The following is a 111,362-nucleotide window of genomic DNA, read 5'->3' as shown; positions in this document are numbered from 1 at the left end:
GCATGGGCCCCAGCGGCGAATTCATGGCCCCGATGGGCAGCCTGACCCATGCGCGTGCCGTCCAGATGTTCCACGAACAGGCCGAGGCGCTGCGCGACGGCGGCGCCGACATCCTGTGGGTCGAGACCCTCTCCTCGCTGGAGGAGCTGCGCGCCGCGGCCGAGGCCGCGCGCCTCGCCGGCATGGCCTGGTGCGGCAGCCTCAGCTTTGACACCGCGGGCCGCACGATCATGGGCGTGACGCCGGGACAGCTGGCCGCCGCGGTGGAACGTTTGCCCAATCCGCCCGTGGCCTATGGCGCCAATTGCGGCGTCGGCGCGTCCGACCTGCTGCGGTCGGTCACCGGTCTTGCCGCATCGGGCAATGAACGCCCGACCATCGCCAAGGGCAATGCGGGCGTGCCGCATCTGCAGGACGGCCATATCCATTACGACGGCACGCCCGAACTGATGGCCGATTACGCCTGCCTTGCGCGCGACCTGGGCGTGCGGATCATCGGCGGCTGCTGCGGGACCATACCCGCGCATCTGCGCGCGATGCACGAGGCGCTGGAGACCCGGCCCCGCGGCCCCCGCCCCGCGCTGGACCGGATCACCGCACAGCTGGGCGCCTTCAGCAGCTGCGGCGAGGACGACCGCCGCCACTAGAACAACGACAGCTGGTCCCCGGCCTTGGGCGGCGGCCCGAACCGCGAACAGTCCAGCGCCGGCCCGCCCGTGCGGTACCCCAACCTGGTTCGCGCCAGCCGGAACCGCTGCTGGGCCAGTTGCGCGTGCAGGCCCTCTCCGCGAAACCGGTGGCCGAAACGCGGGTCGTTGTCGCGCCCGCCGCGCATCTCCTGCACGCGGTTCATCACATGCGCGGCCATCCCCGGCCGGTGCCGTTCCAGCCAATCGCGAAACAGCGGCGCCACCTCATGCGGCAGGCGCAGGGGGATCATCGTGGCGGTGGTGGCCCCGGCCTCGCGCGCGGCGGTCAGGATCGCCTCGATCTCGGGCTCGGTCAGGACGGGGATGACCGGGGCGACCATCACGCGGACGGGCACGCCTGCGCGTGACAGATCCCGGATCATCCGCAGACGGGTCGCGGGTGCCGGCGCGCGCGGTTCCAGCGTGCGGGCCAGATCCGCGTCCAGCGTGGTGATGCTGACACCCACCGAGGCCTGATCGCGTGCCGCCAGTTCCGCCCACAGGTCCAGATCGCGCAGGACGGTCTGGCCCCGCGTCACCAGTGTCACCGGGTGGTTCCAATCGCGCAGCACCCGCAGGATGCCGGGCATGATCGTAAGCCGCTTTTCGACCGGCTGATAGGGATCGGTGTTCGTGCCCAAGGCGATCGGCGCGGGGCGATAGCTGGGCCGCGCCAGTTCGCGCGCCAGCAGGTCGGCTGCATCGGGCTTTGCGGTGATCCGCGTCTCGAAATCCAGACCCGGCGACAGGCCCAGCCAAGCATGCGTCGGCCGCGCATAGCAGTAGATGCAGCCATGTTCGCACCCCCGATAGGGATTGATCGACCGGTCGAAGCTGATGTCCGGAGAGGTATTGCGGGTGATGATGCTGCGCGGGCGCTCGACCGTCACCTCGGTCCGCAGCAGGGATTGATCCTCGGCGATGTCCCAGTCGTCGGCTTCGCGGGTCCTGACCTGCTGTTCGTACCGCCCCGCGGGGCGAGTGTCGGCCCCACGGGCCTTGATGCGCTGGTCGGGATCACGGGGCGGAAGCATCCTGCAATTATAGAACATAATAAGAACATCGCAAGCCCCCGGTTGATGTTCCGCAAGCCCGCCCACATCTCTGATCCGACGCAATCACAGGACATCCCGATGAGCGACGACTATACCCCGCCCAAGGTCTGGACCCCGGGCAAGGAGAATGGCGGCCAGTTCGCCAGCATCAACAAGCCCACCGCCGGGGCCCAATATGACCGCGACCTGCCCGTGGGCCAGCATCCACTGCAGCTTTATTCGCTGGCAACGCCCAACGGGCAGAAGGTCACGATCCTGCTGGAGGAGCTGCTGGAGGCCGGCCATGACGCCGAATATGACGCGTGGCTGATCAAGATCGGTGACGGCGACCAGTTCGGAAGCGGCTTCGTGGCGGCGAACCCGAATAGCAAGATCCCCGCACTGATGGACCATTCGGTCAGCCCCTCGCAGAGGGTCTTCGAATCAGGATCCATCCTGCTTTACTTGGCCGAGAAATACGGGGCCTTCCTGCCCACGGATCCCGCCGCACGAACCGAGACATTGAACTGGCTGTTCTGGCAGATGGGCGCGGGCCCCTATCTGGGCGGCGGCTTCGGGCATTTCTACGCCTATGCACCCACCAAGATCGAATACGCGATCGACCGCTTTACCATGGAGGTCAAGCGTCAGCTGGACCTGCTGGACAAGCGCCTGGCCGACAGCCGCTTCATCGCGGGCGACGACTACACCATCGCCGACATGGCGATCTGGCCGTGGTACGGGCGACTGATCACGGGGGGCGCCTACGGCGATGCGGCGACCTTCCTGGATGCCGAAAGCTATCGCAACCTGCATCGCTGGCAGGCCGAGATCGCGGCGCGCCCGGCGGTTCAGCGTGGCATCATGGTGAACAACGTGTCCGGCGATCCCGCGAAACAGCTGCATGAACGCCATGACGCGTCGGATTTCCAGACGAAGACGCAGGGCAAGCTGCAGGCATGAGGAAGGGGGGCGTTGCCCCCCGTCCTTCGGACTCCCCCCAGGGTATTTGGACAAAGGAGAATGACATCTTCTTTGCCCAAATACCCCACGGGGGTCCGGGGGGTGTGAAACCCCCGGCTTCGACAGATCAGTTGCGCGCGCGGTCGACCATCTTGCCCTTGGAGATCCAGGGCATCATCTCGCGCAGCTTGGCGCCGACCTGTTCGATCTGATGCTCGTCGTTGATGCGGCGCGTCGCCTTGAACGACGGCTGGCCGACGGCGTTCTCCTGCATGAAATCGCGCACGAACTTGCCGGTCTGGATGTCGCGCAGGACGGCCTTCATGCGGGCTTTCGTCTCGTCATAGGGCAGGATGCGCGGGCCGGACACGTATTCGCCGTATTCGGCCGTGTTCGAGATCGAGTAGTTCATGTTCGCGATGCCGCCCTCGTAGATCAGGTCGACGATCAGCTTGACCTCGTGCAGGCACTCGAAATACGCCATTTCGGGCTCGTAGCCGGCCTCGACCAGCGTCTCGAAGCCCATGCGGATCAGTTCGACCAGGCCGCCGCACAGGACCGCCTGTTCGCCGAACAGGTCCGTCTCGCATTCCTCGCGGAAGTTGGTCTCGATGATGCCCGACCGGCCGCCACCGATGGCCGAGCAGTAGGACAGGCCGATATCCATTGCCTTGCCCGAGGCGTTCTGATGCACCGCGACCAGGCAGGGCACGCCGCCGCCCTTCGTGTATTCGCCGCGCACCGTGTGGCCGGGGCCCTTGGGCGCCATCATGATGACATCGACGCCGGGCTTGGGCTCGATTAGGCCGAAATGCACGTTCAGGCCGTGGGCAAAGGCGATCGCCGCGCCTTCGCGCAGGTTGTCATGGACGTACTTCTTGTAGGTCTCGGCCTGCAGTTCGTCGGGCATGGTGAACATGATGACGTCGCACCAGGCGGCGGCTTCGGCGATGCCCATGACCTTCAGGCCCTCGCCCTCGGCCTTCTTGGCGGACGGGCTGCCCTCGCGCAGGGCCACGACGACGTTCTTGGCACCGCTGTCGCGCAGGTTCAGGGCGTGGGCATGGCCCTGGCTGCCATAGCCCAGGATCGCAACCTTGGCGTCCTTGATCAGGTTCACGTCGCAATCGCGGTCATAGTAAACGCGCATGGGGAAGTCCTTTCGATTTGCCGATACCGTTCTAACCTGTGGACCGGGTTCGAACCTCCGCATTCGATCAATAGTTCAGGCATCTTGCGAAAAGATCATGCCATGATAATGCCAATCTCATGACTTTCATGCCCGACCCAACCGATCGCCGCATCCTGCGCCAGCTTCTGGCCGATCCCGCCGCCGCCAATGCAACGCTGGCCGAACGCGCGGGCGTCACCGCGGCCAGCCTGTGGCGACGGATGGAGCGGATGCGCGAGGCGGGCGTCCTGCGCGGCGTGCAGGCCCGCATCGACTGGCGCGCGATGGGCTGGGCGGTCGAGGTCAGCCTGCGCTTCACGCTGGACAAGACCAACCCGCGCGCCTTCGACGAGTTCGTCGCAGCCCTGCGCCAGGTCCCCGAGGTGATCGAGATCCAGTCCTTCCTGGGCAGCGTCGACTGGCGCGCCTCGGTCATCGCCCGCGACATGGCGCATTGGCAGCAGGTCTATCGCGACCGCATCCTGACCCTGCCGCATATTGCCGAACTGGACGCGCTGATGCTGGTCGCGACCATCAAGGACAGCGAGGATCTGGCCCTGTGACCGACCTGGACGCGACCGATCTGGCCATCCTGCGGGCGCTGGCACGCGACGCGACTACCAGCGCCGCCGATATCGGGCGCGCGGTCGGCATCGGCCAGCCTGCCGCATGGCGGCGCATCCGGCGGCTGACGGATCAGGGCGTGATCGCCGGCCGGCGCGTGGTGCTGGACCCGGCCGCGCTCGGCTTTGGCGTGACCGTGTTCCTGGGGATCAAGCTGGCCGCCAAGGGCCGCACCGGGCTTGAGGATTTCGAACGCGCCGTCACCGCCATCCCCGAGGTGCAGCTGGTCCAGCACGTCCTGGGCCAGTTCGACTACCGGCTGCGAATCACCGCTCGCGACATCAGTGATTTCGAACGCATCCTGCGCCGCCGCATCATGACCCTGCCCGGCGTGGGCCAGGTTGAGGCGAACGTGATGCTGTCAGAGGAACGCCGCCCCGGTCCCTTGGGCTGAGGGAACATCGGCGTGGATCCCCTGTTGGGGGCAGGCACTTCTTATGAAAGGCCATGCCATGACCCATGCCCGCTTTCTGGCGACCATCGCCGTCTCGACCGTTGCGATGTTCGCGATGATGTATCTGAACACCTGGGATCTGTCGCATGTCCGGTTCAGTCAGACCCGCGCCTGGATGGCCCTGTATATGGGGGGCGGGATGGCGATCGTGATGCTGGTCGCGATGTGGGGGATGTTCGCGAACCGCCGCGCCAATGTCGCGGCCCTGGCGGGGGCGGCCGTCGTCCTTGGCCTGGGCGTCGCGATGGTGCGCAGTCAGGCGACGGTGGACCAGGTATCGTGGATGAAGGCGATGATCCCGCATCACTCCATCGCCATCCTGACCAGCACCCGGGCAAAGATCACCGACGCCCGCGTCCGCGCGCTGGCCGATGGCATCATCGAGACGCAGCGCCGCGAGATCGCCGAGATGGAGGCGCTGATCGGCGACTTGGAGGGCGCCAGGTGACCGGCGCCCCGCCACTTACTCCGGGATCACCCGGACGGCGCCCTTTGCCGCGCTTGTGGTCATCGCCGCATAGGCGCGCAGGGCGGTGGTGATCTTGCGCTTGCGCGGCTTGGCGGGCTTCCAGCCTTCCGCATCGCGGGTGGCGCGGCGGGCGGCCAGGGTCGCGTCGTCGACCACCAGCTCGATCTTGCGGTTCGGGATGTCGATGCGGATCAGGTCGCCCTGCTCGACCAGACCGATCGTGCCACCCTCGGCCGCCTCGGGAGAGACATGGCCGATCGACAGCCCCGAAGACCCGCCCGAGAACCGCCCGTCGGTCACCAGCGCGCATTCCTTGCCCAGGCCCTTGGATTTCAGATAGCTGGTCGGATACAGCATCTCCTGCATCCCCGGCCCGCCGCGCGGTCCTTCATAGCGGATCAGTACGACCTCTCCGGCCTTGACCTTGCCGGTCAGGATGGCACTGACGCTGTCGTCCTGGCTTTCAAAGATATGCGCGGGCCCCTCGAAGGTCAGGTTCGAATCGTCCACCCCCGCCGTCTTCACGATGCAGCCGTCCTCGGCCAGGTTGCCGTACAGCACCGCCAGCCCGCCATCGCGCGAGAACGCGTGCTCCGACGACCGGATCACGCCCGTCTCGCGGTCCAGGTCCACGTCGTCATAGCGGTTCGCCTGAGAGAACGCGGTCTGCGTCGGCACCCCGCCCGGCGCCGCGCGGAAGAAATCGTGCACCGACGCCGCGGTCGTGCGCGACACGTCCCACCGGTCCAGCGCCTGTGCCAGCGTGCCGGAATGGACGCTGCCCACCGAGGTGTCCAGCAGCCCGGCGCGGTCCAGCTGGCCCAGGATGGCCATGATGCCGCCGGCGCGGTGGACGTCCTCCATGTGCACGTCCGATTTCGCGGGCGCGACCTTGCACAGCACCGGCACCTTGCGCGACAGGCGGTCGATGTCGGACATGGTAAAGTCGATCTCGGCCTCATGCGCCGCGGCCAGCAGGTGCAGGACGGTGTTGGTCGATCCGCCCATCGCGATGTCCAAGGTCATCGCATTCTCGAAGGCGGCAAAGCTGGCCACGTTGCGGGGCAGGACGCTGAAGTCGTCACCCTCGTAATGGCGCTTGGCCAGGTCGACGATCAGGTGGCCCGCCTCGACGAACAGCCGCTTGCGGTCGGCGTGGGTCGCCAGGGTCGATCCGTTGCCCGGCAGGGACAGGCCCAGGGCCTCGGTCAGGCAGTTCATCGAATTGGCCGTGAACATCCCCGAACACGACCCGCAGGTCGGGCAGGCCGACCGTTCGATCACCTGCACATCCTCGTCGCTGACCGAATCATCGGCCGCCGCGACCATGGCATCGACCAGGTCCAGCGCCTTGACGCGACCGTCCTGCAGCACGACCTTGCCGGCCTCCATCGGCCCGCCCGACACGAAGACGGTGGGGATGTTCAGGCGCAGCGATGCCATCAGCATGCCCGGCGTGATCTTGTCGCAGTTGCTGATGCAGACCATTGCGTCGGCGCAATGCGCATTGACCATGTATTCCACCGAATCGGCAATGACCTCGCGCGAGGGCAGCGAATACAGCATGCCGTCATGGCCCATGGCGATGCCGTCATCGACCGCGATGGTATTGAATTCCTTGGCGATGCCCCCGGCTGCCTCGACCTCGCGGGCGACCAGCTGGCCCAGGTCCTTCAGGTGGACATGGCCGGGCACGAACTGGGTGAAGCTGTTGACGATGGCGATGATCGGCTTGCCGAAATCGCTGTCCTTCACGCCTGTCGCGCGCCACAGGCCCCGTGCGCCGGCCATGTTGCGGCCATGGGTGGTGGTGCGGGAACGATAGGCGGGCATGGCGGATCTCCTTTGGCTGGCATTGCGTCTATCACCCCTCGGCGCGGAAGGAAATTACCCCCGACGCGGGAATTTCGCGGTTTTCTGTCGGCAGGGCGCGACGCGGCGGGGGGTCCGGGGGGCGCAGCGCCCCCGGCCGTCGCGGGACGCAAGCGCGCCCCGCCATCGGGCCTGTCAGGAGGCCAGCTTCATCGTGACGATGCCCGCGACGATCATCCCCGCCGCCGCCATGCGCATCGCGGTGACGGGTTCTGCCAGAAACACCACGCCCACGACAAAGCTGCCCACCGCGCCGATGCCCGTCCAGACCATGTAGGCCGTCCCCAGGGGCAGCGACCGCATCGCCGTCGCCAGCAGCCAGAACGACGCGATCATGCCGACGACCATCACGATGGTAGGGATGGGGCGCGTGAAGCCGGCCGAATATTTCATCGCCGTCGCCCAGACGATTTCCAGAAGACCGGCCGTGAACAGAAGAAGCCATGGCATGGCTGAACCCTCCGAATGATCCGGGCCGTCCCGGAAGTGTCAGCCCGTCAGGGGGAGGTCGTCCTCTGCCGCCCCATCTAGGACGCCTGATTCCCCCGGTCAAGACGCCGGATCTCGGCGCGATCCCGCCCCGTCCCCGTCAAAACGTCGCGCATTCTCCGCATGGCCTTCCCAACCCGACCCATGCGGCCCATATTGGATGTCAGGAGAAGGAGTGTCCCATGCCGCTGACCCATTTCCTCGCGTTGATCGCCGTGACGATCCTGGCCGCCGCGGTGACGCTGTGGGCAGGGCTGTCGGCGGGCGTTCCCCCGATCGCCTTCCTGCTGCTTGCGCTCAGCGGTGCGGTGCTGGTGCATCTGAACAACCGCGACCGCCACGATCACGACGGCTGATCGCTCAGCTGTCCAGTTCGGCGTCCCAATACAGGAAGTCCATCCAGCTGTCGTGCAGATGGTTCGGCGGAAAGCGCCGCCCGATCGCATGCATCTCGTCCGCCGACGGTCGGCGCGCGGGCTTGCGCAGCTGCATGCCGGAATGGCGCAGGCTGCGGTTGGCCTTCTTCAGGTTGCAGGGCGAACAGGCCGCGACCACGTTCTCCCAGCTGGTGATCCCGCCGCGCGACCGCGGCACGACATGGTCGAAGGTCAGATCGCCCTTGGCCCCGCAATACTGGCAGCAGAATTCGTCCCGCAGAAAAAGATTGAAGCGCGTGAATGCCACGCGCTTCTGGGGTCGGACGAAATCCTTCAGCACCACCACCGAGGGGATGCGGAACGCCTGTCGCTGGCTTCGCACCTCGTGGTCGTATTCGGCGATGATGGTCACCCTGTCCAGGAACACCGCCTTGATCGCCTCCTGCCACGGCCACAGCGACAGCGGGTAATAGGACAGCGGCCGGTAGTCGGCATTCAGGACCAGCGCCGGGAAATGGCGCAGGTTGGCCGGCTCGCGCACGAACTGCGTTCGGAAATCGGAATGAAGATGGTCGTCCAGCATAGCGCCTTCCCGTCTGCCCCGTGGGGTTGACCGGGGCGCCCGTCAGATCCGTTGCGTCGACTATATCTGGCGGCGGTGATCTGGCAAGCCCCCGCATCTATTCCCGACGGACCATCCCATAGACGCCCAGGATGACAGCAGCGTGACGACCCCGCGATCAGTCGGGCAGATGCTCCTTCAGAAAGGCCAGCGCGACCGACAACCCGTCCGGAGAGATGCCGTGCCCGGTCCCCTGCATCACGTGGCCATAGACGGTGAATCCCGCCTCCTGCAGGGTCTGGCCGGCTAGGGACATGTCGTCGAAGGGCACCACCTCGTCCTGGTCGCCATGGATCAGCAGGACCGGCGGCTTGACCCGCGCCTCCTCCGCCAGGACCTCGGGGGTCAGCAGGCGGCCCGAAAATCCGACGACCCCCGCCACGGCCACGTCGCGGCGCGGGGCCACGTGCAGCGCCATCATCGTGCCTTGGGAAAAGCCCACCAGCACCATCCGGTCGGGGGTCAGCTCCTCGGCGGCCAGCACGGTGTCCAGGAATTCGTTCAGCGCAGTCACCGACTGGCCCATGCTGATGCGGGCATCGACCTCGGACGATCCGTCCAGCCAGGGAATCGGGAACCACTGGAACCCCATCGGATTGTTGCGCGACGGCTCGGGCGCGTCGGGCGCATAGAAGGCCGTCGTGGGCAGATGCGGCGCCAGCGGCTCGGACAGGCCCAGAAGGTCTGTCCCGTCGGCGCCATAGCCGTGCAGGAAGACGACGACCGATCCGGCCTTCTCGGGGCCCCGGCGGGCGGATTGCAGCGGTTCAGTCATGATATTCCCTCGCGTCCTTTGGCCCAGCGGTAATAGGCCCAGAGCCCCCGCGCCGCAACCGCGCGCCACGGTGCCCAAGGCTCGGCCAGCGCGCGCAGCGCCTTGGGCCCGGGCCGTTCGGACAAGCCGTACATGCCGCGCGCCGCCTTCTGCAGTGCCAGGTCGCCCGCCGCGAAAACATCCCGGCGGCCCAGTGCGAATTTCAGATAGATCTCGGCCGTCCAGACCCCGATGCCCGGCAGGGCCACCAGCCGCGCCATGGCCTCATCATCGGGCAGATCGCGCAGGCCCTGCCAGTCCAGCCCCGCCGCGGCGATCCCCCTCAGATAGCGCGCCTTGGGACGCGACAGCCCCGCGGCACGCAGGCTGTCGTCATGGGCCTCTCGCAGGGTCGCCTCCCGGTCCAGCCCCGCGGCCTGCAGCCGCCCCCAGATCGCCGCCGCCGCCGCGACCGAGACCTGCTGGCCCACGATGGCCTGCGCCATCGCCGCGAACCCGTCCGGCTGGCGGCGCAAGGGCAGCGGGCCAAGCTGGGGCAGCACCCGCGCCCAGACCGGGCAGACGGCCGCCAGATGCGCGGCCCCTTCGTCGATGTCGGCCTGCGTCAGGATCAGGCGCGGCTCAGCCACCCGCCTGCGCCTCCAGCTTCAGCCGCGTCTCCCACGCCATCGAGATATGCTGGCGCAGTGCGCGGTCCGCCGCCGCCCCGTCCCCTGCCGCGATCGCCTCGACGATGCGGGCATGTTCGGCCAGCGCGGTCTCGCCCCGCCCCTCGGCGGCCAGCGAGGTCCGCGCCATCAGCGCCATGGTCCGATGCACCAGGTCCAGCTGCTGCACCAGATAGCGGTTGTGCGATGCCAGATGGATCTGCCGGTGGAATCGTTTGTTGGCCCGCGCCAGCGCCTCGGGGTCGCCCTTGGTGCGGCGGTCCTCCTCGACCATCTGGGCCAGCACGCGCACCTCCTCGGGCGTCGCGTGGCGGGCAGCCAGGCGGGCGGCCAGCGCCTCCAGCTCCGCCCGCACGGTGTACAGCTCGGCCAACTGGTTGTGGTCCAGCGATGCGACGATCAGGCTGCGCCCGTCGCGCACCAGCATGGCCTGGGTCTCCAGCCGCTGCAGCGCCTCGCGCACGGGGGTGCGGCTGACGCCGAACCGCTCGGCCAGCTCGGATTCGACCAGCCGGTCGCCAGGGCGGTATGTGCCGCCCTCGATGGCGGTCAGGATCAGGGAATAGGCGTCTTTCATCCGCGAACGATTGGCCCGCGCGCGCCGAATTGCAAGCGGCCAGCGCGCAAGCTATGCCTCTGCCATGGATTTTTCGCATGTCACCGCCTGGATCTTCGATCTGGACAACACCCTCTACCCGCCCGAGGCGCAGCTTTTCGCGCAGATCGAGGTCCGGATGACCGCCTGGATGATGCGCGCGCTGGACGTGCCGCAGGATCATGCGAACCGCCTGCGCGCGGATTACTGGCGGCTGCACGGCACCACGCTGGCCGGGCTGATGGCCGAACATCAGGTCGATCCCGCGGCCTATCTGGCCGACGTGCACGACATCGACTTTTCGGTGCTGACCCCCGACCCGGACCTGGCCGCGGCCATCGCGGCCCTGCCGGGACGGCGGATCATCCACACCAATGGCGACGCGGGTTATGCCCGCCGCGTGCTGGCCGCCCGCGCCCTGCCCGAGGACCTGTTCGACGCCGTATACGGCATCGAGGAGGCGGGCTTTCACCCCAAGCCCGACCCGCGCGCCTATGCGCCGATCCTGGCCGCGTCCGGCATCGACCCCACGCGGGCCGCGTTCTTCGAGGATGACCCGCGCAACCTGATCGTGCCGCACGACCTGGGCATGCGCACCGTGCTGGTGGGCGACGGTCGCCACGGGCCCGACGCGCTGACCGGGGGGGTCGGCCCGCATGTCCAGCACCGCACCCATGACCTGACCGGCTTTCTGCGCGCGCTGGTCTGACTGCGACAGCGCCGCCCCTTTCCCCCGCCCGCGCGGCGGGGCAGTCTGACCCGGAACCGAAGGGGCCTGCCATGACCGACACGCGCATCGACGACATCGACATCCTGATCTCGGGCGGCGGGTTGGCCGGGCTGATCGCCGCCTGCGCCTTCGGGGCCCAAGGGTTCTCGGTCCTTTGCGTCGATCCCGCCCCCCCGGTGACGGAGGAGGACGCGGCGGGCGCCGACTTGCGCTCGACCGCCTTCCTGATGCCCTCGGTCGCGCTTTTCGAACGCATCGGGCTGTGGGAGCGCCTCGCCCGCCACGCCACCGCGTTGCAGGTGATGCGCATCGTCGATGCCGGGGGCGCCACCGCCACGCCGCGCCTGACCCGCGACTTCGACGCGGCCGAGATCGGCGACCAGCCCTTTGGCTGGAACCTGCCCAACTGGCTGATGCGGCGCGAGCTGATGGCCCGCACCCGCGCCCTGCCCTCGGTCCGGGTGATCCACGGCACTGGCACGGCGACGGTCCTGCCCCGATCCGAAGGTGCGGTCGTGACCCTGACCGACGGCCGCCGCCTGCGCGCCCGCCTGCTGATTGGCGCGGATGGCCGCGATTCGGCGGTCCGTCGCGCCCTGGGCATCGGGGTGCGCACTTGGCGCTATGGGCAAAAGGCGCTGGCCTTTGCCGTGACGCATGAACAGCCCCACCACAACGTCTCGACCGAGGTGCACCGCTCCGGCGGGCCCTTCACGCTGGTCCCCCTGCCCGACCGCGACGGACAGCCCGGTTCGGCCGTGGTCTGGATGGACGACGCCGCCGCCATCGACGCGCTGCTGGCCCTGCCCGCCCCAGGCTTCGAAGCCGCGCTGAACGACCGCTCCGCCGGGGTGCTGGGCCACCTGCGCCAGGCGACCCCCCTGACCGCCTGGCCGATCGTCAGCCAGATCGCCGACCGCTTCGCCGGCCCCCGCACCGCGCTGATCGCCGAGGCCGCGCATGTCCTGCCCCCCATCGGCGCGCAGGGCCTGAACATGAGCCTGGCCGACCTCTCGGCGCTGCTGGAGCTCAGCCGCGCCGATCCGGGCAGCGCCGACAGCCTTGCCCGCTACAACCGCACGCGCCGTCCGGACGCCTATGCACGCATCCTGGCCATCGACGCCCTGAATCGCGCCAGCCAGGCGCAGCTGCGCCCGCTGCGCGACCTGCGCGCCGCGGCTCTGGGCGGGTTGTACGGAATCGCGCCCGTGCGCCGGATGATGATGCGGGCCGGCCTGGGTCTCAGCTAAGACACCGGCACCGCGCGACACCGGGGGGTGCGGGGGGCTGGCCCCCCGCCGTCGCGGGACGCACTCAGATCAGGCCCGCATGCTCCAGCGCCGCGTCGATCAGATGGCGCGTCGGTTCGGTCAGCGGCGTCAGCGGCAGGCGCACCCGCTCATGGCACAGGCCCAGGCGCGACATCGCGTATTTCGCGCCCACCAGCCCCGGCTCGACGAAGATCGCCAGATGCAGCGGCATCAGCCGGTCCTGGATCTCCAGCGCCGCCGCGTAATCGCCGCGCAGCGTGGCCTCCTGGAACTGCGCGCACAGGCGCGGCGCGACGTTCGCGGTCACGCTGATGCAGCCCACGCCGCCATGCGCGTTGAAGCCCAGGGCCGTCGCATCCTCTCCGGACAGCTGGATGAAGTCCGCCCCGCAGGTCATGCGCTGGCAGCTCACGCGCTCCAGCTTGCCGGTCGCGTCCTTGACCCCGATGATCGAGGGGATCTTCGCTAGGACGCCCATCGTCTCGGGCATCATGTCGACAACCGACCGCCCGGGGATGTTGTAGATGATGATCGGCAGATCGCAGGCCTCGGTCAGCGCGGTGTAATGCGCGATCAGCCCCGCCTGCGTCGGCTTGTTGTAATAGGGCGTGACGACCAGTCCCGCATCCGCGCCCACGCTGGCCGCGTGCTGCAGCAGGCCGATGCCCTCGCGCGTGGAGTTCGACCCGGCACCCGCGATGACCGGGATGCGACCGTTCACCGCACGCACCACCTCCTCGATGACGGTGCGATGCTCGTCATGGGTCAGGGTGGGACTTTCGCCGGTGGTGCCCACGGGCACGATGGCGTGGCTGCCCTGTTCGACATGCCATTCGACCAGCTTCTTCAGCGTGTCCAGATCCAGCTCGCCGTCCGGGGTGAACGGCGTGACCAGGGCTGGCATCGACCCTTTGAACATGACACGCTCCATGATGATCCTTGGTGAAAGCAGGCAATTGCGCGGCCATCCCTAACCAAGGGCCGCGAACTTGCCAAGGTTGTGAATTGCACGCGGGGCGTTTGACGGTGACACAGGGTGGTGATGCGACTTCTGCGTGACATGACGATGGCGGGCCTTCTGGCCCTGTCCCTGGCCCTGCCCGCACGGGCCGAGGATCCGGGCGCGATGGCGCTGGCCCTGGCCGCGACCCAGGTCCAGGACTGGGTGACCGCACGCGACGCCGCCCGCGCCGCAGGCCCCCTGGGCGAGGCGCTGGTCGGCTGGCACGCCCTGCGCGCAGGCCACGGCGATTTCGCCGATTACGCGGGCTTTCTGCGCAACCATCCCGACTGGCCCGGCCTCGACCTGCTGATCCAGCGCGGAGAGACGCGGCTGCGCCCCGGCGCCGATCCCGACGACATCCGCCTGTGGTTCGACGGCCGCAGCCCCACCACGCGGGCCGGCCTGAACGCGCTGACCGCGATCCTGCCCGACGCCGATGCCGCCCGGACCCGCCAGGCCTTCTTCACCACGCAACCCCTGCCGGCCGAGGACGAGGCCGCCCTGCTGGCCGCCTTTCCCGAACTGCTGCCGCTGATCCCCGCGCGCATCACCGCGATGCTGGATGCGGGGGAATGGGCACAGGCCGAACGCCTGCTGCCCCGCCTGCCCGAGGCCGACCGCCCCCTGCCCCGCGCCCGGATCGCCGTGCAGGCGGGCCGTGCCGGCGTCGACGACCTGATCCTGGCGCTGCCTGCCGACCTGCGCTCCGATCCGGGCCTGGCGATGGACCGCTTCGACTGGCGCGTGGGCGCAAAGCAGCATGAGGGCGCCCAGGCCCTGCTGCTGGAATCCTCGACCAGCGCGGAGGCGCTGCGCGTTCCGGCGCGATGGGCGTCGATGCGGGTGGATTACACGCGGCTGGCCATGCGGAACGGCGACTGGGACCGCGCGCTGCGCCTGGCCACGCCGCATTTCCTGACGCCCGACAACCGCCATTACGCCGACCTGGAATGGCTGGCGGGCTTTGCCGCGTTGAAGACCGGCGATGCGGCCCGCGCGCTGACGCATTTCGACCATCTGGAAACCGTCGTCGGCGCCGCGATCAGCAAGTCGCGCGCCTTCTACTGGCAGGGTCGCGCGCATGAGGCCCTGGGCGACGATGCCGCCGCACGCACGGCCTTTGGTGCCGCAGCCGACCTGCCCGGCACCTATTACGGTCAGCTGGCGATGGAGAAGGTCGGCCGCAGCCTGCCCGCCGATTACGCCGTGGCCGACGCGGCCATCGACACCCTGCCCGACTGGCGCGGCAGTGCGCTGCGCGAGAATCCGATCTTTCGCGCAGGCCTGTGGCTGGTTGCCAGCGGACGGCGCGACGATGCGCAGCGCTTTCTGCTGCACTTGGCGGAAACCGCGGCCCCCGACGACATCGCCCGCATGTCGCGCCTGATGTACGAGGCCGGGACCCCCTGGCACGGGCTGCGCCTGGCCAAGCAGTCGGCGAACCAGGGCGTGATCTGGCCCGTCGCACATTTCCCCCTGACCGGGCTGGAGCGCGAGGATCTGGGTCCGCCGCCGGAACTGGTCATGGCCATCGCGCGGCAGGAATCCGAATTCAACCACACGGCCTCCAGCCCCGTCGGCGCGCAGGGGCTGATGCAGGTGATGCCCGGCACCGCCGAACAGGTCACGCGCCAGATCGGCATGCCCTATGACCTGGCGCGGCTGTCCAGCGATGCCAGCTACAACGCGCGGATCGGGTCGCAATACCTGATCGACCTGGCCGACCGGTTCGGCCCGTCCGTGGCGCTGATAGCGGCGGGCTACAATGCCGGGCCGGGGCGGTCCGCGCGTTGGCTGAACGATTTCGGCGACCTGCGCCGCGATGCCGATCCCGTGGACTGGGTCGAGATGATCCCCTTCGACGAGACGCGCAATTACGTCATGCGCGTTGCCGAGGCGCTGCCGATCTATCGTGCACGCATCCATGGCACGCCCGCGCCGGTCGTCACCCGGTGGGACCTGTCGGGCGGCGGTGCGGTGCCGCCCCCGCCGGCGCGGCTGACGCTGGCCCTGTCGGCCAAGCCGCGGCCCAAGCCCTTCATCGGACCGCGCCTGCCCGAAGGCTGGTTCAGCGCGACCGCATCCGCTGTCGCCACAGAGTGAACAGGCTGGCCGCGACGACGATCGCTGCCCCGATCACCACGTTGGCGCGCAGCGTCTCGTTGAACAGGACCACGCCCAGGATGCTGACCCAGACCAGCTGCGTATAGCCGAAGGGCTGCAGGGCCGACGCCTCGGCCAGCTCATAGCTGCGGATCATCAGGTAATGCGAGGTCATGCCGCAGACGCACAGGCAGCCCATCCAGACCCAGTCCATCGGTGCCAGCCACTGCCAGTCCCAGATGCCCACCAGCGTCATGGCCACCGCCCCCGACACGCCGGTCCAGAAAAAGCTGACCATCGCCGGATCGTCGCGCGACACATGTCGCGTCAGCAGGCCGTACAGCGCGAACATCAGCGCGGCCGCAAAGGGCAGCAGCGCCGCCATGCTGATGACCCCGCCGCCGGGGTTCAGGATCACGATGATCCCGGCAAAGCCCACCGCAATGGCGGTCCAGCGCCGCCATCCGACCGCCTCGCCCAGGACAGGCCCGGACAGGGCCGCGACCAGCAGCGGATAGACGGAAAAGACCGCATGCGTCTCGATCAGGCCCAGGCGGACGAAGGCCTCGACCATGATCAGCACCTCCAGCGCCAGGATCACGCCGCGGGCGATCTGGGTCAGGGGGCGTTTCGTGCGGATGGCGCGTTTCAACCCGCCCGGCTGGCGTGCGACCAGCGCGATCACGAACAGCGCAAAGACCCAGTACCGGATCATCACGATCAGCACCGGCGGATAGCCCCCGCCCAGGATGCGAGAGAACACGTCCTGGAAGGCGAAGATCAGGCTGACCGCGCACATCATGGCGATGGCAAGGCCGGTGCGGTCGCGGACGGGGGCCTGCCCCTGCGGCGGAACCGGGGGCGGCGCCGCGACGGCGGCGGATGCGGCATAGGGCTGGGTCGGTCGGTCGTCGGACATAAGCGGGCGCCTTCAGGGTTGCCCCCTGTTGCGCCCGCCATTCCGCAAGGTCAAGCGAGGGTCAGCGTTGCATGGTCTGCAACCCTGACCTGTTGCAGCCTAGTCGCGGGCGCGGATGATCTTGGCGAAGGGGTCCAGCAGGGTGGGGTTCGCCGCGATGAGGCGACCCGATTCCAGCGGATCGTCGCCCTCGCGGATGCCGTGGACGAAACCGCCGGCCTCGCGCACCATCAGGATGCCCGCGGCCACGTCCCAGGATTTCGTGCCGCGTTCCCAATAGCCGTCGAACCGGCCGCCGGCGACATAGGCCAGGTTCAGCGCCGCGGACCCGAAACCGCGCACGCCCGCACAGACGGGCATCAGCTGGGCCAGATCCTGGATCATCGCGGGCAGCGGGCCGGTCCCGGCATGCGGGATCCCGGTCGAGAACACCGATTCGGACAGCTTGGTGCGGCCCGACACGCGCAGGCGCTGATCGTTCATATAGGCGCCGGTGCCCTTTTCGGCCACGAACATCTCGTCCTTGGCGGCGTCGAAGATAACCGCGGCGACGATCTCCTTCTTGTGCTCCAGCGCGATGGAGACGGCCCAGTGCGGCAGGCCGTGCAGGAAGTTCGTCGTCCCGTCCAGCGGGTCCACGATCCAGCGACGGGTGGGGTCGTCGCCCTCGGTCTTGCCGGTCTCCTCGCCCAGCCAGCCATAGCTGGGGCGGGCGGTCATCAGCTCTTCCTTGATCAGGCGTTCGGCCTCGCGGTCGGCGCGGGTGACGAAATCGCCGGCGCCCTTGACGCTGACCTGAAGGTTCTCGACCTCGCGGAAGTCCTTGACGAGGGCGCGACCCGCCTTGCGGGCGGCCTTGATCATCACGTTCAGATTGGCGCTTGCCATCGGGTGCTCCGGGAATTGGGGTTGGCCGCGTCATAGGGCAGACGCGGCGGAAAGCCAAGCATCACGCGCCGGCCTAGCTGGACGGGCCGCGCAGCATCCGCAGGGGTTCGGTGCGCGACAGGCGCAGCACATGCGCCATGTAGGGCTGCGACAGGTCGTCCGACCGCACCGCCGCGTACAGACGGCGGCGGATCCCCTGCGGCCCCAGCGGCAGCAGCACCAGTTCCGGGTTCGCGGCCTCGCGCCGCAGGACCCAGTCCGGCATGACCGCGACGCCCCGCCCCGATGCCACCAGCATCAGCGCCACCGCGGTCAGCTCGACCGTGCGCTGGCGCGCGGGTTCGATGTTCGCGGGCGTCAGGAACTGGCTGAAGACGTCCAGCCGTGCGCGGTCCATCGGATAGGTGATCAGCGTCTCGGCGGCCAGATCGGCGGGATCGGCATGGCCCTTGGCCGCCAGCGGATGTCCCGCCGGCACGACCAGGGTCGGCGCATAGTCGAACAGCGGCTGAAAGGTGACGCCCGCCAGATCCTCGGGGTCCGAGGAGATCACCAGGTCCACCTCCTCGCGCACCAGCGCGGGCAGCGCGCCAAAGGCCAGGCGCTGGCGGATGTCCACGTCCACGTCGGGCCAGGCGCGGCGAAAGATATCCAAGACCGGCAGCAGCCAGTCAAAGCAGGCGTGGCATTCCATCGCGATGTGCAACCGGCCGATGCGCCCGGCCTCGACGCCCTTGAACTCTGCCTCGGTCGCCTCGACCAGGGGCAGGACCTGTTCGGCCAGGCGCAGCAGGCGCATGCCCGCGGCGGACAGGCGCATGGGCTTGGCGCGACGCACGAACAGCTGGGCACCCGACTGCTCCTCCAGCGCCTTGACCTGGTGGGACAGCGCGCTCTGCGTGATGTTCAGCACCTCGGCGGCGCGGGCCAGGCCGCCCTGTTCGTGGATCGCATGCACGGTGCGCAGATGGCGCAGTTCCAGATGCATGATGAAACGCCCTCACGTTGATGTTGAAGATTATGAATTTGTTTCACGCCGTGCCCCATGGCACAAGAGCCGCCAACACGAAGGGATTCGCCATGACCACGCCGAACGTCAGCTTTGAGTTCTTCCCGCCCAAGACGCTGGAAGCCTCGTTCAAGCTGTGGGAGACCGCCAAGGTGCTGGCCCCGCTGGCCCCCGATTTCGTGTCGGTCACCTATGGCTCCGGCGGCACGACCCGCAAGCTGACCCATGAGGCCGTGACCACGATCAACCGCCAGTTCGGGTTGCAGGTGGCGGCGCATCTGACCTGCGTCGAGGCCACCCGCGCCGAGACGATGGAGATCGTGCAGTCCTATGCCGATGCCGGGATCACCCAGATCGTGGCGCTGCGCGGCGATGCGCCCAAGGGGGCCGACCGCTTCACCCCGCATGACGACGGCTTCGCCAACTCGGTCGAACTGATCGAGGCGATCGCCGCGCGCGGCGACATGACGATCCGCTGCGGTGCCTATCCCGAACCGCACCCGGACAGCGCCGATGGCGATGCCGACGTGACCTGGCTGAAGCGCAAGATCGAGGCCGGGGCCACCAGCGCCATCACGCAGTTCTTCTTCGAACCCGAAACCTTTTTCCGCTTTCGCGACAAATGCGTCGCGGCCGGCATCGACGCGCCGATCATCCCCGGCCTGCTGCCGGTCCAAAGCTGGGCCGGGACCAAGCGGTTCGCCGCGACCTGCAACACCACCGTCCCGGACTGGGCCGAGGAGGCGTTCCAGCTTGCGGCCCTGGACGGCCCCGACGCACAGCGTGCGCTTGCGACCGACCTGTCGGTGGACCTGTGCGAAAAGCTGATCGCGGGCGGCGTGGACCAGCTGCATTTCTATACGCTGAACCGTCCCGAACTGACCCGCGACGTCTGCGCCGCCCTGGGTGTGCGCCCCAAGGCCGGGCTGGAGGCCGTGGCCTGACCACCCCTTAGGCCGGATCGACGGGCGGGCGGCGCCAGCGCGCGGCGATGGTGGCGGGCGATCTGCGACGCGGCGGGCGGTGCGCAGTCAGGTGTCCGGTCAGGCGGGCCGGGCCGGCAACGGGTCTTGGCACCGTCGGATGCAGCGCCTCGGTCATGTAGCGGCCGGCAAGGCGGGGCGTGCGCGCCAGGAACGCCTTGCCCCAATTGCGCCACGACCCGATTGACGGCGCCGCGGCATCTCCCGGAAACAGCCCCCGCCATCCGGGCGGCAACGGCAGGCCGACCTGTTCGGCCCGATCCAGCATCCAGACCAGCGGGATGTTCGCCAAGGGCCGCGACATCTCGAACCCGGACAGCTGTCCGCCGATGTCGGGATGCGCGCCGCGAAACCACATCTGCTCGATCCGGCCCGCCGCATGGGCATCGTCCCACAGCAGCGGCGCAAAGGCGGCGCGGGTCTCATCCAGGGCCAGGGCCTGGAACCCGTGCTCGATCCCCTGCCCCAGATGCGCGTCGTGAAAGCGGAACCGCGGTTCCGTCAGCATCCACAGCACCGGCAGGCGCAGGCCCAGGGCCATCACGGTATCGAAACAGCCGACCATGCGGATCGGCGCCTGCGCATGACAGCGCCTGCGCCGGAACGCGGCCATCGCCTGCGGCGTGCCCCCCTGGTGGTAATAGCGCCAGGCCAGCCGGATGTGGCGTTCGGTCGCCGCCTGCGCCTGCAGCAGGCCCACGCGGCTGATCATCCCCGCCAGGCTGCGGACCGCGAAGGCCCCGCGGGAATAGCCCAGCATGAATATCCGGTCGCCGGGGCGATAGCCGCTGGCCAGCCAGCCATAGGCATCGGTGATGCGGGTTTCCAGGATGCGGCCCATGACCAGGTCGGGCAGCGTGCGCCATCGGGTCCATTGCTGTCCCATGCCGTAATGGACGCGAATGCGTCCGGGCGGCAGGGCGCCCAGCTGGCCCGTCAGCAGGCGGTGGATGCGGCCGATGGAACTGCGCCTGCCATCGGCCAGCGACGCGAAGGTGCCGTCCATCAGCACGACATGGATGGTGGGTGGTCTGGTCACGCTCATGCCCCCAAGCCTAGCATGGGGGCATGAGCAAACCGTTACGACAGCCGCATCACGGTCGCGTTGGTCATCGCGCCGAAACCGTTGAATCGCGTGTTCGTGACCGTCGAATAGGCGCCCGCGCCGTGGAAGATCACGAAATCGCCTTCCTGGATCGTGTCGGGCAGCGCCAGTTCGCCCGGCAGGCGGTCGACCGAATCGCAGGTCGGGCCAAAGATGACGCGGCCGCCGGCCTCGCCCTCGCGCGGGGTGCCCTTGGGGGTCAGGACCTCGATGCGGTCGATGTTGCCGATGATCGGCAGCTCGGCCAGGCCGCCATAGACGCCGTCGTTCAGGAACACGTGACCGCCGTCGCGCACGCCCTTGACCCGGGTGATCAGCGCATAGGCGTCGGCCACGATGCCGCGGCCCGGTTCGCAGACCAGGTCGGGCGCGTCGGCGCCGAACATCTCGGTCACGGTGTCGGAGATCTCCTGGAAGATCGAGGTCAGGTCGGGCTCGACGCCCACGACGCGGTGCGAGGGGAAACCGCCGCCCACGTTCAGGCGCACCGCGCGCACGCCCGCCATGTCGCAGATGTCCTTGGATACGCGGATATAGCTTTCCCATGCGATCGGGTCGGTGCATTGCGTGCCCGGATGGAAGGTCAGCGACGGGACGTATCCACGGCGCGCGACCTCTGCCAGCAGCTCGGCCGCCAGTTCGGGCGATGCACCGAACTTGGAGCCGAAGTCATAGGCCGCGCCCAGCACCGGCAGCTTGAAGCGGGGCGATATCTCGACCCCCTTGCCGTCGACCTGGGTCGGCACCTGATCGAACAGCTTGTCCAGTTCGGACCGGCTGTCCACGGACCAGGCGCGGATGTTCTGGGACACGCCGTGCGCGATCTCGGACCTTGCGCGGACGGGATTGTGGTAATGGCGCGCAGCATGCGGCGCCATGCGGCCGATCAGGTCGATCTCGAAGGGCGAGGCCACGTCGAAACCGCGGATGCCGGCGGCGACAAGGTTCTGGATCACGGCCTCGTCGGGGTTGGACTTGACCGCATAGGTCACCAGCCCCGGAAAACCGTCGATGAATTGCCGCGCACGGTCCTGCAAGACTGTCGGCGCGAAGACCATGACCGGATGTTCCGGGGCCAGATGTCGGATGACCTCGGCCGGATTTTCCCAGACGGTCTTCTGTTGTCCCATTGCGGTTCCTTTCGCACGAGGCTGGATGATGGGTTGCGGTCCTGCAACCCGGAATGGCGCTTTTGAGTTCCGATTTCACCGATGAAAAGGCTAGAATCGCATGTCATCCCGGTTATTATGACGCAGTTCATGTCATTTTGACGAAACAGGCAGGCAGGCGCGGCTTTGGACGATCTGGATCGCAACATTCTGGCGCAGCTGTCGGGCGACGCGCGCATGTCGGTGGCGGTGCTGGCCCGCCGCCTGCGCGTCGCGCGCTCGACCGTGCAGGCCCGGCTGGAGCGGCTGGAGAGCACCGGTGCCATCGCCGGATACACGCTGCGCCTGGGAGAGGCCGCGCGCGGGGCCCGCATCCGCGCCACCGTCCTGCTGGGCATCGAGCCCCGTGCCCAGCCCGGCGTGCTGTCGCGGCTCAAGTCCCTGCCCCAGGTCGAGCGTGTGCACACCACCAGCGGCCGGGTCGACCTGCTGCTGCAGCTGGCCACATCCTCGACAACCGAACTGGACGAAACGCTGGACCGCATCGGCGGGATCGAGGGCGTGCGGTCGTCCGAAAGCCTGATCCACCTGGCGACAAAGCTGGATCGCGCCGTCTAGGCGCGACGCCTGTTGCCTCGAATCCCCTGCGGGCGGACACTGTGCGCACCGACGCAAGGGAGGATACGATGAGCTATTATTCCGGCTTCGTGCTGGCCGTGCCCGCGGACAAGCGCGACGAATATGCCGATCACGCGACCAGGGCCTGGCCGGCGTTCAAGCGTCACGGCGCGCTGCGCCTGGTCGAATGCTGGGGCGAGGACGTGCCCCACGGCAAGCGCACCGATTTCTATCGCGCGACCGAGGCCATCGGCGACGAGATCCCGGTGCTGTCCTGGATCGAATGGCCCGACCGCGCCACCGCGGATGCCGCATGGGCCGCGATGATGACAGAGGACCACCCCGACATGGCCGACATGCCCTTTGACGGCGCGCGCATGTTCTGGGGCGGCTTTGCCCCCATCGTGGACCTGCGCTGACGGGCCCGGCCGCGAACCGCCCCGGATGACATGCCCGGTGCCGACGGGCTTGGCCTTTGGCCCCGCATTCGCTAATCCCGCTGCAACAGATGGGGTGATGCGATGACGATGGACAAAAGCTTTGACGCGGCGGATGCCGAGGCCCGGATCGCGGCCGAATGGGAACGCCGGAACGCCTTTGCCGCCGGGGCCGCTGCCCGGCGGTCGGAAACCTTCACCGTGATGATCCCGCCCCCCAACGTCACCGGCAGCCTGCATATCGGCCATGCGCTGAACAACACGCTGCAGGACATCCTGGTCCGCTGGCACCGGATGCGGGGCTTTGACACGCTGTGGCAGCCGGGTCAGGACCATGCGGGCATCGCCACCCAGATGGTCGTCGAACGCCGCATGGCCGAACGGGGCGAACCCGGCCGGCGCGAGATCGGGCGCGAGGCCTTCACCGCCAAGATCTGGGACTGGAAGCGGGAATCCGGCGACACGATCATCAACCAGCTGAAGCGCCTTGGCGCCAGCGCGGACTGGAGCCGCAATGCCTTCACCATGTCCGGGGCCCCGGGCGCGCCCGCGGGCGAGGAGGGCAATTTCCATGACGCGGTGATCCGGGTCTTCGTGGATCTCTACACCAAGGGAATCATCTATCGCGGCAAGCGGCTGGTGAACTGGGACCCGCATTTCGAGACCGCGATCAGCGACCTGGAGGTCGAGAACCGCGAGGTTCCGGGCCACATGTGGCACTTCAAGTACCCGCTGGCCGGTGGCGAGACCTATGAATACGTGGAACGCGACGAAGACGGCCGCGTGACCCTGCGCGAGACGCGCGATTACATCAGCATCGCCACGACCCGCCCCGAGACCATGCTGGGCGACGGCGCGGTTGCCGTGCATCCGTCAGACGCGCGCTATGCCCCCATCGTCGGCAAGCTGGTCGAGATCCCGGTCGGCCCCAAGGAACACCGCCGCCTGATCCCGATCATCACCGACGAATACCCCGACCCCGATTTCGGGTCCGGCGCGGTCAAGATCACCGGCGCGCATGATTTCAACGACTATGGCGTGGCGATGCGCAACGGCATCCCGCTTTATGCGCTGATGGACGGCAAGGGCGCGATGCGCGCCGACGGGCTGTCCTATGCCGACAGCGCCGCCATCGCCTCCCGCGCCGCCGCGGGCGAGGATGTGGGCGACGTCACCGCCGTGAACCTGGTGCCCGACGACCTGCGCGGCCTGGACCGGTTCGACGCCCGCAAGCGCGTGATCGATGCGATCACCGCCGAGGGCCTGGCCGTCACCTATCTGCACCGTGAGATCGAGCCCGAAACCGGCGCCGAGCATCTGGAACGCCGTCCCGTGATCGACGCCAAGCCGATCATGCAGCCCTTTGGCGACCGGTCCGGCGTCGTGATCGAGCCGATGCTGACCGACCAGTGGTTCGTGGACACCGCGCGCATCGTCGAACCCGCGCTGGAGGCCGTGCGGTCGGGCCGAACGGAGATCCTGCCCGAGCAGCACAAGAAGGTCTATTTCAACTGGCTCGAGAACATCGAGCCCTGGACCATCAGCCGCCAGCTGTGGTGGGGCCACCAGATCCCGGTTTGGTACGGGCCATCTCTGAACGAGGATGGCGAAGTCGTCGATTTGTGGGGCGAACAATTTTGCGCGGCGAGTGAGGCCGAGGCGATTGATCTAGCCATATCGCGATACGCGGAGAAATATGGCCGGTCGATCACGGTTCAAGCTGAGCGGATGGAGTCGAAGTCTGAGAACGTCCAACGCTTGTCGCTGCCTTCCGCGGGCGGTGGTGGTCCGGCGGACGGTCCCATGACAATCAACAACGTTTGGATCGCACGCGACCCGGATGTGCTGGATACCTGGTTCAGTTCGGGCCTGTGGCCCATCGGGACGCTTGGCTGGCCCGAGCCGACCGAGGAGCTGAAGAAGTATTTCCCGACCGACGTGCTGGTCACGGGCTTCGACATCATCTTCTTCTGGGTCGCCCGGATGATGATGATGCAGCTGGAGGTCGTGGGCGATGTGCCGTTCAGGACCGTCTATGTCCACGGGCTGGTGCGCGACGAGAAGGGCGCCAAGATGTCCAAGTCCAAGGGCAATGTCATCGACCCGCTAACGCTGGTGGACGCCTATGGCGCGGATGCGCTGCGCTTCACGCTGACCAGCATGGCGGCGATGGGTCGCGACCCCAAGCTGGGGCCGAAGCATGTCGAGGTGAACCGCAACTTCGTCACCAAGATCTGGAACGCCACCCGTTTCGCGGAAATGAACGGCGTGCGCGGCGGCGGGGTGCGTCCGCAGCCCAGCCATACCGTGAACCGCTGGATCATCGGAGAGACGGCGCGCATCCTGATGGCTGTCGACGAGGCGCTGGCCGCCTATCGCTTCAACGATGCGGCGACGGGGCTTTACGCCTTTGTCTGGGGCAAGGTCTGCGACTGGTACGTGGAATTCGCCAAGCCGCTGTTCGACGGCGAGCATGCCGAGGAGACGCGGGCCACGATGGGCTGGGTGCTGGACCAGTGCTTTGCCATGCTGCACCCGATCATGCCCTTCGTCACCGAGGAGCTGTGGGCGCTGACCGGGGACCGCGACCGCATGCTGGTCCATGGCGACTGGCCGGAACTGGGCGCCGACCTGATCGACGCAGAGGCCGACCGGCAGATGAACTGGGTCATCGCGCTGATCGAAGGCGTGCGGTCCGCCCGCGCCCAGATGGGCGTGCCGGCGGGCGCCAAGCTGGACCTGGTCGTGACCGAGGCGGACGCCGCGGCCCGCGCGGCGCTGGCCGCCAACGGCCCTCTGATCGAGCGGCTGGCCCGCGTCAACGCGCCCGTCGATGGCGTGGCGGGCAAGGGGATGATCGCGGTGTCGGTGCAGGGGGCGAGCTTCGCGCTGCCCATCGGCGACGTGATCGACGTGGCGGCGGAGACCGCGCGGCTGCAGAAGGCGGAGGCCAAGCTGCGCAAGGATGCCGACGGCCTGTCCAAGCGCCTGTCGAACCCCAAGTTCGTCGAGAATGCCGATGCTGAGGTGATCGAGGAGACCACGGGCAAGCTGGCCGCGCTGGCGGACGACATCGCCCGCCTGCAGGCCGCGCTGACGCAGTTGGCGGCGATGTGAGCCTGCGGCCCGGCCTGCCCTCTCGGGTTGGCCGGGCCAAGGGTCTTTCGGCAAGGCGCAAAGGAGGCGCGGATGGGCTGGCTGGAGCGGATCGCCGAGCGGATGATGCTGAAGGCCCGCGCCGAGGGCAAGCTGACGGGGATTGAGGGCGAGGGCAGGCCCCTGCCTGACCGGCCCATCGAGACGGACTCCACGGCGGCGGGGTTCCGGATCATGGCGCAGGCCGGGGTGCTGCCGCCCGAGATCGTGCTGAAGAAGCAGGTGATCGCCGCGCGGGCCCGCCTGTCCGACATGCCCGAGGGCCCCGAACGCGCGGCCCTGCTGGCCGAGATCGCCCGGCTGCAGATGCGTCAGGCCATCGCCGAGGAGGCCCGACGCCGCTTCATGCGGGACTGAGGGCGGCCAGCGCGCGGGGCAGCGCGTCCTCGAACACGTCCAGTTCGTGGATCGGTGCGGCGCTGATGCGGATGCAGCGGTCCAGGGGGGCGACACCCGGCATGCGGGCGAAGACGCCCTCGCGCTCCAGCGCGGCGATCAGGGCGCGGGCAAAGGCGCCATCGCGATGGGTGTCCAACGCCACGAAATTCGTGGCCGAGGGCAGCGCGGTCAGGCCGCTGGCGGCGCCGATATCGGCGATGCGCAGCCGGGCGGCCTGAACCTCGGCCACGACATGGGCCAGCCAGCCCTGGTCGGCCAGCGCGGCCAGCGCCCCGGCCTGGGCGATGCGGTTCACCCCGAAATGGTTGCGCACCCGGTCAAAGCCCGCGATCAGGTCCGGCGCGCCGATCGCAAAGCCGATGCGCGCCCCGGCCAGGCCATAGGCCTTGGAGAAGGTCCGCATGCGGATCACCCGCGGATCGTCCGCCGCGATGTTGGGAATGGCCGAGGCCGGCGCGAATTCCGCATAGGCCTGGTCCAGCACCAGCAGGCAGTCGGCCGGCAGCCGGTCCAGCATCGCCGCGATCACCGTGCCGTCGTGCCAGGTGCCCATCGGATTGTCGGGATTGGCCAGATAAAGCAGCCGCGCGCCGGTGGCATGGGCGCGCGCGACCAGGGCGTCGGGATCTTCGGCGTCGTCGCGATAGGGGACTTTGTGCAGCACCCCGCCAAAGCCCGCGACGTGATAGTTGAAGGTCGGATAGGCCCCGTCCGAGGTGACCACCGCATCGCCCGGCGCGACCATCATCCGCACCAGGTTGCCCAGCAGGCCGTCGATGCCCTCTCCGACCATGATGCTGTCCGGGGTGGTGCGGTGATGGGCCGCCAGCGCTAGGGACAGATCAAAGCTGGACGCATCGCCGTATTTCCAGACCTGGCCCACGGCCTCGCGCATGGCGCGGGCGGCCAGCGGGCTGGGTCCGAACGCGCTCTCGTTCGCGCCAAGGCGGGCGGCGAAGGGCATGCCGCGGCGGCGTTCCAGGGTTTCGGGGCCGACAAAGGGCACGGTCGCGGGCAGGCCCGCCACCAGGGGTGCAAAGGGCGGCATCAGAACGCGCGAAAGGTCATGGTGGTCAGGGTGCGGCTGATATGGGGGATGTCGAACAGCCGGTCCGACAGGAAGCGGCCGACATCCTGGTCCTCGGGGATGTAGACCTTGGCGATCAGGTCGAAATCGCCGGAGGTGGAGTAAAGCTCGCTGACGACCTCGCGGTCGTAGATGGCCTCGGCGACCTGATAGGTCCTGCCGGGCTCGCAGCGGAACTGGACGAAGACGGCGCGCATGAAAAAGCTCCTGTTTGGGGGCAGGTTAGACCGTGGCCGCGGCGCGGGTCCAGTCCCCGCGCGCGTGGCCGCGCCAGAACCGCCGCATCAGCAGCACCGCGGCAAAGGTCAGCCCGACGCACAGGCCCAGCCACAGGCCCGCGGGGCCGAAGCCCAGGGGAAAGGCAAGCGCCCAGGCCACCGGCATGCCCACGACCCAATAGCTGAAGCCCGCGATCCACATCGGCACCTGCGTGTCCTGGACCCCGCGCAGGAAGCCCAGGGCGATCACCTGGAACGCATCGGTCAGCTGGAACAGCGCGGCATACATCAGCAGCATCGCGCCAAGTGCCACGATCTGCGGGGCCTGCGGATCGGTCGGGTCCAGATACAGCCGCACCAGCTGTTCGGCGAACAGCAGGTACAGCATGATGGCCACGGCGGCAAAGGCCAGCGACATCCACACGACCGTGACCGCCGCATCGCGCATCCAGGCGCGATCGCCGCGGCCCTTGGCCTGGCCCACCCGGACGGTCGCGGCGTTGGACAGCCCCAGATGCGCCATGAAGGTGATCGAGGTGATCTGCAGCGCGATGCCGTGGGCGGCCAGCTGGGGCGTCCCGATCCAGCCCATCATGATGTTCGAGGCGACGAACAGCCCGCCCTCGGCCACCATGGTCAGCCCGATGGGCCAGCCGATCCGCGCGATCTGGCGCATGGCCTGCCAGTCGGGGCGCCAGAAGCGCTGGAACAGGTTGTACTTGCGCGCGACTGGCACCCAGCCCGCATAGGCGATCAGGGCCAGCAGCTGGGCCACCTGGACGGTGACGCTGGCGATGGCGGCGCCGCGCACGCCCAGTTCGGGCGCGCCCAGGTTGCCGAAGATCAGCACCCAGTTCAGCGCCAGGTTCAACGGCAGCCCGGCCAGGGTGACCCACATGACGACCTGCGTCCGCTCCAGCGCGGCCAGATAGGACGACAGGGTCAGCTGGCCCAGGACCACCGCCAGGCCCCAGCCCGCGATGCGCAGGTAATCCTGCGCCAGCGCGCTGACCGTGTCGGTCTGGCCCAGGGCCTGCAGGATCGGTTCGGACCACCACATCAGCGGCATCACGGCCAGGGCATAGCCGGCCGACAGCCACAGCGCCATCCGGGCCCCGCGGCGGACCTCGGTCTCTCGGCCGGCGGCGACATGGGCGGCGATCAGGCCCAGCACGCCGATGCCGAAGCCCATGCCCAGAAAGAACAGGATGTGGAAGAAGCTGGTCGCGATGACCAGGGCGGCCAGCGGCTCGACCCCGTACCAGCCGACCATGACCGTGTCGCCCACGCCGATGGCCATGCGCGCCAGGTGGCTGCCGATCAGCGGCAGGCCCAACGACAGGGTCGCAAGAACATGGGGGCGGTATCGGCTGTGCATCGTCCTGCCATATCCGCAGCCGCAAAATGCGGCAAGGGGCGGCATTGCACGCCCTGCAACATTTCGCGCCGCATCGGCGGAAAGGCGGTGGCGGGGCGGGTCCGCGCGGCTTGCCGCCCCTGCCCCCATCTGCGATAGATCGCGCGAACACCGACCCCAGGAGGCCCCCGATGAGCTTTCGCGCCCGCCATCTTCTGGGCATCGACCATCTCAAGCCCGACGAGATCGTGTCGCTGTTGGACCTGTCCGAGGATTACGTCAGCCTGAACCGTCGCACGGTCAAGCATTCCGATGCGCTGGCCGGCATGACCCAGATCAACATGTTCTTCGAGAACTCGACCCGCACCCAGGCCAGCTTCGAACTGGCAGGCAAGCGGTTGGGCGCGGACGTGATGAACATGGCCGTCGCGCAGTCGTCGGTGAAGAAGGGCGAGACGCTGATCGACACGGCGCTGACGCTGAACGCGATGCAGCCCGACCTTCTGGTGGTGCGCCACCCGCATTCCGGCGCGGTGAACCTGCTGGCGGAGAAGGTCAACTGCGCGGTCATCAACGCGGGCGACGGGCGGCACGAACATCCGACCCAGGCCCTGCTGGACGCGCTGACCATCCGCCGCGCCAAGGGGCGGCTGCAGCGCCTGACCATCGCCATCTGCGGCGACATCGCCCACAGCCGCGTGGCCCGGTCGAACCTGATCCTGCTGGGCAAGATGGAGAACCGCATCCGCCTGATCGGCCCCGCGACGCTGATGCCCGCCGGCGTGGCGGACATGGGGGTCGAACTGTACGAGGACATGCGCGAGGGGCTGCGCGGCGCCGACGTCGTCATGATGCTGCGCCTGCAGAAGGAGCGGATGGATGGCGGCTTCATCCCGTCCGAACGCGAATATTTCCACCGCTTCGGGCTGGATGCGGAAAAGCTGGCCCTGGCCGCGCCCGATGCGATCGTCATGCATCCTGGTCCCATGAACCGCGGGGTCGAGATCGACGGCACCATCGCGGACGACATCAACCGCAGCGTCATCCAGGACCAGGTCGAGATGGGCGTCGCCGTCCGCATGGCCGCCCTGGACCTGCTGGCCCGCAACCTGCGCGCCAGCCGTGGCCGCGCCGCCGCCGGAGAATCGTGATGGACCTGATCTTCCGCAACGCCCGCCTGATCGACCCCGAGGCCCAGACCGACGACATCGGCAGCCTGCGCGTCACCGACGGCCGCATCGCCGGACGCGGCGCGCCCGAGGAAGCCGCCCCCGAAGGCGCCACCGTCATCGACTGTCGCGGCCGCGCGCTGGCGCCCGGCCTGATCGACTGGGGTGTCAAGATCGGCGAACCGGGCGAACGCCACAAGGAAAGTTTTCGCAGCGCCGGCCGTGCCGCTGCGGCGGGCGGCGTCACCACGATCATCGCGCGCCCCGACACCACGCCCCCCATCGACACCCCCGAGGCGCTGGAATTCGTCGCCCGCCGCGCCAGCGACGCGCCCGTCCACATCCGCCACATGGCCGCCCTGACCAAGGCCCGCGAGGGCCGCGAGATGGTCGAGATCGGCTTCCTGACCGATCTGGGCGCGGTGGCCTTCACCGACGGCGTGCGGGTGGTGCGCGACACCAAGCTCTTGGGCCGCTGCATGACCTATGCGCGCGGCCTAGACGCGCTGATCGTGGGCCATCCGCAGGACCCGTCCCTGTCGGCGGGGGCTGCGGCCACCAGCGGCAAGTTCGCATCCCTTTATGGCATCCCCGCCGTGTCCCCCATGGCCGAGGTGATGGGCCTGGACCGCGACCTGGCGCTGGTCGCGATGACGCGCGGGCGCTATCACGCCGACCAGATCACCGTGGCCGCCAGCCTTCCGGCCCTGGCGCGGGCACGCGATGCGGGGCTGGACGTGACGGCGGGGATCTCGATCCACCACCTGACGCTGAACGAGTTCGACGTGGGCGATTACCGGACCTTCTTCCGCTTCACGCCGCCGCTGCGGTCGGAGGATGACCGTCTGTCCATGGTCGATGCCGTGGCCCAAGGCCTGATCGACACCATCGCCAGCTTTCACACGCCCCAGGACGAGGAATCCAAACGCTTGCCTTTCGAGGCCGCGGCCCCCGGCGCCGTGGGCCTGCAGACCCTGCTGCCCGCGGCCCTGCGCCTGTATCACCAGGGCGGCCTGACCCTGCCGCAGCTGTTCCGCGCCATGGCGCTGAACCCGGCGCGCAGGCTGGGCCTCTCGGCGGGTCGCCTGTCCGACGGCGCCCCCGCCGATCTGGTGCTGTTCGACCCCGACGCACCCTTCGTGCTGGACCGTTTCGCGCTTTTGTCCAAATCCAAGAACACCCCCTTCGACGGCGCGCGCATGCAGGGCCGCGTCCTGGGCACCTGGGTCGCGGGCACCCCCGTCTTCGGAGAACATGCATGATCCTCTGGGCCGTCTTCGGCTATCTTCTGGGCTCTGTCCCCTTCGGCCTGGTCATCACGCGCGCCCTGGGCCTGGGCGATCTGCGCCAGATCGGCTCCGGCAACATCGGCGCGACCAACGTGCTGCGGACGGGCAACAAGGGTGCCGCGCTGGCCACGCTGCTGCTGGATTCGGGCAAGGGCGCCATCGCGGTCCTGCTGGCCCGCCATTTCGGCGGAGAGACCGCCGCGATCCTAGCCGGCGGCGCGGCTTTCCTGGGTCACTGCTTCCCGGTCTGGCTGGGCTTCAAGGGCGGCAAGGGCGTTGCCACGTTCCTCGGGACGGTGATCGCGCTGAACTGGCCGTTGGGCCTGATCGCCTGCACGACCTGGGCGCTGACCGCCGCGATCACCCGGATCAGCAGCCTCAGCGCGCTTCTGGCGGCCGCGCTGGCGCCGGTCTTTGCCTGGGGCCTGGGGCGGACCGACATCGCGGCGGTCGCGGCCTTCATGGCGGTGCTGATCTTCATCCGGCACCATGCCAATATCAGCCGCCTTCTGGCCGGTACCGAACCCCGGATCGGCCGCAAGTAATCCTCAGCGCTTGGCGACCAACCCGCGTCCCGGACGCACGGCGCGCACGGGCGCGGCGGCCAGACCGGTGGGCGTGAACGGCCCCTGCATCGGCGGGGCGGCCTCGGGTTCGACGGCGGCAACAGGCAGCGTGCCGCCCAACCGTTGCAGCGCATCGACACCCCGCCGCGCCGACACCGCGATCGAGATCAGCGCAAGGCAGGCCCCCGCCAGCAGGATCAGCGCGACCAAACCCACCAGCCCCAGAAGGATCGGCCAGGGCGGCATCCCCTCAGCCTGCCGGATCAGCAGCACGACCGCCGCCAGCAGCGCCAGCACCCCCAGCCCAAAGACCGCGGCCACCAACCGGCCGACCCATTGCATCACATCACCGCGCATCGCATGCCCCCGCATCTTTTGCGCCGGGGTGCCACCACCGGCGGCCCAGATCAAGACATCGCGGACGGGCGCGGCTCACACTCGCGTGCGTCGGCATCCGTTATGCGGGACGCCCAAGGGGGGTTCGGGGGGACGGGACGTCCCCCCGGCACGTCGCGGGACGCAATCGGCGATCAGTAGGAGTATTCGTCGTAGATCCGCGTCAGATCGCCGTTCCAGGCGCCGCGATACTTCTCCAGCAACTCGTCGGCGGGGACCTTGCCGCTGTCGACGCTTTCCTTCAGCGCGTTCAGGAAATGCGTCTCGTCGGGGACCAGGCCGTCGTTTCCCGACCGGGCGCGGGCCTTCAGCCCGCCCTCGGCAATGGCCAGGACCTCGCGGGCCAGGTCGTGCATCCTCACGCCCCCCGCCTGCGCCTGCAGGCCGTCGCGGCCCGCCGACCGGCGCAGCGCCTCGCGGGTCTCGGCGTCCCATCCCTTGACCAGGTCCCAAGCCGCATCCAGCGCCCCCTGATCATAGGTCAGCCCGACCCACAGCGCAGGCAGCGCGCACAGCCTGCGCCACGGGCCGCCATCGGCCCCGCGCATCTCGATGTACTTCTTGACGCGCGCCTCGGGGAACACGGTGGTCATGTGATCGGCCCAGTCCGACAGCGTCGGCACCTCGCCCGGCAGGGCCGGCAGGCGGCCCTCCAGGAAATCGCGGAAGCTCTGGCCCAGGGCGTCGATGTACTTTCCGTCGCGATAGACGAAATACATAGGCACGTCCAAGACGTAGTCCACCCAGGCCTCATAGCCGAACCCCTCCTCGAAGACGAAGGGCAGCATGCCGGTCCGCGCCGCATCCAGGTTCTGCCAGATATGCGCGCGCCAGGATTTCATCCCGTTGGGCTTGCCGTCCAGAAAGGGCGAATTGGCGAACAGCGCCGTGGCCACCGGCTGCAGCGCCAAAGCCACGCGCATCTTCTGGACCATGTCGGCTTCGGACGCGAAATCCAGGTTCACCTGCACCGTGCAGGTCCGGTACATCATCTGCGTGCCAAGCGTGCCCACCCGACCCATATAGTCGGTCATCAGCCGATACCGCCCCTTGGGCATCATCGGCATGTCATCCTGGCCCCAGATCGGCGCCGCACCCAAGCCGATGAAGCCCGCGCCGATATCGGCGGCGACAGCCTCGACCTCGGCCAGGTGGCCGTTCACCTCGTCGCAGGTCTGGTGGATCGTCTCAAGGGGCGCACCGGACAGTTCCAGCTGGCCGCCGGGCTCCAGGCTGACATTGGCGCCGTCGCGCTCCAGCCCGATCAGCTTGCCGGCCTCCAGGACCGGGGTCCAGTTGAAACGGTCGCGCAGCCCCTCCAGCATGGCCGTGATCGACACGGGACCCTCATAGGGCAGCGGCATCTTGCGCGCGTTGTCATAGCCGAATTTCTCGTGCTCGACGCCGATGCGCCAGGCGTCCTTCGGCTTCTCGCCGCTGGCGATATAGGCGGCCAGCTGGTCACGATGTTCGATGGGGCCTCCGCCCTGCTGGGGAATGGACATGGACGATGAGGCCTTTCAAGGGTTTCCGGTCGGTCACAGGTGGCAACGCGGACGGGCCAAGTCAAGCCGCCTCAGCCCGGCCTCCGCCAAACGGTGCGCATCGCGTCCTGCTGTCGGGCCACCTGCGCCAGTGCTGCCGACACCGCGCCCATGTCCAGACCGGGCAGCGCGGTGAAGGCATCGGCCAGCGCCCCGGCCCCCGCCGCGTCGGCGGGGATCAGCAACGCCTCGCCCGACTGGCTGCGCAGGCGCCAATGCGCATGACCGTCCAGCCGCAACAGGCGGATCTCGACCAGGTCGCGCAGGGGGATCTCTCCGCCCATGTCAGTCGCGCCGTAATAGCGGATCGCCCCCTCGACGATCTCGACCACGCCGGGGGCGGCGACGGGGCGACGAAACGGCGTGCGGCGCAGCGCCCCCAGGGCCAGGCTGCCCGCAACCAATGCCCCTGCCCCGCCCAGGACCGCAAAGAACCAGCCACCCCAAAACGCCACCCACAGCGCGGCCAGCGCCAGCGCCGCAAAGATCAGCAGTTCGGAGTGGGTGCGCAGCAGGCCGCGCAGGTCAGGCCGGATCACGGGCGGCGGCCGGGCATGGGTATTCGGACGACGAAGACGTTCACCACCGGGTCAGCGCGTCCTCGTCCTCGGGGCGGGCGGCGACCCAGCCCGTGGTGCCGTCGCGTGCGATCTCGCGCTTCCAGAAGGGGGCGCGGGATTTCAGCCAATCCATCAGGAAATCGGCCGCGTCGAATGCCGCACGGCGATGGCGGGCGGCGGTGGCGACCATCATGATCTGTCCCCCCACCGGGATGCGGCCATAGCGATGGACGATGCGCCAGTCGGCCAGCCCAAAGCGCGATGCGGCGGTCATGCCGTGATCGGTCAGCGCGCGTTCGGTCATGCCGGGGTAATGCTCGATCTCGAGCGCGTCCAGCATGCCGCCGTCGTCGCGCACGATGCCGGTGAAAGTGACGACCGCCCCGGCCCCCGCGCCAAAGCCCGCAAGTTCGGACGCCAGATCGAAGGGGTCGGATTGGACGCGGGCGCTCATCAGCCGCCCGTCATCGGCGGGAAGAACGCGACCTCTCGGGCGCAGGCCAGGGGCGCGTCCAGATCGGTCAGCTGCTGGTCCACGGCGCAGCGCAGGGCCGCGATGTCGCCAAAGGCCGCGGCGTGCCCGTCAGACTGTGCGGCCAGTTCGGCGATCAGCGCGCGCGGGGTCGCGGCCTCCGTCTGCACGGTTTCGCGGGGGTGGCCGATGCGTTCGCGCAGCCAAGCGAAATACAAGACCTCAACCGTCACGACGGGAATCCTTCAGATAGGGCAGCGCCTTGATGAAATAGTCCCAGCCCGTCCAGGCCGTCAGCGCCGCGGCGATCCAGATCAGCGTCAGGCCGGCATAGGTGGCAAGCGCCGCCCAGCTGCCCGACCAGATCAGCCCGACCTCGCCCACGCGGGGGGCCAGGCCGTGTTCGACATAGGCCAGGCCCGTGGCCAGGAACAGGATCGAGATGGCGACCATCTGCAGGGTCGTCTTCCATTTCGCCAGCTTGGTCACCGCCAGCAGGCGCGACTTGTCGCCCAGGTATTCGCGCAGGCCGGACACGAAGACCTCGCGGAACAGGATGATCGTCACCGGCAGGATCAGCCAGGGGTTCATCCCGGAATACCCGGTGATGACCACCAGCGCGATGACCACCATGGCCTTGTCCGCGATCGGGTCCATCGCGGCGCCAAAGCGGCTTTCCTGTTTCCAGGCGCGGGCCAGATAGCCGTCGATCCAGTCGGTGATCGCCGCGCCCATGAACAGCGCCAGCGCCGCCCAGTCGGCCCAGGGCCTGTGGAAGTACAGAAACATCAGCGGGACCCCGGGGGCCGCCAGCAGACGCAGAAGGGTCAGGATATTCGGAAGGTTCCAACGCATGGCCGCACGCTAGTCCCTGCCGCGGGCGTTGGAAAGGGCCAACGCGCCGCTGGCGAAGCTGTGATCCGGACCTGTCATCCCTTGGCGTTGAAGTGGTCATAGACCTTTTGCGCCATCGCCGCGGAAATGCCCGGCGCCGCCTGCAGATCGGTCAGCCCGGCGCGGCCCACGGCCTTGGCGCTGCCGAAATGCTGCAGCAGGGCGCGCTTGCGCGACGCGCCGATGCCCGCGATCTCGTCCAGGGGGTTTGCCATCTGCGATTTCGCGCGTTTGGCACGGTGGGTGCCGATGGCCCAGCGGTGCGCCTCGTCGCGCAGGCGCTGGACGAAGTACAGGACCGGGTCGTTCATGCGCAGCGCGAAGGGGCGCTGGCCGTGGCGGTGGAACTCCTCCTTGCCATGGTCGCGGTCCTGGCCCTTGGCGACGCCGATCATCGGGATGTCCTCGACGCCCAGTTCGGCCATGATCTCGTGGACGGCCGACACCTGCCCCGCGCCGCCGTCGATCAGCAGCAGGTCCGGCCAGGCCTCGGTCTGGCGGTCGGGATCGTCCTTCAGCAGACGGGTGAAGCGGCGCGTCAGCACCTCCTTCATCATGCCGAAGTCGTCGCCGGGAGTGATCTCGGTGCCCTTGATGTTGAACTTGCGGTACTGGTTCTTGATCCAGCCGTCCGGCCCGGCGACGATCATGCCACCGACCGCGTTGGTGCCCATGATGTGGCTGTTGTCATAGACCTCGATCCGGCGCGGCGGGCTGGGCAGCTCGAACGCGTCGGCCAGCCCCTCCAGCAGGCGCAGCTGGGTGGCGCTTTCGGACATGCGCCGCGCCAGGCTTTCGCGCGCGTTGCGCAGCGCGTTGGTCACCAGGTCGGACTTCTCGCCGCGCAGGGGAACGGCCACGTCGACCTTGCGGCGGGCGCGCTCGGAAAGGACATCCGCGGTCAGGTCCGGATCCTCGGGCGGGTGGGACAGCAGGATCTGGCGCGGTGGCGGGGTGTTGTCATAGAACTGCATCAGGAAGGCCTGCATCACCTCGTCCGGGCTCTCGGCCCCGCCAAGGCGCGGATAGAAATCGCGGTTCCCCCAGCTTTGATTGCCGCGGATGAAGAAGACCTGCACGCAGGCCTGCCCCCCCTCCATGTGCAGGGCCACGATGTCGGCCTCGGCCACGCCCTTGGGGTTGATCGCCTGCACCGACTGCACCGCGGTCAGCGCCTTGATGCGATCACGCAGGGCGGCCGCGCGCTCATACTCCGTGTTCTCGGCCGCGCGGGCCATCTCGGTCGCAAGATCGGACTGGATGGTCGTGGTCTTGCCCTGCAGGAACCGTTCCGCGTCATTGACCAGCGCGTTGTAGTCGGGCGCGCTGATGCGGCCCACGCAGGGCGCGCTGCACCGCTTGATCTGGAACAGCAGGCAGGGGCGTGTGCGGCTCTCGAACACGCTGTCGGTGCAGTTCCTCAGCAGGAACACGCGCTGCAGCTGGGTCAGCGTGCGGTTGACCGCCCCCGCGCTGGCAAAGGGGCCGTAGTAGTCGCCCTTTTCCGACTTCGCGCCGCGATGCTTCTTGATCTGGGGATAGTCGTGGGACTTGGCCACCAGGATGTTCGGGAACGACTTGTCGTCGCGCAGAAGCACGTTGTAACGCGGCTTGAGCTGCTTGATCAGGTTCTGCTCCAAGAGCAGCGCCTCGGTCTCGGTGTTCGTGGTCAGGAACATCATCGAGGCCGTCTCGCGGATCATCCGCGCGATGCGCCCCGAATGGCCCGACGGCCGGGCATAGTTCGACACCCGCGCCCGCAGGTCGCGCGCCTTGCCCACGTAAAGAACCGCCTGCTGGGCATCCAGCATGCGATAGACGCCGGGACTGCTGTCCAGCGTGCGAAGGTAATCCTGGATGAGGGCGTGGCCGGTTTTCTGGGTCATGACGTGAACTTGGTGATTCTCGGCCCCGCTGCAAGTTCCGGGGACCGAAGGCAAGAAGGAAGCTTTCCACGGAATCTGTGGATAATTCTGTGGGTGGGCTGTGAGGATGACCCCGCAGGGCCAGCAATCGTTACAGTTCCGTGAAGTTGCCCTTATTTTAGGCAGATCGCAATGGCGTTGTTATTGCTTGATAATTTTTATTCAGGCCCGTTGTGGACAGAAAAATCTTGCAGAATCCGCATCTTGCAGGGGTCTGCCGGGGTGCCGTGGACAAAATGATCCGATCGTTCCGGATCGGGCCTATTCCGGCCCCAGGACGTCGGGCGTGCGCCACCCCAGATGTTGTCCGCCATCGACGCAGATCAGCTGTCCGGTGACCGCACGCGCGTCCAGGAAGTACCCCAGGGCGTCGGTGATCCCCTGCGCATCCGCCCCCCTGCCCAGCACCGTCGCAGCCCTCTGGGCGGCGAAATGGCGGTCGCTCTGGCGGGCGCCCTGCAGGGTCGGACCGGGACCGATGGCGTTCACGCGGATGTCGGGCGCAAGGGCCTGTGCCGCGGTGCGCGTCAGCGACCACAGCGCGGCCTTGGCGATGGAATAGGTCATGAACTCTGGCGTGGGCTTCAGCACCCGTTGATCGACCATGTTCACCACCAGGCCCGCGGCCTGAGGCTCGCCGTTCTCGTCCGGGCGCGCCTTGGGGCATTGCGCGGCAAAGGCCTGCACCAGCTGGAAGGGCGCGCGAAGGTTCGACCCCAGGTGCCGGTCCCAGCCCTGCATCGTCGCGCTGCGCATCGTGTCGTATTCGAAGATCGAGGCGTTGTTGACCAGCACGGTCAGCGACCCCATCGCTGATGCGACGTCCGGGACCAGCGCGGCGGTCGCATCGGCGTCCAGCAGGTCGACCTGGAAGGTCTGCGCCCGGACGCCCAGGGCGCGTGCATCAGCAGCCGTGCGCTCGGCATCGTCGGCCGAGCCGGCATAGTGGATCGCCACGTCATGGCCGCGCCGCGCCAGTTCCAGCGTCATCGCGCGGCCAAGGCGGCGGGCCGCCCCCGTGACCAGCGCGACGCCCGTCACAGCAGCACCCAGGCATAGGCGGCATAGCCCGCCACGAACAACGCTCCCACCGGCCGCGTCAGGCTGATGCCGCGGAACAGGAACGGGAACAGCAGCAGGGCCGCGCCCAGCATCACCCACAGGTCCAGCCGCAGCATTTCGGGCGGGATGGGCAGCGGAGAGATGACCGCGGTGATCCCCAGGATGGCCAGGATGTTGAAGATGTTCGAGCCGACCACATTGCCAAGCGCCATGTCCGCCCGACCCTTCAGCGCGGATGCGACCGAGGCCGCCAGTTCCGGCAGCGACGTGCCGATCGCGACCAGCGTCAGGCCGATCACGGTCTCGCTGATGCCGAAGGCGCGGGCGATGTCGGTCGCGCCATTGACCAGCAGGTTCGCCCCGACCGGCAGCAGCACCAGGCCCAGCCCCAGCCAGACCGCGATGCGCCCCCAGCCCGCGCCCAGGGTCGCGCCGTCCACGCCGTCGGCCTGCGTCTCCTCGGCGCGGCCAGTGGACAGCTGCCGCCACAGGACCGCGGCCAGCGCCAGCAGCAGGATCACGCCCTCAAGGCGCCCGATCTCTCCGGTCAGGGCGATGCCGATCAACAGCAGCGAGGCCGCGATCATCATCCCCCAGCTTTCGCGCAGGTCGTGCCCCTTGGTGACGATCACAGACACCAGCGCGGTCACGCCCAGGATCACCAGCACGTTGGCGATGTTAGAACCCACGACATTGCCCATGGCGATGCCGCTGGACCCCTTCAGCGCCGCCGACAGCGACACCAGCAGCTCGGGCGCCGATGTGCCGAAGGCCACGACGGTCAGGCCCACGACCAGGGGCGTCATGCCCAGTTTCAGCGACAGTCCGACGGCGCCCTTGACCAGCAGGTCGCCCCCCAGAACCAACAGGGCCAGTCCGCCCAGCACCAGCAGCAGCTCAACGATCACGATGGTCGATCCCCAGAAATTTCTTCAGAAAACGGCGCAGGGCCGGGCCGCGCAGCAGCGCGACGACGACCATGACCAGCAGGAACAGGAGGACGATGCGCAGCATCATCCGCGGGTGCCGAAACGCTGGAATGCGGCGCGATCCTCGGCCGCGTCCATCAGAAGGTCGGCGGACAGGCCAAGGCGGCGCAGCAGCGGCCGGCGCATGCCGTGCACCTCGAAGCGGATCTTGTCGCCGTACAGCGCCTTGAGCCGCGGGACCGGATGGGCGATGCCGTCGGCCAGCCCCAGGCGCACGGATTCCAGCCCTGCCCAGAACTCTCCGGTAAACAGGTCGCGTTCGGCGTTCAGGCGGGTGCCGCGACGGGCGCGGACATGGTCCTTGAACGCCTGGTGGATCGGTTCGAGGATCGCGTGCAGGCGGGCCACGTCGTCGGGATCCTGCGGGCGGAACGGGTCCAGCGTCGATTTCGACGTGCCGGCCGTGTGGACGCGGCGTTCGATGCCCCATCGCTGGATCAGCTGGTCGAACCCGAACCCGGCCGAGATCACCCCGATCGACCCAAGGATCGAGCTTTCGTCCGCCCAGATGTCGTCGGCCGCGCAGGCCAGCCAATAGCCGCCCGATGCGGCCACGTCCTCGACGAAGGCATGGACGGGGATGTCGGTCTCATCCGCCAGCCTGCGGATGCGCGCCGCGATCAGCGACGACTGCACGGGCGACCCGCCCGGCGAATTGATGATCAGCGCCACGGCCAGGGGCTTGCCGCGCCGGAACGCGCGTTCGATCACGGGGGCAAGGGCCGCATCGTTCAGGCCGCCGCCGCGCCCCGCACCACCGATGGTGCCGGACAGGCGGATGACCGCGACGCGGGGCTTGCGGGACAGCAGGCGGGAGACGACGGGAATACGCATCGCCCACAGATAGGCCGCGCGGGGGCGGCCCACAAGGCGGGACGTCAGGCGGGGATGTCGCGGATCGTGTCGCCGGGCAGAAAGGTCGGGGTCAGCGCGATGATGCGGTTGTCGGGCGCCGCGTCCTTGCCCGACACCAGCCGCGCCGCGCGCCGCCCGACATCGACGCGCCGCGCATCCGTGGTGGCCAGGCGCATCGGCAGCCCGTCCAGCAGGTCGACCCCGTTGAACCCCGCCAGCCCCAGCCTGCCGGGCACGTCATAGCCGCGGTCGATGCAGTGCAGCAGCCCCCCTGCCCCGATCATGTCGTTCGAGAAATACAGGAAATCCAGGTCCGGCGCGCGCGTCAGGATGCGCTCGGTCAGCTCGCGCCCCTTCAGCAGGGACGATCCGCCCTGATAGTACTCGCGCGCCTCCAGCTGGACGCCGGCGGCGGCGAGCCCTTCCTCGAAGCCCAGCAGGCGTTTGCGGGCGCGGTGATCCTCGGGCATGTGGGTGCCCACGAAACCGATGCGGCGATAGCCCGCCGCCAGGATACGGTCGGCCATTTCGCGCCCGGCGCGGATATGAGAGATGCCGACCAGCGTGTCGATCCCCTCGCCGTCGACATCCATGATCTCGACCACCGGAAGGCCGGAATTCTGCAGCATCGCGCGCGCCGCCTTGCTGTGCTCCAGCCCCGCCAGGATCACGCCCGAAGGCCGCCAGGACAGCATGTCGTACAGCACCATCTCCTCGCGCGCGGGAGAATAGTTGGTGACACCGATCACCGGCTGCAGGCCGGTATCGTCCAGCTCCGCCGAAATGCCGCCCAACACGTCGGGAAAGACCAGGTTCGACAGCGACGGGATGACCACGGCGACCAGGTTGACCCGCTGGCTGGCCAGTCCGCCCGCGATCTTGTTGGGAACATAGCCAAGCGTCTTGGCCGCGGTCAGCACCTTTTCACGCGTGGCCGCCGACACGTCGCCCCGGTTGCGCAAGACCCGGCTGACGGTCATCTCCGAGACGCCCGACGCCTCGGAGACGTCTCTGAGGGTCAGGGGGCGGCGCGGTCGAATGGGCAGCATGGGGCGTTCCGATCTGTGGATAGCCGATGTTAGCGAAGGACAGACCCGCCCACAACCGCCCCTGCCGCCGCTTGCCAAGCGCCCCCCGATTTGAGTATGCATGCCCGGCAGGCCCCGTGGCTCAACTGGATAGAGCAGCCCCCTCCTAAGGGGCAGGTTACAGGTTCGAGTCCTGTCGGGGTCACCAAAATTACCTGTAAAATATAGGGTTTTTTCATGGTGCTATACAGCACCGTGCAAAACCGCACGTTCGATTGCGCAAAAAATCAGGCCTGATGCGACGGGGTTCTGTACAAACCCCGTACAGTCTAGACGAAGGGAAGATAACCCGAGCGAGGCTCAGTCATGAGTTGGCGCGTAGAGAACGCATGCGCCGACCGGCGATTTGGCAGCGCAGCGCGCAAGCAGATCATCATGTTCCTAGCCAACAAGGCTAGCGATGATGGTTCGGGGATCTGGTGCTCAAAAGGAACAATTCAGCGTCACACCGAGCTTGGCGAAAGCACAGTTAAGCGAACCATTAGCGATTTCATAAATGAGGGCATCCTTGTCGAAACCGGCCGGCGTCCCTGTAAGAACGGATTTACCGTAGTTTACTCGATAGTGCTGGCACGGGTGCATGCGCTAGAGTCGTCCGCTGAACTTTCTTCGAAGGCGGGGGTCACAGTGAACCCCGTTCGCTGTGGCCGCGCTACGGGGTCCACCGTGGCCGGGGTACCGGGGCCACCGTGGACCCCAAATCACCCTACAACCATCCAAGAACCTCCTACGCGCATAGGTGTGAAGGAGGCTGAAGATGATTTTGAAAAGGTCTGGGTCGCGTTCCCGGAGGATCGCCGCCGGGGAAAGCCTGCCTGCATCGAATACTTCCGTGCAGCTTTAGCGACCGGCTTTCAACCTGCCGAGATTAGGTACGCCGCGCAGTCCTATGCCCAGGAAACATCTGGGTTCACCCGCTCGAAGGTCAGCTTCGCGGATAACTGGTTTCGACAGGAGCGCTGGCGAGCAAGCATCGAGACCCGGCGTATCCAGGACACCGTGTCCAAAGCCGATGCAGAAGCCAGCCTGGATGAGCAACGTGCTCGCATGGCGGGGTGGGTGAAAAGCCGCAGCGCCCTGTGTCGTCATATCACCAAGGCACAGCGCCAGATGCTAATCGCCCGTGGCGTTGTGACTATCGAGGAACTGGTTGCTGCGGGTTTGCGGCCATGACACGAAAAGCGTCCAAATCCGTGCAAACTGCCACGTCGTTTAAGCTAAGAGCAAGGCGACCCCTGTCATACGCTGGCGCTTCTGACCGGGAGCCTTGCGAGGGGCGGCGAGCCTCCCCTTCGAACCCCACCGGCACGGGCCATGCCCGCGCTGGCCGGGGTGCCTGCCGCGACCCTGTTGCGCGAGGCGCTGGGCCTCACCGACGCCCGACGCCGCAAGCCGGTGCCGAAGGCCGATCCTGTCCTGATCCGCGAGCTGGGCCGGATCGGCGGCAACCTCAACCAGATCGCCCGCGTCTTGAACCGCAACGCCCTCTCGGGCGCCATTGCGGGCTTTGACGTGGTTCTGGTCGCCCGGCACCTCGTCGGCATCGAGCGCGAGCTGGGCCGTCTGCTGCGGGAGGCGCGGCCATGCTGATTCAGTTCTTCGCTAACGGCAAAGGCGGGGGGGCGGCGCCGGTCGGATATCTGACCGCGACCGAGGTGCTGGCCTATGACGACAACCGCGATCTGCGCCGCGATGGGCGAGACGCGCTTGCTCAGCTCGATGAAGCCGTCAAAGGCCACCGGCAACGGCATCAAGGCAGCCCGTTCTTCGGCCCAGATATCAGCGATCGTGCCAGGCCGCGTCCCATGCGCCGTGCTTTTCCACAGCTCCAGACAATGCTGTTCCAGCCAGACATTCAACGCGGCGAGGTCTGCGAAGTCAGGCATTCCATGAAGCAACTGGTGACGGGAGTCCCGCACGTTCTTCTCGACCTGCCCTTTCTCCCAACCCGCTGCCGGATTGCAGAACTCGGGCTCGAAGACGTAGTGGTTCGTCATGGCGAGGAAGCGCATGTTGACCTCTCGTTCCTTGCCGCGGCCGACACGATCCACTGCCGTCTTCATGTTGTCGTAGATGCCCCGGGCAGGCACGCCACCAAAAACCCGGAACCCGTGCCAGTGGGCGTCAAACAGCATCTCGTGGGTCTGCAGCAGATAGGCGCGCAGCAAAAAGGCCCGGCTGTGCGACAGCTTGATGTGGGCCATCTGAAGCATGGGTCACGCTCTCCACCCAAAATGGCGAAGTCGTCGCTCCAGTCGAACTGGAAGGCCTCGCCCGGACTGAAGGACAAGGGGACAAAGGTCCCCCGTCCTGCCGTCTGCTGCTCACGCTGACGGTCCGCGCGCCAGTCCCGCGAAAAGGCGGCCACGCGGTTGTAGGGTCCAGACTCATTGAATTTCACAGCCAGAACAAGACGGTTGCGGCGAGCATGATCGCGGAGAAGAAGGTTTCCGGGCAGCGGTCGTATCGGGTGGCGACGCGCCGCCAATCCTTCAGACGGCCGAACATGATCTCGATGCGGTTGCGCCGTTTGTAGCGCCGCTTGTCGTATTTGACGGCCTTCCTGCGGGACTTTCGACCGGGGATGCAGACCTTTATCCCCTTGTCTTTCAACGCTTCTCTGAACCAATCAGCGTCGTAGCCCCTGTCAGCCAGCAGCCAACCCGCCTTCGGCAGACTGCCCAGAAGAGCCGCTGCGCCTGTGTAGTCGCTGACCTGGCCGGCCGACATGAAGAACCCGATCGGCCGCCCCGTGGCATCGGCAACGGCGTGCAGTTTGGTGTTCATGCCGCCTTTTGTCCGCCCGATTTGGCGTGCGCGCCCCCCTTTTTCACGCACAGGCTCGACGCCGTGCGGTGTGCCTTGAGATAGGTCGCATCGATCATGATCGTCTTGTGATCGGCGCTCTCAGCGGCCAGGCCGACCATGATCCGGGCGAAGACCCCGTTGTCACTCCAGCGCTTCCAACGGTTGTAGAGGGTCTTGGCGGGCCCATATTCCTTCGGCGCATCACACCACCGCAACCCATTGCGGTTGATGAAGATTATGCCGCTGAGAACGCGGCGATCATCGACGCGGGGCTTGCCATGACTCTTGGGAAAAAACGGCTTCAGGCGTTCCATCTGGGCATCGCTCAGCCAGTAAAGATTGCTCATCGATCAGGTCTCCTGGCGGAGCCTGAATCATGCCAAACGCCTGAAATCAATGGGTCTGGAGCCTATGCAGTATACGCGCGAAAGCAAAGCCTGATTTCCAATCCACAGCGACAAGGAGGAAACTTAAGCCTTACAATCGACACAGCGCCACACATTACCATCAAGGCGAGGAATCCCTTAAATAGCACGCACCAACATAATCTATGACAAACCATGCATAAATCATTATACTTAAATAGATTAGCAGCGCCAACTTGGATATTAAGCATTGCGTCGTCCAGTTAGCTAATCATGAATTTTAATGTCAAGATACTTAAAAATCACATCGCATCAAGAATAATTATTAATTGTTCAAAAAGAGATAAATGGCTTTAAAAATTTATTGCCAAGCAAAGCCGCGATGATCAGCAATTCTATAAAAATATAGCTAAAGCGGATTTAAAATTTTTACAAATAAATATATAAGTGAGAATCGAAAAATTTATTAATTCACGTTTATTATTTAAAAGCTGCTATTTTCAATCCTATCGCCCGGTGCGTTGCCGTCATACAATTACCCTCCACAAGTTCCCACTGAATGTATTGCGCAGTATATTTCAGCAGGGCTCAATGTACGCTGGCATAGCATGATCAGGGATGCCGAACCTTGGGTAGGGGGATCACGACTATCCGGTCGCGCTGATCTTCCGCCACAAGCGCTGCAACCTTTGCGCGGACCGTGCGATAGGCGCTGTTGTGCTGATAGGACGACAGCGCGTCATCGATCAGGCGCAATTCATCCTCGGTAAACAGTCGGGCCAACGATATCTCTCCAGTTGCTGCGTCAAATCACGTGGCGGGGTGTAAAGGATCGATCATTAACAATTTGCACGGAATGCATTCACCACGCTTCGACGGATGCCGGCAAGTAAGGTATCTGTGACCCTGCGACATCTTGCGCATTAGTCGAAATGGCGCCCCATCTTCCGCCGTTAGGCCGACGGCGTGAAGCGGCGCATTGTCAGTTCGATGACCTCCTCGTCATCGGGAAGCGGGATCGCGCTTTCCAGCATCACCTTTTGCATCTTGCCGTCGATCTCGATCAGGCCTTCGGCATATTGTGCCAGCTGATCCTGCGTCATCTCGGTCGTGGTGCGGATCCGGATGTAATCGCCACCGGTATCGACGATCTCTCCCGACAGTTCGGGGCCGTCTTCCAGGGTCAGTGTTGCATGGGTCATCGTTAACTCCTTGTCGGCCTGCTTATGTGCAGCCCTCATCCGAACGCGCGATGGCGGGAATGGGTCCGCGATCCGCCCGGCAGGTACCGCAACGTTCGCTTGGCCGTGCGGAGGCTGGCGCGACGCGCGACCGTACAGCGCCCGGTCCTCCCCTTGACCGTTGCGGATCCGTTGCCGGCGACTCGGCACAGGCAACGCCCGCATGGTTAAGGAAGTATTACCGCAAAGGCTGTGTAACGAGCCCTGCAAACAGCGCAGATCGGAGACGTCACCATGCCGACCGGAAAGATCGCGGCCCGCCTCGGGGTCATCAACAGCGAAAGCTCCCGCCCATTCGTCAACGCGTTCAAGCAGGCCTGGTCGTGGCAGTCGGACCGGGGCGGCCTGCAATGGGACGCGCTGGTGGCCGCAGGGCACATGACCGCCGGTGGGCGGCTGATCTCGATCCCGCCGAACTCGGGGGGCTTTCGGACCCGCGTCTTCCACAACATGCCGGCCCAGGCCGGCGGGACCGGCCGGTGGCGCCTGCGCTGGCAGGGGACCTGCACGATCGACGTCATCGGCGGCACGAACATCAACCGGTCCCTGCCGAACGAAATCTATTTCGACTTCACCGCGAACGGGTCCAGCTGGGTCGACATCATCGTCCGGACCATTGACCCTGCCGGCGGGCAGATCCGCAACATCCGCCTGAACCACCGGGACGACTGGCCCGACGCCGACCGCGGCGCGATCTTTCGCAGCCAGTATCTGGACACGGTGCGCGGCTTTGGCGCGCTGCGGTTCGACGAATGGGTCGGCATCCTGACCAGCGCGGACCAGGGTGGTCTGCGGATCACCAACTGGGCCAGCCGCGCCCTGCCGACCGACGAGATCTTTCACCGCTTCGTGCCCTACGAGTGGATGGCCGCGCTGTGCAACCAGGTCGGCGCGGACATGTGGCTGTGCCTTCCGACCGCGGCCACCGATGATCATTTCCGCCAGTGTGCCACGCTGATCCGGACGCTGATGCCCGCGCCGCGGCACGTCTATGTCGAATACAGCACCAAGACCTGGGACTTTTCTGGCACGCCCCAGGCGCATTACTGCGCCGAGCAGGGCCGCCTGGCCTTTGGCACCGCCACGGGGTCCGAGTTCCGCAACTGGTACGGCATGCGCGCCACCCAGATGGCGCAGGCCTGGCGCGCGGTCTGGGGCAACGACACCCGGCTGCACACCGTGGTCCAGCACCAGGCCGATTGGGTCGGCGGCGAGGCCGACATCCTGGTCGCCCCGCTGTGGCGGGACCGCAGCGGGACACGCGGGCTGCCGACCTATGTCGCGCCGCATTCGGTGATCGACATGCTGACCGTGCATGCCCAGGTTGACGGCGGCATGGCCTATGGCGCGCGCGTGGCCCAGATCGACGGCTGGCGCACGACCCTGTCGCAAAGCGCGGCATTCGACCGGATGCGCGACCAGATGCTGACGGGCGCGAACTGGGCGGCCGATCGTACCGTCAGGGCGCTGACCCCCAAGTGGCGCCATTACCGCACCGAGGCGACGAAGTATGGTATGGAGCTGGGCGCCTACGAGGTCGGCAACCATCTGAACGGTGTCGGTGGCACTACCGCCACGCGGGCGTTCCTGCATGCGTTCTCGGTCAGTGCGCAGATGGGCGCGGTCTATGCCGCCACCATCGCCGCGCTGCGGACCCAAGGGTTCGACGGGCCGATGGCGATGTCGGTCGAATGCCGGTTGCCGGACGCGAATGTCTGCCACGGCCTGCAGCGCTGGTTGGGCGACCGCAACCCGGCCTGGACCGCGGTCGCGGCGCTGATGGAACCAGTGGTGGTCCCGACGCCCACTCCGACTCCTACTCCGGCACCTACTCCTACTCCGGCACCTACTCCCACTCCGACACCGACACCCACGCCGACTCCTACTCCTACTCCTACGCCGACCCCGGCGCCTACACCCACTCCAACCCCGACGCCGACACCAACGCCAACTCCTACTCCAACGCCAACGCCAACGCCGACCCCGACGCCTAATCCCACCCCGACTCCGACGCCCCAGGAACCGAACATGAGCGATCGCAAGAAACTGACCGACGTCTTGGCGGCCCTGCTGGCCACGACCACGGACCTGCAAGCCTATCTGGCTGCGCAGCCGGTCGTGACGCCCGCACCCGTTCAGCCGGCACCGGTTACGCCCGCACCGGTCACGCCGACGCCTACCCCCGCGCCGACCCCCGCGCCGACTCCAGCACAACCCGCGCCCGTCACCCCGGCTCCTGCGCCGGTCCAGCCTGCACCCGTGCAGCCGGCACCTGTCCAGCCCGCGCCGGTCGCGGCGCTGCTGCCCACGGGCTATCGCGCCGTTCAGGACTTTACCATCGACCGCGCGCTGTCCTTTGACTGGAGCAGCGCGGGGGGCATCAACATCTTCCTGCCGAACTGGGCCGGGGGCGACCGGGGCAACGGCGTGGGCGGCAGCCTGGGCACGCCGGCCCGCGTCACCTACAACACCGACAAGTCCGTCTCGATCAGCGCAGCGATGGAGGGGGGCCAGTGGCGGAACGGTGCGATGCAGCTGAACCGCCCATCCGCCGCCATCGGCAAGTGGGGCGCGGTGGTCACCAGCCACACCAGCAGCGCCGTCAATGCCTTCTTCACCCACGCGGACAACGGCAAGGAGCTTGATTTCGAACTGGTCAAGCGCAACGGTGTGATCGGCTGGGCGCCGGCCGTCCACATGCCCCGCACCGGGGGTGGCCGTGCATCGTCCGACCGCCGCACGCTGGCGCTGGGCGAGTTCAAGCCGGGCGTGCCGCAGCGCCTGGAGTTCGAGCTGTCCGCCGACCGCTGCGTGTTCTCGATCGACGGCAAGGTGTTCGAGACGGTGCGCCATGCCGACATGGCGTCCGGCTTCATCTGGGACCTCACGACGAGAATGGCGACGCTGACGACGATCGAACGTCATGCCGCCTGGGCCGGCTGGACCACCGAGGACTATGCCCGCGAAAGCCGGATGACCATCCACGGCTTTGCCCTGCCCACGATGCCCTGACGGTCAGACGCCAAGGAATGAACCATGCCCCGCCATCGTGCGGGGCATGGTCTATTGCATGGGATGGGTCCGAATCCGGTGTCAGGCCGCCGCAGGCAGGGCGTCCGCCCGCGACAGGCGCGGGGCGACCGGGTTCGCGGCATGGTGATCGACCAGATGCGGAAAGTCCTTGGCCAGCTTCAGATCCTTGGTCAACAGCAGTGTTTCTGCCACCAGCACGGTCCCGGCATCATCGGCCTTGACCGAGAGCCAGCTGTGATCCTCGACCAGGATATGGAAATAGCTGCGGCCGTCGATCAGACCGCGTTTGCTGCTGACCGCGCCGGCCTCGACGTTGAAGCCGTCGACCTGCACGCCATGATTGGCCGAAAGACGAACGCCGGCGACGATGCTGGGACGGTCGCGGAACTGCGTCGGCTGCCATGATCCGACCGACAGGACGCGCTGCGGCCCCTTGGAGGTGGTGACGATGTCGCCGGCCTGGATGGTCTCGACCTTGACCCATGCGTTGTCCGCCAGGATCAGCGTGCCTTCGCAAAAGCACGGACCGCCGATGTTCTGCGGCGGGTTGGATCCGACATCGTCGCCGCCGCGCGTTCCCAGATACAGCAGGGCAAGCGGGATCAGCGCCAGCCAGTAATTGGGCGCATTGCCAACGGCAGCGACGGGCGTGGCGGCGGGGGTGAATTCCACGATTGGCGCCACGTAACCGCCTGCATAGGCCGCAACGGAACTGCCGAAGGCCGCGACACCGACCGTCAGCGCCTGAAGCAGGCGACGGGACGATTTTGCAGAGCCCTGGGAAATGCGGTTGTTACGGCCAAAGCGGTTGCCGTCGGCCGGCGCGGTGCGCTTATCGCTGATACGCATACTGTGCGATCCAATTCACTTGTGACTGATTGTCGCGCAAGATGAACGCCCTCTGCTGCCGATAAAAGCGGCAATTTAAGGCGAGAATTGGGCAGTAACGCAATTCAGGGTTTAGTTAATTGTCATTACAGTGGGTTGAATATTCAGATGCCTGTCCAATTATACAGGTGGTTCCTTTTCGCCGAAACGCCCGCGTTCGGGTGTTTATGCCCAAGCGCCCCACATTCAGCCAAAGCACGATACTGCGCGGCAATTTCCTTCGGAATCAGTCGACATCGCGGTCTTGCTGCGCTGACCGCCCCTGGCCCACGACTGTCCGGTGGTTGTCAGCGCCTTTTCTAATGGCAGGCGCTGATAACGACTGGCAGGCGGAAGGAGTGAAATCAGAACGACAGTGGATGACGCTCAAATTTTCCAATGAACAGCGCGCACTTTTTAGAATGCGCATCAGCCACGACAATACCAAGATGATGATCCGCAATTCACCGACAATTACGGTGCAGGTATCGGCGGCATAATATTTTCGGATTGTATTTAGCGCGCATCGCCTGTCAGGCACTGCGCCCGGCATTGGTGCGGGACGCACCATTCGATGCCGTCAACGCGAACGGGTCCGGCTTTGGCCGGACCCGTTCGGATCGTGGGGTGGATGGGTCAGGGACGCGCCTTGACGACCTGCAGCAGGGGCATGACGTCGGACATGTCCGGGCCATGCGCCTGGCCGGTCACGGCCTTGCGCAGCGGCATGAACAAGCCCTTGCCCTTGCGGCCCGTGGCCTCCTTGACCGCCGCGGTCCATTCGCCCCAGGTCGCGTCTGTGAAGGGGCCCGCAGGCAGCAGGGTCATGGCCTGCGCGATGAAGTCGGCATCCTCGGGGTCGATCTGGGGCTCCGCACCCTCGCTGAAGATCCGCCACCAGTCGCCCAGGTCGTCCAGGCGCGTGATGTTCTGGGACGCCACGCGCCAGAAGCGTTCGGCCTGATCGTCCGGCACGCCCAAGGCCGCGATGCGGTCGGCCACGGCCGCGAAGGGCAGCGCCTGGTTGCGTTCGCGCGTCAGCGGCCACAGATCCTCGGCATCGAACTTAGTGGGCGATGCGCCGAACTGGCCCAGATCGAAAGCCTCTGCCAACTCGTCCAGCGAGGCCAGCGCGACCGGCACGCCCGACCCCAACCGCGCCATCAGCGCGATCAGCGCCTCGGGGGCTACGCCCGCCTCGCGCAGGTCCTTGAGCGACAGGGCGCCGATGCGCTTGGACAGCTCCTCGCCCTTGGCGCCGGTCAGCAGGCTGTGATGGGCAAAGGCCGGGGGCGTGCCGCCGATGGCCTGGATGATCTGGATTTGGGTGGCGGTGTTCGTCACATGGTCCGACCCGCGCACGATATGGGTCACGCCCATGTCGGTGTCGTCCACGCTGCTGGCAAAGGTGTACAGCACCTGGCCGTCGGCCCGGATCAGCACCGGGTCGCTGACGGATGCGGCGTCGATCGAGATGTCGCCCAGGATGCCGTCTGTCCATTCGATCCGGTTCTGATCCAGCAGGAAGCGCCAGTATCCCTCGCGCCCCTCGGCCCGCAGGCGATCCTTGTCGGCCTCCGACAGCGACAGGCCGGTGCGGTCATAGACCGGCGGCTTGCCCATGTTCAAAAGCTTCTTGCGCTTCAGGTCCAACTCGACCGGGGTCTCGAAGACTTCGTAGAGGCGGCCCGAGGCGCGCAGCGCATCGGCCTCGGCCCGATAGCGGTCCATGCGCAGCGACTGCCGCTCGACCCGGTCCCAGTGCAGGCCCAGCCATTCCAGGTCGCGCTGGATGCCGTCGACATATTCCTGCTTGCTGCGTTCCTGGTCGGTATCGTCCAGGCGCAGGATGAACGTGCCGCCGGCCTTGCGGGCGATCAGATAGTTGAACAGCGCGGTGCGCAGGTTGCCGACGTGGATATGGCCGGTGGGCGAGGGCGCGAAACGGGTGATGGTCATGGGGCGTCTCCTGTTGCTGTTGCTCTTTCACAGCCGGGCATTTTTGTCCATATCGGGGGGACCATGCAGGAGGCGCTGGAATGAGTGACTGGAACGGCCGCACGGCCCCCGACGCGGCCGAGATCGAGGCCATGGCCCGGCACGCCATGACCACCCTGCCCCCCGAATTCCGCGAAGCCGCGGCCCAGGTCGCCATCCGCGTCGCCGAATTCGCCCCTGAGGACGTGTTGGACGAGTTGCAGATCGACGATGCGTTCGACCTGACCGGCATCTATGACGGCATCCCCGTGACCGAGAAATCGATCAGCGACCAGCCGGGCGGGCCGGACATCATCTGGCTGTACCGCCGCCCGATCATGGACGAATGGGCGTCGCGTGGCGACGTGACCCTGGGCGATCTGGTCACCCATATCGTCACGCACGAGATGGCGCATCACTTCGGCTGGTCCGACGACGACATCGCCACCATCGACCGCTGGTGGGAATGAGATGAGCGGTCAGGCCCCCATCCTGACCGTCACGCTGAACCCGGCGCTGGACCTGTCGACCGCCGCCGACAGCGTCGTGCCCGACCTCAAGCTGCGCTGCGACAAGCCGGTCGTCGATCCGGGCGGCGGCGGCATCAATGTCAGCCGGGCGATCAAGATCATCGGCGGCCAATCCACCGCGATGGTGGCCCTGGGCGGCGCGACGGGCCAGCGCATGGCCGACATGCTGAAGGCGGCGGGGCTCAAGGTGCTGCGCCTGACCGCGCCGGGCGAAACCCGCCAGTCGCTGGCCGTCACCGACCGCGCGACGGGCGGGCAGTACCGGTTCGTCATGCCCGGCCCCGAATGGCACATGACCCAGCTGGCCAGCACCATCGCCGCCATCGCCGAGGCCGCGCTGGCCGGGGGCTGGGTGGTCGTGTCGGGGTCGAACCCGCCGGGCATCGCGCCGGGGTTCGAACAGATGCTGACCGTCAGGCTCAAGGACGGGCGGGCGCGGCTGCTGGTGGACACCTCGGGGGACGCGCTGCGCGCCCTGGCGGGGTCGTCCATTCCCGTCGACGTGCTGCGCATGGACAGCCACGAGGCCGAGGGCCTGGCGGGACGCCCCCTGCCCCTGCGCAGCGACAGCGCCGAATTCGCGGCGGGGCTGGTGCGCAACGGGGCGGCGAAATCGGTGATCGTGGCGCGTGGCGCGGACGGGTCAGTCATCGCCGGACCCGACGGCGCCTGGCATGCCGCCGCGGCGCCGGTGCGCGTGGTCAGCGCCGTGGGCGCGGGCGACAGCTTCGTCGCGGGCTTCGTGCTGGCTGCGGCGCGCGACTGGCCCATGCAGGAGGCGCTGGCCCTTGGCGCGGCGGCCGCCTCGGCGGCGGTCATGACGCCCGCGACCGAGTTGTGCAACGCCGCCGACGTCCGCCATTTCTATTCACAGCGCGTCGTGACGAAGCTGTAACAAAAGAGGCCGCCCGAAAGGGCGGCCCTGATCGTCGATGCGCGCAGGTTTCAGGCGGCTTCGGCTTCCTCGGCCTCGGCGGCCATACGGCGCTCGCTCTCCTCGCGCGACAGCGCGACCGAGGTGCGCACGCCCTTGGACACAAATTCCATCAGGCCCTTGACCACACGCTCGTTCGGGTCGATCCCGGCGCAGGACAGCACCTCGCGTCCATCGCGCGAGCGCGCCCAACGGGCGATCTGTTCGGGGCCGTTGCCATATTTCTTGTTATCCGCAATGGCATCATCCAAGGCTGCCAGCACCACCGCTGCAAACAGCTTGCGGGCACGCTGGCCCTGTTCGAAATTGAAGGCCGAGCCGTCGACAAAATCGCGCATCTTGTTTTCGTCCATTCTCTTGCGGCCCCGATCGGGAGTCAGGGCCTTATGGGAAAACTTGACGTTTCCCCTGTTTCTTGAATCCGCTTCTCTGACGGTGCCTGCTGCCTTAGCCGTTCGGCCCGCCGATTCGGTATCCCTTCACTCGCATGTCTGCCATGTCCTTACTGCATGTCGCGCAAATTGCGGGAAAAAATCGTGACCCCACTGCGCCAGTGACGTGGCGATGATCTTGTTGGCACCTTGACAACGCCGCAGTTCCGTTCTGGTTGCCTGATGCCGCAGCCCTCGATATAGGGGGCCAGAATTGTCGTTCAACGGCTGGCAATGCCAGGACGGCCCGAAATTTCCGCAAACGCACGAGACCCATCCCATGCCCAAGATCAACGGCAATGAAATCCGCCCCGGCAACATCCTGGAACATGACGGGGGCCTGTGGGGCGCCGTCAAGGTGAACCACGTCAAGCCCGGCAAGGGCGGCGCCTTTGCCCAGGTCGAACTGAAGAACCTGCGCGACGGTCGCAAGCTGAACGAGCGTTTCCGCAGCGAGGACAAGGTCGAGCGCGTCCGTCTGGACCAGAAGGACCAGCAGTTCCTGTACGAATCCGACGGCAAGCTGGTCTTCATGGACAGCGAGACCTTCGAGCAGACCGAACTGGACGCCGACCTCTTGGGCGACCGCCGCCCCTTCCTGCAGGACGGCATGACCGCCACCATCGAATATTACGGCGAGGAGGCCCTGTCGGTCTCGATCCCGCAGAAGGTCACCTGCACCGTCGCCGAGACCGAGCCGGTCGTGAAGGGCCAGACCGCCGCCAACAGCTACAAGCCGGCGATCCTGGACAACGGCGTGCGCATCATGATCCCGCCCTTCGTGGGCGAGGGCGAGGCGATCGTCGTCAACACCGAGATGTTCGAATACAGCGAACGCGCCTGATCCACGGCCCGACCTGACACGCGCGCCCCGCAGGCCCCCTGCGGGGCGCGTCGCGTTCTCACCTTTGCGTGAACGCGGTGATGGGGCGTGGTGCCGGGCATCGCTTCGCGGGAAAGATCGCACAAACCCCGAAAAAGGAGATGCCCGTGACCGTCCTGTCCCGCCGCCACCTGATGCTGACCGCCGCGGGCGCCGCCGTCGCGATGCCGTTCCTGGGCCGCGGCCTGGTCTTTGCCCAGGAACCGGCCGCCGCCGCGATCCCGGCCTTTCTGCCGACCGTGCATACCCGCATCCTGGGCAACACCACCGTCACCACCATCGCCGACGGGCATTTCGACTTTGCCAAGGATCTGGTCGTCAACCTGGACGATGCGGCCTATGGCGCGGCCCTGCGTGCCGCCTATCTGGACCCCGAACAGCCGATCCGCGTGCCGGTCAGCGTGCATCTGATCCGCCAGGGCGATCAACTGACGCTGGTCGATGCGGGCGGCGGGTCGGCCTTCGGCCCCACCACCGGGCATCTGGCGGCCTCGCTGACGGCATTGGGCGTGACACCCGACCAGATCACCCGGATCGTGATGACGCACCTGCATCCCGACCATGCGGGCGGACTGGTGGGCGATGCGGGCGCGGTCTTTGCCAATGCCGCGCTGCACGTCAACGAAGACGAGCTGGCCTTCTGGACCGACGAGGCGACGGCCAGCGCCGCGCCCGCCGATGTCCAGCCCTTTTTCGCGCTGGCCCGCGGGGTCCGCGACGCCTATGGCGACCGCGTCCAGACCTTTGCCGGAGAGGCCGACCTGGGCAGCGGCATCACCACGATGGCCCTGCCCGGCCACACGCCGGGCCACAGCGGCCTGCGCCTGTCGGATGGCGACGCACAGATGATCATCCTGGGCGATGCCGCCGCCTTGGCCGCGCTGCAGTTCCGCCACCCGGATGCCGGCGTTGCCTTCGACACCGACGCAGGCCAGGCGGCCACGACCCGGCGGAACCTGCTGCAGATGGTCACCGCCGACCGGATCGCGGTGGCGGGCACGCACCTGCCCTTCCCCGGCATCGGCCATGTCGAGGCGCGCGGCGACGCCTTTGCCTGGGTGCCCGAGGACTGGTTCGCGACCCGCGCATGAACAGCGCCCTGAACCTGACGGGCCGCCTGCTGATCGCGGTCCTGTTCATCGGCGGCGCGCTTCAGAAGGTCGGCGACCCGACGCAGGTCATCCGCATGATCGAAAGCCTGGGCCTGCCCGGCGTACTGGTCTGGCCGGTCGCGGCCTTCAACCTGGTCGCGGGCATCTGCCTGATCCTGGGACCGCGCGTGCGGACCTGGGCGCTGCTGCTGGCGGTCTATTGCATCGGCACCAGCTGGTTTCACTGGCAGCTGCGCGCCGACCCGTGGCAGGTCACCATCGTGGTCAAGAACTGGGCCGTGGCGGGGGGCCTGCTGATCCTGGCGGCGCAGGGACCGGGCCGGTGGGTGCGCTGGCGCTAATCGAACAGCGACAGCTGGGCGGGGCCGTCATCGGGGGCCTCGAACCCCGACAGCGTCACGCCCAGCAGGCGCGCGCCGCGCGGATCGGGCAGCACGCCCGCCGCCAGGTCGCGCGCGATGGACAGCAGCTCGTCCTGCGAGGCCACCGCATGACCCAGGCTGCGGGCGCGCGTGATATGCTGGAAATCGCTGAACTTGACCTTCAGCGTCACGGTCCGCCCGCGCAGGTCGTGGCGCACGACGGCGGACCAGACCTTGGCGGCCAAGGGCTCCAGCGCCTCCAGCGCCGCGTCCAGCGCCATGATGTCGGCGGAATAGGTGTTTTCCGCCCCCACGGACTTGCGGATGCGGTCAGGGCTGACCCTGCGGTGGTCGATGCCCCGCGCGATGTTCCAGTAATAGCGCCCCGACTTGCCGAACCGCCGCAGCAGGAAATCCAGGTCCTGCGCATACAGGTCGGCCCCGGTGGCGATGCCCATCGCCTGCATCTTGGCCGCCGTCGCGGGCCCCACGCCGTGGAACTTGCCCACCGGCAAGGACAGCACGAAGCCCGGCCCCTGTTCTGGCGTGATCACGCACAGACCGTCGGGCTTGTTCTGGTCGGATGCCAGCTTGGCCAGGAATTTGTTGTAGCTGACGCCCGCGCTGGCGGTCAGGCCCGTGGTCTCGCGGATGCGGGCGCGGATCTGGGACGCGATCTTGGTCGCGGTGCGCCCGTCAAGGTAATCGGTCACGTCCAGATAGGCCTCGTCCAGGGACAAAGGCTCGACCAGGGGGGTGTAGTCCAGGAAGATGTCGCGGATCTGCTGGCTGACCTGCTTGTAGACGTCGAACCGGTGCCGCACGAAGATCAGGTCGGGGCACAACCGGGCCGCCGTCACTGACGGCATGGCGGACCGCACCCCGAACACCCGCGCCTCATAGCTGGCGGCGGCCACGACGCCGCGCGCGGCCGATCCGCCCACGGCCACCGGCTTGCCGCGCAGTTCCGGGAAATCGCGCTGCTCGACCGAGGCGAAGAAGGCATCCATGTCGATATGGATGATCTTGCGCAGCCCCGGCGCGGCGTCGGTCACAGCGGGAACAGCCGCGCCTCGCCGGCCTGCATCTCGGGGGCCACGCGGTCGTGGCGGACATGGGCGATGGCCTGCCCGCCGGACTGGGTGAAGACTGCGCCGACCTCTCGTCCCTCGGCGGTGAGCGGCGTGCCGACAGGGGCGGCACCCTCGATCCGCAGCGTCGTCAGGCCCTTGCGCAACTCGGTCTTGTGCTTCATCCGCGCGGTGACCTCTTGACCGACATAGCAGCCCTTGCGGAAATCCACGCCGTGCAGACGCTCGAACCCGGCCTCCAGGATATAGGTGTCGTTCGGGATCAGCTCGACCAATGTCTCGGGGATGCAATGCGCGACGCGGATGGCGTCCCAATCCGTGCCGTCATCCCCCGCCGCGCCGTAATGCCGCCAGCCCAGGGCCGGATGCCGCGGGTCGGCCACCGCGCCCTCGGGTGCGGGGCCGGTGCCGCGTGCGACGGGTATGTCCACAAGGTCCAGCGCGACCTTGCTGCGCAGCTTGTACATCGACAGGCGGCGCAGCAGGTCGTCGGCCAAGCGCGCATCGACGTCGATCAGCAGCGCGTCGCCGTCGGGCACGACCAGGAAATCGGCCAGATACTTGCCCTGCGGCGTCAGGATCGCGGCCCAGACCGGGGCGCGGGCCACATCGTTGGTCACCAGCCCCTGCAGGAAAGGCAGGCGGTCCTCGCCGGTCAGGCGGATGATCTGGCGGGTCATTCATTGTCTCCGAATTGCAGCGCGACAAGGCGGGCATAGGCGCCGCCCTTGGCCATCAACTGGTCATGACTGCCCTGTTCCACAACCCGTCCCGATTCCATCACGACGATCTTGTCGGCGTTGCGGATCGTCGACAGGCGGTGGGCGATGACCAGCGTGGTGCGTCCGCGCGACAGGTGGTCCAGCGCATCCTGGACCAGACGTTCGCTGGCCGTGTCCAGGGCACTGGTCGCCTCGTCCAGCAGCAGCACGGGTGCATCGCGCAGCAGGGCCCGGGCGATCGCCACGCGCTGGCGCTGTCCGCCCGACAGGGCCGACCCGCGCGGGCCCACGGGGCTGTCCAGCGTGCGGCCATCGTCCAGAAAGTTGCTGACATTCGCGGCCTTCAGCGCGGCCTGCAGGTCGGCATCGGATGCGTTGGGGCGGCCCATCAGGATGTTGTCGCGGAGGCTCTCGTCGAATAGGGCCGATTCCTGGGCCACGGTCGAATACTGGTCGCGCAGCACGCCCAGTTCATAGTCGCTGACCGGCGCACCGCCCAGGCTGACCAAACCGCGGTCCGGGTCGACCATCCGGGTCAGCAGGTTGAAGACCGTGGACTTGCCCGCCCCCGACGGGCCGACCAGCGCGGTGGTCTGGCCGGCCTTGGCGGTGAAGGACAGCCCGTGCAGCACGACCTGCCCGTCATAGGACAGCCAGACGTCGTCCAGAACGATCTCGGTCGTGTCGGGCGGCGCGGTGCGCGGGCCGGACACGACCGTCGGACGGGTGTCGAAGACGTGATAGATGCGCTCCAGGCTGGCGGCGGCGGTCTGCCAGACGCCGGCGATCCCGCCAAGGCGGCGCATCGGCTGGAACGCCAGCGCCAGCGCGGTGAAGAACGCCATGAAGTCGCCGACGCTGCGGTCGCCGTCCATCACCTGGTTGCCGCCCAGCGCCAGCACCGCGACGAAGCCGATGCCCGTCACCACGTCGGTCAGCGCCGGGATCACGCTGGATGTCGCCGCGACCTTGGTTTCGGATGCCCGGATGCGGGACACGATGGCCGCAAAGCGGGCGGTCTGGTCCGCCTCGGCCCGGTTCAGCCGGATCGAGGCGATGCCGTGCAGCACCTCGTCCAGCCGGGTGGCGCGCAGGCTGGCGTTCACGCGGTTCTGGCGCACCTTGCGGCGGATGTATCTCTGCACCATCGCGGCGGGCATGATCAGGATCGGCGCGCCCACCAGCGCCCCCAGCGTCCAGATCGGATCGATGCTCAGCGCCACCCCGAACAGCATCACCAGGCTGATGGCGTCGCGCGTGGCCCCCGTGATCAGCGTGGCCCAGACCCCCTGGACCGCCATCGTGTCGCCCTGGATCCGCTCGATCATCGCGCCGGGCGAATTGTCTCGGAAAAAGCGGCTGTCCAGCGTCAGGATATGCGCCAGCAGCTGCGTCTGCATGGTCGTGGACACCGCCAGCGAGATCGTCGTCAGCAAGGCCCGGCTGGCCACCAGCGTGACCGCGCGCAGCAGGAAGATGCCGAAGATCGCCGCCCCCACCCACCAGATCGCGCCCGGCTGCTTGCCGATGAAGACCAGGTCGAACAGCGGCTTCAGCATCCAGCTAATCAGCGCTAGGGTGGACCCCTCCAGCGTCATCAGGAAGAAGGCCAGCGCCATCTTGCCCCAGTGCTGGCGTAGATAGTCGTCCCACAGCCGCCGCAGCAGGCCCGGCACCTTGGACGCATCCGGGGTGGGCGGGACGGTCGCGCCGCGCGTCGCGGCGGCAATCAATCGGGAGGGGCTGTCCTGGCGCGGGTCCACGTGTCTGTCGGGCCTTTCGGTCGCGGGCTCGGGCGCCCTTTTCGATCACGCCCAGCCATACCCCTTTCCGACCTTGCGCCACAAGGCCACCCCCCGTTGACGCGGACGGGGTGTGGCCGTACCGATCTTGCACGATGTGAAGGAACGCTTGCGATGAGCCTTGCCCCCGGACCCGACCTGATTGCCATTCCCGGACCCTCGCCGGTGCCGGCCCGCGTGCTGAACGCGGCGCACCGCGCCTCGCCCGACATCTATGCCGACGATCTGGCGCAGGTGAACCTGCAGGTCATGGCGCAGCTGAAACGCCTGGCGGGGACGCGGGCAAACCTGGCGCCCTATATCGGCAACGGCCATGCCGGCTGGGAGGCGGCGTCGGCCAACATGTTCGCCCCCGGCGACCTAGCGCTGGTGCTGACCAGCGGCCATTTCGGCCTGTCCTGGGCCGAAATGACCGAAGGTCTGGGCGTCACGGTCGAGCGGCTGGACTTCGGCGCGCTGGCCCCCGATCCCGCGCGCCTGGCGGCCCGTCTGGCCCAAGACCCGCAGGGCCGCATCCGCGCCGCGATGGTGTGCCAGACCGACACGGCCAGCGCGACCCTGGCCGACATCCGCGCGATCCGGGCGGCGATGGGCGATCACCCGGCGCTGCTGGTCGTGGATGCCATCGCGTCCCTCGGCTGCGCGCCGATGCGGATGGACGACTGGGGCGTCGACGTGCTGATCGCCGCCAGCCAGAAGGGGTTGATGTGTCCGCCCGGCACGGTCTTCGTGTGGTTTTCCGACCGGGCGGCGGCGCGCGGGCGGACGTCGCTGACGTCTCCGTGGTGGGACTGGCACCTGCGCGCGGGGTCGGACGCGCTGTGGCGCTGGTGGGGCGGCACGCCGCCCGTCCAGCAGATCTTCGCCCTGTCCGAGGCGCTGACGATGATCCTGGACGAAGAGGGGCTGGAGGCCACCTGGGCGCGCCACGACCGCCTGGCCCGCGCCACCTGGGCCGCGGTCGACGCCTGGTCGGTCGGCGGCGGCATCCACCTGTCGGTGGCCGATCCCGCCGCCCGGGCCTGTTCGGTGACCGCGGTGACGCTGCCCGGGGCCGACGCGCTGCGGGCTTGGGTGACACGCGAATGCGGCGTGACACTGGGCGTGGGCCTAGGCGCGCCCGACCCGTCGGGTGCGCTGCGCATCGCGCATATGGGCCACACCAACGCGGGCGTCCTGCTGGGCACGCTCGGCGCGATCGAGGCCGGGCTGACCGCCCTTGGCATCCCGCACGGCACCGGCGCGTTGGAGGCGGCAGCGGCCAGCATCGCCCGTTCGGCAGGAACCGCCGACGGCGGCCGGCACTGACGCGCCGGGCCGCCGAAGGCAGGCCCGGCGCCACCGAACGGCCCGGCGCCGTCAGGCGCCACGCGCGGCGGTCAACCGTTCGTACCGGTGCGACTGCGTGCAGATGACGGGCGTTCGCCTTAGGTTGGATACGATACCAAAACGTGGTCTTTACGCAGCTTCGTTGGCTGCGACGCGCGCCAAGGTCACCACCGTATCGCCATAGCTGCGCCGGTCCAGCAGCGTGACCCCTGCTGGCAGCATCGGCGGGCGCGATTCTTCCCAGATGATCCACGCCCCCGCGCCGATCCAGTCGCCCTGCATGGCAGAGGCCAGTGCGACCTCTCCGCGTCCCTGGCCATAGGGCGGATCAAGGAACACGACGTCGAACGTCGGCCCTTCGTGCCGCCCCAGCCTGGTCGCATCGCGGCGCAGCAGGCTGGCTTTGTCCTGCACCCTGGCCTTGGTGATGTTCTGCCGCATCAGGGCGTGGGCGCGGGCGCCGTCGTCGACCAGTGTCGCGTGGGCCGCACCGCGCGACAATGCCTCCAGCCCCATTGCCCCGGTCCCGGCGAACAGGTCCAGCACACGCGCCCCCGGCAGCGGATTGCCGTGCGTGCCGTTGATCAGCAGGTTGAAGATCGCCTCGCGGACGCGATCGGTCGTGGGGCGCAGATGCGCCGCCGGGTCGCCTGCTCCCAAGTCTGCCAGCTTCAGGCCGCGCAGCGTGCCGCCGACGATCCTCATGATGGCGTCCCGCGGTGGCAGCGGGGGGCATCCTGCCCCCCGCACCCCCCTGGGCCGACCTGCGAACAGGACCCGGTCATGCCATCAGCGCCTTGAGGTCCGCGACGGTCGATATCGCCGCCGGGTCCGGACTGATCCCGCCCTCGATCAGGCGCTTGCCAATCATGTAGGCGCGGGCGTCGTTCAGCGCATCGACCGCGATCAAGGTTCCCTGCCGGTAATACCAGACCGATGCGGCGTGATCGCCCTGCCCCGCCGGCGTGACGACCTGATCATGACCCGCATTCAGACCCGCGATCTGCAGCTTGGCATCGAACTGGTCCGACCAGAACCATGCCTTGGGCACATAGTCCCGCGTCAGCCCCAGCATGTTGTCGGCCACGCATTCCGCCATGTCGATCGCCCCGCCCACGCTCTCCAGCCGCAGCCGCCCGCCCTGCCAGGGCGTGCTGGCGCAATCGCCTGCGGCCCAGATCACCGGATCCGACGTGCGGCCGTGCAGGTCGGTCGCGATGCCGTTGTCCAGATCCAACCCCGCAGCGCCGGCAAGCGCGGTTTCCGGCAGCACGCCGATGCCCATGATCACCAGATCCGCGTCGATCTGCCGGCCGTCGGTCAACGCGACCCCGGTCGCCCGGTCGTCTCCGGTGATGCGGCTGATCCCCGTGCCTTCCAGGATGGTGACGCCGTGCGCCCGGTGCAGCGCGCGGATCAGGTCCGCGGTCTGGGCGGCCGCGACGCGGCCCAGGATGCGCGGTGCCGCCTCGATCAGCGTGACCTCCAGGCCCAGCTTGCGCGCGACTGCCGCCGCCTCCAGTCCGATATATCCGCCGCCGATCACCACCAGGCGCCGCCCCTCGCGCATCTGCGGCGCCAGCGCGTCGACATCGGCCAGGCTGCGGATCACATGCGTGCCGGGCAGGTCGCCGCCCATCGCCGCGGGCAGGCGCCGCGGCGCCGCGCCCGTGGTCAGCGCCAGCGCGTCATAGGAATACGTGCCCCGATCGGTCGTCAGGACCTGCCCCGCCCTGTCGATGGACAGCGCGGTTTCCGACAGGTGCAGCGCGATCCCCTGGTCGCGCCACCATTCGGGCGCGCGCAGCGTCAGGCGGTCCAGCCCCATCTGGCCCAGCAGATAGGCCTTGGACAAAGGTGGGCGCTGATAGGGGGCGGCGGGCTCGTTTCCGATCACGGTCAGCGGCCCCTCGTGGCCCTTGGCCCGCAGCCGCGCCGCCATCGACGCTGCCGCCTGCCCCCCGCCCACGATCACGATGCGCATCTGCCGCCTCTCTGGTCTGTTCACCGGAGGCACCCTATAGTCGCCGCGAATCCGTTGCAATTCAGGAGAATGCGATGACCATCACCGCCGGGGACACGCTGCCCCAGGGCCAATTGCTGCGCGTGGGCGAGGCCGGCCCCGAGACCGTCGACACCGCCGACCTGATGCAGGGCAAGGTCGCCCTGTTCGGCCTGCCGGGCGCCTTCACCGGCACCTGCACGAACGCGCATATGCCCAGCTTCGTGCGCAGCGCCGACGCGTTCCGCGCCAAGGGCGTGTCACGCATCGTCTGCATCACCGTGAACGATCCCTTCGTGGCCAAGGCCTGGGCCGATCAGACCGGCGCGACCGAGGCCGGGATCGAGGTCCTGGCCGATGCCGACGGCAGCATGACCAAGGCCCTCGGCCTGGACTTCACCGCCCCTCCGGTCGGCTTCTTCGGCCGCTGCAAGCGCTTTGCGGCCTATGTCCAGGACGGCGTGGTCAAATCGATGGATGTCGAGGACAGCCCCGGCACCTGCAGCGTCAGCGCCGGAGAGGCCCTGCTGGAAAAGGTCTGACCGCAGACCCATGGCACGACACCGGGGGGTCCGGGGGGCTGGCCCCCCGGCCCTTCGCGGGACGCAAGGGCCCACTCACGGCGACGGATCGCCCTTGCGGAAGGGAGTGAACTCGGCCAGCGCCTCGATCTCGGCGCCCATCGCGTCGCGTTCCTGATCCAGATAATTTTCCAGCGCGCGCAGGAAGCCCGGATCGCGCACCCAGTGCAGCGAATGGATCGGCACCGGCTCATATCCGCGGGCCAGCTTGTGATCCCCCTGCGCCCCTGCCTCGACCCGGCCCAGCCCATGCGCGATCGCATGGTCGATGGCCTGATGATAGCACAGCTCGAAATGCAAAAAGGCGTGATCCGCGACGCAGCCCCAGTAGCGGCCATAGATCGCGTCCGGCCCCAGGAAGTTCAACGCCCCCGCGATGGGCCGGCCGTCGACCTCCGCCAGCACCAGCAGGATGTCGGCGCGCATCGTGTCCTGGATGCGGTCAAAGAAGGCGCGGGTCAGATAGGGCTGCCCCCATTTGCGCGCCCCGGTGTCCTGATAGAATTCCCAGAACGCGTCCCAATGATGCGGCTTCAGGTCTTCGCCGGTCAGGTGCCGGATCGTGCCGCCGAACGCCTGCGCCCGGGCGCGCTCCTTGCGCAGATCCTTGCGCTTGCGCGAGGACAGCGCCCCCAGGAAATCGTCATAGCTGGCATAGCCGCGGTTCAGCCAATGATACTGCTGCGTCACGCGCGGCAGGAACCCCGCCGCCTCGCCCAGATCGGCCTCGTGCTCGGTGCAGAAGGTGACATGCGCCCCCGACACGTCCAGCCGCTCGGCCACCTGCATCAGACCCGCCAGAAGGCCCGCGCGGGCCTCGTCGTCGCGGGCCAGCAGGCGCGCGCCGGTGGCGGGGGTGAAGGGCACCGCGCATTGCAGCTTGGGATAATAGCGCCCGCCCGCACGCACATAGGCCTGCGCCCAGGCATGGTCGAAGATGTATTCGCCCTGGCTGTGCGACTTTGCATAAACCGGCGCCGCGGCGACGGTCTGCCCGTCGCGTTCCAGCGTCAGGTGCAGCGGCTGCCACCCCGTGCCGGTGCCCACGGATCGGGACTGCTCCAGCGCGGACAGGAAGCGGTGCGTGGTAAAGGGATTGCCGTCGCCCAGAGCGTCCCAGACCTCTGGGTCGATGGCGGCGATCGAGGGATGGGTGGTCAGGGTCATCATGTCGGTCATGCCCCGGAAGATAGGGTGCGGGGCGCGGCTTGTCAGGGCCCGCCGGTGTCGCGGGGCGCCGCAGGTCGGCGCCCCTTTGGTATTTGTGCAGCGAAATGGCGTCAGATCGCCGCGCGATAGCCTTCGAAGGTGATGTTCGTGGCGACGCGGCGGGCGGCCTCTTCCTCGTCGGCGCTGCGGATGGTCCAGGTCAGCACCGGAACGCCCTGTGCGCGCAGCGCATCGACGCGCGGATTGCCCAGATCGCCCTTGTCATGCGAGATGAAGCACGCCCCCACCGCATCGAAATCGCGGATCTGGGCCAGTTCCTCGCGCCGGGCGGGCGCGACTTGCGGCCAGTCGCCCTCGGGAAAGGCGCAGGTGGTCAGGCCCACCGGCACGTCCGGAGCCGCGGCGCGGAAGGCCGCGATCATGTGCGGGTTGAAGGACATGACCGCCACCGGCCCGTCATAGCCTGCCAGCACCTTGGCCACGCGTGCGGACAGCAAGCCGACATCGGGGCCACAGGCGCCGTCCTGGTCCTTGACCTCGATCAGCAGCGGCACCCGGCCCGCGATCAGTTCCAGGAACCGGGCCAGCGTCGGCACCGGCTCGTCCGTGCCCAAGAGGCGCAGGCCGGCCAGCGTCTGCGCGTCGGTCGCGCCGATCACGCCCTCGGCCCCGGTCAGCCGCTTCAGCCGATAGTCGTGAAAGACCAGCGGCTCTCCGTCCGGGCCGGGCTGGATGTCGCATTCGATGCCGTAGCCCGCCTCGATCGCGGCGCGGGCGGCGGCCAGGCTGTTTTCGGGAACCCCCGCGCCATGCAGGCCGCGATGGGTGATGGGCACCGTCAGGAAGCGGTCGTCCAGCATCAGCGGACCTCGAACACGGCTTCGATCTCGACCGCGACGCCGAAGGGCAGCGAGGAGGCGGACACGGCGGCGCGGGAATGGCGCCCGGCCTCGCCGAAGACCTCGACCATCAGGTCAGAACAGCCGTTGATGACCTTGGGCTGATCGGTGAAATCGGGGGTGGAGTTCACGAAGCCGGTCAGCTTGACCACCCGCGTCACGCGGTCCAGATCGCCGATGGCGGATTTCAGCTGCGCGATCAGCGCCAGCCCGCAGCGGCGTGCGGCGGCCACGCCCTCCTCCAGGTCGGTCTTGTCGCCCAGCTTGCCGGTGATCAGGCCGTTCTCGTCCGCGCTGATCTGGCCCGAGATGAAGACCAGGTTGCCGGTCTGCACGAAGGGGACGTAATTGGCCGCCGGCATGGGCGCTGCGGGAAGGGTGATGCCCTTGTCGGCCAAGGTCTGCTCGATGCTCATGGGGTCCTCGCTTGGGTTGCGGCCCGGACCCTAGCGCGGGTCGCGTCAGGCGACCAGAGCCTCGGCGCGTTTCAGGTCCACGCTGACCAACTGGCTGACGCCCTGCTCGACCATGGTGACGCCGAACAGCCGGTCCATCCGGCCCATCGTCACCGCATGGTGGGTGATGATCAGGAACCGCGTGTCGGTCCGGCGGGTCATCTCGTCCAGAAGGTCGCAGAATCGGCTGACATTGGCATCGTCCAGCGGCGCGTCGACCTCGTCCAGCACGCAGATCGGCGCGGGATTGGCCAAGAACACCGCAAAGATCAGCGCCATCGCGGTCAGCGTCTGTTCGCCCCCGGACAAAAGACTCAGCGTCGACAGCCGCTTGCCGGGCGGCTGGCACATGATCTCCAGCCCCGCATCCAGCGGGTCGTCGGATTCGACCATCACCAGGCGCGCCTCGCCGCCCCCGAAAAGCGTCGTGAACAGGGTGGCGAAATTGGCGTTCACCGTCTCGAACGCGGCCAGAAGGCGCTCGCGCCCCTCGCGGTTCAGGCTGCCGATCCCGGCGCGCAGCTTGCGGATCGCCTCCTCCAGGTCGGTCTTCTCGGCGGCCAGACCGTCGCGTTCGGCCTCCAGGGCGCGCTTGTCCTCGTCGGCGCGCAGGTTGACCGCGCCCAGGGCCTCGCGCGCGCCGCGCAGGCGGGCGATCTCCTGCTCCAGCCGGTCGACGGGGGCGGTCAGGTCGATCTCGCCCAGGGCGGCGCGCAGCTGGTCGGGGCCCTGCTCGGTCTCCTCGCGGATGCGGGCGCGGGCCAGGGCCTCGGCCTCGCGGGCGGCCTCCTGGCGGGCCTCGCGCGCGGCGCGGGCCTCGCGTGCCTCGCCCGCCTGCCGCTCTGTCTCGCGCTCGGCCAGGGCGGCGGCGCGGGCGGCGTCCTCGGCAGATGTCAGCGCAGCGCGGGCCGCCGTCAGCCGCGCCTCCAGCTGCACCCCGCGCGTGACCAGCGCCTCCTCCTGCTCGGCCAGGATGGCGGGCTGATCCTGCGCCTCGGCCAGCTCATCGGCGGTGGCGTCGCGCCGCGCGGACAGCTCGGCCGCGCGCGTGCCGGCCTGCTCCAGGCGCAGCCGCCAGCCCGATTCCTCCTTGGCGATCTCCTGCAGACGCTTGGTGCGGGCCTGCCCCTCGCGGCGCAATTCGTCCAGCGCGGCGCGGCGGGTCATCGTGGCGATGCGCGCGCCCTCGACGCCGGTGCGGGCATGTTCGACCGCGGCGGCGGCATCGGCGCGGTCGGGCAGCGCGGCCAGCTGCGCCTCGGCCTCGCTCAGGCGGCTTTGGGCGTCGGCGGCATCGGCGCGGTGGCGCGCCAGCTCCGCCCGCGCCCCGTCGGCGCGGCTGGAGGCCATGGCCAGATCGGATTCCGCCCGCGTCGCGGCGCGCGCGGCCTCGGACAGCAGGCGCTCGGCCTCGCGGCGCGCATCGCGGGCCGACTTCTCGACCTCGGCGGCCTGGGCCAGATCGGCGCGGGCCGCCTCATGGGTCTCGCGGGCCTCCTCGGCGCGGGCCTCGGCACGCTCGGCCTGTTCGGTCACATGGGCCAGCTCGTTGACCTTCTGCAGATGCAGCGCGGCCGAGGACAGCGCCTGCCCCGCCATCACCCGCAGCCCGTCCCATCGGAACAGATCGCCCTCGAGCGTCACCAGCCGCTGTCCCGCCGACAGCATCGGCTGCAGCGCGGCCCCCTGGCCTGCGTCCAGCACCAGCCCCGTCTGCGACAGCCGCCGCGCCAGCAGATCCGGGCCGCGCACATGCGGTGCCAGCGGCACGGCGCCGTCGGGCAAGGGCTGCGGATCGTCCCAGCCCGGCAGGTCGTGCCAGCCCGACCCGTCGCCGCCCACGCCCGCGCGCAGATCGTCGCCCAGGGCGGCCCCGAACGCGGCCTCGTGCCCCCGCGCGACGGCCACCCGATCCAGCAGCGTGGCACCCCCGGAGCGCCCGCGATCGACCAGCCGCTGCAGGGCGGTGCGTTCGGCGGCAAGGGCCGCGGCCTCGCCCTCGGCGGCGGCACGCGCCTGACGGGCGGCGGCCTCGCGGGTCTCCAGCGCGGCGCGCCCGGCCTCGGCCTCGGCCAGCGCATCCTCGGCGGCCTCGGTGCGGTCGCGGGCCAGATCCTGCGCGGCATCCGCCCGGTCCAGCGCGGCGGCCGCGGCCTCTCCGGCGGCATCGGCGGCGGCCAGCGCCTCGGCGGCCTCGGCGGCGGCCCGGTCGGCGCGGTCGAACATGGCCCGCAGGTCATGGGCCAGACGCTCGGCCGACTGATGGCGGGCGGCCAGGCGGGCGGATTCGTCGGTCAGCTCGGCCAGCCGGGCCTCGACCTCATGCAGCGTCTCGGCGGCGGCCTCGGCTTGGGCTGTGGCGGCGTCCAGCCGCGCGTCATGCCCCTCGCCGCCCGCGCGCAGCTGCTCGGCCTCCCAGGTCAGGCGGCGCACGACCTCCTCGGCATCGCGGTTCAGCGCCTGCTCGCGCTCGATGTCGCGGTCCAGCTGCGCCAGACGCCCCGACAGCGCGGTGATGGCCTGGGTCGCGCGCCGCCCGGCCTCGGCCAGAGCCTCGGTCTCCACGGCCAGCCGCTGGACCAAGGCGGCGGCGATCTGCTCCTCCTCGCGCAGCGGCGGCAGCGCGGCCTCGGTCTCGGTCCGTCGCAGGACGGCGGCCTCGGCGGCGGCACCCGCCTGACCGGCGGCCCGCACCGCCTCGGTCAGGGCCTGCGCCGCGGCAAGGCGTGCGGCCTCGGCATCCGACCAGCGGCGATACAGCAGCAGCCCCTCGGCCAGCCGCAGCGCGGCGCCGATCTCGCGGTACTTCGCCGCCGCACGCGCCTGCCGGGCCAGGGTCGCGGCCTGGGACGACAGCTGGTCCAGCGTGTCGTCGACGCGCGTCAGGTTGCCTTCGGCCCCGTTCAGCTTCAGCTCCGCCTCGTGGCGGCGCGCGTAAAGCCCCGAGATCCCCGCCGCCTCCTCCAGGATGCGGCGACGCGACTTGGGCTTGGCGCTGATCAGCTCGCTGATCTGGCCCTGCCGAACCAGCGCCGGGCTGTGCGCCCCGGTCGAGGCATCCGCAAACAGCATCTGCACGTCGCGCGCCCGCACGTCCTTGCCGGCGATCTTGTAGGCGCTGCCCGCGTCGCGGGTGATGCGACGGGTGATGTCGAACTGATCGTCCTCGTTGAAGCCCGCGGGCGCCAGACGGTCGCGGTTGTCGACGCTCAGCGAAACCTCGGCATGGGCACGGGCATTGCGGCGCGTGGTGCCTGCAAAGATCACGTCCTCCATCCCCTCGCCGCGCATCGCGGTGGGGCGGTTTTCGCCCATCACCCAACGCAGGGCCTCCAGCAGGTTGGACTTGCCGCAGCCGTTCGGGCCAACCACGCCCGTCAGCCCCTCGCGGATGACCAGATCGGTCGGGTCCACGAAGCTCTTGAAGCCGTTCAGTCGCAGGCGGTCAAAGCGCAAGGGTTGGGTCCAGATTCGATAAGGCTGGCGGATTGTCCATCCGCAGGGGGGACAAGTCAACCGGACCGCAAGATGTCGCCCCGCCGGGACAGTTTTCCACAAGATGCGCGGCGTTGCCACTGGCGCGACCGGGGGCTGCACGCTACTCTGGCGGCATGATCCGCAGCCTTGCCATCATCCTGACGTTCCAGCTGGTCGGAGAGATCACCTCGCGCGGCCTGGGCCTGCCCCTGCCCGGCCCGGTGGTCGGACTGATCGCGATGGTCGCGGCCTTCATGCTCCGCCCCGACCTGGCGCAGGCGATCCGCCCCACGGCGACGGGACTCTTGTCGCATCTGTCGCTGTTTTTCGTGCCTGCGGGGGTCGGCATCGTGGCCCACTGGGATCTGCTGCGCGAACAGGGGCTGGGGCTGGCGGCCGCCCTGACGGGATCGACGGTGCTGGCCATCGCCGCAGGGGCCTGGGCCTTCACCGCGGTGGCCCGCCTGACCGGATCCGAGGAACGCGCCGCCCTGAGGGATCAGGGGCATGAGTGATCCGGTCCTGATCTGGTCCTATCTGGCGCAGGGGCCGCTGCTGTGGCTGACCGCCACGCTCGTCGCGTACCTGGCGGGCGATGCGGTGTCGCGCAGGCTGGGCCGTGCCAGCTGGGCCAACCCCGTGCTGATCGCGGTGATCCTGCTGGCGGTGCTGCTGGGGATGACGGGGACAGGCTACGCCACCTATTTCGACGGCGCGCAGTTCGTGCATTTCATGCTAGGGCCGGCCACCGTGGCGCTGGCACTGCCGCTTTATGACAACCTGCCCCGCGTGCGGCGCGCGGCGTGGCCGATGCTGGCAGGGTTGCTGGCCGGATCCGGCGTCGCAGTCGTCTCGGCCCTGCTGATCGCCCGCGCCTTCAGGATCGAGGGATCGGTCCTGGCCTCGCTTGCACCGAAATCCACCACCGCACCCGTGGCCATCGGCATCGCCGAACAGCTGGGCGGTCAGCCCACGCTGACCGCGGCGCTGGTTCTGCTGACGGGCATCTTCGGCGCGATCGTGGTCACGCCTCTGCTGAACGCGATGAAGATCCGCGACTGGCGCGCGCGCGGATTTGCCGTGGGCGTCGCCGCGCATGGCATCGGCACGGCCCGGGCGTTCCAGGTGAACGCCACGGCGGGCGCGTTTTCGGGGATCGGCATGGGCCTAAACGCGGTGCTGACGGCGATCATCGCCCCGCTGGCCCTGCGTCTGTTCGGCAGCTAGGCGCTTTCGGGTATTTGGACAAAGAAGAAATCTGTCTCCTTTGTCCAAATACCCCCTTTGCCGGCCCCTATGGGTGGTCAGGCCGATTTGGGACGAAAGGCCTGGATCCGTGCAGGATCGGTCTCGATGCGCGCCGCACCCATCAGATCCAGGCAATAGGGAACAGCGGCAAAGACCGCATCCAGGCAGGTGGCGATGGCTGAGGGCTTCCCGGGGATGGTGATGATCAGGCTGCGCCCGCGGATCGCCGCGGTCTGGCGCGACAGGATGGCGGTCGGTACCTCGCGCAGGGAGGCGCGGCGCATCTCCTCTCCGAAGCCGGGCAGTTCCTTGTCCATCACGTCGGCCACGGCCTCGGGCGTCAGGTCGCGCGGTGCGGGGCCGGTGCCGCCAGTGACCAAGATCAGGTCCGCGCCCCCATCGGCCAGATCGCGCAGGGTGCTGGCGACGCTGTCGCGGCCGTCGGGAATGATGTGGCGGTCGATGGCCATGGGCGAGGTGACGACACCCCGCAGCCAGGCCTCGGCGCCGGGGCCGCCCTTGTCCTCGTACTCGCCTCGCGACGCGCGGTCGCTGACGGTGACGATGGCGATGCGGGCGGCCCCGGCGGTCATTTCGCCACGCGGGCGTTACGGTTCGCGATCAGCTTCAGGCGCAGGGCGTTCAGGCGGATGAAGCCCGCCGCGTCCTTCTGGTCATAGGCGCCGGCGTCGTCCTCGAAGGTCACATGCGCCTCGCTGTACAGCGAATGATCAGACCAGCGGCCCACGCAGGTCGCCAGACCCTTGTAGAGCTTCAGCCGCACCGTGCCGGTCACATGCTCCTGGCTCTTGTCGATCAGGGCCTGCAGCATCTCGCGCTCGGGGCTGAACCAGAAGCCGTTATAGATCAGTTCCGCATAGCGCGGCATGATCGAATCCTTCAGGTGGCCTGCGCCGCTGTCTAGGGTGATCTGCTCGATCCCGCGATGGGCTTCCAGCAGGACCGTGCCGCCCGGCGTCTCATAGATGCCGCGCGACTTCATGCCGACAAAGCGGTTCTCGACGAAATCCAGACGGCCGATGCCGTGCCGGCCGCCCAGTTCGTTCAGCTTGGTCAGAATCGTGGCGGGCGACATGGCCACGCCATTGATCGCGACCGCGTCGCCCTTCTCGAAGGTCACCTCGATGAATTCGGGCTGATCGGGGGCGTCTTCGGGGTTCACGGTGCGCTGATAGACATAGTCAGGCGCGGCCTCTGCAGGGTTCTCCAGCGCCTTGCCCTCACTCGAGGTGTGCAGCAGGTTCGCGTCCACGCTGAAGGGCGCCTCGCCGCGCTTGTCCTTGGCGATGGGGATCTGGTTCTTCTCGGCGAACTCGATCAGCTTGGTGCGGCTGGTCAGGTCCCATTCCCGCCATGGCGCGATCACCTTGATCGACGGGTCCAGCGCATAGGCCGACAGCTCGAACCGGACCTGGTCGTTGCCCTTGCCGGTCGCGCCATGCGCCACCGCATCCGCGCCCGATTCCTGCGCGATCCGCACCAGATGCTGAGAGATCAGCGGCCGCGCGATCGACGTGCCCAGCAGGTACAACCCCTCGTACAGCGCATTGGCCCGGAACATCGGGAAGACGAAATCGCGCACGAACTCCTCGCGCACGTCGACGATGTGAATGTTCTCGGCCGCAATGCCCAGCATCAGCGCCTTTTCGCGCGCGGGCTCCAGCTCCTCGCCCTGGCCCAGATCGGCGGTGAAGGTCACCACCTCGCAGCCGTATTCGGTCTGCAGCCATTTCAGGATGATCGAGGTATCAAGCCCCCCCGAATAGGCGAGGACGACTTTTTTCGGCGCGTCGGACATGCGGTTAACCCTTCGTCGAAGTTTCAGCGGGAATACGGCGATTTGCGCGTTGTCACAAGGGTTCGGGGGCGATTAGGGTCTGGGCGATTTCAAACGAGTGTTTTGATGCTGGCCTTTCGCCTTCTCCGCCATTCCATTCTGCAGCTGACCGGCAATCTGGGCGCGGCGCTGACGCTGTCGGTTCTGCCGCTGTTGCTGGCCGCCCTCGGCATCGGCATCGGGATGGCCGCGCGCCAGGCCCTAGCGGTCGGCGATCCGCCCGGGATCATTGTCGCAGTGGTGGCAGTGGCGATCGTCGCGACCTTCGTGCTGGCCTTCGTCAGCCTGGCTGCATCCTGGCATCGTCACGTCCTCCTGGGGGAACGCCCGCAGGTCTTTCGCAGCATCGGAGGTTCCGAGGCGCGCTATTTCTGGGCGGCGGTCAGGATGAGCCTCGTTATCATGCTGATCGTCTTCATGCCCATGATCCTCATCGTGGCGCTGACCTCGGCGTTGAACGGCAGCATCTACGTCACCATGCTGGCCAGCCTGATCATTGGGATCGCGGTGGCCATCATCGGCCTGCGCCTTGGAACAGGGCTGGCCGGGGCGGCCATCGGCGCGGCAAAGCCGCTGACGACCGGCTGGAAGGGGACGGAATCCTGTCTGGGCACCCTGCTCCTTCTGGCCGTGTTCAGCCAGATCCTGCAGACCATTCTGAACCTTGCGTCGCAGATCCCCGGTCTGGTGGGGTTGGTGGCCACGCTTCTGGCTGCCTGGCTGGGCACCCTGCTGTCGCTGTCGATCATCACCACGCTCTGGGGGCATTTCGTCGAGGGTCGCGCGCTGCGCTGACCCTTGCCAACAGGCCCGTTTCGCGGCATGGGCGGGGCATGGAAAACTTTGTCGCCGCCGTCCGTCTGGCCGAGGCCGCGCTTCGCGACCTGTTCGAGCCTACGCCCCTGCAACGCAACGACCATCTGTCGGCGAAATACGGCGCCGACATCTGGCTCAAGCGCGAGGACCTGACCCCAGTGCGCAGCTACAAGCTGCGCGGGGCGTTCAACGCGATGCGCAAGCAGGTCACGCCCGGCGCGCCCGGGCATTTCGTCTGCGCCAGTGCGGGGAACCATGCCCAGGGCGTGGCCTATGCCTGCCGCCATTTCGGCGCGCGCGGCACGATCTTCATGCCCATCACCACGCCGGGACAGAAGATCGACAAGACCCGCATGTTCGGCGGAGACGCGATCGAGATCGTACTGAAGGGCGACTATTTCGACCAGACCCTGGCCGCGGCCCAGGCCTTCTGCGCCGAACAGGGCGCGCAGTTCCTGTCGCCCTTCGACGCCCCCGACGTGATCGAGGGGCAGGCCACCGTCGGCATGGAGATGCTGGCGCAGCTTGGCCGCGCGCCCGACCTAGTCGTGCTGCCCGTGGGCGGGGGCGGCCTGTCAGCGGGCGTCACCAAGCTGCTGGCGACCCAGGCGCCGGACACCCGCTTTGCCTTTGCCGAACCCCTGGGCGGCGCCAGCCTCAAGGCCGCACTGCAGGAGGGGGCGCCCGTCGCCCTGCCGGCGGTGGACAGCTTCGTCGACGGTGCCGCGGTCGCGCGCATCGGAGCCTTGCCCTTCGAGGCGCTGCAGCGCTTTACCCCCGCCGACGTCTATCTGGCCCCCGAGGACCGCATCTGCCGCACCATGCTGGAGATGCTGAACACCGAAGGCGTGGTGCTGGAACCCGCGGGCGCGCTGGCGTTGGACGTGCTGGGCGATCTGGGCGACCTGTCCGGCAAGACCGTCGTCGCGGTCTGTTCGGGCGGCAATTTCGACTTCGAGCGTCTGCCCGAGGTCAAGGAGCGGGCCCAGCGGTTCCAGGGCGTGAAGAAGTATTTCGTGCTGCGCATGCCGCAGCGCCCCGGCGCGCTGCGCGATTTCCTGGACCTGCTGGGACCGAACGACGACATCGCGCGGTTCGAATACCTCAAGAAATCCGCCCGCAACTTCGGTTCGGTGCTGATCGGGATCGAGACGTCGGACCCGGCCAACCTGATCACGCTGATGGCGCGGCTGGACCGGTCAGGCTTTGCCTATCGCGACATCACGAACGACGGCATCCTGTCGGAACTGCTGGTCTGATCACGACGCGCGGGCGGCGGCCTGGCCGCTCAGGTCGCTGTCCATCACATGCGGCAGATCGCGCAGGAACAGCTGCTTTGTATGGCCGAAGCTGGCGCGCAGCGCCGCGGGGGCCAGGGCCGTCTGGTCGCCGCGGGCCAGCTGCTGTTCGGCGCGCAGGCACTGGGCGCAGAACTCGGTGAAGCCGATGTTCAGCGCCAGGCCGCGCAGCAGGTGCAGGTCCTCGGCCAGGTGCAGGGTGCGGCTGTCCAACGCGAACAGATGCGCCTCGATCTCGACCAGGATCATGTCGATGATGGGCAAAAGCTCCTCGGGGCCAAGCTCGTCGCGCAGCTCGATCACGCGGTTCCAATCGATCATTCCCCAAACCCTTCGAATCGCTGACATGCCCCTGTCTAGCGCGGTCGCCTTGCGAAAAGTTTAACCGCGGGAAACGGGGCGGTTTACCCGAAATTTACGACCGGCACGCTATGCATGGTCCCATGACAGCCGCGAATCGCCCCTCTCCCCTCTCCGACACGGCACCGCCCAAGCAGAAGCGGCTGGTGCTGCTGGTCGATGACAGCGCCGCGCAACGCCGGCTGCTGGCGCGGCTGCTGAAACGCGGCGGCTATGACGTGGTCGAGGCCGCCAACGGGGCCGAGGCGCTGCAGCTGTGCGAAAGGCTGGCCCCGGACCTCGTGCTGTCGGACTGGGTGATGCCCGAGATGACCGGCCTGCAGTTCTGCGCCGCGTTCCGCCAGTTGTCGCGCCCGAACTATGGCTATTTCGTGCTGCTGACGTCGAATGCCGACGCCCATGCCATCACCGAGGGCTTGCAGGCCGGCGCCGACGATTTCCTGACCAAGCCCGTGGCGCCCCAGGAACTGTTGGCGCGCCTTGCCGCCGGCGAGCGCATCCTGCGCATCGAGGAGGAGCTGCGCGCCAGCAACACCCAGCTGCGCCAGGCCCTGTCGCAGCTGTCCGAGACCCAGGCCGCGATGGAACGCGACCTGCGCGAGGCGCGCAAGCTGCAGCAGGGGCTGGTGCGCGAACGCTCCGGGCGGTTCGGCCAGATCGAGATCAGCCTGCTGTTGCGCCCAGCGGGCCATATCGGCGGCGACCTGGTGGGGTTCTTTCCCATCGGCGACGACAGGCTTGGCCTCTATGCGCTGGACGTATCAGGGCATGGCGTGACCGCGGCACTGCTGACGGCGCAGCTGTCGGTGCACCTGTCGGGGTCGTCCGACCAGAACATCGCGCTGCGCGGCGCGCTTGGCGGGGCGGATGCGGGGGGGCCGGCGGCGCTGGCACATTTCTTCAACACGATGATGCTGGAGGAGATGAACACCGACACCTACTTCACCATGATCTATGCCGAGCTGAACCACATGACCGGGCATCTGCGCATGGTCCAGGCGGGGCACCCCCACCCCGCGCTGCAACGGGCCGACGGCACGGTGACGCATCTAGGCGCGGGCGGCATGCCGATCGGCATCTTCGAAAGCCCGCTCTTCGACGAGATCGACATCACCCTTGGTCCCGGCGACCGTCTGCTGATCGCATCCGACGGCATCACCGAGGCCACGACCCCCAACGGCCGCCAGCTGGGCAATGACGGGCTTGAGGCGGTGATGCGCACCAACGCCTTCCTGAACGGCCATTCCTTCCTGGAATCAATGGCCTGGTCGGTGTCGGAATATTGCCGCGGCGAACGGCAGGACGACATGTCCGCGGTGCTGGTCGAGTTTCGTGGCACGGGCAAGGTCATCCGCCTGGACGACGGCTAGCGTCCCGCCAGCCACCCCGACAGCGCCGCACGCGACCCCGGATCAGCCAGCGCGTCCATCGCCTGCGCGGGCGTCATCCAATGCGCACTGTGTCCCGGTTCGGTCGGCGGCGACAGGCGGCTGATAGGCCGTGCCACCCAGATCTGACAGCGCTTTTCGGCGTGCATGTCGTAATCGGGCATGAAGCAGAACCGCCGATAGCTGCCCAGATAGCGCGGTGCGCCGATGGTCCAGCCGGTCTCCTCGGCCACCTCGCGGTGCAGGGCCGCCAAGGCGTGCTCTCCGGGGTCGATGCCGCCGCCGGGCAGCTGGAATTCGGGTTCGGGCGCCTGCTGATGCGTCAGCAGGATGCGCCCGTCGCGCCACAGGATCGCATAGGCGCCGGGCCTGCGGCGATAGCGGGGTCCGGTCAGCGGCGGTTGTCCGAAACGCGGGATCATGGGGCACCTGTCTGATTGCCCGCCCGTGATAGCCCGGACCGGGCGTGGCGGAAAGCGGCGTGCCCGGGCCCCCTTGGGATCGGCGGAAAATGCCTTATATTGGGCGCAACCGGGCGCGCAATGTCGGCGCCGACACCACCTCAAGGATCAATCATGAGTAAGATCAACCAGATCGCCTGGGACGACACCGTACTGCCCTTTCAACTTGACCGCAGCTCCATCCGGGGCCGCGTGGTGCGTCTGGACGGCGTCTTGGACCATATCCTGTCGCGTCACGACTATCCGCCCGCCGTCAGCGCCATGGTCGCCGAGATCGCGCTGCTGACCGCGCTGATCGGCCCGACCGTCAAGCTGCGCTGGAAGCTGAGCCTGCAGGTGCGCGGCAACGGCGCGATCCGCACGCTGGCCGCCGACTACTTCGCCCCCGAGGGCGAGGGCAAGCCCGCCCGCATCCGGGCCTGGGCCAGCTTCGACCCCGATCGCCTGGATGCCCGCGCCCCCCTCGAGCAGATCGGAGAGGGCTATTTCGCCATCCTGATCGACCAGGGACCGGGCAGCACCCCCTATCAGGGCATCACGCCGCTGACGGGCGGGTCGCTGTCGGCCTGCGCGCAGACCTATTTCGCGCAATCCGAACAGCTGCCGACGCGGTTCCAGCTGGCATCGGGTCAGTCGCGCCTGTCCGGTCAGGACGCGCAGTGGCGCGCCGGCGGCATGATGCTGCAGACTTTGCCCGGCAATCCGGCGCAGCCGACCGAGGGTGGCAGCGGCGAGGGCGGGCTGATCGAGGCGGCCGACATCCTGCAGGGCGCGGAATCCGAGGATTGGAGCCGAGCCAACATCCTGCTGGACACGGTCGAGACGCTGGAGCTGATCGGCCCCACCGTCGGCCCGACCGACCTGCTGCTGCGCCTGTTCCACGAGGAGACGCCGCGGGTCTTCGACGCGCACCGCGTGGAGTTCGGCTGTTCCTGCGACGCCGACCGGGTGCGGGGCACGCTTTCGATCTATTCGGCCAAGGACATCGCACACATGACCACCCCGGAGGGGACCGTGACCGCCGATTGCCAGTTCTGCGGCGCGCATTACGTCTTCGACCCGCAAAGCCTGGGCTTCGAGGCGACGGTGGATGCCGACGGCAACCCCCTGCCCGACAGCGACAGCGACAAGGCGGCCGAGTGACGGAGTGGTCAGAATCCCGCCTGCGCGACGCCCTGCGTCGCGCGGCGGACCCCAGCTCTGACTATGACCTGAACCCCGAAGCTGCGCCGCCGGACGCGCCCCTGCGCCCGGCGGGGGTGCTGGCGGCGTTTCGCGCCGATGACGGGCGCCTCGTCCTGACCAAGCGCGCGTCGGGGCTGCGCCACCATCCCGGCCAGATCGCCCTGCCCGGCGGCAAGGTCGATCCGGGCGACGCCGATGCCGTCGCCGCCGCCCTGCGCGAGGCGCGCGAGGAGATCGGCCTGGACCCCTTCCAAGTGCGCGTGCTGGGCTGCCTGCCGCCGCACCGCACCGTCACAGGCTTTTCCGTGACCCCGGTCCTGGCCGTGATCGACGGCCCCTTCGCCCCCGTCCCCGAGGCCGGAGAGGTGCAGGAGGCGTTCGACCTGCCCTTTGCGCATGTCGCCGACCCCGCCCGGTATCGCGTCGAACGCCGGCGCTGGCGCGGCGGCTGGCGCAGCTATCACGCGGCGCCGTTCGGGCCCTATTACCTGTGGGGCGCGACCGCGCGCATCCTGCTGGGACTGGCGCGGCGCCTATGACCCGGTTGCCCGCGCATGTGCTGGAGGATGCTGCCCTGATCCGGGTGCTGGACGCGCTGCAGGCAGAGGGCGATCACGCCTATCTGGTGGGCGGCGCGGTGCGCAACGCGCTGTTGGACCAACCCATCGACGACATCGACATCGCGACCGACGCCCTGCCCGACCGGGTGACCCGGCTGGCGCAGGCTGCGGGCCTCCGTGCGGTGCCCACGGGCATCGACCACGGCACCGTGACGCTGATCGCCGGCGGGCGCGGGTTCGAGGTCACGACCTTTCGCCGGGACGTCGACACCGACGGTCGCCGTGCCGTGGTCGCGTTCTCGACCGACCTGGCCCAGGACGCGGCGCGGCGCGATTTCACGATCAACGCGCTTTACGCGGGCCGCGACGGGGCGGTGATCGATCCGATGGGCGGCCTGCCCGATCTGGCCGCGCGTCGCCTGCGCTTTGTCGGCGACGCCCACGCGCGGATCACCGAGGATTACCTGCGCATCCTGCGCTTCTTCCGCTTTCTGGCCCGCTATGGGCAGGATGCCGACCCGGCCGCCGTCGCCGCCTGCGGCGCGCATCGCGACGGCCTGTCGCGCATCGCCCGCGAACGCATCGGGGCGGAACTGAAGAAACTGCTGGACGCGCCCGACCCCGGCCCGGCGGTCGCGCTGATGGACCGGACGGGGGTGCTGCATCAGTTGCTGCCCGGTGCCAATGCCGCGCGCCTGCAGGCGCTGCTGGACGCCGAACCCGCGCCCGGCGGCTGGCTGCGCCGTCTGGCGGCGCTTGGTCCGGTCCAGCCCGACCTGCGCCTGTCGCGCGCCGACCAGCGCGCGCTGGCGGCGCTTGACCGGGCGCGCAGCTGGTCGCTGGACCGCGCCGCATGGCACCTGGGCGCGGATGCCGCGACCGACCATGCCGCCCTGATGGCCGCCGACGGCCACCCGCTGCCCCCCGACTGGCAGGCCCGCATCGCGCGGGCGACCCGGTCCCCCCTGCCCGTGGCCGCAGCCGACCTGGCCCCGCTGCAGGGGCCTGCCTTGGGACGGGCCCTGAAGGCCGCGGAGGAGGCGTGGATCGCGTCGGCCTTCACCCTGCCCGCCCCCGCCCTGATCGACGCGGCCCGCTTGGCCGGGAAGGACGACGAATGAGCCTGCACACCCGCTTCGGCCGCATGGTCGACGCCTTTCGCCCGGCCGAGGGCGCGCCGCCCGCCACGCTGATGGCCTTCTTCCGCTGGTGCCTGTCGGGCGCCTGGCCGGGGCTGGGGTTTGCCGCCATCGCCTCCGCCCTGGGCGGGGTGGCGGATGTCGTCTCGGCGCTGCTGCTGGGGATGGTCGTCGATGCGGTCACGACCAGCGCGCCCGGCGTCTTCTGGGACCAGAACTGGGGCCTGGTCGCGCTGTTCGCGGGGTTCTTCCTGGTGGTGCGCCCGGCGATCTATGGCCTGTCCACGGCCAGCTCGAACGTGATCATCGGACCGAACATCCTGCCGTTGGTGCTGTCGCGCCTGCATCGCTGGACGATGGGACATGCGGTCACCTTCTTCGACAACGACTTTGCCGGGCGGCTGGCGCAAAAGCAGATGCAGACCGCGCGCGCGGTGACCGATGTCGCATCCGAGATGGTGAACGTGGTGGCATTCGCCCTGGCATCCGTGCTGGGATCGGCGGCCTTCCTGCTGGCCGTCGATGGCTGGGGCGCGGTGGCGCTGCTGGTCTGGCTGGCGGCCTATTTCGCGCTGATCCGGTTCTTCCTGCCGCGCATCCGCGCGAAATCGGGCGCGCGCGCATCGGCGCGGGCCAATGTCACCGGACAGGTCGTCGACACCATCACCAACATCAAGACGGTCAAGCTGTTCGCCCATGCCGACCACGAGGATCAGGCCGCCCTGGGCGCGATGGCGGGGTTCCGCGAACGCGCGCTGGATTTCGGCGTCGTCTCGACCTGGTTCCGGCTGTCGCTGATGGTCGTGGCGGGGATCCTGCCGGTGATTTTGGTCGGCGGCGCGATCCTGCTGTGGCGCGACGGCACCGCGACCGTGGGCGATGTCGCCGCCAGCGGTGCCATCGCTATGCGCCTGTCGCAGATGACCGGGTGGGTCAGCATGGCCCTGATGGGCATGTGGGGCAGCATCGGAGAGGTCGAGGACGGGATGAAGACCCTGTCCCCGCCCCATGCCCTGACCGACCGCCCCGGCGCCCGGACCCTGTCGCGCGTGCAGGGCCGGATCGAGTTCGACCATGTCGAATTCGCCTATGGCCGCGACGCGGGCGGCATCCGCGACCTGACGCTGACCATCCCGGCCGGAGAGAAGATCGGCATCGTCGGCGCGTCCGGCGCTGGCAAGACCACGCTGGTCGGCCTGCTGCTGCGGCTCTACGACGTTGAACGGGGCACCATCCGCATCGACGGCCACGACCTGCGCGATGTGACCCAGGAAAGCCTGCGCCGCCAGGTGGCGATGGTCACCCAGGACACCGCCATGTTCAACCGATCCGCCCGCGACAACATCCTGTACGGTCGCCCCGACGCGACGCAGGACGAGGTCGTGGCCGCCGCCAAGGCGGCCGAGGCGCACGACTTCATCCTGACGCTGGAGGATTATGCGGGCCGCACCGGGTATGACGCATATCTGGGCGAACGCGGCGTCAAGCTGTCGGGCGGCCAGCGCCAGCGCATCGCCCTGGCCCGCGCCTTCCTCAAGGACGCGCCGATCCTGGTCCTGGACGAGGCGACCAGTGCGCTGGACAGCGAGGTCGAGGCCCAGGTCCAGGATGCCCTGACCCGCGCCATGCGCGGCAAGACCGTGCTGGCCATCGCGCACCGACTGTCCACCATCGCCGAACTGGACCGCATTCTGGTGATCGAGGACGGGCGCATCGTCGAACAGGGCGGTCATGACGACCTGCTGGCCCGCGACGGCCGCTATGCCCGCTACTGGAACCGCCAGTCGGGCGGTTTCCTGGGCACCGAAGAGGCTGCCGAATGACCCAATGGACGATCGAGCGGCTTGGCCGCAAGGGCGACGGCGTGGCCCTGTCGGGCGACGCCCGCGCGCTGGCCCCCCTGGTCCTGCCCGGAGAGGTCGTCCAGGGCGAGGCCCTGGACGGCCGCATCGCCGCCCCGCGCATCGTCACCCCGTCCCCGGACCGCATCCGCCCCGTCTGCGGCCATTACCGCGCCTGCGGGGGCTGTTCGCTGATGCACGCGACCGACGCCTTCACCACCGCCTGGAAGTCCCAGGTCGTGCTGACCGCGCTGGCGGCCCAGGGGATCACGGCGCCTCTGCCGCAGGTCCACGTGTCGGCGCCGAACAGCCGCCGCAGGGCCGTGCTGTCGGGGCGGCGCACGAAGAAGGGTGCGACCGTGGGGTTTCATGGCCGCGCATCCGACGTGATCGTCGATCTGACCGAATGCCACGTGCTGCGCCCGCAGATCCTGTCCGCGCTGCCGCTGCTGCGCCGCATCGTCATCGCCGGGGCGTCGCGCGCGGCGGAACTGTCGCTGGTCGTCATCCATGGTCCGGCCGGGCTGGACGTCGCCGTGCGTGGCGGCAAGCCGATGGACCCTGCGCTGTTCCAGGCTCTGGCCGCCCTCGCGGACGAGGGCGATCTGGCGCGGCTGGACTGGGATGGCCAGGCCATCACCCGCCGCGCGCCCGCCCTGCCGATGGGGCGCGCGCATGTCGTCCCCCCGCCCGGTGCCTTCCTGCAGGCCACCGCCCAGGGCGAGGCCGCACTGCTGGCTGCGGTGCGCGACACCGTGGCGGGCGCGTCAAAGGTCGCCGATCTTTTCGCGGGCTGCGGGACCTTCACGCTGCCTTTGGCGGAACGGGCCTCCGTCCATGCGGTCGAGGGGCTGGCCGCACCCTTGTCCGCCCTTGATTCGGCGTGGCGGGCCACGTCCGGCCTGAACCGTGTCACGACCGAGGTCCGCGATCTGGCCCGCAGGCCGCTGATGCCCGATGAACTGGCCCGGTTTGACGCGATCGTGATCGACCCGCCCCGCGCCGGGGCCGAGGCGCAGATGCGTCAGATCACCGCCGCTCGCGTCCCGGTGGTGGCGGCCGTGTCCTGCGACCCGGTCAGTTTTGCCAAGGATGCGCGGATTCTGGCCGATGCCGGCTATGGCATCGATCGACTGTGGGTGGTCGACCAGTTCCGGTTTTCCCCGCATGTCGAACTGGTGGCGGCGTTAACGCACCGCTAGGCAGGCATGGTGTATCCGTGATATTCCGGGCCCATAAAAAATCAAAAACGCTTCAGAGGCAGTGATGATCAGAACCACCCGTCGGACGTTCACGATTTCGATGCTGGCCCTGCTGGCTGCCTGTGGAAAGCCGCAGCAACCCAGCAAGTTCCAGCGCTACTCCGGACCGCCGATCACCCAGGTGCAGGTGAACAAGGGTCAGCGTCGCATGCACCTGTTCAGCGGCAGCACGCCGGTCCGGTCCTATGACATCAGCCTGGGCAACCAGCCGGTGGGGCACAAGCAGTTCTCGGGCGACGGCAAGACCCCCGAAGGCGTCTATTACATCGACCGCTTCAACCCGCGCAGCGCGTTCCACCTGTCGGTGGGCATCTCGTATCCGAACCCCAACGACCGCGCCTTCGCCGAGCAGTATGGCATGGATCCGGGCGGCGACATCTTCATCCACGGCCGCGGACCCCAGGGCAACAACCTGTTCCCGCGCCAGCGCGACTGGACGGCCGGCTGCATCGCCGTCACCGACGAGGAAATCCAGGAAATCTATGCGATGCTGATGCCCGGCACGCCGGTCGTCATCTATCCCTGACCCCCGCGACGGTTGCGGCCCCGCATGGGGGCCGCCCGAGGCCTAGCGTCCGGTCAGCAGCGTCCACCAGACCTTGCCCGACGGCTCCTTGAACCAGGCAAAGCCCAGCTGCGTCGCGGTCGGGTCCATGATCACGTCGCGGGTGTCGCGCGTGGACATCCATGCGGCCAGCGTCTCGATCTCGTTCTCGTAGGTCTCCGAGATGTTCTCGCCGATGATCTCTCCGCCGAACCCCTGACGCTGCGCCCGGTCCAGGGGCGACGATCCGTCCGACCCCCAGTGCCAGGCCCGGTTCTGGGCCGACATGTCGCGCGAATGGACCAGCGACGCCGCCTCCAGCGCAGGGCTGGGCTGCAGCGGGGACAGGCCGATGTTGCCGCGCAGCGTGTTGATCTGCTGCAGCACGCGCCCCGCGATTGCTGCGTTGTCGTCGACCACCGGCGCCGCCGCCGCGGCCGGGTCCATGGGCATGGCCATCGGCGCAGGCGCCAGGTTGCGCGGGCCGCACGCACCCAGCACGATCAGGCCCAGAATCGCAAGCGCGTTGATTTTCTTCATGTTCCGGCCACTCTCCTCGCGCACATGGCCTAGTCCTATCCAATGCCTCGCACCGGATCAAACCCAACTTGGAGTGAACGCGCCGACGCTCACCGCGGCTGCACCCAGCCGCCGATGTTCTCGCGCACCACCTCCAGCATGACGCGGATATGGGCGGGGTCGTCGTTCAGGCAGGGGATGTACTGGAATTCGTGCCCCCCGGCCTCCTCGAAGGCCTCCTTGATCTCGCCGTTGATCTCCTCCAGCGTCTCGATGCAGTCCGACGAGAACGCCGGAGAGATCACCGCGATGTCGGTATGACCCTGCTTGGCCAGTTCGGCCACATGCTCGACCGTATAGGGCTTCAACCACTCCTCGCGGCCGAAGACCGACTGGAAGGTCGTGTCGATGATCCCCTCGGGCCAGCCCAGCTCCTCGCGCAGCAGGCGCGACGTCTTCTGGCACTGGCAGTGATAGGGATCGCCCTGCATCAGATAGCGCTTGGGCATGCCGTGATAGCTGGCGACCAGCTTCTTGGGCACCTTGCCGTCCAGCGCGCGGCGCACGCTGTCGGCCAGCGCCTTGATGTAGTCGGGGTGGTTCACATAGGGCTCGACCGTGCGCACGGCGGGCTGCCAGGTCTCTTTCATCAGGACGCGGAACAGCTGGTCGTTGGCCGTGGCCGAGGTCGGCCCCGCATATTGCGGATAAAGCGGCAGGAACACGATCCGCCGACAGCCCGCATCGACCATCCGCCGCACCACGTCCCCGGTCGATGGATTGCCATAGCGCATGCAGAAATCGACCATCACCTGATCGCCCCATTCGTCATGCGCCATCTGCGCCAGCGCGCGGGTCTGGGCCTTGGTGATGGTCAGCAGCGGGCTTTCGTTCGCCTCGTGGTTCCAGATCAGCTTGTAGTTCTTGCCGGAACTGAACGGCCGCTTGGTCAGGATCACCCCCTGCAGCAGGGGCTGCCAGATCAGGCGGTTCACGTCGACGACGCGGCGGTCGGACAGGAACTCGTTCAGATAGCGGCGCATCGACCAGTAGTCATAGCCGTCCGGCGTGCCCAGATTGGCGATCAGGATGCCGGTCTTGGCGGGCTTGACCGCGGGATGGTCGGCAGGCGCGTGGGTGGGTCTCATCATGACTTCCTGAGTTTTGTCAGGGCATCGGCCAGCGAGGTGGTGGCCGATCCGGGGCGCAAGGGCTTTGGCTGGCTGTCCGAGGGCGCCCAGCCCGTCAGAAAGACCAGATCGAAGGTGACGGCGACACGGGACGGATCGTCGCGGTCGGGACTGTGGGCGGCCAGCAGATCGGCGGCGCGGGCCAGCACGGCGCGCGGGGTGGGCCGGCGCAGGCGCGCGGCCATGGCGTTGCCCTCGCCCATCGCACGCAGGTCGCGGCCCAGATGGAACAGGTCGCGATAGCTGGCGCGCTGCGGCAGCAGGTCGGCCACCGGCAGCGCCAGCCCCGCGCGGGCCAGCAGGCCGCCCAGGTCGCGGATCTCTCCCATCGGCAGGATCCGGGGCGACAGGCCGCCGGTGATCTCGGCTTCGGCCTGGGCCAGGGCGGCGCGGGGTTCGGACAGGGTCTGGCCGCCGAACAGGACGCCGATGAACAACCCGTCCTCGCGCAGGGCGCGGCGGCACTGCACCATCTGCCCGACCGGATCGTCCGCCCAATGCAGCGACAAGGCGTGGATCACCAGGTCATGCGCGCCTGGTTCCAGGTCCAGCACCGGGTCGTCCGCCACCACCCGCGCATCGGGAAAGCGCGGGCCCCAGATGTCGGGAAAACCGGTCACCAGGGCAGGGGCCGTAAAGGTTCTGTTAACCTCGGCCAGCCTATCGTGGATCTCGTCGGCGGCGATCTGGTGGAACAGGTCGACCATGCCGTCCCGTTGGGCGCGGCGGCGCTGGCGGGTCAGGGCGATGCGGTCGGTCAGGGCGGGTCTGGGGTCACTCATGGGACGGGAACATAAGGTGCTTTCGGGGGCGATGAAAGCCGCGCTGCGGCTGTTCTATCCGCCCCAATGCCTGTCCTGCGGCGCGGGGGTGGCCGACGGGGGCGCGGGGGCCGTGCATCTGTGCGCCGACTGCTGGCCCGAGGCCGCTTTCATCACCGGCGCCTGCTGCGATTGCTGCGGGGCGCCGCTGCCCGATGACGGGTCGGGCACTGACATGGTGCTGGTCTGCGACGACTGCCTGGGCGCGGTGCGGCCCTGGACGCGGGGGCGCGCGGCGATGGTCTATGGCGGCACCGCGCGCAGGCTGATCCTGGCGCTGAAGCATGGCGACCGACTGGACCTGGCCCCGCCCATGGCCGCGTGGCTGGCGCGGGCGGCGGCACCATTGGCGATGCCCGGCATGATCGTGGCCCCGGTGCCCCTGCACCTGCGCCGCCTGGCAAAACGCAAGTACAACCAATCCGCGCAGGTGTCGGGCCGGGTGGCGCGCACCCTGGGGCTGGATCACCAGGCCGACCTGCTGGTGCGCGTGCGCCACACGCAGGCGCAGGACCATCGCGGCGTGGCCGACCGCTATGCCAACCAGCAGGACGCCCTGGCCGTGCATCCGCGTCGCGCGGCAGGCGTGGCGGGGCGGCCGGTGATGCTGATCGACGACGTGATGGCGTCGGGGGCCACGATCCACGCGGCGGCACTGGCGCTGCTGGCGGCGGGATCGGGACCGGTTTCGGTGGCGGTGCTGGCACGCGCGGTCAAGGATCACTAGATAGGGGGCAGCCACCAAAAAGGACCGCCATGAGCATCGAGATCTATACCACCCGCACCTGCCCCTTCTGCATCCGCGCCAAGCAGCTTCTGGACCAGAAGGGCGCGTCCTATACGGAAATCGACGTCGGCGCCGACCCGGCGCTTCGCGACAAGATGACGAAGCGCGCGGGCAAGCGCAGCGTGCCGCAGATCTTCGTGGGCACCACGCATGTCGGCGGCTGCGACGACCTCTATGCGCTGGAGCGGTCGGGCGAGCTGGACCCGCTGCTCAAGGGCGCCGCCTGATGGGCGCGCTGACCGTCGGGCTGATCCAGCTGACGGTCGGCGACGACCCGGCCGCGAATCTTGGCCCCACGATCGCCTTGATCCGCAAGGCCGCGGGCCGGGGCGCGCGGCTGGTCCTGACGCCCGAGGCGACGAACCTGCTGTCCCCCGACCGCGCGCGTCAGGCCACCCTGCTGCGCCCCGAGGATCAGGACGCGACCCTGGCCGCCCTGCGGGCCGAGGCGCGGGCGTTGGACATTTGGCTGCTGGTCGGATCGCTGGCCCTGGCCAGCGGCGACGCGGACGGGCGCTTCGCGAACCGCAGCCTGCTGATCGCCCCCGACGGGACGGTCGCGGCGCGCTATGACAAGCTGCACATGTTCGACGTGACCATCAGCGACACCGAATCCTATTGTGAAAGCGCCGCCTATCGCCCCGGCGACCGGGCGGTCACGGCCCCCGCGGCCGGGACGGTGCTGGGCATGACGGTCTGCTATGACCTGCGCTTTCCGCACCTGTACCGGTCGCTGGCGCAGGCGGGCGCGCGCATCCTGACGGTGCCGTCGGCCTTCAACCCGGTCACGGGGGCCGCCCATTGGGAGCCGCTGCTGCGCGCCCGCGCGATCGAGACCGGGTGCTTTGTGCTGGCGCCCGCGCAATGCGGCACCCACCCCGCGCCCCACAGCCCGGACCGCCCCGCCCGGCGCAGCCACGGCCATTCGCTGGTCGTCGACCCCTGGGGCCGGGTGCTGGCCGATGGCGGGGACGATCCCGGCATCACCATTGTATCCCTTGACCTTTCGGCGGTGGATGAGGCACGGTCTCGCATTCCCTCGCTGTATCACGACAGGCCCTTTGCGGCCCCGGAAGGCCATGACGACACCTGCGCCCAACCCTGACAAAGCCGCCGAGGCCCGGTCCACCGACCGGCTGGCCGCAAGCCTGTTCGCCGAGGTGCTGATCGCCGACCAGCTGTCGCGCAACCTGATCGGCAAGGCGCTGCCCAAGGGGATGCAGATTTCGCACTTTTCGGTGCTGAACCTTCTGGCCCACGTGAACGAGGAACGCACCCCCGCCCAGCTGGCGGCGGCGTTCCACATCACGCGGGGCGCGATGACCAACACGCTGGCGCGGCTGGAATGGGCGGGCCATGTGCACATCCGCCCCGATTGGGACGATGCACGGCGCAAGTTCGTGTCGATCAGCACGGCGGGCCGGGCGGCGCGCGATCAGGCCATCGCGGGCTTCATGCCGCTGATCGCGGGCGTGGTGCGCGACATCGGCGCGGACCGGGTGCGCGGCGCACTGCCCGTCCTGCGCGAGCTGCGCCTGCGGCTGGAGGCCGACCCGCCCAAGCCCTGAGGCCTCAGGCCCGACGCGCCGTCATGATATAGTTCACCGCCAGGTCGCGATCCGACATCGACCAGCCGAAGGTGATCGGGTTGAACACCATCCCCTTGCGGTCCGCGACCATCAGCCCCGCCGCCTGCGCATGGGCGGCCAGTTCGTCCGGGGTGATGAAGCGCGCCCAGTCATGCGTGCCGCGCGGCAGCCAGCGCATGATCCATTCCGCCCCGATGATCGCCGCGCCGAAGCTGCGCGCGGTCCGGTTCAGCGTCGACAGGATCAGCAGCCCGCCGGGGCGCAGCAGGTCGTGGCAGGTCGCGACGAAGGCTGCGGGGTCGGCGACATGTTCGACGATCTCCAGCGCCAGGACCGCGTCAAAGCGTTCGCCCGCCGCGACCAGCGCCTCGGCCGTGGTGGCGCGGTAAACGATCGCCAGCCCCTGCTGGTCGGCATGGGTCTGGGCCACGGCGATGTTCACCTGCGTCGCATCCGCACCCACCACATCCGCGCCCAAGCGCGCCATCGGTTCGCTGGCCAGTCCGCCGCCGCAGCCGATATCCAGGACCCGCAGCCCCGCGAAGGGCCGCAGGCTGCGCCGGTCGCGCCCGTATTCGGCCGCGATCTGGTCGCGGATATGGTCCAGCCGCAGCGGATTCATCAGGTGCAGGGGGCGGAACTTGCCGTTGGGGTCCCACCATTCGGCGGCCATCGCCTCGAATTTCGCGATCTCGGCCTGGTCGATGCTGCTGGGCGTGGTCATTGGGGGGCGGTCCTTCTGGCGGGCGGCGTTGTCTGTGCTTATAGTGGCAGGATGGACCGATTGGCAGGACAAATCTCCGCGTCACATGGCCGCCTTCACCCGGCGGTCGAACCCTTTGCCCGCCACGAGATCGACGTGGGCGACGGCCACATCCTGTACGCCGAGGAATGCGGCAACCCGCAGGGCCGGCCCGTTCTGGTGCTGCATGGCGGGCCGGGCGGCGGGTGCAGCCCCTATATGCGGCGCTTTTTCGACCCGGCGCATTACCGCGTGGTGCTGTTCGATCAGCGCGGCTGCGGGCGGTCGCGGCCCACCGCGTCGGTGCGGGCCAACACCACCGCGCATCTGATCGACGACATCGCCCTGATCCGCGCGCGCCTTGGCATCGACCGCTGGCTGCTGTTCGGCGGCAGCTGGGGGGCGACGCTGGCCCTGGCCTATGCGCAGGCGCATCCGGATCATGTCACCGGGCTGGTGCTGCGCGGGGTGTTCCTGGGGATGCGGTCCGAACTGGACTGGTTCTATGGCGGGGGCGCCGCGCGGTTCTTTCCCGACCTGTGGGAGCGCTTTCAGGAGCCGATCCCCCCATCCGAACGCCAGGACATGATCGGCGCCTATCACCGGCGGCTGTTCGACGACGATCTGGGCCGTCAGGCGCGATTCGCGCAGCCCTGGCTGATGTGGGAAAACGCGCTGGCGGGGCTGCAGTCGCAGGCCGCAGGCCATGCCCCCGCCGATTACGCCCGCGCCTTTGCCCGGCTGGAGAATCACTATTTCAGCAACGGCTGCTTCCTGGACGAGGGGCAGTTGCTGCGCGACCGCGGGCGGATCGAACACCTGCCCGCGATCATCGTCCAAGGCCGCTATGACATGGTCTGCCCGCCCGTCAGCGCGCACCGGCTGGCCCAGGGGTGGGGCCGGGCCGAACTGCGCCTGGTCCCGGCATCGGGCCACGCCCTCTCCGAACCCCGCATCACCGCAGAGTTGGCCGCCGTCATGGACGGCATCCGCGACGAAGACCGCAGCCGGAGGGCGCCCCGTTGATCCTGTTCCCGGTCTTCCTGCTGGCCAGCGTCGCCGCCGCCGCGACCGGCGTCATCTTCAAGCCCGGTGCGTGGTATGACGGGCTGCGCAAGCCCGGCTTCACCCCGCCGAAATGGGCCTTTCCCGTGGCCTGGACATTGATCTACCTGCTGTCGGCCGCGGCCGCGACACGGGTGGCGGGCCTGCCCGGCGCGGGGGCCGCGCTGGCCCTGTGGGCGGCGCAGATCGCACTGAACACGCTGTGGACGCCGGTCTTCTTCGGGGCGCGGCGGATGGCCCTGGGCATGGCGATCATCGCCACTTTGCTGGTGACGGTCGCGGCCATGACGGTGACCTTCTGGTCGCTGGACCGGATCGCGGGGGCGATGCTGCTGCCCTATCTAGCCTGGCTGGGCGTCGCGTCGGGACTGAACTGGCGCATCTGGCGCGACAACCCCGCCGTGCCGCGACCCGCCGCTTAAGATCGCTTGCATTCGGGCCCGCCTTTGGCTATAGGACCGATCAACAGCGGTGCAGGCGTCCAAACCCTGCCCACCGGAACTTCCGCATGGGGCCCGCTGACGGCCCCTTTTTCCTGTCCAAGAGGATCTGATGTCCGACGATCTGCCCGTCACGAACGACCTGATCGCCAAGACCGCGATCGACCGCCGCCTGGCCGAGATCATCACCCCGGTGATCGAGGATCTGGGATACGAGCTGGTGCGCGTCCGCCTGCAGGGCGGCAAGACCGCCACGCTGCAGATCATGGCCGACCGCCCCGAGGGCGGCATCAACGTGGACGACTGCGCCCAGATCTCGACCGCGGTCAGCGCCACGCTGGATGTCGAGGACCCGATCGAGGACAACTATCACCTCGAGGTGTCCAGCCCCGGCATCGACCGTCCCCTGACCCGCCTGAAGGACTTTGGGACATTCGAGGGCTATGAGGCGCGGCTGGACCTGAACCAGGCGATCGACGGGCGCAAGAAGTTCAAGGGTGTCCTGGCGGGCGTCGAGGGCACCGAGGTGCTGATCAACATCGAGGACAAGGGCCAGACCCACACGATCGGGCTGGACTTCGACCTGCTGTCGGATGCCAAGCTGGTCCTGACGGACGAGCTGATCAAGGAAATGCTGCGTCAGAAGAAGGAAGCCGGGGTCGAGATCGACAACCTGGACGAAACCGCCTTCGACGAGATCGAAACCGATGATGACGGCGCGACCGCCGTGCAACCCAAGGAGTGAGTGATGGCCATCACCTCTGCCAACCAGCTTGAACTGCTGCAGACGGCCGAAGCCGTCGCCCGCGAGAAGATGATCGAGCCCGAGCTGGTCATCGAAGCGATGGAAGACAGCCTGGCCCGCGCCGCCAAGTCCCGCTACGGCGCGGAGATGGACATCCGCGTCAAGATCGACCGCCGGACCGGCAACGCGACCTTCACGCGCGTGCGCACGGTCGTGGCCGACGATGCCGTCGAGAACTATCAGGCCGAACTGACGGTCGAGCAGGCCAAGCCATATTTGGACAACCCCCAGATCGGCGACGAGATCATCGACCAGGTCCCCCCGGTCGAACTGGGCCGCATCGCCGCGCAATCCGCCAAGCAGGTGATCCTGCAGCGCGTCCGCGAGGCCGAGCGCGACCGCCAGTACGAGGAATTCAAGGATCGCGCCGGCAGCATCATCAACGGTGTCGTCAAGCGCGAGGAATACGGCAACATCATCGTCGACGTCGGCCGCGGAGAGGCGATCCTGCGCCGCAACGAGAAGATCGGCCGCGAAAGCTATCGTCCGAACGACCGCATCCGCGCCTATATCAAGGACGTGCGCCGCGAGACGCGCGGGCCGCAGATCTTCCTGTCGCGCACCGACCCGCAGTTCATGGCCGAACTGTTCAAGATGGAAGTCCCCGAGATCTATGACGGCGTGATCGAGATCAAGGCAGTCGCCCGCGACCCCGGCTCGCGCGCCAAGATCGCCGTGATCAGCCATGACGGCAGCATCGACCCGGTCGGCGCCTGCGTCGGCATGCGCGGCAGCCGCGTGCAGGCCGTCGTCGGCGAACTGCAGGGCGAAAAGATCGACATCATCCCGTGGAACGAGGACCAGGCGACCTTCCTGGTCAACGCGCTGCAGCCCGCCGAGGTCAGCAAGGTCGTCTTCGACGAGGAGGCCAACAAGATCGAGGTCGTCGTCCCCGACGAGCAGCTGTCGCTGGCCATCGGCCGTCGCGGCCAGAACGTGCGCCTGGCCAGCCAGCTGACCGGCCTGGATATCGACATCCTGACCGACGAGGAGGAATCCAAGCGTCGTCAGGCAGAGTTCAACACCCGGACCGCGCTGTTCATGGAGCAGCTGGACCTGGACGAGTTCTTCGCCCAGCTGCTGGTGGCCGAAGGGTTCACCAACCTGGAGGAGGTCGCCTATGTCGACCAGGACGAGCTGCTGACGATCGACGGGGTCGACGAAGGCACCGCAGCCGAGCTGCAGGCCCGCGCCCGCGACGTGCTGGAGGCCAAGAACAAGGCCGCCCTGGACGCCGCGCGTGCCCTGGGCGCCGAGGACAGCCTCATTGAATTCGAGGGTCTGACACCCCAGATGGTAGAGGCGCTGGCCAAGGACGACGTCAAGACGCTGGAAGATTTCGCGACCTGCGCCGACTGGGAGCTGGCCGGTGGCTGGACCACCGTCAACGGTGCCCGCGTCAAGGACGAAGGCCTGCTGGAACCCTATGGCGTGACGCTGGAAGATGCGCAGACCATGGTCATGACCGCGCGCGTGATGCTGGGCTGGGTCGATCCGACCGAGCTGGACGACACGGATGCGGAAGACGACCTGCGGGACGATGACGACAACGAGGAGGCCGGGGCCTGATCGCCCCGGATCGGAGCACAGATTGAGCCGTGGTGGACATGACAAGGACCGGGACGACGACCCGGAACGCCGGTGCATCGCCACCGGCGAGGTGCAACCCAAGCGGGGCCTGATCCGTTTCGTGATCGGCCCCGACGGGCAGGTCGTGCCCGACCTGGCGGAAAAGCTGCCCGGTCGCGGCATCTGGGTCGCCGCCGACAAGGCGGCCCTGAACAAGGCGGTGACCAAGGGATTGTTCTCTCGTGCCGCCAAGGCTCCGGTTCAGGCGGCCCCCGATCTGGCCGATCTGGTCGAGGCAGGCATAGCCCGCCGGCTGGTCGAACTGGTGTCGCTGACGCGGAAATCGGGCCGCGCGGTGGCGGGGTTCGAAAAGGTCAAGGGCTGGCTGGCCGAAGGTCGCGCCAAGGTGCTGCTTCAGGCCAGCGACGGGTCGGACCGCGGCAAGGGCAAGCTGTGGACGCCCACCGGCGGACGCTGGTTCGGCTGCCTGACCGCATCAGAATTGGGTTTGTCCTTTGGGCGCAGTCATGTCATACACGGCGCGCTTGCGAAGGGTGGCCTGACGGACAAGGTGATCTTGGAAGCCGGCAGACTAACGGGTCTGCGCGGGCATGACGACGGCAATACGGCTGTCGGGAAGGAATGAAGACGCAGATGAGCGACAAAGACGGAAAAACCCCCTTGGGCCTTGGTGGCGGTAATCGCCCCGGCGCAGTCAAGCAAAGCTTCAGCCACGGTCGCACCAAAAGCGTCGTCGTCGAAACCAAGCGCAAGCGCGTCGTGGTGCCCAAGGCAGCCGCGCCGATGACGGATGCGCAGAAAGAAAAGAACCCGCTGACCGCCCGCGTGGCCGGCGACAGCTCCAAGCGCCCCGCAGGCATCTCCGATGCCGAGATGGAGCGCCGCCTGAAGGCCCTTGCCGCCGCCAAGGCACGCGAGGCCGATGACGCCGCCAAGCGCCTGGCCGATGAGAAGGCCCGCGAGGAGGAGCGCGAGCGCCGCCGCGCCGAGATCGAGGCCAAGGCCCGCGAGGAGCGCGAGCGCGAGGAGGCCCTCAAGGCCAAAGCCCTGGCGGAGGCCCAAGCCGCGCAGGATGCCGCCGACGAGGCCCGCCGCAAGGCAGAGCCGCGCCAAGAGCGTCCCAAGCCTTCGGCCGGTGCGACCAAGCCCGCCGCCCCCGATCAGGCCGCGATCGAGGCTGCCGCCTCGCGCGCCGAGACCAAGGGCGTCACGACCGGCGTGGCCCGCAAGACCGACCGCGTCGAGCGCACGGACCGCGACAAGACCGCCAAGGCCAAGACCACCGACGACAACCGTCGCGGCGGCAAGCTGTCGCTGAACCAGGCGCTGAACGGCGAAGGCGGCCGCCAGCGCAGCATGGCCGCGATGAAGCGCAAGCAGGAACGCACCCGCCAGAAGGCGATGGGCCAATCCGCCCGTCCCGAAAAGCAGTTCCGCGAAGTCCGCCTGCCCGAGACCATCGTGGTCCAGGAGCTGGCCAACCGCATGACCGAACGCGCCGCCGACGTGGTGAAGGCGCTGATGAAGATGGGCATGATGGTCACCGCCAACCAGCCCATCGACGCCGATACAGCCGAGCTGGTGATCGAGGAATTCGGCCACAAGGTCCTGCGCGTCAGCGACAGCGATGTGGAGCAGGTCATTGCCCCGACGGTCGATCGTGACGAGGACATGCGGCCTCGCCCGCCGATCATCACGATCATGGGTCATGTCGACCACGGCAAGACCTCGCTGCTGGACGCGATCCGCAAGGCCTCCGTCGTTTCGGGCGAAGCCGGCGGCATCACGCAGCATATCGGCGCCTATCAGGTGACGACCGACAGTGGCGCCGTCCTGTCCTTCCTGGACACGCCGGGCCACGCGGCCTTCACGTCGATGCGTGCCCGGGGCGCGAACGTCACGGATATCGTGGTGCTGGTGGTCGCGGCGGATGATGCCGTGATGCCCCAGACCGTCGAGGCCATCAACCACGCCAAGGCCGCCAACGTGCCGATGATCGTGGCGATCAACAAGATCGACAAGCACGAGGCCGACCCGCAGAAGGTCCGCACCGACCTGCTGCAGCACGAGGTGGTCGTCGAGGCCATGTCGGGCGACGTGCAGGATGTCGAGGTCTCGGCCAAGACCGGCCTGGGCCTGGACAACCTGCTGGAGGCCATCGCGCTTCAGGCCGAACTGCTGGAGCTGCGCGCCAACCCGAACCGTGCCGCACAGGGCGCGGTCATCGAGGCGCAGCTGGATGTCGGACGCGGCCCTGTGGCCACCGTCCTGGTGCAGCACGGCACCCTGCGCCGCGGCGACATCTTCGTTGTGGGCGAGCAGTGGGGTAAGGTCCGCGCCCTGATCAACGACAAGGGCGACCGCGTCGAGGAAGCCGGCCCGTCCGTCCCGGTCGAGGTTCTGGGCCTGAATGGCACGCCCGAGGCCGGAGACGTGCTGAACGTGGTCGAGACCGAGGCCCAGGCCCGCGAGATCGCCGAGTTCCGCGCCCAGCAGACCAAGGACAAGCGCGCCGCAGCCGGTGCCGCGACCACGCTGGAGCAGATGATGGCCAAGGCCAAGGCGGACGTGAACGTGTCCGAACTGGCGGTCGTCCTCAAGGCCGACGTGCAGGGTTCGGCCGAGGCCATCGTGCAGGCCCTGGAAAAGGTCGGCAACGACGAGGTCCGCGTCCGCGTGCTGCATTACGGCGTGGGTGCGATCACCGAATCCGACATCGGCCTGGCCGAGGCGTCGGGCGCTCCGGTCATCGGCTTCAACGTCCGGGCCAACGCTCCGGCCCGCAACGCCGCGAACCAGAAGGGTGTCGAGATCCGCTACTACTCGATCATCTACAACCTGCTGGACGACATCAAGGCCGCCGCTTCGGGCATGCTGTCCAACGAGATTCGCGAGAACTTCATCGGTTACGCGACCATCAAGGAAGTGTTCCGCGTCACGGGTGTCGGCAACGTCGCCGGCTGTCTGGTGACCGAGGGCGTGGCCCGTCGTTCGGCCGGCGTGCGCCTGCTGCGCGACAACGTGGTGATCCACGAAGGCACGCTGAAGACGCTCAAGCGCTTCAAGGACGAGGTCAAGGAAGTGCAGTCCGGTCAGGAATGCGGCATGGCCTTCGAGAACTATGACGACATCCGCCCTGGCGATGTCATTGAGATCTTTGAACGCGAAGAGGTCGAACGCTCGCTGTAAGCGACCGTCTGCGACATGCGAAAGCCGGGCGATACGATCGCCCGGCTTTTTGCGTTCCGGGGTCCGGCAGGATGGAACGGAAAAGGGGGTGACCCTTTCGGATCACCCCCCTGGTGTTCATGCGGTTCCCTTGGCGCCACGCTCCCCCGTGCGCCGGAACGGTCAGTGGCCGACCGGCTTGCCCTCGAAAGTGCGGTTGCCGACGCGGACCAGGATGTTCCCATCCGCGGTCGAGCCTTCGAATAGACCCTGGATCGAGATGTAGCTGCCGACGGAAATAGTGCGAATCATGTCAAGCCTCCTCTGTGCCCTAAACAAAGTTAGTCATGAAATGGTTAAAAAATCGTTCGCAACTTGATCATCTACGACTTTTTTCAGCAACAATGCAATCGGATCACTCAAATTTGCGACACTATAGCCACATCTGCAGGGCCGGGATGAGGGGAATGTCTGCCGCAGGCATAGGGTAATCGCGCAAATCGCGTGCCCGGACCCAAGCCAGCTGCTGCCCTTCGCGCGGCTGGACGATTCCCTGCCAGCGGCGGCAGGCGAACAGCGGCATCAGCAGGTGGAACGTGTCATAGGCGTGGCTGGCAAAGGTCAGCGGTGCCAGGCAGCTGTTCCAGGTCTGGATGCCCAGCTCCTCCTCCAGCTCGCGGATCAGGGCGGCCTCGGGGGTCTCTCCGGGTTCGACCTTGCCGCCGGGGAATTCCCACAGGCCCGCCATGGACTTGCCCGGCGGGCGCTGTGCCAGAAGCACACGCCCGTCGGGATCGATCAGCGCCACCGCGGACACCAGGACGGTCTTCACGACCGGTAATCCGCGTTGATGTCGATATAGCCGTGCGTCAGATCGCAGGTCCAGACCGTCCGCGCCGCGTCACCCAGGCCCAGATCGACGGCGATCCGCAGGTCCTGGTTGCGCATGTAGGCGCTGGCGGCGGCTTCGTCATAGTCGGGATCGCGCCAGCCGTCGCGGGCCACGACCATGTCCCCGAACGCGATGCGCAGGCGGTCACGGTCGGCGCGCGCGCCCGACTTGCCCACCGCGGCCACGATGCGGCCCCAGTTGGCGTCCTGTCCGGCGATGGCGGTCTTGACCAGCGGCGAATTGGCGATGGCCATGGCCACGCGATGCGCGTCGGCCGCATCCGCGGCGCCCGTCACGGCGATCTCGACGAACTTGGTGGCGCCCTCGCCGTCGCGGACGACCTGATGGGCCAGATCGCGCATGACGCCGTGCAGCGCGGTCACGAAGTCGCGCCCCGCATCGCTGTCCAGATCGGTGATGGGCGCGCCCGCCCCCTGCCCCGTCGCGGCCAGGATCAGCGCGTCGGACGTGGACGTGTCGCTGTCCACGGTGATCGCGTTGAAGGTCGCGTCCAGCCCGGAGGACAGTGCCTGCTGCAGCACGGCTGCAGGCACCGTGGCATCGGTGAACAGATAGACCAGCATCGTCGCCATGTCGGGCGCGATCATCCCAGAACCCTTGGCGATGCCCGCGATGCGGGTGCCGTCCGCCAGGATCGCGGACGCGCCCTTGGGAAAGGTGTCGGTGGTCATGATCGCACGCGCCGCATCGGCGACCCCGCCCGCATCCAGATCACGTGCCAGATCGCCCACGATAGCCACGATCCGCTCGTGCGGCAGCGGCTCTCCGATCACGCCGGTCGACGAGGTGAAGACCCGCCCCTGCGGCAGGTCAAGCGCACCCGCCACGGCCGCGCAGACGGCATCAACCGACTGCTGGCCGCGCGCGCCGGTGAAGGCATTGGCGTTGCCGGAATTGATCAGGATCGCCGCGCCGTCGGGCGCATCGCCCCCCTGCGCCAGCTTGGCCTGGTTGTCCAGGATGCACGCGGCGCGTGTGGACGACCGGGTAAAGGCCCCGGCCACCGTGCTGCCCGGCGCGATGCGGATCAGCGTGACGTCGCTGCGGCCTTGGTACTTGATCCCGGCGGCGGCGCTGGCGAAATCGACGCCCGCGATCACTGGCAGGTCAGGAAACCGCGCAGGTGCCAGAGGAGAGATGGGCAGACCCGCCTTTCCCATCACTCGGCCTCCAGCAGGTCGGTGGCGTTCAGCTGGGCGGGGTCCAGGCCTTCGGTCTTCTTGACGTCGGCGGCGGTCACCAGGCTTTGGATCTGGGCCTCGACCTTCTCGCGCAGGACCATCTGGCTGATCTGGTCACGGACCTCGGCCAGCGGGGGCGCCTCGCGCAGGCGGGTCTCGTTCAGCTTGATGACGTGCCAGCCGAATTCGGTCTCGACCGGGTCGCTGACCTGGCCCGGCTCCAGCGCGGCGACGGCCTCGGCAAAGGGCGGCACCATCTGGTCGGCGGCGAACCAGCCCAGGTCGCCTTTGTTCGGACCCGACGGCCCGGTCGAGTTCGCCTCGGCCACGGTGCCGAAATCGGCGCCGCCATCGACCTCGGCCTTCAGTTCGGCGGCCTTCTCCTGGCTGTCGACCAGGATATGGGCGGCGTTGTATTCCGTCACGCTGCCCGCATCGGCGAACAGGCGGTCATAGCTGGCCTGCAGCTCCTCCTCGGTGGGCTCGGCCTGGGCGATCTGGCTGACCGCGGCCGAGGCCAGGGTGTTGCGGCGCTGCAGCTCCAGCTGGGCGCGCACGCCGGCGGTGTCCTCGGCGGATTCGGCCACGGCGGTCTGGCGGATCAGCTGGTCCAGCATCACGTCCCACAGCGCCTGGTCGGGCATCTCGGCCATGGCCGGGTCCTGGATCGACTGCTTCATGACGATCATCTGGCCCAGGGTGATCTCCTGGCCGTTCACGGTGGCGACCACCTGGTCGGCATCGGCGTCCTGCGCCAGGGCGGGGGCGGAAAGGGCGGCAAGCACGGCTGCGGCCAGCAAAGTCGATCGGGTCATGGGGATGGGTCCTTTCACGGCGCGCACCCCCGCGGGGGCCGGGCCAACATTGACAGTCAGGTGGGCTGCGCCTACATCCAAACCAACTCCGTGGAAGGCGCCGCCGCCGCGTTCGTTCAACGCCCCTGATACGGCAATGCGACCGGCGCGGGCAAGTGGGCCGCAGGTGACGTCCCTTCCCGACAACGTGATGGCGAAGGTAACATGATCGGTAATCTGGCGAAGATGGTCTTTGGCACGCCCAATGACCGCAAGGTCAAGGGCACGCGCGCGCTGGTCGCCCGCATCAACGCCCTTGAGGACAGCTTCAAGGCATTGTCCGATCAGGGGCTGGTCGACAAGACCGCCGAATTCAAGGCCCGCGTGGCGGGCGGCGAATCGCTGGACGACATCCTGCCCGAGGCGTTCGCCAACTGCCGCGAGGGTGCGCGCCGCGCGCTTGGCCTGCGGGCCTTCGACGTGCAGCTGATGGGCGGGATCTTCCTGCATCAGGGAAACATCGCCGAGATGAAGACCGGCGAGGGCAAGACCCTGGTCGCCACCTTTCCCGCCTACCTGAACGCGCTGTCGGGCAAGGGCGTCCATGTCGTCACCGTCAACGACTATCTGGCGAAACGCGATGCCGAATGGATGTCCAAGGTCTATGCCCAGCTGGGCATGTCCTGCGGCGTGGTCGTGCCGTTCCAGCCCGAGGGCGAAAAGCGCGACGCCTATGCCTGCGACGTGACCTATGCCACCAACAACGAGCTGGGCTTCGACTATCTGCGCGACAACATGAAGGGCAGCGTGGCCGAGATGGTCCAACGCGGTCACAACTTCGCCATCGTCGACGAGGTCGACAGCATCCTGATCGACGAGGCACGCACGCCGCTGATCATCAGCGGCCCCAGCCAGGACCGGTCCGAGCTGTACCGCATCCTGGATGCCTATGTGCCCCTGCTGACCGAGGAGCATTACAAGCTGGACGAGAAGTCCCGCAACGCAACCTTCACCGAGGACGGCAACGAGTTCCTGGAGACGCGCCTGCAGGCCGACGGCGTCCTGCCCGAGGGGCAGACCCTCTATGATCCGGAATCGACCACCATCGTCCACCATGCCAGCCAGGCCCTGCGCGCGCACAAGCTGTTCCTGAGGGACCAGCATTACATGGTGCGCGACGGCGAGGTGATGCTGATCGACGAGTTCACCGGACGGATGATGAAGGGCCGCCGCCTGTCGGACGGCCTGCACCAGGCGATCGAGGCCAAGGAAGGCGTCGAGATCCAGCCCGAGAACGTGACCCTCGCCTCGGTCACCTTCCAGAACTACTTCCGCCTGTATCAGCGCCTGGCGGGCATGACAGGCACGGCATCGACCGAGGCCGAGGAATTCGCCGAGATCTACAAGCTGGGCGTGGTCGAGGTTCCGACCAACCGCGGCATCGCGCGGATCGATGACCATGACCGCGTGTATCGCACCGCGGCCGAGAAGAACGCCGCCGTCGTCGAGGCGATCAAGGAGGCCCATGCCAAGGGTCAGCCGATCCTGGTCGGCACCACCAGCATCGAGAAGTCCGAGCTGCTGTCCGAGATGCTGAAGAAGGACGGCGTGCCCCACAACGTCCTGAACGCCCGCCAGCACGAGGCCGAGGCGCAGATCGTGGCCGATGCCGGCAAGCTGGGCGCGGTGACGATCGCCACCAACATGGCCGGTCGCGGCACCGACATCCAGCTGGGCGGCAATGTCGAGATGAAGGTGATGGAGGCCCTGAAGGCCGATCCGGACGCCCATCTCGACGAGCTGCGCGCCCGGATCGAGGCCGAGCATGCCGGAGAGAAGGACAAGGTGCTGGCGGCGGGCGGGCTGTTCGTGCTGGGCACCGAACGCCACGAAAGCCGGCGGATCGACAACCAGCTGCGCGGCCGTTCGGGCCGCCAGGGTGATCCCGGACGGTCGCTGTTCTTCCTGTCGCTGGACGACGACCTGATGCGGATCTTCGGCTCCGAGCGTCTGGACAAGGTCCTGTCGACGCTTGGCATGAAGGAGGGAGAGGCGATCATCCACCCTTGGGTGAACAAGTCGCTGGAACGCGCACAGGCCAAGGTCGAGGGTCGCAACTTCGACATCCGCAAGCAGCTGCTGAAGTTCGACGACGTGATGAACGACCAGCGCAAGGCGATCTTCGGCCAGCGCCGCGAGATCATGGACAGCGAGGAGGTCGGAGAGATCACCGCCGACATGCGGCACCAGGTGATCGAGGACCTGATCGACGAGCACATGCCGCCCCGCAGCTATCCCGAGCAATGGGACACCGAGGGGCTGAAGAAATCGGTCCGCGAGCGGCTGAACCTGAACCTGCCGGTCGCGGATTGGGCGGCCGAGGACGGCGTGGACCATGACGTGATGCGCAAACGCATCACCGAGGCCAGCGACGCCTATATGGCGGACAAGGCTGCGGCCTTCGGCCCCGAGACCATGGTGCAGATCGAGAAGCAGGTCCTGTTGCAGCAGATCGACCAGAAATGGCGCGAGCACCTGATGACGCTGGATCACCTGCGTTCAGTCGTGGGCTTCCGCGGCTATGCGCAGCGCGACCCGTTGGCGGAGTACAAGACCGAGGGTTTCCAGCTGTTCGGGACGCTGCTGGACGGCCTGCGCTTTGACGTGACGCAGCGGCTGGCGCAGATCCGACCCCTGACGCAGGCCGAGCGCGACGAGATGGCGGCCCAGATGGCCCGCCAGCAGCAGCAGGTCCAGGAGGAGGCATCGGCAGAACCGGAGGCGGCAGCGCCCGCGCCCGCCGCGCCCGAAGCTCCGTCAGCGCCACGCCCGGGCTTTGACGAGGCCGATCCGTCGACCTGGGGGATGCCTGCGCGCAACGATCCGTGCCCCTGCGGATCGGGCAAGAAGTTCAAGCACTGTCACGGCGCGATCTGAACATCACGCGGGGCGCCGTTTGCGTCCCGCGATGGCGGTCGCGCCCGCCGGGTGGGGGCAAGCCCCCACCGCGTCCGGGCGCGACGGGCCGCTGATGCGGCCCTAGCCCAACCGGGTGGGCAGCGCCCAACCGCGCAGCAGGTCGGCAGGGGTCATCGGCCGCTTGCCCGCACGTTGTGCCAAGGTGATGCGCACCGCCCCGGAGCCGCATACGATGGTGAAATCGGGCAGTACCGTTCCGGGGTCGCCCTGTCCCGGGACGACTGTGCTGACCAGCAGCTTCACGCGTTCGTCCCCGATCATGCACCACGCCCCCGGAAAGGGTGACAGACCGCGGATCTGGCGGTCCACCTGTTCGGCAGGCAGGGTCCAGTCGATACGCGCCTCGGTCTTGTCGATCTTGGCGGCGTAGGTCACGCCATCCTGCGCCTGAGGCACGGCGGGCAGCGGCAGGCGGTCCAGCACGTCGCAGATCAGGTCTGCCCCCATCGCCGACAGTCGGTCGTGCAGGCTGGCCGTGGTGTCGTCCGCGGCGATGGGCGTGCGGGTCAGGGCCAGCACCGGGCCGGTGTCCAGCCCCGCCTCCATCTGCATGATCGCGACGCCGGTTTCCGCATCCCCCGCCAGGATCGCGCGGTGGATGGGCGCCGCCCCTCGCCAGCGCGGCAAGATTGAAGCATGAATGTTCAAGCAGCCAAGGCGCGGTGCATCCAGCACCGGCTGCGGCAGGATCAGGCCATAGGCCACGACCACCGCCACATCCGCGTCAAGCGCAGCGAAGTCGGCCTGGTCCTGGGGGTCGCGCAGGCGGGCGGGGGTGCGGACCGGGATCCCCAGGTCCTGCGCCGCCAAGGCCACCGGAGAGGGGCGGGGCTTCTGCCCGCGTCCGGCCGCGCGGGGCGGTTGGGAATAGACCGCCACCACATCGTGGCGCGCGGCGATGGCCCGCAGGGCGGGGACCGAGAAATCGGGCGTTCCCATGAAGATCACGCGCATCGGGCAGGCCTCCGGTTGGTGCCTGCCCTCAATGCCCGCGTGGCGGACGGGCTTCAAGCCCCGGAGGCAAGCCCCCAATCGGTGACGGCGTCCTGCATCCGGCGCAGCCGCAGGAGCGTCGAGCCTTCATCCAGTGCCACGTCGCCACACAGGATCGGTTGCCCTGCCGCCACGTCGCGGCGCAGCGCCCGCCCGGCGGCCAGGTAGTACGGCACCGGCACATCGTCCGCGACCGCCCGCGCGGGCGCCATGCGGCCCGAGACATGGGCGATGCTGTGATGATGCCCCTCGGCCCGCAGGACGGTGCCGGCGGGCAGGTCGGAATCGGCGAAGGCGGTCAGATCCACGACCGGGCGCGGGGCGCGCGCGCCGGAGGAGACGCCGTGCAGCGCCGCCTCAAACACCGTCGTCGCGGCCTCCAGCCCCAGCAAGTGGCGCGGCAGGCCGATCATCGCGGTGCGCCCGTCGCGGGACACGACATGGCCCTTGTCGCGCAGCATGTCCCATGTCGCGGCGTCATCGCAGGCCACGGTGACGAAGACGCCGCCCGCGAAGCTGACCTCGCCGGCCAAGCGCAGGCAGTGGAACACGTCCAGCCGCCCCTGCCCCGACAGAAGACCGCCCTGGTCGGTCATCAGGTCCGCGACCTCGGGGATGCGGGCGATGGGGGCGTGCAGGTCCGCACGGTCCGGCATCAGCCCCAGGGCATTGGCGACCAGCGTCAGCTCGCACAGGTCCGGCACGGCGCGCTGTGGCAGCGCGCGCAGGGCGTGCGCCCGACCCGCGGCCACATCGGCCCAGGGCCGATCCGCCGGGTCCAGCCAGTCGGCCAGCCCCGGCGCGGCCACAGCCGTGCCATTGCTGATCACCTGCCCCGTATCGGGATCGAAGACGAAATCGTATTCGCTGGACTTGCCCGCCGCGACGATCCGCAGGCCGATGACCTGCGCCCAGGTCGCAAGCCCGATCAGCAGGCTGGGCTGATCACCGTCCACCGGCGCCACGACCACGCCCCGGTCGCGGGCCATGCGCGACAGGATCGGGCCGATGACGCTGTCGGTCTCCTTGGTGACCATGACGACGTGATGTCCCGCTGCAATGGCCATCTCCGCATGACGGGCACCCGCCTCGGGGTCGCCGGTGGCCTCCAGCACGACGTCCAGCGGAAGGGCGGCCACAGCGGCCAGATCGCCCGCGGCGATGCAGTCGCCGGCCTCCCAGGCCGCCCGCGCACTGGCGGCATCGGCGCAGACCGCGATCCGCGCGGGGTCCACGCCGACAGATGCCAGCGCCGCCGCCGCCGTCTCTGCATCGCGGTCCACCGCCACCCGGCAGGCCAGCCCGTCCACATGGCGCGCCTGCGCCAGAAAGCTGCGCCCGAACCCGCCGGTCCCGATGATCGCGGTCTGGACGGTGCGCCCGTGGCGCGCGGCAAAATGACCGATCAGGTTCATGCGACCACCTTGCGGTTGCGGCGCAGGCTGAGCGCCAGGCCAAGCGTCTTGGGCAGGATCAGCAGCGCCAGCGCCACGATCATGATCCCTGTCACCAACGGGTTGGCAAAGAAGATGCCAAGCGATCCGTCCGACAGCAGCATCGACTGGTGGAACGCGTTCTCGGCCTTGTGGCCCAGGACCATGGCAAGGATCATCGGCGCCAGCGGATAGTCCAGCTTGGTGAACATGAAGCCCACGAAACCGAAGATCAGCACCAGCCACAGATCGAACGTCGCCCCGGACACCGTGTAGGCGCCGACGAAGCAGATCGCGACGATCATCGGCCCGATGATGGTGAAGGGGATGCGCAGCAGCGCCGCGAACATCGGCACGGTGGCCAGGACCAGGATCACGCCCAGCAGGTTCGACACGTACATGCTGGCGATCAGGCCCCAGACGAAATCGGGCTGGGTCGCGAACAGCATCGGCCCCGGCGTCAGGCCCCAGATCATCAGCCCACCCATCATCACCGCCGCGGTGGCCGATGACGGCACGCCCAGGGCCAGCATCGGCAGCATCGCGCAGGTGCCCGCGCTGTGATCCGCCGTTTCCGGCGCGACAATCCCCTCGGGGCGTCCCGACCCGAAGGCCGCGCCCTTGCGCGATGCCTGGCGCGCCACGCCATAGGACATGAAGCTGGCCGCCGTCGGCCCCCCCGGCGTGATGCCCATCCAGATGCCGATCAGGCCCGACCGCAGGGTCGTGGCCCAGTACTTGGGCAGCTCGGCCAGGGTCTTGAGAACATCGCGCAGGTCGATCCTGGAGGACACGCCGCGGAACCGCAGCCCCTCCTGCACGGTGGCCAGCAGCTCTCCGATGCCGAAGAGGCCGATCACCACCACCAGGAAGCTGATCCCGCCCAGCAGGTCCGAGAACCCGTAGGTCAGGCGGATGGACCCGGTCACGCTGTCCATGCCCACGGATGTCAGGATCAGGCCGGTCGTCAGCGACACCAGCGTCTTCATCGGGGCGGCGCTGCCCATGCCGATGAAGGCCGCGAAGGCCAGGAAATAGACCGCGAAATATTCTGGCGCACCGAAGCGCAGCGCGAATTGCGACGCCCAGCCCGCCAGCAGGGTGATGACCAGAATACCCATCAGCGCGCCCACCCCCGCCGACACGAAGGCCAGCGTCAGCGCGCGCGTCGATTGGCCGTTGCGCGCCATCGGATAGCCGTCGAAGGTGGTGGCGACCGATGACGGTTCCCCCGGAATGTTGAACAGGATCGACGTGGTGGACCCGCCGAACAGCGCCCCCCAATACATCGATGTCAGCAGGATGATGGCCGATGTCGGGTCCAGCGCGAAGGTCAGCGGGATCAGCAGCGACACCCCGTTGGGCGCCCCCAGCCCGGGCAGCACCCCCACGACCAGTCCCATCAGCACGCCCGCGACCATCAGCATCAGGTGCATCGGGGTGATGGCCACGGAAAACCCGTGCATCAGCAGATCGAAATTGCCCATTGTCGCGGCCCCTTAATAGATGCCCAGAAGCGGCTCCAGCGGCCCCTTCAACAGCGGAATCTGAAAGATCGTCTCGAAGATCAGGTACAGGCTGACGGCGAAACCCGCGCCGATGGCCAGGCCTTTCCACAGGCGGAACCCGCCCTGCCGCCAGGCGGTCAGCCCGATGTAGAAGGTCGCCGCGACATAGAAGCCGACCGTCAGCATGCCGATGACGAACGCCGTCATCGCCCCCAGGAAGGTCGCGATGCGGATCAGGTTCTGGCGCGGCAGGAACGGCTCCTCCGGGTCATCCAGGGGGTCGGGGGCCGTGCGCTGAGCCTTGCGATGCGCAACCAGCGCGCCGCCCAGGTTCCACAGGCTACCCGCGATCAGGACGATCGCCACCCAGAAGGGGAAATAGCCCGGCTGCGGGCCATGATCGCTCCACCCGGTGCCCAGTTCGGCGGCGCCGATGATGGCCGCCACGCCCAATGTGCCGGTGGTGATTGCCGTGCCGATCTCGGCATGAAAACGTCTGACGGTCATGACCCTCCCTTTCCCCATTGGCAAAAGGGGCATCCGGATGATCCCGGATGCCCCGATGCGCTTACTGCGCGGCGGCGGTGACCCAACCCTCGGCCTCGAAGACGGTCACGGTCGCGGCCTCGTTCTCCTCGATGAAGGCGGTCAGCTCGTCCCCGGTCAGCACCGCCGCGGTCTGCGAGGTCTTGGCAAGGTAGTCCTTCCATTCCTCGGTCTCGGCCACGCGGGTCAGGGCGTCCTGGTAAAAGGCCACCACCTCGGGGTCCGTGCCCGCGGGCAGCCAGACGGTGCGTGGCATCTGGTACCGCTCGATCTCCAGCCCCTGCTCGGCGCAGGTGGGGATGTCGTGCCAGCCCATGTCGCCGCTGACCGGCTCGGATTCCGCCATCCGTTCGGGCGAGAACACGCACAGCGGACGGATCGCGCCCGCCTGCCACTGGCCGATGTTCTCGTTCGGGTTGTTGACGTTCGCGGCGATATGGCCGCCGGCCAGCTGCACGCCGACCTCTCCGCCGCCGTTGAAGGGGACGTACTTGAAATCGGCCCCGGTGGTCTGTTCGATCAGCGCGACCAGCGTCTCGTCGGTGTCCTTGGACTGGCTGCCGCCAAAGACGATGGTGCCGGGTTCGGCCTTGGCCGCCTCGATCAGCTCCATCGAGGTCTGCCAGGGGGCGTCGGCCTTGACCCAGATCAGGAACTCGTCCAGCGCCAGCGCTGCGACGGGCTGCATGTCCTCGGCCGAATAGGCCAGCTGCGCGACATGAGGCAGCAGATAGACGTTGTTCGTCCCGAAGATCAGCTTGTGCGGATCGGCGGCGTTCTGGCGGGCGTACAGGAACGCCTCGGCCCCCGAACCGCCGCCCTTGTTCAGCACGACGATGTTCTGGTCCAGGATGTCGTTGCGCGTCAGCGCGGCCTGGATGGTGCGGGCGAAATTGTCGGTCCCGCCGCCGGCCCCGGATGCCACGACGAATTCCACCGGGCGTTCGGGGGTCCATTCCGCCAGCGCCGGGACGGTGGCTGCCAGCAGGGCGGTGCCTGCGATCAATGCGGTCTTGATGGTCATTTTATCTCTCCTCCCAAAGATGATGCGACCCGCTTGCGGCGGGAAGAAGACCGGGCGCCTATTCGGCGACCAGCAATGTCGGGGCGACTTCTGCCTGCGCCCAGCCCGCGGGCAACGCGCGCGGCGCGCGTGCTGGGTTCAGCGCGGCCAGGTCGCGGCCAAGGCGCGCGGCGGTCAGCGTCGCGCCCAGATCGGCCCGCCCCTGCCCCGCGATGTCGAAGGCCGTGCCATGCGCGGGCGTCACGATCGGAAAGCCGTAACCCGCGATCAGCGTTACGCCGCGGTCAAAGCCCATCAGCTTCATCGCGATCTGGCCCTGGTCGTGATACATGGTCAGCACTGCGTCGAATTCGCCGCGGATGGCACGCACGAAGACGGTGTCGGACGGGATCGGCCCCTTGGCGTCGATGCCTAGGGCCACGGCGTGCGCCACGGCGGGGGCCAGGATCTCGTCATCCTCGTGGCCGAAATTGCCGCCGTCGCCCGCATGGGGGTTCAGCGCGGCGACGCCGATCCGCGCGCCGGGCTTGCCCGCACCGGCCATCACCTCGGCCGTCAGGCGCAGGCTGTCCAGGATGCGTTCGGTGGTCAGCGTCTCGGCCACCTTGCGCAGCGGGATGTGGCTGGTCACGCGGGCGTTCCAGACCTCCTCCAGGACGTTGAACTCTCGCCCACTGCGATCCGCGTGCAGAACCGCGTCGATAAACCCGATCTCGTCGACATAGCTGGGCCGGGCCAGCCGCATCGAATGCTTGTTGAAGGGCGTGAACATCGCCGCATCCGCGATCCCCGCCCCTGCCAGCTGCAGCACGCAGCCGAAATTCTGCAGGCTGGCCGCGCCGGCATGGGCACTGGACTGGCCCAGGGTCATGCCGTCCACCGCGCAATTCGCCAGATCCAGAAGCACATGGCCCGGCGCCATGTCGGGGCCGACCTGATCGGCGCCGATCCGCGGCAGGTCCAGCGTGACCCCTGCATGGCGCGCGCCCATCTCCAGCACCCGCGCATCGCCCACGACGATCACGTCCAACGCCTTCATGTCGTCATGGGCCAGCAGTTTCGCCGCCAGTTCCGGGCCGACGCCCCCGGCATCCCCCAAGGCCAAAGCAATGCGCATGTGTCTCTCCGTCTGGAATATTGTTGGTGGGCGGCGCGTCGGTCGCGCCGCCCGAATTTATCGGGCCAGCGCCCTGGCCACGACCCGCGCGCAAAGCGCCAGCGAGATCGCGCCCGCATCGGGATGCCCGATGCTGCGTTCCGCCAGCGGGCGTGCCCGGCCAAGGCGCGGCGTCAGGTCCGCGGTGGCGTCGGCGGCGGCGGTCGCCGCACGGGCGGCGGCATCCCAGGCATCGGCCAGCGCGGCACCTTGGGCAACCTGCCCCTGCAGCGTGTCGACGAAGGGCGCAAAGGCATCGACCAGCGTCTTGTCGCCGGGCCGCGCGCCGCCCAGGCGGGTCACTGCGTCGATCCCCGCCCGCGCCCCTGCGGCCACGCGGGCCGCATCGGGCACATCCGTATCGCCCAGCGCCTGCCCCCAAGCACGCAGGGCCACGCCCCACAGGGCACCCGACGTGCCGCCCGCGCGATCCGCCCAGGCGTCGCCCGCCAGCGACAGGACGGTGCCCGCGCCCGCGCCCTGCGCCGCCGCATCGCGTGCCGCAAGGGCGGCTGCCGCAGACCCGCGCGCCATGCCCTGGCCGTGATCGCCGTCGCCCGCGATGGCGTCGATGCGGCCCAATTCTGCCTCTGCCTCGGCCAGCGCCCGGGCCAACCGCGCCACGATGTCGGCCACGCAGCCGGCCTGCTCCGCACTGGCGGGTTCGCCGCGCGGAACCGCTGCGATGGCTGCCCCTTCGCGGGCCACCTGACGCGCGCCCTGGGCAGCCACGGTCCCCTTGCGGAAGGCGGGTGCATCAGCAGGCGCACGCCACAGATCGGCCAGCGCATCGTCCAGCCACAGGATCGACAGAGAGCACCCCTCCATGTCCAGGCTGGTCACGAACTCTCCGACCTTGGGATCGATGACGGTCAGGCCAGCGTCGGTCATCAGCCCGGTCAGGTGATGCCACAGGACAAACAGTTCCTCGTATTTCGTGCGGCCAAGGCCGTTCAGGACCACGGCCACGCGGCCGTCATGGCCTTGGGGCCGTTCCGCCAGCAGCGGCTCCAGCAGCATCCGGGCCAGATCGGCAGCGGGCAGGATGGCCTGCTCGGCGATCCCCGGCTCTCCGTGGATGCCCAGGCCAAGGGCGACCTGCCCCTCGGGCACGGTGAACAGGGGTGCCGCCTGTCCCGGCAGGGTGCAGCCGTCGAAGGCCAGCCCGAAGGACACGATCCGCGCATTGGCGCGTCTGGCCAGATCCATCACCGCGTCCAGGTCCAGGCCCGCCTCGGCCGCGGCACCGGCGATCTTGAAGACCAGCAGGTCGCCCGCCACGCCCCGCCTGCGCGCGGCGTCGGTCGCGGGCGCGCTGGCCACGTCATCGGTCACGGCCAGGATGCGCGCATCGATCCCTTCGGCGCGCAGACGTTCGGCAGCGGCGCCAAAGTTCAGCACGTCGCCCGCATAGTTCCCAAAGCCCAGGATGACGCCTCCGCCCAGGTCCGCCGCCCGCGCCACCCCGACCACCGCACTGGTCGAGGGTGACGCGAACACGTCCCCCGCCACCGCCCCGTCGGCCAGGCCCGGACCGACATAGCCCAGGAACGCCGGATAATGCCCCGACCCTCCGCCCACGACCAAGGCCACCTTGCCCGGCGCCCCGGCATATGCGCGCAACGCGCCGTGCGGGACGGGAATGACACGGTCGGCATTGGCGGCGCAGAATCCCGCCAGCGCGGTCGCGGCGAAATCCTCGGGGCGGTCCACGATCTTGGTCATGGCAGGGTCCTTCTCTGCGCCAGGATGCGGCGGATGTAGTCGCGGTTCTCGGCGCAGACCCCAAGTCCGTCGCCGCCGTAATGCTCGACCAGGAAGGGGCTGGAAAAGCCCAGGTCCAGCGCGGTGTTGATCGCCGCGCGCCAATTGATGGTGCCGCCCATCATGGGCGCGGGATGGGACAGGATGACCCCCGACGGGTCGGTCATCCGGTAGTAGTTCTTGACGTGCCAGTAGCCCGCGAAGGGCGCGCACAGCGCGATCATCTCCGCCCAGGGCTGCACGGGCCGATGCAGGCGGATCAGGTTGCCGATATCGATGTTCAGCCGGACCGACGGGAGGTCCACGTCGGTGACGAAGGCG

Annotated in this window: 112 protein-coding genes, 1 tRNA gene and 1 pseudogene (2 of these 114 running past the window's edge); 50 read left to right on the top strand and 64 right to left on the bottom strand. The window is 68.3% G+C overall.

What is annotated here, in order from left to right:
- Positions 1-647: the 3' portion of a betaine--homocysteine S-methyltransferase gene (gene bmt, locus EOJ32_RS04825; protein WP_127899291.1), read on the top strand. Its footprint begins 328 nt before the window's first position; only the last 647 of its 975 coding nucleotides appear in the window; its start codon lies off the left edge, out of view; its stop codon occupies positions 645-647.
- On the opposite strand, the gene EOJ32_RS04820 is transcribed toward bmt, so the two are convergent.
- Positions 644-1,723 carry a PA0069 family radical SAM protein gene (locus tag EOJ32_RS04820; protein ID WP_240542496.1) on the bottom strand — a complete coding sequence of 360 codons (1,080 nt, stop codon included), beginning with the start codon at positions 1,721-1,723 and terminating at the stop codon, positions 644-646. The genes bmt and EOJ32_RS04820 overlap by 4 nt on opposite strands.
- A gap of 99 nt (positions 1,724-1,822) precedes the next feature.
- Between EOJ32_RS04820 and yghU the strand changes: the two genes are divergently transcribed.
- Positions 1,823-2,686 (top strand): glutathione-dependent disulfide-bond oxidoreductase, encoded by an 864-nt coding sequence (yghU, locus tag EOJ32_RS04815; RefSeq protein WP_127897867.1) that lies wholly within the window; start codon positions 1,823-1,825, stop codon positions 2,684-2,686.
- A gap of 127 nt (positions 2,687-2,813) precedes the next feature.
- Here yghU and ilvC read toward each other — a convergent pair whose 3' ends face one another.
- Entirely contained in the window at positions 2,814-3,836 is a 1,023-nt protein-coding gene (gene ilvC, locus EOJ32_RS04810; protein WP_045981101.1) for a ketol-acid reductoisomerase, read from the bottom strand.
- A gap of 128 nt (positions 3,837-3,964) precedes the next feature.
- Between ilvC and EOJ32_RS04805 the strand changes: the two genes are divergently transcribed.
- The 3 genes from EOJ32_RS04805 to EOJ32_RS04795 are packed head-to-tail and all read left to right on the top strand — an operon-like array spanning position 3,965 to position 5,383.
- Positions 3,965-4,420 (top strand): Lrp/AsnC family transcriptional regulator, encoded by a 456-nt coding sequence (locus tag EOJ32_RS04805; protein WP_045981117.1) that lies wholly within the window; start codon positions 3,965-3,967, stop codon positions 4,418-4,420.
- Positions 4,417-4,875 carry an Lrp/AsnC family transcriptional regulator gene (locus EOJ32_RS04800; RefSeq protein WP_045981100.1) on the top strand — a complete coding sequence of 153 codons (459 nt, stop codon included), beginning with the start codon at positions 4,417-4,419 and terminating at the stop codon, positions 4,873-4,875. Before EOJ32_RS04805 ends, EOJ32_RS04800 begins: the two co-directional genes overlap by 4 nt.
- A 58-nt stretch (positions 4,876-4,933) precedes the next feature.
- Positions 4,934-5,383, top strand: a complete 450-nt coding sequence (locus tag EOJ32_RS04795) for a DUF305 domain-containing protein (protein ID WP_127897866.1) — start codon at positions 4,934-4,936, stop codon at positions 5,381-5,383.
- 15 nt (positions 5,384-5,398) lie between these two features.
- On the opposite strand, the gene ilvD is transcribed toward EOJ32_RS04795, so the two are convergent.
- Together ilvD and EOJ32_RS04785 are read right to left on the bottom strand one after the other, a co-directional pair.
- The gene (gene ilvD / locus EOJ32_RS04790) at positions 5,399-7,237 is read right to left on the bottom strand and encodes a dihydroxy-acid dehydratase (RefSeq protein ID WP_127897865.1); all 1,839 of its coding nucleotides are present in this window, start codon (positions 7,235-7,237) and stop codon (positions 5,399-5,401) included.
- A 174-nt stretch (positions 7,238-7,411) separates the two neighbouring features.
- Positions 7,412-7,726, bottom strand: a complete 315-nt coding sequence (locus tag EOJ32_RS04785; RefSeq protein ID WP_045981098.1) for a multidrug efflux SMR transporter — start codon at positions 7,724-7,726, stop codon at positions 7,412-7,414.
- A 221-nt stretch (positions 7,727-7,947) separates the two neighbouring features.
- On the opposite strand from EOJ32_RS04785, the gene EOJ32_RS20050 reads away from it, so the two are divergent.
- Complete coding sequence (locus EOJ32_RS20050) at positions 7,948-8,121, top strand: hypothetical protein (protein ID WP_164871395.1); 174 nt, start codon at positions 7,948-7,950, stop codon at positions 8,119-8,121.
- Positions 8,122-8,125: 4 nt separating this feature from the next.
- Here EOJ32_RS20050 and EOJ32_RS04780 read toward each other — a convergent pair whose 3' ends face one another.
- The 4 genes from EOJ32_RS04780 to EOJ32_RS04765 form a co-directional block, all read right to left on the bottom strand.
- Positions 8,126-8,725 (bottom strand): HNH endonuclease, encoded by a 600-nt coding sequence (locus EOJ32_RS04780; RefSeq protein ID WP_045981097.1) that lies wholly within the window; start codon positions 8,723-8,725, stop codon positions 8,126-8,128.
- Positions 8,726-8,882: 157 nt separating this feature from the next.
- The gene (locus tag EOJ32_RS04775; RefSeq protein ID WP_045981096.1) at positions 8,883-9,539 is read right to left on the bottom strand and encodes an alpha/beta hydrolase; all 657 of its coding nucleotides are present in this window, start codon (positions 9,537-9,539) and stop codon (positions 8,883-8,885) included.
- A complete protein-coding gene (locus EOJ32_RS04770) occupies positions 9,536-10,168 on the bottom strand; it encodes a DNA-3-methyladenine glycosylase (RefSeq protein ID WP_127897864.1) in 633 nt (210 codons plus the stop codon). The genes EOJ32_RS04775 and EOJ32_RS04770 overlap by 4 nt, the downstream gene beginning before the upstream one ends.
- Positions 10,161-10,784 carry a GntR family transcriptional regulator gene (locus tag EOJ32_RS04765; protein ID WP_045981094.1) on the bottom strand — a complete coding sequence of 208 codons (624 nt, stop codon included), beginning with the start codon at positions 10,782-10,784 and terminating at the stop codon, positions 10,161-10,163. Before EOJ32_RS04765 ends, EOJ32_RS04770 begins: the two co-directional genes overlap by 8 nt.
- A gap of 64 nt (positions 10,785-10,848) precedes the next feature.
- Here EOJ32_RS04765 and EOJ32_RS04760 point away from each other — a divergent pair, with 64 nt between their 5' ends.
- Together EOJ32_RS04760 and EOJ32_RS04755 are read left to right on the top strand one after the other, a co-directional pair.
- On the top strand, positions 10,849-11,511 hold the full coding sequence (locus EOJ32_RS04760; RefSeq protein WP_045981093.1) for a pyrimidine 5'-nucleotidase: 663 nt from the start codon (positions 10,849-10,851) through the stop codon (positions 11,509-11,511).
- A gap of 71 nt (positions 11,512-11,582) precedes the next feature.
- Positions 11,583-12,782, top strand: a complete 1,200-nt coding sequence (locus EOJ32_RS04755) for a UbiH/UbiF family hydroxylase (RefSeq protein WP_127897863.1) — start codon at positions 11,583-11,585, stop codon at positions 12,780-12,782.
- Between the two features lie 64 nt (positions 12,783-12,846).
- Here EOJ32_RS04755 and dapA read toward each other — a convergent pair whose 3' ends face one another.
- Positions 12,847-13,722 (bottom strand): 4-hydroxy-tetrahydrodipicolinate synthase, encoded by an 876-nt coding sequence (gene dapA, locus EOJ32_RS04750; RefSeq protein ID WP_046000330.1) that lies wholly within the window; start codon positions 13,720-13,722, stop codon positions 12,847-12,849.
- Positions 13,723-13,845: 123 nt separating this feature from the next.
- Between dapA and EOJ32_RS04745 the strand changes: the two genes are divergently transcribed.
- The gene (locus EOJ32_RS04745; protein WP_127897862.1) at positions 13,846-15,909 is read left to right on the top strand and encodes a lytic transglycosylase domain-containing protein; all 2,064 of its coding nucleotides are present in this window, start codon (positions 13,846-13,848) and stop codon (positions 15,907-15,909) included.
- Here the strand turns inward: EOJ32_RS04745 and EOJ32_RS04740 are convergent.
- The 3 genes from EOJ32_RS04740 to EOJ32_RS04730 form a co-directional block, all read right to left on the bottom strand.
- Positions 15,875-16,828, bottom strand: a complete 954-nt coding sequence (locus EOJ32_RS04740; protein ID WP_127897861.1) for a DMT family transporter — start codon at positions 16,826-16,828, stop codon at positions 15,875-15,877. The genes EOJ32_RS04745 and EOJ32_RS04740 overlap by 35 nt on opposite strands.
- Before the next feature lie 99 nt (positions 16,829-16,927).
- Positions 16,928-17,716, bottom strand: coding sequence for an inositol monophosphatase family protein (locus EOJ32_RS04735; protein ID WP_045981091.1), 789 nt, complete (start codon positions 17,714-17,716; stop codon positions 16,928-16,930).
- Positions 17,717-17,789: 73 nt separating this feature from the next.
- Positions 17,790-18,704, bottom strand: a complete 915-nt coding sequence (locus EOJ32_RS04730; RefSeq protein WP_045981090.1) for a LysR family transcriptional regulator — start codon at positions 18,702-18,704, stop codon at positions 17,790-17,792.
- A 92-nt stretch (positions 18,705-18,796) separates the two neighbouring features.
- Between EOJ32_RS04730 and metF the strand changes: the two genes are divergently transcribed.
- Entirely contained in the window at positions 18,797-19,669 is an 873-nt protein-coding gene (gene metF, locus EOJ32_RS04725; RefSeq protein ID WP_127897860.1) for a methylenetetrahydrofolate reductase [NAD(P)H], read from the top strand.
- A gap of 7 nt (positions 19,670-19,676) precedes the next feature.
- Here the strand turns inward: metF and EOJ32_RS04720 are convergent, their stop codons facing one another.
- Complete coding sequence (locus EOJ32_RS04720; RefSeq protein ID WP_127897859.1) at positions 19,677-20,753, bottom strand: DUF2235 domain-containing protein; 1,077 nt, start codon at positions 20,751-20,753, stop codon at positions 19,677-19,679.
- A gap of 35 nt (positions 20,754-20,788) precedes the next feature.
- Entirely contained in the window at positions 20,789-21,943 is a 1,155-nt protein-coding gene (locus EOJ32_RS04715; protein WP_127897858.1) for a type III PLP-dependent enzyme, read from the bottom strand.
- Between the two features lie 165 nt (positions 21,944-22,108).
- Between EOJ32_RS04715 and EOJ32_RS04710 the strand changes: the two genes are divergently transcribed.
- The 4 genes from EOJ32_RS04710 to EOJ32_RS04695 all read left to right on the top strand — a co-directional run bounded on the left by EOJ32_RS04710 (position 22,109) and on the right by EOJ32_RS04695 (position 26,490).
- Positions 22,109-22,540: an Lrp/AsnC family transcriptional regulator gene (locus EOJ32_RS04710; RefSeq protein WP_045981087.1), complete on the top strand. Its 432-nt coding sequence runs from the start codon at positions 22,109-22,111 to the stop codon at positions 22,538-22,540.
- 68 nt (positions 22,541-22,608) lie between these two features.
- On the top strand, positions 22,609-22,959 hold the full coding sequence (locus EOJ32_RS04705) for a DUF1428 domain-containing protein (RefSeq protein ID WP_127897857.1): 351 nt from the start codon (positions 22,609-22,611) through the stop codon (positions 22,957-22,959).
- 102 nt (positions 22,960-23,061) lie between these two features.
- Complete coding sequence (locus EOJ32_RS04700; RefSeq protein ID WP_127897856.1) at positions 23,062-26,094, top strand: valine--tRNA ligase; 3,033 nt, start codon at positions 23,062-23,064, stop codon at positions 26,092-26,094.
- Between the two features lie 72 nt (positions 26,095-26,166).
- Entirely contained in the window at positions 26,167-26,490 is a 324-nt protein-coding gene (locus EOJ32_RS04695; RefSeq protein WP_045981084.1) for a DnaJ family domain-containing protein, read from the top strand.
- On the opposite strand, the gene EOJ32_RS04690 is transcribed toward EOJ32_RS04695, so the two are convergent.
- From EOJ32_RS04690 to EOJ32_RS04680, 3 genes are read right to left on the bottom strand one after another with little or no spacing between them, the layout of a single operon-like run.
- Positions 26,477-27,580, bottom strand: coding sequence for a pyridoxal phosphate-dependent aminotransferase (locus EOJ32_RS04690; RefSeq protein ID WP_127897855.1), 1,104 nt, complete (start codon positions 27,578-27,580; stop codon positions 26,477-26,479). The two genes, EOJ32_RS04695 and EOJ32_RS04690, sit on opposite strands and share 14 nt — an antisense overlap.
- Entirely contained in the window at positions 27,580-27,816 is a 237-nt protein-coding gene (locus EOJ32_RS04685; protein ID WP_045981082.1) for an Lrp/AsnC ligand binding domain-containing protein, read from the bottom strand. The genes EOJ32_RS04690 and EOJ32_RS04685 overlap by 1 nt, the downstream gene beginning before the upstream one ends.
- 25 nt (positions 27,817-27,841) lie before the next feature.
- On the bottom strand, positions 27,842-29,215 hold the full coding sequence (locus tag EOJ32_RS04680; protein ID WP_127897854.1) for an MATE family efflux transporter: 1,374 nt from the start codon (positions 29,213-29,215) through the stop codon (positions 27,842-27,844).
- A gap of 170 nt (positions 29,216-29,385) precedes the next feature.
- On the opposite strand from EOJ32_RS04680, the gene EOJ32_RS04675 reads away from it, so the two are divergent.
- From EOJ32_RS04675 to plsY, 3 genes are read left to right on the top strand one after another with little or no spacing between them, the layout of a single operon-like run.
- On the top strand, positions 29,386-30,345 hold the full coding sequence (locus EOJ32_RS04675; protein ID WP_045981080.1) for an aspartate carbamoyltransferase catalytic subunit: 960 nt from the start codon (positions 29,386-29,388) through the stop codon (positions 30,343-30,345).
- Positions 30,345-31,625: a dihydroorotase gene (gene pyrC, locus EOJ32_RS04670; RefSeq protein WP_127897853.1), complete on the top strand. Its 1,281-nt coding sequence runs from the start codon at positions 30,345-30,347 to the stop codon at positions 31,623-31,625. Before EOJ32_RS04675 ends, pyrC begins: the two co-directional genes overlap by 1 nt.
- Entirely contained in the window at positions 31,622-32,197 is a 576-nt protein-coding gene (gene plsY, locus EOJ32_RS04665; RefSeq protein ID WP_127897852.1) for a glycerol-3-phosphate 1-O-acyltransferase PlsY, read from the top strand. The genes pyrC and plsY overlap by 4 nt, the downstream gene beginning before the upstream one ends.
- A gap of 3 nt (positions 32,198-32,200) precedes the next feature.
- On the opposite strand, the gene EOJ32_RS04660 is transcribed toward plsY, so the two are convergent.
- From EOJ32_RS04660 to EOJ32_RS04610, 11 genes are all read right to left on the bottom strand, one after another.
- Entirely contained in the window at positions 32,201-32,575 is a 375-nt protein-coding gene (locus EOJ32_RS04660; protein ID WP_127897851.1) for a hypothetical protein, read from the bottom strand.
- A gap of 173 nt (positions 32,576-32,748) precedes the next feature.
- Positions 32,749-34,119: a glutamate--cysteine ligase gene (locus tag EOJ32_RS04655; RefSeq protein ID WP_127897850.1), complete on the bottom strand. Its 1,371-nt coding sequence runs from the start codon at positions 34,117-34,119 to the stop codon at positions 32,749-32,751.
- 71 nt (positions 34,120-34,190) lie between these two features.
- Entirely contained in the window at positions 34,191-34,697 is a 507-nt protein-coding gene (locus tag EOJ32_RS04650; RefSeq protein ID WP_045981075.1) for a hypothetical protein, read from the bottom strand.
- Positions 34,698-34,737: 40 nt separating this feature from the next.
- Complete coding sequence (locus EOJ32_RS04645; RefSeq protein ID WP_127897849.1) at positions 34,738-35,172, bottom strand: molybdenum cofactor biosynthesis protein MoaE; 435 nt, start codon at positions 35,170-35,172, stop codon at positions 34,738-34,740.
- Positions 35,172-35,423: a molybdopterin converting factor subunit 1 gene (gene moaD, locus EOJ32_RS04640; RefSeq protein ID WP_127897848.1), complete on the bottom strand. Its 252-nt coding sequence runs from the start codon at positions 35,421-35,423 to the stop codon at positions 35,172-35,174. The genes EOJ32_RS04645 and moaD overlap by 1 nt, the downstream gene beginning before the upstream one ends.
- Positions 35,413-36,045, bottom strand: coding sequence for a CDP-diacylglycerol--glycerol-3-phosphate 3-phosphatidyltransferase (gene pgsA / locus EOJ32_RS04635; RefSeq protein ID WP_045981072.1), 633 nt, complete (start codon positions 36,043-36,045; stop codon positions 35,413-35,415). Before pgsA ends, moaD begins: the two co-directional genes overlap by 11 nt.
- 74 nt (positions 36,046-36,119) lie before the next feature.
- Positions 36,120-37,970 carry an excinuclease ABC subunit UvrC gene (gene uvrC, locus EOJ32_RS04630; RefSeq protein WP_127897847.1) on the bottom strand — a complete coding sequence of 617 codons (1,851 nt, stop codon included), beginning with the start codon at positions 37,968-37,970 and terminating at the stop codon, positions 36,120-36,122.
- A 300-nt stretch (positions 37,971-38,270) separates the two neighbouring features.
- Positions 38,271-38,999, bottom strand: coding sequence for an SDR family oxidoreductase (locus tag EOJ32_RS04625; protein WP_240542535.1), 729 nt, complete (start codon positions 38,997-38,999; stop codon positions 38,271-38,273).
- Between the two features lie 47 nt (positions 39,000-39,046).
- Entirely contained in the window at positions 39,047-39,979 is a 933-nt protein-coding gene (locus tag EOJ32_RS04620; protein WP_045981070.1) for a calcium/sodium antiporter, read from the bottom strand.
- Between the two features lie 105 nt (positions 39,980-40,084).
- Complete coding sequence (locus EOJ32_RS04615) at positions 40,085-40,894, bottom strand: S49 family peptidase (protein ID WP_045981110.1); 810 nt, start codon at positions 40,892-40,894, stop codon at positions 40,085-40,087.
- Between the two features lie 44 nt (positions 40,895-40,938).
- Positions 40,939-41,964, bottom strand: a complete 1,026-nt coding sequence (locus tag EOJ32_RS04610; RefSeq protein ID WP_045981069.1) for a LacI family DNA-binding transcriptional regulator — start codon at positions 41,962-41,964, stop codon at positions 40,939-40,941.
- A gap of 110 nt (positions 41,965-42,074) precedes the next feature.
- Between EOJ32_RS04610 and EOJ32_RS04605 the strand changes: the two genes are divergently transcribed.
- From EOJ32_RS04605 to mobC, 3 genes are all read left to right on the top strand, one after another.
- Positions 42,075-42,151: transfer RNA gene (locus EOJ32_RS04605), tRNA-Arg, on the top strand.
- 158 nt (positions 42,152-42,309) lie between these two features.
- A complete protein-coding gene (locus tag EOJ32_RS04600) occupies positions 42,310-43,176 on the top strand; it encodes a hypothetical protein (protein ID WP_127897845.1) in 867 nt (288 codons plus the stop codon).
- A gap of 141 nt (positions 43,177-43,317) precedes the next feature.
- The gene (gene mobC / locus EOJ32_RS04595; RefSeq protein WP_127897844.1) at positions 43,318-43,593 is read left to right on the top strand and encodes a plasmid mobilization relaxosome protein MobC; all 276 of its coding nucleotides are present in this window, start codon (positions 43,318-43,320) and stop codon (positions 43,591-43,593) included.
- A gap of 104 nt (positions 43,594-43,697) precedes the next feature.
- Here the strand turns inward: mobC and istA are convergent.
- The 4 genes and pseudogenes from istA to EOJ32_RS04580 all read right to left on the bottom strand — a co-directional run.
- Positions 43,698-44,404, bottom strand: a pseudogene (gene istA, locus EOJ32_RS04590) (IS21 family transposase); the annotation flags it as partial.
- Positions 44,401-45,158 (bottom strand): IS5 family transposase gene (locus EOJ32_RS04585; RefSeq protein WP_127897843.1). Its coding sequence is split into 2 segments (ribosomal slippage): positions 44,401-44,834 and positions 44,834-45,158, totalling 759 coding nucleotides; the frame shifts between segments, so codons are not numbered across the junction. The pseudogene istA and the gene EOJ32_RS04585, both read right to left, overlap by 4 nt.
- Before the next feature lie 630 nt (positions 45,159-45,788).
- A complete protein-coding gene (locus EOJ32_RS20045) occupies positions 45,789-45,959 on the bottom strand; it encodes a hypothetical protein (protein WP_157001307.1) in 171 nt (56 codons plus the stop codon).
- A 170-nt stretch (positions 45,960-46,129) separates the two neighbouring features.
- A complete protein-coding gene (locus EOJ32_RS04580) occupies positions 46,130-46,378 on the bottom strand; it encodes a hypothetical protein (RefSeq protein WP_045981067.1) in 249 nt (82 codons plus the stop codon).
- A gap of 273 nt (positions 46,379-46,651) precedes the next feature.
- Here EOJ32_RS04580 and EOJ32_RS20250 point away from each other — a divergent pair, with 273 nt between their 5' ends.
- Positions 46,652-49,429 carry a hypothetical protein gene (locus tag EOJ32_RS20250; protein ID WP_205963179.1) on the top strand — a complete coding sequence of 926 codons (2,778 nt, stop codon included), beginning with the start codon at positions 46,652-46,654 and terminating at the stop codon, positions 49,427-49,429.
- Between the two features lie 81 nt (positions 49,430-49,510).
- Here the strand turns inward: EOJ32_RS20250 and EOJ32_RS04570 are convergent, their stop codons facing one another.
- Complete coding sequence (locus EOJ32_RS04570; RefSeq protein WP_127897842.1) at positions 49,511-50,299, bottom strand: Hint domain-containing protein; 789 nt, start codon at positions 50,297-50,299, stop codon at positions 49,511-49,513.
- Positions 50,300-50,953: 654 nt separating this feature from the next.
- Positions 50,954-52,276 (bottom strand): glutamate--tRNA ligase, encoded by a 1,323-nt coding sequence (gene gltX, locus EOJ32_RS04565; RefSeq protein ID WP_127897841.1) that lies wholly within the window; start codon positions 52,274-52,276, stop codon positions 50,954-50,956.
- A gap of 80 nt (positions 52,277-52,356) precedes the next feature.
- On the opposite strand from gltX, the gene EOJ32_RS04560 reads away from it, so the two are divergent.
- A complete protein-coding gene (locus tag EOJ32_RS04560) occupies positions 52,357-52,764 on the top strand; it encodes a metallopeptidase family protein (protein WP_045981063.1) in 408 nt (135 codons plus the stop codon).
- Between the two features lies 1 nt (position 52,765).
- Positions 52,766-53,719 carry a 1-phosphofructokinase family hexose kinase gene (locus tag EOJ32_RS04555; protein WP_127897840.1) on the top strand — a complete coding sequence of 318 codons (954 nt, stop codon included), beginning with the start codon at positions 52,766-52,768 and terminating at the stop codon, positions 53,717-53,719.
- 50 nt (positions 53,720-53,769) lie between these two features.
- On the opposite strand, the gene EOJ32_RS04550 is transcribed toward EOJ32_RS04555, so the two are convergent.
- A complete protein-coding gene (locus EOJ32_RS04550; RefSeq protein ID WP_127899289.1) occupies positions 53,770-54,096 on the bottom strand; it encodes a DUF6280 family protein in 327 nt (108 codons plus the stop codon).
- A 373-nt stretch (positions 54,097-54,469) separates the two neighbouring features.
- Here EOJ32_RS04550 and efp point away from each other — a divergent pair, with 373 nt between their 5' ends.
- The 3 genes from efp to EOJ32_RS04535 all read left to right on the top strand — a co-directional run bounded on the left by efp (position 54,470) and on the right by EOJ32_RS04535 (position 56,525).
- Positions 54,470-55,033, top strand: coding sequence for an elongation factor P (gene efp / locus EOJ32_RS04545; protein ID WP_042251708.1), 564 nt, complete (start codon positions 54,470-54,472; stop codon positions 55,031-55,033).
- A 146-nt stretch (positions 55,034-55,179) separates the two neighbouring features.
- Complete coding sequence (locus tag EOJ32_RS04540; protein ID WP_240542495.1) at positions 55,180-56,163, top strand: MBL fold metallo-hydrolase; 984 nt, start codon at positions 55,180-55,182, stop codon at positions 56,161-56,163.
- Positions 56,160-56,525, top strand: coding sequence for a DoxX family protein (locus EOJ32_RS04535; RefSeq protein ID WP_045999986.1), 366 nt, complete (start codon positions 56,160-56,162; stop codon positions 56,523-56,525). The genes EOJ32_RS04540 and EOJ32_RS04535 overlap by 4 nt, the downstream gene beginning before the upstream one ends.
- On the opposite strand, the gene dinB is transcribed toward EOJ32_RS04535, so the two are convergent.
- The 3 genes from dinB to EOJ32_RS04520 are packed head-to-tail and all read right to left on the bottom strand — an operon-like array spanning position 56,522 to position 59,978.
- The gene (dinB, locus tag EOJ32_RS04530; RefSeq protein ID WP_240542494.1) at positions 56,522-57,601 is read right to left on the bottom strand and encodes a DNA polymerase IV; all 1,080 of its coding nucleotides are present in this window, start codon (positions 57,599-57,601) and stop codon (positions 56,522-56,524) included. The genes EOJ32_RS04535 and dinB overlap by 4 nt on opposite strands.
- On the bottom strand, positions 57,598-58,317 hold the full coding sequence (locus tag EOJ32_RS04525) for a folate-binding protein YgfZ (protein WP_127897839.1): 720 nt from the start codon (positions 58,315-58,317) through the stop codon (positions 57,598-57,600). Before EOJ32_RS04525 ends, dinB begins: the two co-directional genes overlap by 4 nt.
- Positions 58,314-59,978, bottom strand: coding sequence for an ABC transporter ATP-binding protein (locus EOJ32_RS04520; RefSeq protein WP_127899287.1), 1,665 nt, complete (start codon positions 59,976-59,978; stop codon positions 58,314-58,316). Before EOJ32_RS04520 ends, EOJ32_RS04525 begins: the two co-directional genes overlap by 4 nt.
- A 297-nt stretch (positions 59,979-60,275) precedes the next feature.
- On the opposite strand from EOJ32_RS04520, the gene EOJ32_RS04515 reads away from it, so the two are divergent.
- Positions 60,276-61,469, top strand: a complete 1,194-nt coding sequence (locus EOJ32_RS04515) for an alanine--glyoxylate aminotransferase family protein (RefSeq protein ID WP_127897838.1) — start codon at positions 60,276-60,278, stop codon at positions 61,467-61,469.
- 150 nt (positions 61,470-61,619) lie between these two features.
- Here the strand turns inward: EOJ32_RS04515 and rsmD are convergent, their stop codons facing one another.
- Positions 61,620-62,195 carry a 16S rRNA (guanine(966)-N(2))-methyltransferase RsmD gene (rsmD, locus tag EOJ32_RS04510; protein WP_127897837.1) on the bottom strand — a complete coding sequence of 192 codons (576 nt, stop codon included), beginning with the start codon at positions 62,193-62,195 and terminating at the stop codon, positions 61,620-61,622.
- A 76-nt stretch (positions 62,196-62,271) separates the two neighbouring features.
- Positions 62,272-63,474, bottom strand: coding sequence for an NAD(P)/FAD-dependent oxidoreductase (locus EOJ32_RS04505; RefSeq protein WP_127897836.1), 1,203 nt, complete (start codon positions 63,472-63,474; stop codon positions 62,272-62,274).
- Between the two features lie 74 nt (positions 63,475-63,548).
- Between EOJ32_RS04505 and EOJ32_RS04500 the strand changes: the two genes are divergently transcribed.
- A complete protein-coding gene (locus tag EOJ32_RS04500; protein WP_127897835.1) occupies positions 63,549-64,034 on the top strand; it encodes a peroxiredoxin in 486 nt (161 codons plus the stop codon).
- A 75-nt stretch (positions 64,035-64,109) separates the two neighbouring features.
- Here the strand turns inward: EOJ32_RS04500 and EOJ32_RS04495 are convergent, their stop codons facing one another.
- The 4 genes from EOJ32_RS04495 to EOJ32_RS04480 form a co-directional block, all read right to left on the bottom strand.
- The gene (locus tag EOJ32_RS04495; RefSeq protein ID WP_127897834.1) at positions 64,110-65,252 is read right to left on the bottom strand and encodes a GNAT family N-acetyltransferase; all 1,143 of its coding nucleotides are present in this window, start codon (positions 65,250-65,252) and stop codon (positions 64,110-64,112) included.
- Positions 65,253-65,353: 101 nt separating this feature from the next.
- Positions 65,354-66,103 carry a glycerophosphodiester phosphodiesterase family protein gene (locus EOJ32_RS04490; protein ID WP_127897833.1) on the bottom strand — a complete coding sequence of 250 codons (750 nt, stop codon included), beginning with the start codon at positions 66,101-66,103 and terminating at the stop codon, positions 65,354-65,356.
- Positions 66,103-66,558: a RidA family protein gene (locus EOJ32_RS04485; protein WP_127897832.1), complete on the bottom strand. Its 456-nt coding sequence runs from the start codon at positions 66,556-66,558 to the stop codon at positions 66,103-66,105. The genes EOJ32_RS04490 and EOJ32_RS04485 overlap by 1 nt, the downstream gene beginning before the upstream one ends.
- 45 nt (positions 66,559-66,603) lie before the next feature.
- Positions 66,604-70,053 carry a chromosome segregation SMC family protein gene (locus EOJ32_RS04480; RefSeq protein WP_127897831.1) on the bottom strand — a complete coding sequence of 1,150 codons (3,450 nt, stop codon included), beginning with the start codon at positions 70,051-70,053 and terminating at the stop codon, positions 66,604-66,606.
- 155 nt (positions 70,054-70,208) lie between these two features.
- On the opposite strand from EOJ32_RS04480, the gene EOJ32_RS04475 reads away from it, so the two are divergent.
- Together EOJ32_RS04475 and EOJ32_RS04470 are read left to right on the top strand one after the other, a co-directional pair.
- Positions 70,209-70,589, top strand: coding sequence for a CidA/LrgA family protein (locus EOJ32_RS04475; RefSeq protein ID WP_127899285.1), 381 nt, complete (start codon positions 70,209-70,211; stop codon positions 70,587-70,589).
- Positions 70,582-71,301, top strand: coding sequence for an LrgB family protein (locus tag EOJ32_RS04470; protein WP_127897830.1), 720 nt, complete (start codon positions 70,582-70,584; stop codon positions 71,299-71,301). Before EOJ32_RS04475 ends, EOJ32_RS04470 begins: the two co-directional genes overlap by 8 nt.
- Before the next feature lie 77 nt (positions 71,302-71,378).
- Here EOJ32_RS04470 and mog read toward each other — a convergent pair whose 3' ends face one another.
- Positions 71,379-71,915, bottom strand: a complete 537-nt coding sequence (mog, locus tag EOJ32_RS04465) for a molybdopterin adenylyltransferase (protein ID WP_127897829.1) — start codon at positions 71,913-71,915, stop codon at positions 71,379-71,381.
- Positions 71,912-73,141, bottom strand: a complete 1,230-nt coding sequence (locus EOJ32_RS04460) for an argininosuccinate synthase (RefSeq protein ID WP_127897828.1) — start codon at positions 73,139-73,141, stop codon at positions 71,912-71,914. Before EOJ32_RS04460 ends, mog begins: the two co-directional genes overlap by 4 nt.
- A 105-nt stretch (positions 73,142-73,246) precedes the next feature.
- On the opposite strand from EOJ32_RS04460, the gene EOJ32_RS04455 reads away from it, so the two are divergent.
- Both EOJ32_RS04455 and ilvA read left to right on the top strand, forming a co-directional pair.
- The gene (locus EOJ32_RS04455; RefSeq protein ID WP_127897827.1) at positions 73,247-73,975 is read left to right on the top strand and encodes a hypothetical protein; all 729 of its coding nucleotides are present in this window, start codon (positions 73,247-73,249) and stop codon (positions 73,973-73,975) included.
- Positions 73,976-74,013: 38 nt separating this feature from the next.
- Positions 74,014-75,255 (top strand): threonine ammonia-lyase IlvA, encoded by a 1,242-nt coding sequence (gene ilvA, locus EOJ32_RS04450; RefSeq protein WP_045983339.1) that lies wholly within the window; start codon positions 74,014-74,016, stop codon positions 75,253-75,255.
- Here ilvA and EOJ32_RS04445 read toward each other — a convergent pair whose 3' ends face one another.
- The gene (locus EOJ32_RS04445) at positions 75,256-75,615 is read right to left on the bottom strand and encodes an Hpt domain-containing protein (RefSeq protein ID WP_127897826.1); all 360 of its coding nucleotides are present in this window, start codon (positions 75,613-75,615) and stop codon (positions 75,256-75,258) included. It abuts the gene before it with no gap.
- 122 nt (positions 75,616-75,737) lie between these two features.
- Here EOJ32_RS04445 and EOJ32_RS04440 point away from each other — a divergent pair, with 122 nt between their 5' ends.
- Positions 75,738-77,024, top strand: a complete 1,287-nt coding sequence (locus tag EOJ32_RS04440; RefSeq protein WP_127897825.1) for a PP2C family protein-serine/threonine phosphatase — start codon at positions 75,738-75,740, stop codon at positions 77,022-77,024.
- Here EOJ32_RS04440 and EOJ32_RS04435 read toward each other — a convergent pair.
- The gene (locus EOJ32_RS04435) at positions 77,021-77,464 is read right to left on the bottom strand and encodes an NUDIX domain-containing protein (RefSeq protein ID WP_045999969.1); all 444 of its coding nucleotides are present in this window, start codon (positions 77,462-77,464) and stop codon (positions 77,021-77,023) included. The genes EOJ32_RS04440 and EOJ32_RS04435 overlap by 4 nt on opposite strands.
- A 153-nt stretch (positions 77,465-77,617) precedes the next feature.
- Between EOJ32_RS04435 and EOJ32_RS04430 the strand changes: the two genes are divergently transcribed.
- From EOJ32_RS04430 to EOJ32_RS04405, 6 genes are all read left to right on the top strand, one after another.
- Entirely contained in the window at positions 77,618-78,646 is a 1,029-nt protein-coding gene (locus EOJ32_RS04430) for an Hsp33 family molecular chaperone HslO (RefSeq protein WP_127897824.1), read from the top strand.
- Complete coding sequence (locus EOJ32_RS04425; protein WP_240542493.1) at positions 78,643-79,227, top strand: CoA pyrophosphatase; 585 nt, start codon at positions 78,643-78,645, stop codon at positions 79,225-79,227. The genes EOJ32_RS04430 and EOJ32_RS04425 overlap by 4 nt, the downstream gene beginning before the upstream one ends.
- On the top strand, positions 79,224-80,369 hold the full coding sequence (locus tag EOJ32_RS04420) for a CCA tRNA nucleotidyltransferase (protein WP_127897823.1): 1,146 nt from the start codon (positions 79,224-79,226) through the stop codon (positions 80,367-80,369). The genes EOJ32_RS04425 and EOJ32_RS04420 overlap by 4 nt, the downstream gene beginning before the upstream one ends.
- Positions 80,366-82,210, top strand: a complete 1,845-nt coding sequence (locus tag EOJ32_RS04415) for an ABC transporter ATP-binding protein (RefSeq protein WP_127897822.1) — start codon at positions 80,366-80,368, stop codon at positions 82,208-82,210. Before EOJ32_RS04420 ends, EOJ32_RS04415 begins: the two co-directional genes overlap by 4 nt.
- Positions 82,207-83,430: a class I SAM-dependent RNA methyltransferase gene (locus EOJ32_RS04410; protein WP_127897821.1), complete on the top strand. Its 1,224-nt coding sequence runs from the start codon at positions 82,207-82,209 to the stop codon at positions 83,428-83,430. The genes EOJ32_RS04415 and EOJ32_RS04410 overlap by 4 nt, the downstream gene beginning before the upstream one ends.
- 64 nt (positions 83,431-83,494) lie before the next feature.
- Positions 83,495-84,016, top strand: a complete 522-nt coding sequence (locus EOJ32_RS04405) for a murein L,D-transpeptidase family protein (protein WP_045981359.1) — start codon at positions 83,495-83,497, stop codon at positions 84,014-84,016.
- Positions 84,017-84,058: 42 nt separating this feature from the next.
- On the opposite strand, the gene EOJ32_RS04400 is transcribed toward EOJ32_RS04405, so the two are convergent.
- The 3 genes from EOJ32_RS04400 to EOJ32_RS04390 all read right to left on the bottom strand — a co-directional run bounded on the left by EOJ32_RS04400 (position 84,059) and on the right by EOJ32_RS04390 (position 86,525).
- Complete coding sequence (locus tag EOJ32_RS04400) at positions 84,059-84,574, bottom strand: CAP domain-containing protein (protein ID WP_045999965.1); 516 nt, start codon at positions 84,572-84,574, stop codon at positions 84,059-84,061.
- Positions 84,575-84,663: 89 nt separating this feature from the next.
- On the bottom strand, positions 84,664-85,704 hold the full coding sequence (gene hemH / locus EOJ32_RS04395; protein WP_045981361.1) for a ferrochelatase: 1,041 nt from the start codon (positions 85,702-85,704) through the stop codon (positions 84,664-84,666).
- Entirely contained in the window at positions 85,701-86,525 is an 825-nt protein-coding gene (locus EOJ32_RS04390; protein WP_127897820.1) for an SAM-dependent methyltransferase, read from the bottom strand. The genes hemH and EOJ32_RS04390 overlap by 4 nt, the downstream gene beginning before the upstream one ends.
- 31 nt (positions 86,526-86,556) lie before the next feature.
- Here EOJ32_RS04390 and EOJ32_RS04385 point away from each other — a divergent pair, with 31 nt between their 5' ends.
- The 4 genes from EOJ32_RS04385 to EOJ32_RS04370 are packed head-to-tail and all read left to right on the top strand — an operon-like array spanning position 86,557 to position 88,919.
- Positions 86,557-87,291, top strand: a complete 735-nt coding sequence (locus tag EOJ32_RS04385; protein WP_127897819.1) for a ComF family protein — start codon at positions 86,557-86,559, stop codon at positions 87,289-87,291.
- Between the two features lie 29 nt (positions 87,292-87,320).
- The gene (gene grxC / locus EOJ32_RS04380) at positions 87,321-87,578 is read left to right on the top strand and encodes a glutaredoxin 3 (protein ID WP_127897818.1); all 258 of its coding nucleotides are present in this window, start codon (positions 87,321-87,323) and stop codon (positions 87,576-87,578) included.
- Positions 87,579-87,586: 8 nt separating this feature from the next.
- Complete coding sequence (locus EOJ32_RS04375) at positions 87,587-88,456, top strand: carbon-nitrogen hydrolase family protein (protein ID WP_127899283.1); 870 nt, start codon at positions 87,587-87,589, stop codon at positions 88,454-88,456.
- Positions 88,431-88,919 carry a MarR family winged helix-turn-helix transcriptional regulator gene (locus EOJ32_RS04370; RefSeq protein ID WP_045981366.1) on the top strand — a complete coding sequence of 163 codons (489 nt, stop codon included), beginning with the start codon at positions 88,431-88,433 and terminating at the stop codon, positions 88,917-88,919. Before EOJ32_RS04375 ends, EOJ32_RS04370 begins: the two co-directional genes overlap by 26 nt.
- Positions 88,920-88,923: 4 nt before the next feature.
- Here the strand turns inward: EOJ32_RS04370 and ubiG are convergent, their stop codons facing one another.
- Positions 88,924-89,664, bottom strand: a complete 741-nt coding sequence (gene ubiG, locus EOJ32_RS04365; protein ID WP_127897817.1) for a bifunctional 2-polyprenyl-6-hydroxyphenol methylase/3-demethylubiquinol 3-O-methyltransferase UbiG — start codon at positions 89,662-89,664, stop codon at positions 88,924-88,926.
- A gap of 51 nt (positions 89,665-89,715) precedes the next feature.
- Between ubiG and pip the strand changes: the two genes are divergently transcribed.
- From pip to infB, 6 genes are all read left to right on the top strand, one after another.
- A complete protein-coding gene (gene pip, locus EOJ32_RS04360; protein WP_127897816.1) occupies positions 89,716-90,708 on the top strand; it encodes a prolyl aminopeptidase in 993 nt (330 codons plus the stop codon).
- Entirely contained in the window at positions 90,705-91,169 is a 465-nt protein-coding gene (locus EOJ32_RS04355; protein ID WP_341872756.1) for a TspO/MBR family protein, read from the top strand. Before pip ends, EOJ32_RS04355 begins: the two co-directional genes overlap by 4 nt.
- A gap of 130 nt (positions 91,170-91,299) precedes the next feature.
- The gene (rimP, locus tag EOJ32_RS04350; RefSeq protein WP_045999958.1) at positions 91,300-91,932 is read left to right on the top strand and encodes a ribosome maturation factor RimP; all 633 of its coding nucleotides are present in this window, start codon (positions 91,300-91,302) and stop codon (positions 91,930-91,932) included.
- 3 nt (positions 91,933-91,935) lie between these two features.
- The gene (gene nusA, locus EOJ32_RS04345; protein WP_127897815.1) at positions 91,936-93,561 is read left to right on the top strand and encodes a transcription termination factor NusA; all 1,626 of its coding nucleotides are present in this window, start codon (positions 91,936-91,938) and stop codon (positions 93,559-93,561) included.
- A 22-nt stretch (positions 93,562-93,583) separates the two neighbouring features.
- Entirely contained in the window at positions 93,584-94,207 is a 624-nt protein-coding gene (locus tag EOJ32_RS04340; protein WP_045981736.1) for an RNA-binding protein, read from the top strand.
- A gap of 8 nt (positions 94,208-94,215) precedes the next feature.
- The gene (infB, locus tag EOJ32_RS04335) at positions 94,216-96,771 is read left to right on the top strand and encodes a translation initiation factor IF-2 (protein ID WP_127897814.1); all 2,556 of its coding nucleotides are present in this window, start codon (positions 94,216-94,218) and stop codon (positions 96,769-96,771) included.
- A 162-nt stretch (positions 96,772-96,933) separates the two neighbouring features.
- Here infB and EOJ32_RS20520 read toward each other — a convergent pair whose 3' ends face one another.
- From EOJ32_RS20520 to EOJ32_RS04320, 4 genes are all read right to left on the bottom strand, one after another.
- Positions 96,934-97,062 carry a hypothetical protein gene (locus tag EOJ32_RS20520; protein ID WP_045981737.1) on the bottom strand — a complete coding sequence of 43 codons (129 nt, stop codon included), beginning with the start codon at positions 97,060-97,062 and terminating at the stop codon, positions 96,934-96,936.
- Between the two features lie 121 nt (positions 97,063-97,183).
- Positions 97,184-97,582, bottom strand: a complete 399-nt coding sequence (locus EOJ32_RS04330) for a (deoxy)nucleoside triphosphate pyrophosphohydrolase (RefSeq protein WP_127897813.1) — start codon at positions 97,580-97,582, stop codon at positions 97,184-97,186.
- Positions 97,579-98,823: a bifunctional glutamate N-acetyltransferase/amino-acid acetyltransferase ArgJ gene (gene argJ, locus EOJ32_RS04325; protein WP_045981739.1), complete on the bottom strand. Its 1,245-nt coding sequence runs from the start codon at positions 98,821-98,823 to the stop codon at positions 97,579-97,581. The genes EOJ32_RS04330 and argJ overlap by 4 nt, the downstream gene beginning before the upstream one ends.
- Complete coding sequence (locus tag EOJ32_RS04320; protein ID WP_045981740.1) at positions 98,823-99,659, bottom strand: peptidylprolyl isomerase; 837 nt, start codon at positions 99,657-99,659, stop codon at positions 98,823-98,825. Before EOJ32_RS04320 ends, argJ begins: the two co-directional genes overlap by 1 nt.
- 204 nt (positions 99,660-99,863) lie before the next feature.
- On the opposite strand from EOJ32_RS04320, the gene secA reads away from it, so the two are divergent.
- On the top strand, positions 99,864-102,575 hold the full coding sequence (gene secA, locus EOJ32_RS04315) for a preprotein translocase subunit SecA (protein WP_127897812.1): 2,712 nt from the start codon (positions 99,864-99,866) through the stop codon (positions 102,573-102,575).
- Positions 102,576-102,677: 102 nt separating this feature from the next.
- Here secA and fmt read toward each other — a convergent pair whose 3' ends face one another.
- The 8 genes from fmt to EOJ32_RS04275 form a co-directional block, all read right to left on the bottom strand.
- On the bottom strand, positions 102,678-103,571 hold the full coding sequence (fmt, locus tag EOJ32_RS04310; protein WP_127897811.1) for a methionyl-tRNA formyltransferase: 894 nt from the start codon (positions 103,569-103,571) through the stop codon (positions 102,678-102,680).
- 53 nt (positions 103,572-103,624) lie between these two features.
- The gene (locus EOJ32_RS04305) at positions 103,625-105,025 is read right to left on the bottom strand and encodes a flagellar biosynthesis protein FlgA (protein ID WP_127897810.1); all 1,401 of its coding nucleotides are present in this window, start codon (positions 105,023-105,025) and stop codon (positions 103,625-103,627) included.
- On the bottom strand, positions 105,022-106,530 hold the full coding sequence (locus EOJ32_RS04300) for a tripartite tricarboxylate transporter permease (RefSeq protein ID WP_127897809.1): 1,509 nt from the start codon (positions 106,528-106,530) through the stop codon (positions 105,022-105,024). The genes EOJ32_RS04305 and EOJ32_RS04300 overlap by 4 nt, the downstream gene beginning before the upstream one ends.
- 12 nt (positions 106,531-106,542) lie before the next feature.
- Positions 106,543-107,058 carry a tripartite tricarboxylate transporter TctB family protein gene (locus EOJ32_RS04295; protein ID WP_164871394.1) on the bottom strand — a complete coding sequence of 172 codons (516 nt, stop codon included), beginning with the start codon at positions 107,056-107,058 and terminating at the stop codon, positions 106,543-106,545.
- A gap of 61 nt (positions 107,059-107,119) precedes the next feature.
- The gene (locus EOJ32_RS04290; protein WP_127897807.1) at positions 107,120-108,121 is read right to left on the bottom strand and encodes a tripartite tricarboxylate transporter substrate binding protein; all 1,002 of its coding nucleotides are present in this window, start codon (positions 108,119-108,121) and stop codon (positions 107,120-107,122) included.
- Between the two features lie 58 nt (positions 108,122-108,179).
- Positions 108,180-109,238, bottom strand: coding sequence for a 4-hydroxythreonine-4-phosphate dehydrogenase PdxA (locus EOJ32_RS04285; RefSeq protein ID WP_127897806.1), 1,059 nt, complete (start codon positions 109,236-109,238; stop codon positions 108,180-108,182).
- A 57-nt stretch (positions 109,239-109,295) separates the two neighbouring features.
- Entirely contained in the window at positions 109,296-111,002 is a 1,707-nt protein-coding gene (locus EOJ32_RS04280; protein WP_127897805.1) for a dihydroxyacetone kinase family protein, read from the bottom strand.
- Positions 110,999-111,362: the 3' portion of a sugar phosphate isomerase/epimerase gene (locus EOJ32_RS04275; RefSeq protein ID WP_127897804.1), read on the bottom strand. Its footprint extends 563 nt past the window's final position; only the last 364 of its 927 coding nucleotides appear in the window; its start codon lies beyond the right edge, outside the window; it ends in the stop codon at positions 110,999-111,001. The genes EOJ32_RS04280 and EOJ32_RS04275 overlap by 4 nt, the downstream gene beginning before the upstream one ends.

Source organism: Paracoccus sp. Arc7-R13, from assembly GCF_004010775.1.
Taxonomy (GTDB): domain Bacteria; phylum Pseudomonadota; class Alphaproteobacteria; order Rhodobacterales; family Rhodobacteraceae; genus Paracoccus; species Paracoccus marcusii.
Note: the sequence above shows the minus strand (reverse complement) of the source record. Positions and strands in the feature narration are given on the sequence as shown.

Bases quoted from the DNA above. Each gene is read 5' to 3' on its own strand.
- EOJ32_RS04820 (WP_240542496.1), bottom strand. From the start codon at position 1,723: ATGCTTCCGCCCCGTGATCCCGACCAGCGCATCAAGGCCCGTGGGGCC.
- yghU (WP_127897867.1), top strand. From the start codon at position 1,823: ATGAGCGACGACTATACCCCGCCCAAGGTCTGGACCCCGGGCAAGGAG.
- ilvC (WP_045981101.1), bottom strand. From the start codon at position 3,836: ATGCGCGTTTACTATGACCGCGATTGCGACGTGAACCTGATCAAGGAC.
- EOJ32_RS04805 (WP_045981117.1), top strand. From the start codon at position 3,965: ATGCCCGACCCAACCGATCGCCGCATCCTGCGCCAGCTTCTGGCCGAT.
- EOJ32_RS04795 (WP_127897866.1), top strand. From the start codon at position 4,934: ATGACCCATGCCCGCTTTCTGGCGACCATCGCCGTCTCGACCGTTGCG.
- ilvD (WP_127897865.1), bottom strand. From the start codon at position 7,237: ATGCCCGCCTATCGTTCCCGCACCACCACCCATGGCCGCAACATGGCC.
- EOJ32_RS04785 (WP_045981098.1), bottom strand. From the start codon at position 7,726: ATGCCATGGCTTCTTCTGTTCACGGCCGGTCTTCTGGAAATCGTCTGG.
- EOJ32_RS20050 (WP_164871395.1), top strand. From the start codon at position 7,948: ATGCCGCTGACCCATTTCCTCGCGTTGATCGCCGTGACGATCCTGGCC.
- EOJ32_RS04780 (WP_045981097.1), bottom strand. From the start codon at position 8,725: ATGCTGGACGACCATCTTCATTCCGATTTCCGAACGCAGTTCGTGCGC.
- EOJ32_RS04775 (WP_045981096.1), bottom strand. From the start codon at position 9,539: ATGACTGAACCGCTGCAATCCGCCCGCCGGGGCCCCGAGAAGGCCGGA.
- EOJ32_RS04765 (WP_045981094.1), bottom strand. From the start codon at position 10,784: ATGAAAGACGCCTATTCCCTGATCCTGACCGCCATCGAGGGCGGCACA.
- EOJ32_RS04760 (WP_045981093.1), top strand. From the start codon at position 10,849: ATGGATTTTTCGCATGTCACCGCCTGGATCTTCGATCTGGACAACACC.
- EOJ32_RS04755 (WP_127897863.1), top strand. From the start codon at position 11,583: ATGACCGACACGCGCATCGACGACATCGACATCCTGATCTCGGGCGGC.
- dapA (WP_046000330.1), bottom strand. From the start codon at position 13,722: ATGTTCAAAGGGTCGATGCCAGCCCTGGTCACGCCGTTCACCCCGGAC.
- EOJ32_RS04745 (WP_127897862.1), top strand. From the start codon at position 13,846: ATGCGACTTCTGCGTGACATGACGATGGCGGGCCTTCTGGCCCTGTCC.
- EOJ32_RS04740 (WP_127897861.1), bottom strand. From the start codon at position 16,828: ATGTCCGACGACCGACCGACCCAGCCCTATGCCGCATCCGCCGCCGTC.
- EOJ32_RS04735 (WP_045981091.1), bottom strand. From the start codon at position 17,716: ATGGCAAGCGCCAATCTGAACGTGATGATCAAGGCCGCCCGCAAGGCG.
- EOJ32_RS04730 (WP_045981090.1), bottom strand. From the start codon at position 18,704: ATGCATCTGGAACTGCGCCATCTGCGCACCGTGCATGCGATCCACGAA.
- metF (WP_127897860.1), top strand. From the start codon at position 18,797: ATGACCACGCCGAACGTCAGCTTTGAGTTCTTCCCGCCCAAGACGCTG.
- EOJ32_RS04720 (WP_127897859.1), bottom strand. From the start codon at position 20,753: ATGAGCGTGACCAGACCACCCACCATCCATGTCGTGCTGATGGACGGC.
- EOJ32_RS04715 (WP_127897858.1), bottom strand. From the start codon at position 21,943: ATGGGACAACAGAAGACCGTCTGGGAAAATCCGGCCGAGGTCATCCGA.
- EOJ32_RS04705 (WP_127897857.1), top strand. From the start codon at position 22,609: ATGAGCTATTATTCCGGCTTCGTGCTGGCCGTGCCCGCGGACAAGCGC.
- EOJ32_RS04700 (WP_127897856.1), top strand. From the start codon at position 23,062: ATGACGATGGACAAAAGCTTTGACGCGGCGGATGCCGAGGCCCGGATC.
- EOJ32_RS04695 (WP_045981084.1), top strand. From the start codon at position 26,167: ATGGGCTGGCTGGAGCGGATCGCCGAGCGGATGATGCTGAAGGCCCGC.
- EOJ32_RS04690 (WP_127897855.1), bottom strand. From the start codon at position 27,580: ATGCCGCCCTTTGCACCCCTGGTGGCGGGCCTGCCCGCGACCGTGCCC.
- EOJ32_RS04685 (WP_045981082.1), bottom strand. From the start codon at position 27,816: ATGCGCGCCGTCTTCGTCCAGTTCCGCTGCGAGCCCGGCAGGACCTAT.
- EOJ32_RS04680 (WP_127897854.1), bottom strand. From the start codon at position 29,215: ATGCACAGCCGATACCGCCCCCATGTTCTTGCGACCCTGTCGTTGGGC.
- EOJ32_RS04675 (WP_045981080.1), top strand. From the start codon at position 29,386: ATGAGCTTTCGCGCCCGCCATCTTCTGGGCATCGACCATCTCAAGCCC.
- pyrC (WP_127897853.1), top strand. From the start codon at position 30,345: ATGGACCTGATCTTCCGCAACGCCCGCCTGATCGACCCCGAGGCCCAG.
- plsY (WP_127897852.1), top strand. From the start codon at position 31,622: ATGATCCTCTGGGCCGTCTTCGGCTATCTTCTGGGCTCTGTCCCCTTC.
- EOJ32_RS04660 (WP_127897851.1), bottom strand. From the start codon at position 32,575: ATGCGCGGTGATGTGATGCAATGGGTCGGCCGGTTGGTGGCCGCGGTC.
- EOJ32_RS04655 (WP_127897850.1), bottom strand. From the start codon at position 34,119: ATGTCCATTCCCCAGCAGGGCGGAGGCCCCATCGAACATCGTGACCAG.
- EOJ32_RS04645 (WP_127897849.1), bottom strand. From the start codon at position 35,172: ATGAGCGCCCGCGTCCAATCCGACCCCTTCGATCTGGCGTCCGAACTT.
- pgsA (WP_045981072.1), bottom strand. From the start codon at position 36,045: ATGCGTTGGAACCTTCCGAATATCCTGACCCTTCTGCGTCTGCTGGCG.
- uvrC (WP_127897847.1), bottom strand. From the start codon at position 37,970: ATGACCCAGAAAACCGGCCACGCCCTCATCCAGGATTACCTTCGCACG.
- EOJ32_RS04625 (WP_240542535.1), bottom strand. From the start codon at position 38,999: ATGACGCTGGAACTGGCGCGGCGCGGCCATGACGTGGCGATCCACTAT.
- EOJ32_RS04615 (WP_045981110.1), bottom strand. From the start codon at position 40,894: ATGCGTATTCCCGTCGTCTCCCGCCTGCTGTCCCGCAAGCCCCGCGTC.
- EOJ32_RS04610 (WP_045981069.1), bottom strand. From the start codon at position 41,964: ATGCTGCCCATTCGACCGCGCCGCCCCCTGACCCTCAGAGACGTCTCC.
- EOJ32_RS04600 (WP_127897845.1), top strand. From the start codon at position 42,310: ATGAGTTGGCGCGTAGAGAACGCATGCGCCGACCGGCGATTTGGCAGC.
- mobC (WP_127897844.1), top strand. From the start codon at position 43,318: ATGCCCGCGCTGGCCGGGGTGCCTGCCGCGACCCTGTTGCGCGAGGCG.
- EOJ32_RS04580 (WP_045981067.1), bottom strand. From the start codon at position 46,378: ATGACCCATGCAACACTGACCCTGGAAGACGGCCCCGAACTGTCGGGA.
- EOJ32_RS20250 (WP_205963179.1), top strand. From the start codon at position 46,652: ATGCCGACCGGAAAGATCGCGGCCCGCCTCGGGGTCATCAACAGCGAA.
- EOJ32_RS04570 (WP_127897842.1), bottom strand. From the start codon at position 50,299: ATGCGTATCAGCGATAAGCGCACCGCGCCGGCCGACGGCAACCGCTTT.
- gltX (WP_127897841.1), bottom strand. From the start codon at position 52,276: ATGACCATCACCCGTTTCGCGCCCTCGCCCACCGGCCATATCCACGTC.
- EOJ32_RS04560 (WP_045981063.1), top strand. From the start codon at position 52,357: ATGAGTGACTGGAACGGCCGCACGGCCCCCGACGCGGCCGAGATCGAG.
- EOJ32_RS04555 (WP_127897840.1), top strand. From the start codon at position 52,766: ATGAGCGGTCAGGCCCCCATCCTGACCGTCACGCTGAACCCGGCGCTG.
- EOJ32_RS04550 (WP_127899289.1), bottom strand. From the start codon at position 54,096: ATGCGCGATTTTGTCGACGGCTCGGCCTTCAATTTCGAACAGGGCCAG.
- efp (WP_042251708.1), top strand. From the start codon at position 54,470: ATGCCCAAGATCAACGGCAATGAAATCCGCCCCGGCAACATCCTGGAA.
- EOJ32_RS04535 (WP_045999986.1), top strand. From the start codon at position 56,160: ATGAACAGCGCCCTGAACCTGACGGGCCGCCTGCTGATCGCGGTCCTG.
- EOJ32_RS04525 (WP_127897839.1), bottom strand. From the start codon at position 58,317: ATGACCCGCCAGATCATCCGCCTGACCGGCGAGGACCGCCTGCCTTTC.
- EOJ32_RS04520 (WP_127899287.1), bottom strand. From the start codon at position 59,978: ATGGCGCTGGCCTTCTTCCTGATGACGCTGGAGGGGTCCACCCTAGCG.
- EOJ32_RS04515 (WP_127897838.1), top strand. From the start codon at position 60,276: ATGAGCCTTGCCCCCGGACCCGACCTGATTGCCATTCCCGGACCCTCG.
- rsmD (WP_127897837.1), bottom strand. From the start codon at position 62,195: ATGAGGATCGTCGGCGGCACGCTGCGCGGCCTGAAGCTGGCAGACTTG.
- EOJ32_RS04505 (WP_127897836.1), bottom strand. From the start codon at position 63,474: ATGCGCATCGTGATCGTGGGCGGGGGGCAGGCGGCAGCGTCGATGGCG.
- EOJ32_RS04500 (WP_127897835.1), top strand. From the start codon at position 63,549: ATGACCATCACCGCCGGGGACACGCTGCCCCAGGGCCAATTGCTGCGC.
- EOJ32_RS04495 (WP_127897834.1), bottom strand. From the start codon at position 65,252: ATGACCGACATGATGACCCTGACCACCCATCCCTCGATCGCCGCCATC.
- EOJ32_RS04490 (WP_127897833.1), bottom strand. From the start codon at position 66,103: ATGCTGGACGACCGCTTCCTGACGGTGCCCATCACCCATCGCGGCCTG.
- EOJ32_RS04485 (WP_127897832.1), bottom strand. From the start codon at position 66,558: ATGAGCATCGAGCAGACCTTGGCCGACAAGGGCATCACCCTTCCCGCA.
- EOJ32_RS04475 (WP_127899285.1), top strand. From the start codon at position 70,209: ATGATCCGCAGCCTTGCCATCATCCTGACGTTCCAGCTGGTCGGAGAG.
- EOJ32_RS04470 (WP_127897830.1), top strand. From the start codon at position 70,582: ATGAGTGATCCGGTCCTGATCTGGTCCTATCTGGCGCAGGGGCCGCTG.
- mog (WP_127897829.1), bottom strand. From the start codon at position 71,915: ATGACCGCCGGGGCCGCCCGCATCGCCATCGTCACCGTCAGCGACCGC.
- EOJ32_RS04460 (WP_127897828.1), bottom strand. From the start codon at position 73,141: ATGTCCGACGCGCCGAAAAAAGTCGTCCTCGCCTATTCGGGGGGGCTT.
- EOJ32_RS04455 (WP_127897827.1), top strand. From the start codon at position 73,247: ATGCTGGCCTTTCGCCTTCTCCGCCATTCCATTCTGCAGCTGACCGGC.
- ilvA (WP_045983339.1), top strand. From the start codon at position 74,014: ATGGAAAACTTTGTCGCCGCCGTCCGTCTGGCCGAGGCCGCGCTTCGC.
- EOJ32_RS04445 (WP_127897826.1), bottom strand. From the start codon at position 75,615: ATGATCGATTGGAACCGCGTGATCGAGCTGCGCGACGAGCTTGGCCCC.
- EOJ32_RS04440 (WP_127897825.1), top strand. From the start codon at position 75,738: ATGACAGCCGCGAATCGCCCCTCTCCCCTCTCCGACACGGCACCGCCC.
- EOJ32_RS04435 (WP_045999969.1), bottom strand. From the start codon at position 77,464: ATGATCCCGCGTTTCGGACAACCGCCGCTGACCGGACCCCGCTATCGC.
- EOJ32_RS04430 (WP_127897824.1), top strand. From the start codon at position 77,618: ATGAGTAAGATCAACCAGATCGCCTGGGACGACACCGTACTGCCCTTT.
- EOJ32_RS04420 (WP_127897823.1), top strand. From the start codon at position 79,224: ATGACCCGGTTGCCCGCGCATGTGCTGGAGGATGCTGCCCTGATCCGG.
- EOJ32_RS04415 (WP_127897822.1), top strand. From the start codon at position 80,366: ATGAGCCTGCACACCCGCTTCGGCCGCATGGTCGACGCCTTTCGCCCG.
- EOJ32_RS04410 (WP_127897821.1), top strand. From the start codon at position 82,207: ATGACCCAATGGACGATCGAGCGGCTTGGCCGCAAGGGCGACGGCGTG.
- EOJ32_RS04405 (WP_045981359.1), top strand. From the start codon at position 83,495: ATGATCAGAACCACCCGTCGGACGTTCACGATTTCGATGCTGGCCCTG.
- EOJ32_RS04400 (WP_045999965.1), bottom strand. From the start codon at position 84,574: ATGAAGAAAATCAACGCGCTTGCGATTCTGGGCCTGATCGTGCTGGGT.
- hemH (WP_045981361.1), bottom strand. From the start codon at position 85,704: ATGATGAGACCCACCCACGCGCCTGCCGACCATCCCGCGGTCAAGCCC.
- EOJ32_RS04390 (WP_127897820.1), bottom strand. From the start codon at position 86,525: ATGAGTGACCCCAGACCCGCCCTGACCGACCGCATCGCCCTGACCCGC.
- EOJ32_RS04385 (WP_127897819.1), top strand. From the start codon at position 86,557: ATGAAAGCCGCGCTGCGGCTGTTCTATCCGCCCCAATGCCTGTCCTGC.
- grxC (WP_127897818.1), top strand. From the start codon at position 87,321: ATGAGCATCGAGATCTATACCACCCGCACCTGCCCCTTCTGCATCCGC.
- EOJ32_RS04370 (WP_045981366.1), top strand. From the start codon at position 88,431: ATGACGACACCTGCGCCCAACCCTGACAAAGCCGCCGAGGCCCGGTCC.
- ubiG (WP_127897817.1), bottom strand. From the start codon at position 89,664: ATGACCACGCCCAGCAGCATCGACCAGGCCGAGATCGCGAAATTCGAG.
- pip (WP_127897816.1), top strand. From the start codon at position 89,716: ATGGACCGATTGGCAGGACAAATCTCCGCGTCACATGGCCGCCTTCAC.
- rimP (WP_045999958.1), top strand. From the start codon at position 91,300: ATGTCCGACGATCTGCCCGTCACGAACGACCTGATCGCCAAGACCGCG.
- nusA (WP_127897815.1), top strand. From the start codon at position 91,936: ATGGCCATCACCTCTGCCAACCAGCTTGAACTGCTGCAGACGGCCGAA.
- infB (WP_127897814.1), top strand. From the start codon at position 94,216: ATGAGCGACAAAGACGGAAAAACCCCCTTGGGCCTTGGTGGCGGTAAT.
- EOJ32_RS20520 (WP_045981737.1), bottom strand. From the start codon at position 97,062: ATGATTCGCACTATTTCCGTCGGCAGCTACATCTCGATCCAGGGTCTA.
- argJ (WP_045981739.1), bottom strand. From the start codon at position 98,823: ATGGGAAAGGCGGGTCTGCCCATCTCTCCTCTGGCACCTGCGCGGTTT.
- EOJ32_RS04320 (WP_045981740.1), bottom strand. From the start codon at position 99,659: ATGACCCGATCGACTTTGCTGGCCGCAGCCGTGCTTGCCGCCCTTTCC.
- secA (WP_127897812.1), top strand. From the start codon at position 99,864: ATGATCGGTAATCTGGCGAAGATGGTCTTTGGCACGCCCAATGACCGC.
- fmt (WP_127897811.1), bottom strand. From the start codon at position 103,571: ATGCGCGTGATCTTCATGGGAACGCCCGATTTCTCGGTCCCCGCCCTG.
- EOJ32_RS04305 (WP_127897810.1), bottom strand. From the start codon at position 105,025: ATGAACCTGATCGGTCATTTTGCCGCGCGCCACGGGCGCACCGTCCAG.
- EOJ32_RS04300 (WP_127897809.1), bottom strand. From the start codon at position 106,530: ATGGGCAATTTCGATCTGCTGATGCACGGGTTTTCCGTGGCCATCACC.
- EOJ32_RS04295 (WP_164871394.1), bottom strand. From the start codon at position 107,058: ATGACCGTCAGACGTTTTCATGCCGAGATCGGCACGGCAATCACCACC.
- EOJ32_RS04290 (WP_127897807.1), bottom strand. From the start codon at position 108,121: ATGACCATCAAGACCGCATTGATCGCAGGCACCGCCCTGCTGGCAGCC.
- EOJ32_RS04285 (WP_127897806.1), bottom strand. From the start codon at position 109,238: ATGCGCATTGCTTTGGCCTTGGGGGATGCCGGGGGCGTCGGCCCGGAA.
- EOJ32_RS04280 (WP_127897805.1), bottom strand. From the start codon at position 111,002: ATGACCAAGATCGTGGACCGCCCCGAGGATTTCGCCGCGACCGCGCTG.